Annotated in this window: 116 protein-coding genes and 2 tRNA genes (2 of these 118 cut by a window edge); 32 read left to right on the forward strand and 86 right to left on the reverse strand. The window is 58.4% G+C overall.

Annotated features, from left to right (window positions below; all coding sequences use genetic code 11):
• The 13 genes from ABD720_RS07025 to ABD720_RS07085 form a co-directional block, all read right to left on the reverse strand.
• A protein-coding gene (locus ABD720_RS07025) for a DegQ family serine endoprotease (protein WP_344762551.1) crosses the window boundary here: on the reverse strand, positions 1-548 show its 5' portion. 865 nt of this gene lie to the left of the window's left edge; 548 of the gene's 1413 nt are visible here — the first part of the coding sequence; the start codon lies at positions 546-548; the stop codon falls past the left edge of the window.
• An 85-nt stretch (positions 549-633) separates the two neighbouring features.
• Entirely contained in the window at positions 634-1662 is a 1029-nt protein-coding gene (locus ABD720_RS07030) for a MucB/RseB C-terminal domain-containing protein (RefSeq protein WP_344762704.1), read from the reverse strand.
• Positions 1663-1667: 5 nt separating this feature from the next.
• Positions 1668-2291, reverse strand: coding sequence for a sigma-E factor negative regulatory protein (locus ABD720_RS07035; protein ID WP_344762552.1), 624 nt, complete (start codon positions 2289-2291; stop codon positions 1668-1670).
• A gap of 101 nt (positions 2292-2392) precedes the next feature.
• Positions 2393-2995, reverse strand: coding sequence for an RNA polymerase sigma factor RpoE (rpoE, locus tag ABD720_RS07040; protein ID WP_344762553.1), 603 nt, complete (start codon positions 2993-2995; stop codon positions 2393-2395).
• Between the two features lie 93 nt (positions 2996-3088).
• Positions 3089-3586, reverse strand: a complete 498-nt coding sequence (locus ABD720_RS07045) for a YgfX family protein (protein ID WP_344762554.1) — start codon at positions 3584-3586, stop codon at positions 3089-3091.
• 62 nt (positions 3587-3648) lie between these two features.
• Positions 3649-4896 (reverse strand): beta-ketoacyl-ACP synthase II, encoded by a 1248-nt coding sequence (gene fabF, locus ABD720_RS07050; RefSeq protein WP_344762555.1) that lies wholly within the window; start codon positions 4894-4896, stop codon positions 3649-3651.
• Positions 4897-4920: 24 nt separating this feature from the next.
• On the reverse strand, positions 4921-5160 hold the full coding sequence (gene acpP, locus ABD720_RS07055; RefSeq protein WP_344762556.1) for an acyl carrier protein: 240 nt from the start codon (positions 5158-5160) through the stop codon (positions 4921-4923).
• Between the two features lie 138 nt (positions 5161-5298).
• Positions 5299-6060 (reverse strand): 3-oxoacyl-ACP reductase FabG, encoded by a 762-nt coding sequence (gene fabG / locus ABD720_RS07060; protein ID WP_344762557.1) that lies wholly within the window; start codon positions 6058-6060, stop codon positions 5299-5301.
• Positions 6060-7004, reverse strand: coding sequence for an ACP S-malonyltransferase (gene fabD / locus ABD720_RS07065; protein WP_344762558.1), 945 nt, complete (start codon positions 7002-7004; stop codon positions 6060-6062). Before fabD ends, fabG begins: the two co-directional genes overlap by 1 nt.
• Positions 7005-7031: 27 nt before the next feature.
• Positions 7032-8018, reverse strand: coding sequence for a beta-ketoacyl-ACP synthase III (locus ABD720_RS07070; RefSeq protein ID WP_344762559.1), 987 nt, complete (start codon positions 8016-8018; stop codon positions 7032-7034).
• The gene (plsX, locus tag ABD720_RS07075; protein ID WP_344762560.1) at positions 8015-9106 is read right to left on the reverse strand and encodes a phosphate acyltransferase PlsX; all 1092 of its coding nucleotides are present in this window, start codon (positions 9104-9106) and stop codon (positions 8015-8017) included. Before plsX ends, ABD720_RS07070 begins: the two co-directional genes overlap by 4 nt.
• Positions 9107-9249: 143 nt before the next feature.
• Positions 9250-9432 carry a 50S ribosomal protein L32 gene (gene rpmF / locus ABD720_RS07080; RefSeq protein ID WP_009664394.1) on the reverse strand — a complete coding sequence of 61 codons (183 nt, stop codon included), beginning with the start codon at positions 9430-9432 and terminating at the stop codon, positions 9250-9252.
• 134 nt (positions 9433-9566) lie between these two features.
• Entirely contained in the window at positions 9567-10061 is a 495-nt protein-coding gene (locus ABD720_RS07085) for a YceD family protein (RefSeq protein ID WP_344762561.1), read from the reverse strand.
• Between the two features lie 104 nt (positions 10062-10165).
• Here ABD720_RS07085 and ABD720_RS07090 point away from each other — a divergent pair, with 104 nt between their 5' ends.
• Positions 10166-10786 carry a Maf-like protein gene (locus tag ABD720_RS07090; protein ID WP_344762562.1) on the forward strand — a complete coding sequence of 207 codons (621 nt, stop codon included), beginning with the start codon at positions 10166-10168 and terminating at the stop codon, positions 10784-10786.
• A gap of 33 nt (positions 10787-10819) precedes the next feature.
• Positions 10820-11572, forward strand: a complete 753-nt coding sequence (locus ABD720_RS07095) for an SAM-dependent methyltransferase (protein WP_344762563.1) — start codon at positions 10820-10822, stop codon at positions 11570-11572.
• 355 nt (positions 11573-11927) lie between these two features.
• Here the strand turns inward: ABD720_RS07095 and ABD720_RS07100 are convergent, their stop codons facing one another.
• The 4 genes from ABD720_RS07100 to rluC are packed head-to-tail and all read right to left on the reverse strand — an operon-like array spanning position 11928 to position 15066.
• The gene (locus ABD720_RS07100) at positions 11928-12932 is read right to left on the reverse strand and encodes a S49 family peptidase (RefSeq protein WP_344762564.1); all 1005 of its coding nucleotides are present in this window, start codon (positions 12930-12932) and stop codon (positions 11928-11930) included.
• 28 nt (positions 12933-12960) lie between these two features.
• A complete protein-coding gene (locus ABD720_RS07105; RefSeq protein ID WP_344762565.1) occupies positions 12961-13335 on the reverse strand; it encodes a Rieske (2Fe-2S) protein in 375 nt (124 codons plus the stop codon).
• Complete coding sequence (locus tag ABD720_RS07110) at positions 13336-13995, reverse strand: HAD-IIIA family hydrolase (protein ID WP_344762566.1); 660 nt, start codon at positions 13993-13995, stop codon at positions 13336-13338.
• Positions 13996-14052: 57 nt separating this feature from the next.
• Positions 14053-15066, reverse strand: coding sequence for a 23S rRNA pseudouridine(955/2504/2580) synthase RluC (gene rluC, locus ABD720_RS07115; RefSeq protein ID WP_344762567.1), 1014 nt, complete (start codon positions 15064-15066; stop codon positions 14053-14055).
• A 567-nt stretch (positions 15067-15633) separates the two neighbouring features.
• On the opposite strand from rluC, the gene ABD720_RS07120 reads away from it, so the two are divergent.
• The 6 genes from ABD720_RS07120 (at position 15634) to ABD720_RS07145 (ending at position 24158) form a co-directional block, all read left to right on the forward strand.
• Positions 15634-18888: an Rne/Rng family ribonuclease gene (locus tag ABD720_RS07120; protein ID WP_344762568.1), complete on the forward strand. Its 3255-nt coding sequence runs from the start codon at positions 15634-15636 to the stop codon at positions 18886-18888.
• Between the two features lie 199 nt (positions 18889-19087).
• A complete protein-coding gene (gene chrA / locus ABD720_RS07125; protein ID WP_344762569.1) occupies positions 19088-20446 on the forward strand; it encodes a chromate efflux transporter in 1359 nt (452 codons plus the stop codon).
• Between the two features lie 30 nt (positions 20447-20476).
• Positions 20477-21598, forward strand: a complete 1122-nt coding sequence (gene moaA / locus ABD720_RS07130; protein ID WP_344762570.1) for a GTP 3',8-cyclase MoaA — start codon at positions 20477-20479, stop codon at positions 21596-21598.
• Positions 21599-21604: 6 nt separating this feature from the next.
• Complete coding sequence (gene mobA / locus ABD720_RS07135; protein ID WP_344762571.1) at positions 21605-22192, forward strand: molybdenum cofactor guanylyltransferase MobA; 588 nt, start codon at positions 21605-21607, stop codon at positions 22190-22192.
• 5 nt (positions 22193-22197) lie between these two features.
• On the forward strand, positions 22198-23487 hold the full coding sequence (gene moeA, locus ABD720_RS07140; protein WP_344762572.1) for a molybdopterin molybdotransferase MoeA: 1290 nt from the start codon (positions 22198-22200) through the stop codon (positions 23485-23487).
• 23 nt (positions 23488-23510) lie between these two features.
• Positions 23511-24158, forward strand: a complete 648-nt coding sequence (locus ABD720_RS07145) for a DsbA family oxidoreductase (RefSeq protein WP_344762573.1) — start codon at positions 23511-23513, stop codon at positions 24156-24158.
• On the opposite strand, the gene ABD720_RS07150 is transcribed toward ABD720_RS07145, so the two are convergent.
• From ABD720_RS07150 to pqqA, 6 genes are all read right to left on the reverse strand, one after another.
• Entirely contained in the window at positions 24159-25646 is a 1488-nt protein-coding gene (locus ABD720_RS07150; protein WP_344762574.1) for an MDR family MFS transporter, read from the reverse strand. It lies immediately after the preceding gene.
• Positions 25647-26016: 370 nt separating this feature from the next.
• Positions 26017-27180 (reverse strand): pyrroloquinoline quinone biosynthesis protein PqqE, encoded by a 1164-nt coding sequence (pqqE, locus tag ABD720_RS07155; protein WP_344762575.1) that lies wholly within the window; start codon positions 27178-27180, stop codon positions 26017-26019.
• A 2-nt stretch (positions 27181-27182) separates the two neighbouring features.
• Complete coding sequence (gene pqqD, locus ABD720_RS07160) at positions 27183-27458, reverse strand: pyrroloquinoline quinone biosynthesis peptide chaperone PqqD (protein ID WP_344762576.1); 276 nt, start codon at positions 27456-27458, stop codon at positions 27183-27185.
• The gene (gene pqqC, locus ABD720_RS07165; protein WP_344762577.1) at positions 27455-28180 is read right to left on the reverse strand and encodes a pyrroloquinoline-quinone synthase PqqC; all 726 of its coding nucleotides are present in this window, start codon (positions 28178-28180) and stop codon (positions 27455-27457) included. Before pqqC ends, pqqD begins: the two co-directional genes overlap by 4 nt.
• Entirely contained in the window at positions 28177-29091 is a 915-nt protein-coding gene (pqqB, locus tag ABD720_RS07170; RefSeq protein ID WP_344762578.1) for a pyrroloquinoline quinone biosynthesis protein PqqB, read from the reverse strand. The genes pqqC and pqqB overlap by 4 nt, the downstream gene beginning before the upstream one ends.
• Before the next feature lie 61 nt (positions 29092-29152).
• Complete coding sequence (pqqA, locus tag ABD720_RS07175) at positions 29153-29251, reverse strand: pyrroloquinoline quinone precursor peptide PqqA (protein WP_344762579.1); 99 nt, start codon at positions 29249-29251, stop codon at positions 29153-29155.
• 324 nt (positions 29252-29575) lie between these two features.
• On the opposite strand from pqqA, the gene ABD720_RS07180 reads away from it, so the two are divergent.
• Complete coding sequence (locus ABD720_RS07180) at positions 29576-30475, forward strand: LysR family transcriptional regulator (protein WP_344762580.1); 900 nt, start codon at positions 29576-29578, stop codon at positions 30473-30475.
• A 443-nt stretch (positions 30476-30918) separates the two neighbouring features.
• Here ABD720_RS07180 and ABD720_RS07185 read toward each other — a convergent pair whose 3' ends face one another.
• On the reverse strand, positions 30919-32013 hold the full coding sequence (locus ABD720_RS07185) for a YeiH family protein (RefSeq protein WP_344762705.1): 1095 nt from the start codon (positions 32011-32013) through the stop codon (positions 30919-30921).
• A 192-nt stretch (positions 32014-32205) separates the two neighbouring features.
• Here ABD720_RS07185 and ABD720_RS07190 point away from each other — a divergent pair, with 192 nt between their 5' ends.
• The 4 genes from ABD720_RS07190 to ABD720_RS07205 all read left to right on the forward strand — a co-directional run bounded on the left by ABD720_RS07190 (position 32206) and on the right by ABD720_RS07205 (position 35840).
• Positions 32206-33597, forward strand: coding sequence for a HAMP domain-containing sensor histidine kinase (locus ABD720_RS07190; protein ID WP_344762581.1), 1392 nt, complete (start codon positions 32206-32208; stop codon positions 33595-33597).
• The gene (locus tag ABD720_RS07195; protein WP_344762582.1) at positions 33594-34262 is read left to right on the forward strand and encodes a response regulator; all 669 of its coding nucleotides are present in this window, start codon (positions 33594-33596) and stop codon (positions 34260-34262) included. Before ABD720_RS07190 ends, ABD720_RS07195 begins: the two co-directional genes overlap by 4 nt.
• A gap of 556 nt (positions 34263-34818) precedes the next feature.
• Entirely contained in the window at positions 34819-35382 is a 564-nt protein-coding gene (gene parS, locus ABD720_RS07200) for a type II RES/Xre toxin-antitoxin system antitoxin (RefSeq protein WP_344762583.1), read from the forward strand.
• Positions 35379-35840: an RES family NAD+ phosphorylase gene (locus tag ABD720_RS07205; protein WP_344762584.1), complete on the forward strand. Its 462-nt coding sequence runs from the start codon at positions 35379-35381 to the stop codon at positions 35838-35840. Before parS ends, ABD720_RS07205 begins: the two co-directional genes overlap by 4 nt.
• Before the next feature lie 22 nt (positions 35841-35862).
• Here ABD720_RS07205 and sugE read toward each other — a convergent pair whose 3' ends face one another.
• The 6 genes from sugE to ABD720_RS07235 form a co-directional block, all read right to left on the reverse strand.
• Positions 35863-36177: a quaternary ammonium compound efflux SMR transporter SugE gene (sugE, locus tag ABD720_RS07210; protein WP_344762585.1), complete on the reverse strand. Its 315-nt coding sequence runs from the start codon at positions 36175-36177 to the stop codon at positions 35863-35865.
• 81 nt (positions 36178-36258) lie between these two features.
• Positions 36259-37710, reverse strand: a complete 1452-nt coding sequence (locus tag ABD720_RS07215) for a DNA recombination protein RmuC (protein WP_344762586.1) — start codon at positions 37708-37710, stop codon at positions 36259-36261.
• A gap of 39 nt (positions 37711-37749) precedes the next feature.
• On the reverse strand, positions 37750-38163 hold the full coding sequence (locus ABD720_RS07220) for a group II truncated hemoglobin (RefSeq protein ID WP_344762587.1): 414 nt from the start codon (positions 38161-38163) through the stop codon (positions 37750-37752).
• 35 nt (positions 38164-38198) lie between these two features.
• Positions 38199-40700 carry an ABC transporter permease gene (locus ABD720_RS07225; protein WP_344762588.1) on the reverse strand — a complete coding sequence of 834 codons (2502 nt, stop codon included), beginning with the start codon at positions 40698-40700 and terminating at the stop codon, positions 38199-38201.
• Positions 40700-41722 carry an adenosine deaminase gene (locus ABD720_RS07230; protein WP_344762589.1) on the reverse strand — a complete coding sequence of 341 codons (1023 nt, stop codon included), beginning with the start codon at positions 41720-41722 and terminating at the stop codon, positions 40700-40702. The genes ABD720_RS07225 and ABD720_RS07230 overlap by 1 nt, the downstream gene beginning before the upstream one ends.
• Positions 41723-41834: 112 nt before the next feature.
• On the reverse strand, positions 41835-42977 hold the full coding sequence (locus tag ABD720_RS07235) for a BMP family ABC transporter substrate-binding protein (protein WP_344762590.1): 1143 nt from the start codon (positions 42975-42977) through the stop codon (positions 41835-41837).
• Positions 42978-43315: 338 nt separating this feature from the next.
• On the opposite strand from ABD720_RS07235, the gene ABD720_RS07240 reads away from it, so the two are divergent.
• Together ABD720_RS07240 and ABD720_RS07245 are read left to right on the forward strand one after the other, a co-directional pair.
• Positions 43316-43804 carry a response regulator gene (locus ABD720_RS07240; RefSeq protein WP_344762591.1) on the forward strand — a complete coding sequence of 163 codons (489 nt, stop codon included), beginning with the start codon at positions 43316-43318 and terminating at the stop codon, positions 43802-43804.
• Between the two features lie 671 nt (positions 43805-44475).
• Positions 44476-44763: a hypothetical protein gene (locus ABD720_RS07245; protein WP_344762592.1), complete on the forward strand. Its 288-nt coding sequence runs from the start codon at positions 44476-44478 to the stop codon at positions 44761-44763.
• A 389-nt stretch (positions 44764-45152) separates the two neighbouring features.
• Here the strand turns inward: ABD720_RS07245 and ABD720_RS07250 are convergent.
• The 6 genes from ABD720_RS07250 to ABD720_RS07275 form a co-directional block, all read right to left on the reverse strand.
• Positions 45153-45229: transfer RNA gene (locus ABD720_RS07250), tRNA-Val, on the reverse strand.
• Positions 45230-45410: 181 nt separating this feature from the next.
• Positions 45411-47696 carry a RelA/SpoT family protein gene (locus tag ABD720_RS07255; RefSeq protein WP_344762593.1) on the reverse strand — a complete coding sequence of 762 codons (2286 nt, stop codon included), beginning with the start codon at positions 47694-47696 and terminating at the stop codon, positions 45411-45413.
• Positions 47697-47710: 14 nt separating this feature from the next.
• Positions 47711-48061 (reverse strand): RidA family protein, encoded by a 351-nt coding sequence (locus ABD720_RS07260; RefSeq protein ID WP_344762594.1) that lies wholly within the window; start codon positions 48059-48061, stop codon positions 47711-47713.
• Positions 48062-48109: 48 nt separating this feature from the next.
• The gene (locus tag ABD720_RS07265; RefSeq protein ID WP_344762595.1) at positions 48110-48985 is read right to left on the reverse strand and encodes an alpha/beta fold hydrolase; all 876 of its coding nucleotides are present in this window, start codon (positions 48983-48985) and stop codon (positions 48110-48112) included.
• Between the two features lie 158 nt (positions 48986-49143).
• Positions 49144-49797: a CoA transferase subunit B gene (locus ABD720_RS07270; RefSeq protein WP_344762597.1), complete on the reverse strand. Its 654-nt coding sequence runs from the start codon at positions 49795-49797 to the stop codon at positions 49144-49146.
• Between the two features lie 13 nt (positions 49798-49810).
• Complete coding sequence (locus ABD720_RS07275; RefSeq protein ID WP_344762598.1) at positions 49811-50509, reverse strand: CoA transferase subunit A; 699 nt, start codon at positions 50507-50509, stop codon at positions 49811-49813.
• A 139-nt stretch (positions 50510-50648) separates the two neighbouring features.
• On the opposite strand from ABD720_RS07275, the gene ABD720_RS07280 reads away from it, so the two are divergent.
• Complete coding sequence (locus ABD720_RS07280; RefSeq protein ID WP_344762599.1) at positions 50649-51209, forward strand: LuxR C-terminal-related transcriptional regulator; 561 nt, start codon at positions 50649-50651, stop codon at positions 51207-51209.
• 152 nt (positions 51210-51361) lie between these two features.
• Entirely contained in the window at positions 51362-51637 is a 276-nt protein-coding gene (locus tag ABD720_RS07285; protein WP_344762600.1) for a DUF3563 family protein, read from the forward strand.
• A 136-nt stretch (positions 51638-51773) separates the two neighbouring features.
• Here ABD720_RS07285 and ABD720_RS07290 read toward each other — a convergent pair whose 3' ends face one another.
• The 8 genes from ABD720_RS07290 to ABD720_RS07325 all read right to left on the reverse strand — a co-directional run bounded on the left by ABD720_RS07290 (position 51774) and on the right by ABD720_RS07325 (position 61904).
• Positions 51774-52751, reverse strand: a complete 978-nt coding sequence (locus tag ABD720_RS07290; protein WP_344762601.1) for an FAD:protein FMN transferase — start codon at positions 52749-52751, stop codon at positions 51774-51776.
• Positions 52735-54954, reverse strand: a complete 2220-nt coding sequence (locus ABD720_RS07295) for a PepSY domain-containing protein (protein WP_344762602.1) — start codon at positions 54952-54954, stop codon at positions 52735-52737. Before ABD720_RS07295 ends, ABD720_RS07290 begins: the two co-directional genes overlap by 17 nt.
• 11 nt (positions 54955-54965) lie before the next feature.
• Complete coding sequence (locus ABD720_RS07300; RefSeq protein WP_344762603.1) at positions 54966-55436, reverse strand: DUF2271 domain-containing protein; 471 nt, start codon at positions 55434-55436, stop codon at positions 54966-54968.
• Positions 55433-55798, reverse strand: a complete 366-nt coding sequence (locus tag ABD720_RS07305) for a PepSY domain-containing protein (RefSeq protein ID WP_344762604.1) — start codon at positions 55796-55798, stop codon at positions 55433-55435. The genes ABD720_RS07300 and ABD720_RS07305 overlap by 4 nt, the downstream gene beginning before the upstream one ends.
• A gap of 155 nt (positions 55799-55953) precedes the next feature.
• On the reverse strand, positions 55954-57261 hold the full coding sequence (locus tag ABD720_RS07310; protein WP_344762605.1) for a TolC family protein: 1308 nt from the start codon (positions 57259-57261) through the stop codon (positions 55954-55956).
• On the reverse strand, positions 57258-57626 hold the full coding sequence (locus ABD720_RS07315) for a DUF3240 family protein (RefSeq protein WP_344762606.1): 369 nt from the start codon (positions 57624-57626) through the stop codon (positions 57258-57260). Before ABD720_RS07315 ends, ABD720_RS07310 begins: the two co-directional genes overlap by 4 nt.
• Complete coding sequence (locus tag ABD720_RS07320; protein WP_344762607.1) at positions 57619-60708, reverse strand: efflux RND transporter permease subunit; 3090 nt, start codon at positions 60706-60708, stop codon at positions 57619-57621. Before ABD720_RS07320 ends, ABD720_RS07315 begins: the two co-directional genes overlap by 8 nt.
• Positions 60708-61904: an efflux RND transporter periplasmic adaptor subunit gene (locus ABD720_RS07325; protein ID WP_344762608.1), complete on the reverse strand. Its 1197-nt coding sequence runs from the start codon at positions 61902-61904 to the stop codon at positions 60708-60710. Before ABD720_RS07325 ends, ABD720_RS07320 begins: the two co-directional genes overlap by 1 nt.
• A 117-nt stretch (positions 61905-62021) precedes the next feature.
• Between ABD720_RS07325 and ABD720_RS07330 the strand changes: the two genes are divergently transcribed.
• Together ABD720_RS07330 and ABD720_RS07335 are read left to right on the forward strand one after the other, a co-directional pair.
• A complete protein-coding gene (locus ABD720_RS07330; protein ID WP_344762609.1) occupies positions 62022-62699 on the forward strand; it encodes a response regulator in 678 nt (225 codons plus the stop codon).
• Positions 62696-64102, forward strand: a complete 1407-nt coding sequence (locus tag ABD720_RS07335) for a sensor histidine kinase (RefSeq protein WP_344762610.1) — start codon at positions 62696-62698, stop codon at positions 64100-64102. The genes ABD720_RS07330 and ABD720_RS07335 overlap by 4 nt, the downstream gene beginning before the upstream one ends.
• A 278-nt stretch (positions 64103-64380) precedes the next feature.
• On the opposite strand, the gene ABD720_RS07340 is transcribed toward ABD720_RS07335, so the two are convergent.
• From ABD720_RS07340 to ABD720_RS07350, 3 genes are all read right to left on the reverse strand, one after another.
• Positions 64381-64782 (reverse strand): type II toxin-antitoxin system VapC family toxin, encoded by a 402-nt coding sequence (locus ABD720_RS07340; RefSeq protein ID WP_344762611.1) that lies wholly within the window; start codon positions 64780-64782, stop codon positions 64381-64383.
• Positions 64779-65018 (reverse strand): type II toxin-antitoxin system Phd/YefM family antitoxin, encoded by a 240-nt coding sequence (locus ABD720_RS07345; protein WP_344762612.1) that lies wholly within the window; start codon positions 65016-65018, stop codon positions 64779-64781. Before ABD720_RS07345 ends, ABD720_RS07340 begins: the two co-directional genes overlap by 4 nt.
• 329 nt (positions 65019-65347) lie before the next feature.
• Entirely contained in the window at positions 65348-66124 is a 777-nt protein-coding gene (locus ABD720_RS07350) for an SDR family oxidoreductase (protein WP_344762613.1), read from the reverse strand.
• Positions 66125-66282: 158 nt separating this feature from the next.
• Between ABD720_RS07350 and ABD720_RS07355 the strand changes: the two genes are divergently transcribed.
• Positions 66283-67965 carry an electron transfer flavoprotein-ubiquinone oxidoreductase gene (locus tag ABD720_RS07355; RefSeq protein ID WP_344762614.1) on the forward strand — a complete coding sequence of 561 codons (1683 nt, stop codon included), beginning with the start codon at positions 66283-66285 and terminating at the stop codon, positions 67963-67965.
• Positions 67966-68616: 651 nt separating this feature from the next.
• A complete protein-coding gene (locus ABD720_RS07360) occupies positions 68617-68802 on the forward strand; it encodes a hypothetical protein (RefSeq protein WP_344762615.1) in 186 nt (61 codons plus the stop codon).
• Positions 68803-69245: 443 nt separating this feature from the next.
• On the opposite strand, the gene ABD720_RS07365 is transcribed toward ABD720_RS07360, so the two are convergent.
• The 22 genes from ABD720_RS07365 to rpsO all read right to left on the reverse strand — a co-directional run bounded on the left by ABD720_RS07365 (position 69246) and on the right by rpsO (position 90306).
• Positions 69246-69812, reverse strand: coding sequence for an NUDIX domain-containing protein (locus tag ABD720_RS07365; protein ID WP_344762616.1), 567 nt, complete (start codon positions 69810-69812; stop codon positions 69246-69248).
• Between the two features lie 38 nt (positions 69813-69850).
• Positions 69851-70168, reverse strand: coding sequence for a DUF2818 family protein (locus tag ABD720_RS07370; protein WP_344762617.1), 318 nt, complete (start codon positions 70166-70168; stop codon positions 69851-69853).
• 1 nt (position 70169) lies between these two features.
• Complete coding sequence (nuoN, locus tag ABD720_RS07375; RefSeq protein WP_344762618.1) at positions 70170-71672, reverse strand: NADH-quinone oxidoreductase subunit NuoN; 1503 nt, start codon at positions 71670-71672, stop codon at positions 70170-70172.
• Positions 71673-71721: 49 nt separating this feature from the next.
• Entirely contained in the window at positions 71722-73224 is a 1503-nt protein-coding gene (locus ABD720_RS07380; protein WP_344762619.1) for an NADH-quinone oxidoreductase subunit M, read from the reverse strand.
• 26 nt (positions 73225-73250) lie between these two features.
• Positions 73251-75323: an NADH-quinone oxidoreductase subunit L gene (gene nuoL, locus ABD720_RS07385; protein WP_344762620.1), complete on the reverse strand. Its 2073-nt coding sequence runs from the start codon at positions 75321-75323 to the stop codon at positions 73251-73253.
• A gap of 69 nt (positions 75324-75392) precedes the next feature.
• Positions 75393-75701 (reverse strand): NADH-quinone oxidoreductase subunit NuoK, encoded by a 309-nt coding sequence (gene nuoK, locus ABD720_RS07390; protein ID WP_344762621.1) that lies wholly within the window; start codon positions 75699-75701, stop codon positions 75393-75395.
• Positions 75702-75710: 9 nt separating this feature from the next.
• On the reverse strand, positions 75711-76382 hold the full coding sequence (locus ABD720_RS07395; protein WP_344762622.1) for an NADH-quinone oxidoreductase subunit J: 672 nt from the start codon (positions 76380-76382) through the stop codon (positions 75711-75713).
• Positions 76383-76442: 60 nt separating this feature from the next.
• Complete coding sequence (nuoI, locus tag ABD720_RS07400) at positions 76443-76931, reverse strand: NADH-quinone oxidoreductase subunit NuoI (RefSeq protein WP_009666932.1); 489 nt, start codon at positions 76929-76931, stop codon at positions 76443-76445.
• Positions 76932-76951: 20 nt separating this feature from the next.
• A complete protein-coding gene (nuoH, locus tag ABD720_RS07405; RefSeq protein WP_344762623.1) occupies positions 76952-78040 on the reverse strand; it encodes an NADH-quinone oxidoreductase subunit NuoH in 1089 nt (362 codons plus the stop codon).
• Positions 78040-80376 (reverse strand): NADH-quinone oxidoreductase subunit NuoG, encoded by a 2337-nt coding sequence (gene nuoG / locus ABD720_RS07410; RefSeq protein ID WP_344762624.1) that lies wholly within the window; start codon positions 80374-80376, stop codon positions 78040-78042. Before nuoG ends, nuoH begins: the two co-directional genes overlap by 1 nt.
• Positions 80377-80478: 102 nt before the next feature.
• On the reverse strand, positions 80479-81774 hold the full coding sequence (nuoF, locus tag ABD720_RS07415; RefSeq protein WP_344762625.1) for an NADH-quinone oxidoreductase subunit NuoF: 1296 nt from the start codon (positions 81772-81774) through the stop codon (positions 80479-80481).
• Positions 81767-82249 (reverse strand): NADH-quinone oxidoreductase subunit NuoE, encoded by a 483-nt coding sequence (nuoE, locus tag ABD720_RS07420; RefSeq protein WP_344762626.1) that lies wholly within the window; start codon positions 82247-82249, stop codon positions 81767-81769. The genes nuoF and nuoE overlap by 8 nt, the downstream gene beginning before the upstream one ends.
• Before the next feature lie 28 nt (positions 82250-82277).
• Positions 82278-83531: an NADH-quinone oxidoreductase subunit D gene (locus ABD720_RS07425; RefSeq protein ID WP_344762627.1), complete on the reverse strand. Its 1254-nt coding sequence runs from the start codon at positions 83529-83531 to the stop codon at positions 82278-82280.
• Positions 83531-84127: an NADH-quinone oxidoreductase subunit C gene (locus ABD720_RS07430; RefSeq protein ID WP_344762628.1), complete on the reverse strand. Its 597-nt coding sequence runs from the start codon at positions 84125-84127 to the stop codon at positions 83531-83533. The genes ABD720_RS07425 and ABD720_RS07430 overlap by 1 nt, the downstream gene beginning before the upstream one ends.
• An 8-nt stretch (positions 84128-84135) precedes the next feature.
• A complete protein-coding gene (locus tag ABD720_RS07435; RefSeq protein WP_344762629.1) occupies positions 84136-84612 on the reverse strand; it encodes a NuoB/complex I 20 kDa subunit family protein in 477 nt (158 codons plus the stop codon).
• Between the two features lie 3 nt (positions 84613-84615).
• Positions 84616-84975, reverse strand: a complete 360-nt coding sequence (locus tag ABD720_RS07440; RefSeq protein WP_344762630.1) for an NADH-quinone oxidoreductase subunit A — start codon at positions 84973-84975, stop codon at positions 84616-84618.
• A 103-nt stretch (positions 84976-85078) separates the two neighbouring features.
• A tRNA-Leu gene (locus tag ABD720_RS07445) sits at positions 85079-85163 on the reverse strand.
• An 85-nt stretch (positions 85164-85248) separates the two neighbouring features.
• The gene (secG, locus tag ABD720_RS07450) at positions 85249-85665 is read right to left on the reverse strand and encodes a preprotein translocase subunit SecG (protein ID WP_344762631.1); all 417 of its coding nucleotides are present in this window, start codon (positions 85663-85665) and stop codon (positions 85249-85251) included.
• A 108-nt stretch (positions 85666-85773) separates the two neighbouring features.
• Positions 85774-86532, reverse strand: coding sequence for a triose-phosphate isomerase (gene tpiA, locus ABD720_RS07455; RefSeq protein WP_344762632.1), 759 nt, complete (start codon positions 86530-86532; stop codon positions 85774-85776).
• Positions 86533-86586: 54 nt separating this feature from the next.
• The gene (locus tag ABD720_RS07460) at positions 86587-87564 is read right to left on the reverse strand and encodes an NAD(P)H-quinone oxidoreductase (RefSeq protein ID WP_344762633.1); all 978 of its coding nucleotides are present in this window, start codon (positions 87562-87564) and stop codon (positions 86587-86589) included.
• A 131-nt stretch (positions 87565-87695) separates the two neighbouring features.
• Entirely contained in the window at positions 87696-89843 is a 2148-nt protein-coding gene (gene pnp, locus ABD720_RS07465) for a polyribonucleotide nucleotidyltransferase (protein WP_344762634.1), read from the reverse strand.
• Between the two features lie 193 nt (positions 89844-90036).
• On the reverse strand, positions 90037-90306 hold the full coding sequence (gene rpsO, locus ABD720_RS07470) for a 30S ribosomal protein S15 (protein WP_009664417.1): 270 nt from the start codon (positions 90304-90306) through the stop codon (positions 90037-90039).
• Between the two features lie 192 nt (positions 90307-90498).
• On the opposite strand from rpsO, the gene ABD720_RS07475 reads away from it, so the two are divergent.
• Positions 90499-90999, forward strand: a complete 501-nt coding sequence (locus ABD720_RS07475; RefSeq protein WP_344762636.1) for a hypothetical protein — start codon at positions 90499-90501, stop codon at positions 90997-90999.
• Positions 91000-91017: 18 nt separating this feature from the next.
• Here ABD720_RS07475 and ABD720_RS07480 read toward each other — a convergent pair whose 3' ends face one another.
• The 9 genes from ABD720_RS07480 to ABD720_RS07520 all read right to left on the reverse strand — a co-directional run bounded on the left by ABD720_RS07480 (position 91018) and on the right by ABD720_RS07520 (position 99670).
• Entirely contained in the window at positions 91018-92562 is a 1545-nt protein-coding gene (locus tag ABD720_RS07480; RefSeq protein WP_344762637.1) for a 2-isopropylmalate synthase, read from the reverse strand.
• Positions 92563-92845: 283 nt separating this feature from the next.
• Positions 92846-93358, reverse strand: coding sequence for a peptidoglycan-binding protein LysM (lysM, locus tag ABD720_RS07485; protein WP_344762638.1), 513 nt, complete (start codon positions 93356-93358; stop codon positions 92846-92848).
• Positions 93359-93448: 90 nt separating this feature from the next.
• The gene (pssA, locus tag ABD720_RS07490) at positions 93449-94309 is read right to left on the reverse strand and encodes a CDP-diacylglycerol--serine O-phosphatidyltransferase (RefSeq protein WP_344762639.1); all 861 of its coding nucleotides are present in this window, start codon (positions 94307-94309) and stop codon (positions 93449-93451) included.
• 171 nt (positions 94310-94480) lie between these two features.
• Entirely contained in the window at positions 94481-94657 is a 177-nt protein-coding gene (locus ABD720_RS07495; RefSeq protein ID WP_344762640.1) for a hypothetical protein, read from the reverse strand.
• Positions 94658-94661: 4 nt separating this feature from the next.
• The gene (locus ABD720_RS07500; protein ID WP_344762641.1) at positions 94662-95405 is read right to left on the reverse strand and encodes an SIMPL domain-containing protein; all 744 of its coding nucleotides are present in this window, start codon (positions 95403-95405) and stop codon (positions 94662-94664) included.
• Positions 95406-95656: 251 nt separating this feature from the next.
• Positions 95657-96151, reverse strand: coding sequence for a Dps family protein (locus ABD720_RS07505; protein ID WP_344762642.1), 495 nt, complete (start codon positions 96149-96151; stop codon positions 95657-95659).
• A 172-nt stretch (positions 96152-96323) separates the two neighbouring features.
• A complete protein-coding gene (gene ilvC / locus ABD720_RS07510; RefSeq protein ID WP_344762643.1) occupies positions 96324-97340 on the reverse strand; it encodes a ketol-acid reductoisomerase in 1017 nt (338 codons plus the stop codon).
• Between the two features lie 99 nt (positions 97341-97439).
• Positions 97440-97931 carry an acetolactate synthase small subunit gene (gene ilvN, locus ABD720_RS07515; RefSeq protein WP_344762644.1) on the reverse strand — a complete coding sequence of 164 codons (492 nt, stop codon included), beginning with the start codon at positions 97929-97931 and terminating at the stop codon, positions 97440-97442.
• A gap of 2 nt (positions 97932-97933) precedes the next feature.
• Positions 97934-99670, reverse strand: coding sequence for an acetolactate synthase 3 catalytic subunit (locus tag ABD720_RS07520; RefSeq protein ID WP_344762645.1), 1737 nt, complete (start codon positions 99668-99670; stop codon positions 97934-97936).
• 513 nt (positions 99671-100183) lie between these two features.
• Here ABD720_RS07520 and ABD720_RS07525 point away from each other — a divergent pair.
• From ABD720_RS07525 to ABD720_RS07555, 7 genes are all read left to right on the forward strand, one after another.
• Positions 100184-100753 (forward strand): RNA polymerase sigma factor, encoded by a 570-nt coding sequence (locus ABD720_RS07525; protein WP_344762646.1) that lies wholly within the window; start codon positions 100184-100186, stop codon positions 100751-100753.
• The gene (locus tag ABD720_RS07530) at positions 100750-101154 is read left to right on the forward strand and encodes a DUF3619 family protein (protein WP_344762647.1); all 405 of its coding nucleotides are present in this window, start codon (positions 100750-100752) and stop codon (positions 101152-101154) included. Before ABD720_RS07525 ends, ABD720_RS07530 begins: the two co-directional genes overlap by 4 nt.
• Positions 101155-101195: 41 nt before the next feature.
• Entirely contained in the window at positions 101196-101855 is a 660-nt protein-coding gene (locus tag ABD720_RS07535) for a DUF3106 domain-containing protein (protein WP_344762648.1), read from the forward strand.
• Positions 101855-102355 carry an RDD family protein gene (locus ABD720_RS07540; RefSeq protein ID WP_344762649.1) on the forward strand — a complete coding sequence of 167 codons (501 nt, stop codon included), beginning with the start codon at positions 101855-101857 and terminating at the stop codon, positions 102353-102355. Before ABD720_RS07535 ends, ABD720_RS07540 begins: the two co-directional genes overlap by 1 nt.
• 78 nt (positions 102356-102433) lie before the next feature.
• Positions 102434-102958, forward strand: coding sequence for a hypothetical protein (locus ABD720_RS07545; RefSeq protein ID WP_344762650.1), 525 nt, complete (start codon positions 102434-102436; stop codon positions 102956-102958).
• A 2-nt stretch (positions 102959-102960) separates the two neighbouring features.
• A complete protein-coding gene (locus ABD720_RS07550) occupies positions 102961-104604 on the forward strand; it encodes a GMC family oxidoreductase (RefSeq protein WP_344762651.1) in 1644 nt (547 codons plus the stop codon).
• Between the two features lie 18 nt (positions 104605-104622).
• The gene (locus tag ABD720_RS07555) at positions 104623-105588 is read left to right on the forward strand and encodes an alpha/beta fold hydrolase (protein WP_344762652.1); all 966 of its coding nucleotides are present in this window, start codon (positions 104623-104625) and stop codon (positions 105586-105588) included.
• Here the strand turns inward: ABD720_RS07555 and ABD720_RS07560 are convergent.
• Positions 105536-106159 (reverse strand): TetR/AcrR family transcriptional regulator, encoded by a 624-nt coding sequence (locus ABD720_RS07560; RefSeq protein ID WP_344762653.1) that lies wholly within the window; start codon positions 106157-106159, stop codon positions 105536-105538. The genes ABD720_RS07555 and ABD720_RS07560 overlap by 53 nt on opposite strands.
• Positions 106160-106283: 124 nt before the next feature.
• Between ABD720_RS07560 and ABD720_RS07565 the strand changes: the two genes are divergently transcribed.
• The 3 genes from ABD720_RS07565 to ABD720_RS07575 all read left to right on the forward strand — a co-directional run bounded on the left by ABD720_RS07565 (position 106284) and on the right by ABD720_RS07575 (position 108153).
• On the forward strand, positions 106284-106754 hold the full coding sequence (locus ABD720_RS07565; RefSeq protein WP_344762654.1) for a fasciclin domain-containing protein: 471 nt from the start codon (positions 106284-106286) through the stop codon (positions 106752-106754).
• Between the two features lie 111 nt (positions 106755-106865).
• Entirely contained in the window at positions 106866-107537 is a 672-nt protein-coding gene (locus tag ABD720_RS07570) for a TetR/AcrR family transcriptional regulator (protein ID WP_344762655.1), read from the forward strand.
• Positions 107538-107556: 19 nt separating this feature from the next.
• Entirely contained in the window at positions 107557-108153 is a 597-nt protein-coding gene (locus tag ABD720_RS07575) for an LOG family protein (protein ID WP_344762706.1), read from the forward strand.
• Positions 108154-108173: 20 nt separating this feature from the next.
• Here ABD720_RS07575 and ABD720_RS07580 read toward each other — a convergent pair whose 3' ends face one another.
• From ABD720_RS07580 to accD, 7 genes are all read right to left on the reverse strand, one after another.
• Positions 108174-109412 carry a cystathionine gamma-synthase family protein gene (locus ABD720_RS07580; RefSeq protein WP_344762656.1) on the reverse strand — a complete coding sequence of 413 codons (1239 nt, stop codon included), beginning with the start codon at positions 109410-109412 and terminating at the stop codon, positions 108174-108176.
• A gap of 35 nt (positions 109413-109447) precedes the next feature.
• Positions 109448-110098, reverse strand: a complete 651-nt coding sequence (locus tag ABD720_RS07585) for an NAD(P)H-binding protein (RefSeq protein ID WP_344762657.1) — start codon at positions 110096-110098, stop codon at positions 109448-109450.
• A gap of 1 nt (position 110099) precedes the next feature.
• Positions 110100-111617, reverse strand: a complete 1518-nt coding sequence (purF, locus tag ABD720_RS07590) for an amidophosphoribosyltransferase (RefSeq protein ID WP_344762658.1) — start codon at positions 111615-111617, stop codon at positions 110100-110102.
• Between the two features lie 23 nt (positions 111618-111640).
• The gene (locus tag ABD720_RS07595) at positions 111641-112129 is read right to left on the reverse strand and encodes a CvpA family protein (RefSeq protein ID WP_344762659.1); all 489 of its coding nucleotides are present in this window, start codon (positions 112127-112129) and stop codon (positions 111641-111643) included.
• 23 nt (positions 112130-112152) lie between these two features.
• A complete protein-coding gene (locus ABD720_RS07600; protein WP_344762660.1) occupies positions 112153-113091 on the reverse strand; it encodes an SPOR domain-containing protein in 939 nt (312 codons plus the stop codon).
• A gap of 19 nt (positions 113092-113110) precedes the next feature.
• Positions 113111-114412, reverse strand: coding sequence for a bifunctional tetrahydrofolate synthase/dihydrofolate synthase (gene folC / locus ABD720_RS07605; protein ID WP_344762661.1), 1302 nt, complete (start codon positions 114410-114412; stop codon positions 113111-113113).
• Positions 114413-114487: 75 nt separating this feature from the next.
• Positions 114488-115343, reverse strand: partial view of an acetyl-CoA carboxylase, carboxyltransferase subunit beta gene (gene accD / locus ABD720_RS07610; protein WP_344762662.1) — the 3' portion only. 17 nt of this gene lie beyond the right edge of the window; 856 of the gene's 873 nt are visible here — the last part of the coding sequence; the start codon falls outside the window, past its right edge — the gene reads right to left on this strand; it ends in the stop codon at positions 114488-114490.

Below are 115343 nucleotides of genomic sequence, written 5' to 3' on the forward strand. Positions count from 1 at the left end.
ACGGTGTTATCGAGGCCAAACGGTGAACCGATCGCGATGACCCACTCACCCGCTTTGACTTTGCTGGAGTCGCCCATAGTCAGCCGCGGCAGGTTGCTGCCTTCGATTTTGACGAGTGCCACATCGGTACGCTTGTCGGCCCCAACAATCTTGGCTTTGAACTCGCGCTTGTCGGTCAGCATCACGTACACCTCGTCGGCGCCGTCAACGACATGGGCGTTGGTCAAGACATAGCCATCCGCCGAAATAATGAAGCCTGAGCCTACACCACGTGCGATTTCCTCATCGGCTTGCGGTGCGCCCGGGCGTTTTGGTCGCGAAGGACGCTCGGGCTGCTGCTGCCTTGGCACGGGAACGCCAAAAAAACGCTTGAAAAATTCTTGCATTTCTTCGTCATCTGCACCGATACCTGGAGCGCCCTGCGCCATTTTTGCTTTTTCGGTGGTACGGATATTCACAACAGCGGGGCCAGTTTTTTCAACCATCTCCGTGAAGTCGGGAAGCCCTGCTACCGAAGCAGCGACTGCTGACGGCAATAATCCAGTCATCGACGGGACGATGGTAACGGCAAAGATTCCCAGCACTAACGATAAAACTTTATTCAGAATAAATTTTCTTGTTTTCATGGAGTCGTTATTTAGATTTGAATTCGATGGAATTGGCTACCTGCTTTATCGCCGCATCAGGTACTTCGCCGACAATGGTAAGCCAAAAATCACCTTGTCGCTTACCGGTAATATTCATCGCCCCCTGCCGCATCGAACCCTCGGTGCGGCTGCGTGATCCGGGCTCGATAAACACGGAGATGGCCGCCAGACCGTCTGAAAACACCAGCTGCGTGAACTCTCTTTGGGAGATTGCCGCGGGGCTGACCGCACCCGCCGGCGCCCCTTGAGAAGAGACATCCGACACGAGACGCTTCATTTCACGAACCTTCCTGAAACCGACCGGAATATTTTTTACTTCCCAGCCTGGCGCAGTAATCGGCGTCATCACGCTGTTTTCAATGTGCCATCCGGCGGTATTTGAAAAACTGGGCTTGACGCGATTGCGACTGATATTGCCGATCTCGACCTGAGTAAATGCAATTTGCTCGACGACGTCTCTTTTTTCGTTGAGGGTCTGGGCGCGGAGCAAGAGCCCACTCGTTTTTTCTGCCCAAAGCTTGTAACCGTACCGCAAATTGTCTTTGGGCTCGAGTAACAAAGATTGAGATTCATACCCCGCAACACGCGCCGTTTCACCGCGCCGAACTGTGTAGTAAGCCGTGATATCGGTGTTATTCGACGCCAGCATCGCGGGAAACACATCCTCTGGACCTTTTTTGTCGATGAGTAGTGTCCGCGCTTCCGGGACATAGCAAACGATCTCGTCATTCGTTCGAATATATTCGCGTGGTTTCCCGTCGAGGATTTCAAGCTTTTCGATTTCGTTTTTACCGTCATGAATATGGGTAATGCGGGAAGTTCGAACTTGATTGGCTTGTTGATAGACAAAGGTACCGGAATAATTAATTTTTTGAGCCGCGATCTGTATTTTTCGCAACCAGCTTTGTGCCTCGCGACTTTCATCCTGAAAATCGACGCCCTCGGCAAAAGCGGAATATGCGATCAAACTCGATGTGACGACGACAAACTTGAGCAAGACTAATGTTTGCCGCATGAAGTTCATTTACCCGTATCGGTTGCAAATGTTGCCGGACGAGCGTACTGCGCGCCGCTATAAAGAGAAGACGAAAAACGTTGATGCGCCAATACATACTCATCGATTTGCGAATCGCGCAGCACGACTACTGCCCCGGACGCGGATTCGCCAGCACCAGCGGCGCCTGCAACAGATGCGTCACTGCCTTTGCCAACCGATTGCAACGCCAGTTGGATAGCAGGTTTGTCACGCGATGAATAGCTGGCCACCATTAACTGTGGAATGCCCAGGTACGCTACAGCGGCGGCGGCAGCAATTCCGGGAACGATGAATCGACGACGCCTTCCGGCACCGAATACAGCCGAGACCAGCGCGGAGCGTTTGCGTGGCAATCGCGTGACGTCGGACTGCATACCCACCTGAGGCAAGAGGAAAGATGGTTCAAGCTCAAGCCGCGCCGACATGCGCGCACTGAAACCTTCGCTCAGGCTGATCGCCATTTCATCGGATCGCAGAATATCTCCGATCTGATGATAGGCATCCCAGCGGGCGCGCTCCGCCGGTTGCCGCAATCGACTGGCGACTTCATCGATACGCGGCTGTGTCAGCTCACCATCTGCAAACGCGGAAATCTCTTCGCGCATCATCTCATTCGATTCCATACCCACCTCGCTAAACTACACACAACAGATCCGATGAACGGTCCATTATTACATCACCAGCGCATTACTCACGCATCTCCAGCACGTCACCAGCGTCGATCAGTCGCCGTCCCCAACAGCGGACGCAATCGCTCGGCAATCGCCTCGCGCGCCCTGAAAATCCGGCTGCGCACAGTCCCAATCGGACATCCCATTGCTTCGGCGATCTCGTCGTAGCTCAATCCTTCGATCTCGCGCAACGTGATGGCTGTTCTCAACTCTTCCGGAAGAGCCCCCATCGCCACGTTGACCGTTTCTGCAATCTGCTTTGTTGCCAGCATTGATTCCGGGGTGTTGATATCTCTTAGGTGGTCTGCATCTTCAAAAGTTTCTGCTTCTTCCGCATCGGCATCGGTTGACGTCGGTGCACGCCGACCTTGAGTGACCAAAAAGTTCTTCGCGGTGTTGATCCCGATCCGGTAAAGCCAGGTGTAAAAAGCCGAGTCACCACGGAATTGCGGGATGGCCCGGTATGCCTTGATAAACGCTTCCTGCACGACGTCCTCGGCCTCGGCCTGGTCGCGCACGAGCCGCGACACTAGCCGCATCAACTTGCGTTGGTACTTGATCACCAGCAGCTCGAACGCTTTTTTGTCGCCACGCTGGACACGCTCGACAAGTAGTTGATCAATATCGCGTTCTGTCGTCAATCCCCGTTCCCTTACATTTTTGCAACGTGCACGCGCCCCGAACAGTTGACTGGTTGAAATGAACTAAGTTCATTCGTTAAAGAATTTCCATCATTAAATTTTATCGATCAAGCGCAGATTTTCCGCTGCTATCCAGCGGCAGGCGACAGACAACCGACGGAAGCACTCGGCCGAAACACTATCAGGAAAAATCAGCAGTGTTTTGACGCCGCGCGTGTCATTCGTAAAACGAAGGAGCAACAAGCAAGAAAAAATAGCTGTTCCGGGAAGCAATGTCATCACGGCATCGTCAGGTCCGGCAGGCGCGTCTTCTTGCACTGACGCCGTACGAACGCCACATTGGCGAACCCTGATTTGCCCGACACCCGAAATATCGATGGAAACGTTTTCCTTTGCGAATATCGGAAGAAAAATGGCGACTGCACCGATCAAGGCGACTGCTGACAGGCAGAATTTGATCAGGAGGACCTCGTCAGGATTAACCGCATGGAAAAAAGACAAGGCGATGCCCGCGGTCATGATCGACATCACGCCACACAGGAGCTTGAAGATTCGGGAAGGGACAACCACTGCAGATACTGCGATGGACATGTCAAAAAGGAGAAGTCAATAGTGAGCATCGCCCCCGATACGTCAGGGGCGATGCGTTGGCATCAGATCTTGCCAAAGACCAAGGTACCGTTCGTACCACCAAAACCAAAAGAGTTTTTTACTGCGTAGTCGATGACCATATCCCGGCCAACATTTGCGCAGTAATCGAGATCGCAATTTGGATCCTGATTCTGAAGATTGATCGTGGGCGGCGACTTCTGATTGTGCACGGCCAGCACGGTGAACACCGACTCCAGACCGCCTGCACCACCCAACAGATGTCCCGTCATCGACTTCGTCGAATTCACGACAATCTTTTTGGCGTGGTCACCCAAGGTACGCTTGATGGCCACTGTCTCGGCAACATCGCCAAGTGGTGTCGAGGTTCCATGTGCATTGATGTAGTCGACATCGGAGCCGTTGATCCCGGCGTTCGACAACGCTGACACCATGCAACGGCGAGCGCCTTCGCCATCTTCCAGAGGCGCAGTCATGTGGTGCGCATCGGCACTCATGCCAAAGCCCAGCAATTCCGCGTAAATCTTTGCACCACGCGCCTTGGCATGCTCGTACTCTTCGAGCACCATCACGCCGGCACCTTCACCGAGGACAAAACCATCGCGGTCCCGATCCCATGGACGCGATGCTGACGCAGGGTCGTCATTGCGAGATGAAAGAGCACGCGCCGACGCAAACCCACCCAGGCCCAGCGGTGAAATCGTTGCTTCGGAACCGCCTGCAATCATGACGTCGGCATCGCCGTATTCAATCATACGCCCGGCTGAACCGATGCAATGCAAGCCAGTAGAGCACGCAGTCACAATAGCGAGATTCGGCCCTCTTAATCCATACTTGATCGACAGGTGACCGGAAATCATATTGATGATGGACGCCGGGACGAAGAACGGGCTGATACGCCGCGGTCCTCTTGCAGTCAGTTCGGCGTGGGTTTCTTCGATCAGCGGCAGACCGCCGATACCAGACCCGACTATCACGCCGATGCGGTCAGCATTTTTCTCCGTAACAACCAGACCACTATCCTGCATGGCCTGGATGCCAGCCGCCATGCCGAAATGGATGAACGTATCCATGTGGCGTGCTTCTTTGGCAGGCATGTATTCTTCGACGTTAAAGTTTTTGACTTCACCGGCAAAACGGGTAGTAAAAGGCGTTGCATCAAACTTGGTAATCGTTGCGATACCGGACTGGCCTTCAAGAACTGCATTCCACGCCTGGGAAACCGTGTTTCCCACAGGTGAAATACAGCCGAGGCCGGTTACGACGACGCGACGTTGGCGTGAGCGGCTCAATCAGTTCTCCTAGACTTAATCAACTCAGGCTTTGACGTGTGCCTTGGCGTAGTCAATTGCCTGCTGCACTGTGGTGATTTTTTCTGCTTGTTCGTCTGGAATTTCCATTTCGAACTCATCTTCCAATGCCATGACCAACTCAACGGTATCGAGTGAATCGGCACCAAGATCGTCAACAAAAGACGATTCGATTTTGATGTCTACTTCAGCGACGCCCAGTTGCTCGGCGACGATTTTCTTAACGCGTTGTTCGATATCGGACATAGTGATACTCCAGTGATTGGGTGACAGAAAGTGCGCGCATTTTATCAGGTTTGCGACGCAAGATTTACTTTTAAGCTGCATTGTAAAGAATGATCAATGCACGAAAAAACACAAGAATACGGGCTAACCGCATCCGGCTCAGCTCATGTACATGCCACCATTTACATGAATCGTTGTGCCCGTAATATAACTCGCCTGTGGCGATGCAAGAAATGCTGCCGCGGAAGCGATATCTTCGGGCAAACCGAAGCGACCTAGCGGAATTTGCTGCATCAATTGCGCAATTTGTGCTTCGGTTAATGCTTTGGTCATGTCCGTGTCGATGAAACCAGGCGCAATACAATTGACCGTAATGTTGCGACTGCCAATTTCTCTGGCAAGCGCGCGGCTCATGCCCGCCACACCAGCCTTGGCCGCAGCATAATTCATTTGGCCTGCATTGCCTGCCGAGCCAACTACCGACGTGATGTTGATGATGCGACCGGTCTTCGCCTTCATCATTCCCCGCAGCACACCCCTTGAAAGGCGTCCTACCGCGGTCAGATTGGTCGCAATGACCGAATCCCATTCGTCGTCCTTCATGCGCATTGCCAGCTGGTCAGCGGTGATGCCGGCATTATTGACAAGAATGGACAGGCCGCCGAATTCTTTCTGGATACTGTCGATCAATCCGGTACATGCCGGGCCATCATTAACGTCAAGCACTGCACCTTTGCCGCTGCCTGGTCGCTCGGCATCGAGGCAAGCCGAGATTGCGTCCGCACCGGCTTGTGTGGTTGCCGTGCCAACCACCAGCGCGCCTTGCCGGGCAAGCTCCAGAGCAATGGCACGTCCGATGCCGCGGGAGGCACCGGTTACCAGTGCAATTTGATGTTGAAGATTCTGGTGTTGACCACTCATTATTCGGTTGCTCCATTCAATAACGCGATTACGCGTTCTAGCGATGCCTGATCCACGATGGCGTCTGACACCAGATTCGCATCGATACGTTTTGTCAGCCCGGACAGCACTTTGCCGGGACCACATTCAATCACATGGGTGACGCCTGACAGGGCAATTTTCCGGATCGTCTCTACCCACCGCACCGGGCTTGCAGCCTGACGTACCAGAGCATCCTTCAACGCAGCGGTATCGCTTGCGATGGCAACGTCGACATTATTGACGACCGGAATCAGAGGAGTCGAGAATGCGACATTCAGCAGATATTCACGCAACTGGTCCGATGCCGGCTTGAGCAATGACGAATGGAACGGCGCTGACACTGGCAGGATCAGCGCGCGTTTCGCTCCCATCGACTTGGCGGCGACACAGGCGCGCTCGACGGCGGCTTTGCTACCGGCGATGACGACCTGCGCTGGCGCATTGAAATTGACGGCTTCGACGACGTCGCCCTGCGCCGACTCGGCGCACAGCGCAATCACCTCGGCGTCCGACAACCCCAGAATGGCAGCCATACCGCCCTGACCTACCGGAACAGCTTGCTGCATGGCCTGCGCACGAAAGCGCACCAGGGGCACGGCATCGCGAAAGGACAGCACGCCGGAGGCAACCAGCGCGGAGTATTCTCCGAGGCTGTGACCGGCAACGATCTCGGGAAGGGGACCACCGGCAGCAACCCAGGCGCGGTACATTGCCACGGCTGCCGTCAGCATGATCGGCTGGGTATTGGTCGTCAGGTCGAGCAACTCTTTCGGCCCTTCGGCGATGAGTTTGCCAAGATCGGTTTGCAATGCATCAGACGCTTCTGCAACCGTATTTTTAACTACTTCGTTATCAGAAAACCCGTCCAGCATGCCGATGGCCTGGGATCCCTGCCCCGGAAAAACAAACGCAAATTTCGTCATGAGTTCACTTCAAATGGAGATTCTGTTTTACATACGTGCAACAACTGCACCCCAGGTGAAACCGCCGCCTACACCTTCCATCAACACATGCTGTCCTGGCTTGACACGACCGTCTCTCACTGCCACGTCCAGCGCGAGCGGAATCGATGCCGCCGAGGTATTTCCATGCTGGTCAACAGTCACCACCATTTTTTCAGGCGGCATATGCAGTTTTTTTGCGGTGCTTTGCATGATGCGGATATTTGCCTGATGCGGGATCAGCCAGTCGAGTTGCGTCGCTTCCAGGCCGGCGCTGTCGAGCGCTTCGGTCGCCACTTTTTCGAGCAGCGATACCGCCAGCTTGAATACTGCGGGACCGTCCATCGTAAGAAAAGCGCTGCCAGCGAGTACACCGCCGTTGACGTTGCCTGGCACACAAAGGATGTCCGCGTAGCGCCCGTCGGCATGTAGTTTGGTCGCCAGAATTCCTGGCTCATCGGAGCCTGACAGGATCACCGCACCGGCGCCATCACCGAACAGCACACAGGTGCCACGATCCTTGAAATCCAGAATGCGCGAGAACGTTTCGGCGCCAATCACGAGGGCATTCTTGTTCGCACCGGAACGGATGAAACTGTCTGCCACGGAAAGTGCGTAGATAAATCCGCTGCAGACAGCCTGCACGTCCACTGCGGCACCGCCATTGGTGATGCCGAGTTTGCGCTGGACAACACAGGCAGTGCTCGGAAAACCACCAAAATGGTCGGAGGTGGAGGTCGCTACGATAATCAGATCGATATCATCGGGAAGCAGCCCCGCCATCTCCAGGGCACGTTGTGCTGCCTGCACGGCGAGGTCGCTGGTCTGCATCGATGCATCGGTGTAGTGTCGGGCAGAGATGCCACTGCGCGAAAAAATCCATTCATCCGAGGACTCGATGCCGTCGGCTGCAAGACGCTGTACCAACTGCTCGTTGGTGACGCGATTTGGCGGTAAGAAGCTGCCGGTTCCAACAATTTTGCTGTAGTTTTTCATGCAGTCTTCTGCTCGCTCAAATCGATCATCTGCCCGGAATCAGTCATTTCAGCGGGCATTTCCTGTTGGGGCATCAGCGATGCAATCGTCGCCGAAATCCGCGACAGCACATCGTTATTTGCTGCGTCATAGGCCCGCTTGATCGCCCACTCGTAGCCATATTTATCAGCACTGCCATGACTCTTGAACACCAGGCCTCTCAGGCCCAGCAAACTCGCGCCATTGTAGCGGGAAGGATTGATGCGGCGGGAGATCGCCTTCAACGCACCGCGTGCCAGCAATGCGCCCAGCATGTTGAGCGGCGAGCTTTTCAGTTCTGCCGCGAGTACGTTTTTCACGAATCGGCCGAGGCCTTCTGATGCCTTCAAGGTCACGTTACCTACAAAGCCATCGCATACAACAATGTCTGTCGTACCTTCAAAGATGTTGTTGCCCTCGACATTGCCATAGAAGTTAAGCACACCTTTGTCGTGGTCCGCGCGCAGCAGCGCAGCGGTACGTTTGACGACATCGTTGCCTTTAATGTCTTCTTCCCCCACATTCAGCAAGCCGATCGTCGGTCGCGGGATGTTCTCCATGGCCGCAACTAACACCGACCCCATCACAGCGAACTGGTGCAAATGTTGCGGTTCGCAATCAACATTTGCGCCGAGGTCCAGCATGTAAGTTGGTGCGTTTTTCTGGTTGGGAATGATGCCGCAAATAGCCGGCCGGTGAATGCCGGGTATCGTTTTCAGGATGTATCGCGAGACAGCCATCAGCGCGGCGGTGTTTCCGGCAGAGACACAAGCTTGCGCCTGCCCGGCCTTCACCAGGTTGACGGCAACACGCATCGATGAATCTTTTTTACGGCGCAAGGCGATCTCGAGTGTGTCGTCCATGGCAACGACTTCGGAGGCATGCACCACCGTAATGCGCGGATGGCTGGTGCAGTGCAACTTTTTCAGCTCTGCATTGATCGCATCTTCTTTGCCTACAAGAACCAACTCTGCGTTTGGTTCGCTATTGGCAAACGAGACGGCTGCTGGAACGGTAACCGAAGGGCCGTGATCGCCGCCCATGCAGTCGATTGAAATTTTAATTGTCATTGATTTGATTCAGTACCCTGCTCCAACCGCGGATGGGCCAGACTCGACGTGATTCACACTGACGCAGATTACTGTGTCAACACGTGAAAAAGCGGCACAAGGCAATATCTGCTGCGCCGCTTCGTATTTTGGTACTAGCAAATTTACTCGTCGTTTTTAGTCTTGAGTACTTTGCGACCACGGTAGTAGCCGGTTGGGCTAATGTGGTGACGCATGTGTGTTTCACCGGTTGTTGCTTCGACGGCCAATTGCGGTGCAACCAGAAAATCGTGCGAACGATGCATGCCACGCTTTGACGGGGACTTTTTGTTTTGCTGAACAGCCATGATTACTCCTGAACCCTAAGATCTTAAATTTTAACATGGACGGCTTGCCTGACTGCGACAAAACCGAACATCACTCTGTACATGAAGGCCGTGAACAGTCTTCGGCTTGCTACTTGAAATACTTGCAGAAATACTTACAGCTTTAGATTTTTCAATGCCGCAAACGACGACGGCTTTTTCAAACCATCGCCAACGGTATTCGCATCATCCGGACAAACATCGTGCTTGACAGACAAGGGCATCGCCAACAGCGCTTCGTCTTCGATGAGGTCTGCAACCTGCAGCAATTTAGAACCGACGATTACATCAATATCATCGTCCGACAACATGCTATCGATATGGTCTGCATCATCTTCGTCTTTGGCAATGATCAGCGTCGATTCGGACGAAATATCAAAATCCAGCGTTCCGAGGCAACGCTGACAAGCCAGCTTTACGCTACCTGAAATACCGAGCACCAAACGCGAGTGCCCCAGGTTGTCGCTTCCGCCCTGCAACGACCATGCAATTGGTCCCGCATCACCGACGACAACTTCAGACAACCGGTGCAACTCGCCAAGAGCCATGCTGCCTTCACGATGTTCCTTCAGGCGGCAAAACTCGAAAGCATCGATTACAGGAGCATCCATAGACTAAGTTGAATCCGGAAAACCTGCGATAATAACAGCGAAGCCCTTTATCAGTCAAAGACTTAGAGCGTCTTCCACAAATACCTTCAAGCGAATCTCACTCCATGCACAAGCAAGTCGAACGACATCGATTACTACTTGCCTCAAGTTCCCGCTACAGACAAGAACTTCTCGCCAGACTCGGCCTACCCTTCACGGCGATAGCACCGGATATTGACGAAACACCGGCACCCGGAGAAGAACCTCACACAACCGCATTACGTCTTGCTCAAAACAAGGCTGAAGCCATCGCGCGCAACGTACCGAATTGCGTCGTGATCGGATCTGACCAGGTGGCGACGCTTGATGGATTGCAGATCGGCAAACCTGGCACCCATGAAAACGCCCTGGCCCAGCTCAAAAAAATGCAAGGCCGCAGCATCGTTTTTCATACCGCGCTTTGCGTGATCGACAACAGGGAAAACCGATTCACGCCCAAAACCCAGGTGTGCAACGTACAAACGCTGGTAACGTTCAGGACGCTTTGCGAATCCCAACTGGATGCCTATTTGCGGATCGAACAACCCTACGATTGCGCGGGCAGCGCAAAGAACGAAGGGCTGGGCATCGCGTTGATGGAGTCCATTTCAGGTACTGATCCGACAGCACTCACCGGACTTCCACTCATTGCATTGACCACGATGCTGATGAACGCAGGATTTCCTTTTTTTGGCGAAGCAGTTTGAACTCGTCATTTCACATTTCATAAGAACAGATTCATGGCCGGAATTCTCTACCTGATCCCCAACACGCTCAGCGCAGCGGCAACTGTCTCGGATGATCTGCTGGCATCGATCATCCCGAACGAAGTACAAAAACTCACGGCAAGGCTGGACTATTTTATTGCCGAGAATGCCAAAACCGCGCGGGCACACCTGAAACTGGTCGCGCGCGAATATCCATTGAAGACGGCTTTACAGGAAATACGTATTGAAGAATTGAACATCAACACCGACGCTCACGCTCTGCCTGCGCTACTGGCTCCGTTGCTGGCCGGCAGCGATGGCGGATTGATTTCGGAAGCAGGCGTGCCCGCAGTGGCTGATCCGGGTGCCAACCTGGTACGCCTGGCGCACCAGCAAGGCATTCAGGTGCGCCCTCTCGTCGGCCCTTCTTCATTATTGCTTGCAGTGATGGCTAGCGGCCTCAATGGGCAGAGCTTCGCGTTTAATGGTTATTTGCCGATTGATGCGGCGCAAAAAATCAAGCGTATCAAAACGCTCGAAGACCGCTCGCGCCAGGAAAAACAGACACAGCTTTTCATCGAAACGCCGTACCGCAATAGCGGCATGCTGGAAGCGCTGGTTGCAACCTGTAGCCCGAACACATTGATCTCTGTCGCAACGGACCTGACTACCGCCGAAGAAACGATCCGTACCCAGACTGCGACGCAGTGGAAGCGCGACCTGACATCCGGAAAAGCACCGGCATTCAACAAGAAGCCGACCGTGTTTCTCTTGCTTGCAGAATAATTCAGATCACACCGATCACCCTGCTTGTGGTGGCTGACCACGGAGCCGATTTTTCCATCGTTTGCAGCATGCTTCAAAAACAGATATCCATAAAAAAACGGCGCATGACGCCGCCGTTTTTTATTGCCCCCGAACGGGACATCCTCATGAGAGATGGGAAATCTCTCTAAACCGCCTCGATGCGGCGCATGGGTCCAGATTCGTTGTGGCGCTGTTTTTCGTTGACCGCCCCCATCAATGAACATGATTTCATCATAGTCGCGAATTCGCATCCTGCAAGGACTAATCAGGAGACTGATTAACCTTTTCCGGATTTCCCGCATTGGCCACCCGACGACCACGTCGCATTACGTTATCAGCGGATCTGCAATGTCGTGCCAGACACGATCGACTTCATTGCACCGGCACCCATCGCTGCACCGAATTTTTTCAGTACCCGTTCTGGCAAACCTTCATGCTGGGTGTAGTCGACGATGTCTTCTGCCTTGAATTCATCGCGGGCCACCGTATCTATCGTACCGAAGCCGTCTGCAAGCCCTTGCTCCACCGCCTTGGAACCCGTCCAGAACAAGCCCGAGAACGTATCCGGGGTTTCTTTCAGGCGCTTGCCACGACCTTTACGAACCACCTCGATAAATTGCTGATGAATTTCGTCCAGCATTTCCTGGGCATGCGCTTTTTGCTTGTCATTTTGCGGGCTGAACGGGTCCATGAAGCCCTTGTTGGCGCCGGCAGTTTGCAAGCGACGCTCGACGCCCAGCTTGTCCATCAAGCCGGTGAAGCCGAAGCCGTCCATCAGCACGCCGATGGAGCCTACGATGCTGGCCTTGTTCACGTAGATTTTGTCCGCGGCAACGGCAATGTAATAGCCGCCTGAAGCGCACATTTCGTCGACCACCACGATCAGCGGTTTCTTCGGATGCAGTTTGCGTAGGCGTCCAATTTCGTCGTTGATCATGCCAGCCTGAACCGGGCTGCCACCAGGACTATTGATGCGTAAAATGATGCCGACTGCAGCAGTATCAGCATAGGCCTTGTTCAACGCGGGAATCACGGATTCGGCTGCGCCACTGCCGCCACCGGCCTCGATCGTTCCATCGATATCGACCAATGCCGTATGGGTCGTCAGTTTTTCCTTGTCAACATTACCGAACTCAAAATAACTCCAGACAGCGACGACTAACAACATCAACATCACCAGCTTGAAAAAAATTCCCCACCGTCGACGGGCACGCTGTTCGGCCAGAGCGGCGTAAGCCAGCTTTTCAATTACGTCGCGCTCCCAACCGTCCTTCTTTGGCTTCTCGCCCGGTACAGCTTGCCCGGTCAATCGTGGATCACTGAAATCATCATTGCTCATCGCGGCTCATTTCCATTCAATAAATAAGTCATGCATTTACAGGAGTAACGCAGGTATCGGACAACCAGAAAATTTCTCCGTCGATCTCGCTCACGCTGATCGGGCGCAATTTTCCGCCGCGGCAGGGACCGCCTTCGCAACGGCCACTTTCCGGCGCATAAATTGCCCCATGCGTGGAGCACATCAAGTACAAGCCGCTGGATTCAAAAAACTCGCCCTCCGCCCAGTCAAGTTCGATCGGCACATGGGCACAACGATTCAGGTAAGCGTAGACGATGCCGCGGTATCGGACCACAAAGCCGGTTGTCTCGCCGCCAAACGCGACCACCGGAAAACGCACTCCCTTGCCCACATCGAGAACGTCGGATGACTTGCACACGAAAATCGGAGCGGCCGTCATCATTCAGGCGTTAGCCGTCAGCCAACCATGCAATTCGGCGACCGAATCTGCAGCAAACATCGGATTCAGTGCAGCAAGCTCTTGCCTGGAGTGCGCGCCATAATGCACCGCAACGCCGCCAGCGCCCGCATTGATCGCCATCTGCAAGTCGTGCGTGGTGTCGCCAATCATTAACGTTCGCCGCATGTCCTGACCCAGCTCTCTGGTCAGTTCCTGCAACATCGCCGGATTCGGTTTTGAGAAAGTTTCATCTGCACAGCGCGTCGCGTCAAAAATCGACAGCAATTTTGCCGCGTTCAGGGCACGGTTTAAACCAACCCGGCTCTTGCCGGTTGCCACGGCAAGGAAATACCCGGCCTGCGACAACTCTGTGAGCATGTCACGCACGCCATCGAACAAGGTCAGGTCATTGTCCTTGGACAGATAATGATGACGGTAACGCTCCACCATTTTTGGGTAGTACTTCGGATCGATATCCGGCATTGCCGCCTCCATCGCATCCTGCAAGCCCAGCCCGATGACGTATGAGGCAGCCCGTTTGTCCGGGACCGGAAGACCCAGGTCACGGGCAGAATCCTGGATGCATTTGACGATGGTGGCAGTGCTGTCCATCAAGGTCCCGTCCCAGTCAAAGACGATCAGATCAAATTGCTTTCGCGCCATGATGCTCGGTGGCGATGCCACCGACTCCTTCAAATTAGGGAATGTAGCTAGTAGGTATTACGAGCCTGTCGGTACTTCTTTCAGGCTTGCCAGGAAGCGCAGGCATTCCGGCGGCAACGGCGCATTGAAGGTTACCTGCTTGCCCGTGTCCGGATGCATGAACGTGATCTGATGCGCGTGCAGGAACATCCGCTTCAGCGCGACGCGGTTACCCTCGGCCTTTTGCAACTCGCGATTCAGGCCAAAGTCACCGTACTTGTCATCGCCTGCGATCGGAAATCCGCTCGACGCTGCGTGCACCCGGATCTGATGCGTACGTCCGGTTTTCAGCTCGGCTTCCAGGAAGGCAAAGTTCTCGTACTTGCGCAACAGCGTAAACACGGTGTGCGATGCCAGACCATCGGCCTGCACGCGGACGCGCCGCTCGCCATCCGGCGCATTAAACTTATGCAATGGTAGCTTGATGTGCTGGCGGGCGTTTTTCCAGTCACCCTGGACCAATACCAGATAGCGCTTGTCGATATCACCTTCGCGTATCTGTTCATGCAAATTAGTAAGCGCAGAGCGTTTTTTTGCCAGCATCAGAATGCCGGAAGTGTCACGGTCGAGGCGATGCACCAGCTCCAGGAACTTGGCATCCGGCCGCGACGCGCGCAACTGCTCGATGACGCCGTAACTGACACCGGAACCACCGTGCACGGCGACGCCGGCCGGCTTGTTGATGATCAGCAGATGGTTATCCTCGAACACCGTCGCAAACTCGGAACCCGGTGCCGTGGACTCTTTTTTTTCTGCCACGCGCACCGGCGGTACGCGCACCACGTCGCCCTCGTTCAGGCGGTAAGTCTGGTCGATACGACCCTTGTTGACGCGCACTTCGCCAGAGCGCAAGACCCTGTAAATATGGCTCTTCGGCACGCCCTTGCAAATGCGTAATAAAAAATTATCAATCCGCTGGCCCGACTCTTCATCGGAAATTGTGATGAGCTGTACTTGTGGAGAAACTTGTTGCAACCGGGAGGGTGAAAGCGTTTCAGCCTCTTTCCCAGAAAATCTCTCTAAGTCCTTCATTTTGAATATATACTTGTTTCGCGGAAGTTACAAAGCTACCGCTGGTGTGAGAAAAAGAAGTTCATTTTACACAGGGGCGTCTCCATCGGCCTCGCCAATTTGCAAATACGATGGAAAAAAAGATGTGTACGCACCGTCCCTGCGCCAGTCAAGGTCGCACCGTTGATGTCATCGGACAGCGCGCAAGGATGTTGACCAGAGTAATTAGAACCACGGATAACTCCGGCAAGCTCGCCAGCTCAAAGGCAGCTCGCCGGTCGATGTTGTTGCACCCTGTTTGCCGATTCAGCTGAACCCTTCGTTTGGTTCAGCTTAACCAAGTTGCTTTGCCGCCGGTGCTGCGCTCGATCGATTCGATGCGCGCGACGTTCGGCGGTACGCACTCGACAAACGGACCAACCGCAACTGCGCACCATTGCGGCAACTGCCGGCCTGCCGGCAAGCCACATGGCAAGGCAAGTTCCTCTCTAATTCTCCGGTCAGGCGTACATCCCTGTACTTTTGCCGTCACGTTCAAATCGGGACGGCACTGAAGACGACCACTGAGTCGTCACGGAGCAAAATAAAATGAAACGCATGTTATTCAACGCGACGCAGCAAGAAGAGCTGCGCGTCGCCATCGTTGACGGTCAAAAACTGATCGACATCGATATCGAAACCACCGGCCGCGAACAGCGCAAATCGAACATCTACAAAGGTGTGATTACCCGCATCGAACCGTCGCTCGAAGCCTGCTTCGTCAGCTACGGTGAAGACCGCCACGGCTTCCTGCCGTTCAAGGAAGTGGCACGCACCTATTTCAAGGACGGCGTCGACGTGCGCTCGGCCTCGATCAAGGAAGCGCTGCGCGAGGGCCAGGAAATCATGGTCCAGGTCGAGAAGGAAGAGCGCGGCAACAAAGGCGCGGCCCTGACCTCGTTCGTCTCGCTGGCCGGACGCTATCTGGTCCTGATGCCGAACAATCCACGCGGCGGCGGTGTATCGCGCCGGGTTGAAGGCGAAGATCGCCAGGAACTGCGCGAGACCATGGACAAGCTCGACCTGCCAGCCGGCATGTCGGTGATTGCCCGCACAGCCGGCATCGGCCGCAACGTCGATGAACTGCAATGGGACTTGAATTACCTGATGCAACTCTGGCGTGCCATCGAAGGCGCCGGCCAATCATCGACAGGCGCTTTCCTGATCTATCAGGAATCGTCACTGGTGATCCGTGCGATCCGCGATTACTTTCAGCCCGACATCGGCGAAATCCTGATCGACACCGACGATATTTACGAACAGGCCCAGCAGTTCATGAGCCATGTGATGCCGGACATGGTGCACCGGGTCAAGCGTTATCGTGACGACGTGCCGCTGTTCTCGCGCTTCCAGATCGAACACCAGATCGAAACCGCTTACTCGCGCACCGTACCGTTGCCATCGGGCGGCGCCATCGTCATCGACCATACCGAAGCACTGGTCTCGGTCGACGTCAACTCAGCGCGTGCCACCCGTGGCAGCGACATCGAGACCACCGCCTTCAATACCAATTGCGAAGCCGCCGAAGAAGTCGCCCGCCAGTTGCGCCTGCGCGACCTGGGTGGACTGATCGTGATCGACTTCATCGACATGGAAGTCGCCAAGAACCAGCGCGAAGTCGAAACCCGCCTGAAAGATGCGCTGCACTTTGACCGTGCCCGCGTCCAGATGGGCAAAATTTCACGCTTCGGCCTGATGGAACTGTCGCGCCAGCGCCTGCGGCCTTCGCTGTCCGAAGGCAGCCACGTGACCTGCCCGCGTTGCAACGGTACCGGCCATATCCGCGATACCGAGTCCTCCGCATTGCAAGTCCTGCGCATCATCCAGGAAGAAGCCATGAAGGAAAATTCGGCCGCGATCCACATCCAGACTCCGGTCGATGTCGCTGCCTTCCTGCTGAATGAAAAGCGCGGCGAAATCCTGAAAATCGAAACCCGTCATCGGGTCTCGATCATCATGATCCCGAACAAGCACCTCGAAACGCCGCACTACAAACTGGAACGCATCAAGCACGACGATGCACGTCTGGAAGAAATCCAGGCCAGCTACGCGATGGCCGAAGAAGCAGAAACCGACATCAGCTACGGCAAGCGCCAGAAAGAAGAAGCCAAGCCGCGCCAGGAAGCCGTCGTCAAGACGATTACCCCGGACCAGCCTGCGCCTATCGTCGAACGCAAGATTGCCGAGCCGGTCAGGCCAGCCGTTATACCTGCCCTGATGGCACCGCCTGAAGAAGGCTTCCTGAGCAAGCTGATCGGCTTCTTCTTCAAAAAGCCGGCAGCACCGGTGGCCGTGGTTACGGCGCCCGCGATCAAGCCGGAAGAAAAATCGGAACGCGGTGGTGACCGCAACGGCAGCAACGCGCGCAATGCGCGCGGTCGCAGCCGTGGTGGTCGCGGTGGTCGTGACAAGGATGAATCTGGTCGCGAAGACGCCGCCAAGGCACCAGCCGCAGAAACAGCCGGCGCACCGGCAGCACGCACACCACGTCCTCCGCGTGAACCGCGCGAGCCACGCGAAGTGCGTGAGCCGCGTGAAGTGCGCGAGCCGCGTGAAGGTGCAGAACCACGTCGTGAGCGTCAGCCACGTCCACCGCGCGAAGACCGCAAGGACACCGTCGCGGAAGTAAAAACCGACGAGATGGTTTTGGCCAGCACGGCATCCGTAGGTGTTGCAACGGCAATCAGTGCAGCTGCGGTTCAGGTATTAGCAACCAACGCACCAGAAGATGACGACCTGGCAGGCACCGTTGCGGTAGACGGCGAGACCGGCGAGCAATCCGAAGAGAAGCGTCGGCGCCGGCGTCGTGGCGGCCGTAATCGTAACCGTCGCGACCGTGAAGGTGGCGAGGGCGTCGAAGGCGGCGCTGACGGCGAAGAAGGCAGCGAAGTCATGTCCGATAGCGTTGGCAATCAATCTGAACCAGCATTCATTCCGGTTGCCTCGATAGCCATTGCAGCGGCCGCCGAAGCGGAAGCAGATGCACGTGCCGAACTGCATGCAGCGGACAACGACGTGACCTATCCGGCATCGGCACTGAGCTCGGCAATGCCTGCTCCGCTGATCCCGCAGGAAGTCAGCCGATCGTCAGACGCTGTTGCTGCCACAGCCCTGCCGACCGCAGTTGATGCCATATTGCAAGGTGCCGCGCCAATCGCCCAGACGGTCGAGCCGGTTGTATTTGCCGAACCTTTGTCAGAGCCGGTGTTTACGTTTGTCCCGGCCACGCCTGCCAGGCAAACTACCGCTGTGGAAATTGACACGGTTGCAGTCGCTACCGAAGTTGCCCAGCCGGTAGCCGTGGTTGCCGAGCCAGTTGCAGCAGTGACTGCGCCAGTAGCCGAGCCGGAAGTGATCCCCGAGCCGGTCGCTGCAGCAATCGCCCCGGTTGCGGTTGTTGAACCGGTCGATCTGGAGCCTGTCGTTATTGCGCCGGTTGCTGTCGAGCCCGTTGTCGTTGCGCCAGTTACTGCAGCAGTTGAGCACATTGCCGTGGTCGAGCCGATCGTTGTTGCTGCAGTTGCGGCTCCGGTCGCAACGCCGGAACCGATCGCCGAAGCGGTCGAGCCAGTCAAGGCAGTACCGGCAGTCCCAGCCGTCACCGTCACGGAAACCGCCATGGCAGATCTTGCCGAGGCGCTCAAATCAGCCGGATTGACACTGGCAGCAACGGACCCCGCAAAGCTGCAAGCAGCGCAAGAGTCCGCAGCCAGTACCGCCGAAATACCGCGTGTACGTCGCGAGCGCAAGGTCGTGCCGGTGCAAGCTGACGAACCTCTGGTACAAATCGAAACGCAACGCTGATGATCGGGGAGCTGACGCGTCATTCTTGATGCGTCAGCTCCGGCGATTCAGAAGTACCGATGCAGGCTTTGCGTTTCTGTTCAAAAGAACCGCATTGATGTAACAAGGAAAGGGAGCCAGTGCTCCCTTTTTGCATGGCAGTCCGACATCACACCATGTCGCCCGACCGAACATCCATCACGATTTTCTGGACAACACCATGGCATCCCCAATCGACCCGGACATCGCGAACAGGCAACCGCCAGCCGAGGTCACACTTACCGAGGCCTTCTGGTACTGGCTCCAACTGGGCTGCATCAGCTTTGGCGGTCCGGCCGGACAAATCGCGCTGATGCATACCGACCTGGTGGAAAAGAAGCGCTGGATTTCGGAAAAGCGTTTTTTGCACGCCCTCAACTACTGCATGATCCTGCCCGGCCCCGAGGCGACGCAGCTCGCGGTCTACATCGGTTGGCTGATGCATCGCACCCGGGGCGGTATTCTGGCGGGCGCCCTGTTCGTCCTGCCATCCCTGCTGCTGCTGATCCTGTTGAGCTGGATTTATCTGGCCTTCGGCAACCAGCCCATCGTGGCGGGAATTTTGTATGGCATCAAACCAGCAGTAGTCGCTATCGTCCTTGCTGCAGCCTATCGGATCGGCTCACGTACCCTGAAGAATCACTGGCTGCGCGGCATCGCCGTGCTGGCCTTTGCGGCAATCGCCCTGCTGCACCTGCCCTTCCCGCTGATCGTCCTGGGTGCCGGTATTGCCGGCTGGATCGGCGGTCGCTTCCTGCCCGAAAAATTCGATGTCGGTGGCACCCATGCCCAGGCAAAATCGTCCTACGGCGCAGCGCTGCTGGATGACACGACACCGACCCCGGCGCATGCGCATTTCTCGCTTGCCCGGCTGGCACTGGTGGGCGGTATCGGACTGGTGGCGGGTGCGGCAACATGGCTTGCCATTGCAGCTCTGTTCGGCGGCAGCAGCACTGCGGCACAGCTGGGCTGGTTCTTTACCAAGGCCGCCATGCTCACGTTTGGCGGTGCCTACGCGGTGCTTCCGTATGTCTATCAGGGCGCCGTGGACCATTATCACTGGCTCACTGCCGCACAGATGATCGACGGTCTGGCGCTGGGCGAAACCACGCCAGGTCCGTTGATCATGATCGTGGCCTTCGTCGGTTTTGTCGGTGGCTGGAGCAAGGAAATTTTTGGTGCCACGCACTTGCTGGCCGGCGGTGTGCTGGGCGCGGTAGTTGCCACCTGGTTCACGTTCCTGCCCTCCTTCATTTTCATCTTCGCCGGCGGTCCGCTGGTGGAATCGACCCGAGACAACATTCGCCTGACCGCGCCACTGACGGCCATTTCGGCAGCCGTAGTGGGCGTGATCGTCAGCCTCGCGGTATTTTTTGCGGAACAGGTATTCCATCTGGAGCGCACGCTGGCACAGTGGGACTGGATCGCGATGGGCATCACGCTCGCTGCCTGCATCGCGCTGTTCCGGTTCAAAGCCGGCACCATCAAGCTGATCATTGCCTGTGCGATTGCAGGCCTCATGGTATCGTTCTTCGCCTGAGAAAACCCACCTCCAAGCACCTCGAAAACCATGGCAGATAAAGTTATTCCGATCGTCGATCTCCGTAGCCGGGATCGGCACCAGGCACCGGCCATCCCGGCCACGCTGGATGCTCCCACGGGATCGCTACGTGACCGAATGTCACGCCCGCTGCACGACCTGCGCATTTCGGTCACCGACCGCTGCAATTTCCGCTGCGTGTATTGCATGCCGAAAGACGTGTTCGACAAGGATTACCAGTTCCTGCCACAAACCTCGCTGCTGTCGTTCGAAGAAATCACGCGCATGGCGCGGATTTTCATCGACCACGGCGTCGAAAAAATCCGCCTGACCGGTGGCGAACCGCTGCTGCGCAAGCACCTCGAAAAATTGATCGAGATGCTCAGCAAACTGCAAACCCGCAGCGGCCGCAACCTTGACCTGACCCTGACCACCAACGGTTCGCTGCTCGCCAAAAAAGCCCAATCGCTGAAAGACGCCGGACTTCGACGTGTCACCGTCTCGCTGGACGCACTGACCGAATCGACCTTCCGGACCATGAACGATGTCGACTTCCCGGTGTCCGACGTACTGCATGGCATCGATGTCGCGCATGCAGTCGGGCTCGGGCCGATCAAGGTCAACATGGTCGTCAAGCGTGGCATGAACGACCAGGAAATTCTGCCGATGGCGCGCCACTTCAAGGGCTCGCCAGCGATCCTCCGCTTCATCGAATACATGGATGTCGGTGCCTCGAATGGCTGGAAAATGGACGAAGTCATGCCCTCGGCCGAAGTCATCGCGCGCATCGCCGGCGCATTCCCGTTGCACGAGATCGCCCCGAACTACGGCGGCGAAACCGCCGGTCGCTGGCGCTATGCCGATGGCAGCGGCGAAGTCGGCGTAATCTCCAGTGTGACCAAGGCGTTTTGCCAGGATTGCAGTCGTGCGCGGCTCTCGACCGAAGGCAAGCTGTACACCTGCCTGTTCGCCACCGGCGGCCATGACCTGCGTGCCCTGATGCGCGACGGTCGCAGCGATGCCGAAATCTCGGCCGTGATCGGCCAGATCTGGGGCGCACGCACCGACCGCTATTCCGAACTGCGCACGGCCAACACCAGCGGCTTGCAGCGCAGCGCCAACAAAGTAGAAATGTCGTACATCGGAGGCTGAAACAGCATGAATAACATTACCGGATTGATCCTGGCAGGCGGGCGCGGCACGCGCATGGGCACGGTCGACAAAGGGCTGCAGGTATTTCGCGGCGCGCCGATGGCAATGCATGTCCTGATGCGCCTGGCACCACAGGTCGATCACATCATGATCAATGCCAACCAGAACCTGGCCGCGTATGAATCCATCTGCACGGCGGTCTGGCCCGACGAGATGCAGGGCTTTGCCGGTCCGCTGGCAGGATTGCAGTCCGGCCTGATGCATTGCGAGACCGCGTATCTGGTCACCGCGCCCTGTGACTCGCCGTTCCTGCCGCTCGACCTGGTCGAGCGTCTCAGGACAGCCTTGCTGGAACAGGACGCCGACCTCGCCGTGGCGGTCACTGGCGACGCCGAACATCGCCAGTCGCATCCGGTATTTTGCCTGCTCAAGTCGTCGTTGCTGTCGCACCTGACGCTGTTCCTGCAACAGGGTGGCCGCAAGGTCGATGCGTGGTACGTCTCGCTGGCAGTGGCCGAAGTGCACTTTGACGATGAAGCGGCATTCCGTAATATCAATACGCTGGACGAGCTGCGCAAATTCGAGGCGGCGTAACCAGCATGAGCACCCCACTCCGCTCCCTCGCCGAGGTCGCCAGCTGCCTGTCCGATTACGATCCACAGGCCCTGCCGGTGGCCGATGCCCAGCGCATCATCCGCGACTTCATCACGCCGATCCAGTCGTCAGAACAAGTCGCGCTGCGCAGCGCACTCGGCCGCGTACTGGCGGCCGACATCATCTCGCCGATCAATGTGCCATCGCATGACAATTCCGCGATGGATGGCTATGCGTTGCGCAGTGCCGATCTGGCTGACACGGCGATCGACCTGGAGGTCATCGGTACCGCCTACGCCGGCCGGATGTTCACCGGCAGTGTCGCAAGCGGGCAATGCGTGCGCATCATGACCGGGGCGATCATGCCGGCCGAATGCGACACCGTGATCCCGCAGGAATTCACCCAAAACAGCAGCGCGCAACACGTCACGATTCCACCGAACGTGGTGCGCAGTGGCGACAACCGCCGCTTCTGCGGCGAAGATCTCGAAGCCGGCAAACCGGCCTTGCGCAAAGGGCGCATCGTGCATGCGGCCGACCTCGGCTTGCTGGCGTCACTCGGGATTGCTGAAGTAGCGGTACAGCGTCGATTGCGGGTGGCCTTTTTTTCGACCGGCGATGAACTGCGCTCGATCGGCGAAACACTCGCCGCGGGCTGCGTCTACGACAGCAATCGCTACACGCTGTATGGCATGCTGGTGCGACTCGGTTGCGACCTGATCGACATGGGCGTGGTGCCGGATGATCCGGCGTCACTCGAACAGGCCCTGCGCAGCGCCTGCGAAAACGCCGATGCCATCATCACCTCGGGTGGCGTCTCGGTCGGCGCGGCCGATTACACCAAACAGATCATGGCCGAACTCGGCGACGTCACCTTCTGGAAAATCGGTATGCGTCCCGGCCGCCCCATGGCGTTCGGCAACATCAGCTCGAACGGCCAAAGTGCCTTTTTGTTCGGCCTGCCCGGCAATCCGGTGGCGGTCATGGTGACGTTCTACTTTTTTGCGCGGCCGGCGCTGTTGCACATGATGGGCGCCGATGCGATGCCACCGCCGTTACTGCAAGTGGCGTCGGCAGCAGCGATCCGCAAAAAACCCGGTCGCACCGAATACCAGCGCGGCATCCTGGCCACCGATGCCGCTGGCCGGCAAACCGTCACCATCACCGGCGCGCAAGGTTCCGGCATCCTGCGCTCGATGGTCGAAGCCAATTGCATGGTGGTGCTGCACGACGCGCAGGGATCGGTCGCCGCTGGCGACCTGGTTGACGTGATGCTGTTTGATGGACTGACTTGACGGACTTACAGCAGAAAGATTTTATGACCAAACAACTCCGCATCGATTTTGTCTCGGATGTATCGTGCCCATGGTGCATCATCGGCCTGAAAGCACTCGAACAGGCGATTGCCAATATCGGCAGTGAGGTCGAGGTGGCCATCCACTGCCAGCCATTCGAGCTCAACCCGACCATGGCACCCGAGGGTCAGGACATCACCGAACACATCATCCAGAAATACGGCATCACCAAGGCGCAAAGTCAGGGCAACCGCGAAGCCATACGCGCACGCGGCGCGGAACTGGGTTTCACATTCGGCATGGCGCCGAACAGCCGCATCTACAACACCTTCGATGCACATCGGCTGTTGCACTGGGCCGAGGAAACCAATCACCAGCTGGCGTTGAAGCACGCGCTGTTCGATGCCTATTTCACGCAGGGTCGTGATCCGAGCTCGCACGCCGTTCTGGTCGAAGCAGCGATCAAGGTCGGCCTGGATGGTGAACAGGCAGCGCAACTGCTGGCGTCCGATCGGTTCACGACGGAAGTACGCGAGAGCGAACAGTTCTACCTGCGCCAGGGCATCAATTCGGTACCCGCCGTCATCATCAATGGTCGCCACCTGATTTCCGGAGGCCAGCCTGTCGACGTCTTCGAGCAGGCGCTGCGACAGATCGCCGCAGCGGAGTAATCAGGATGTCGAGGTGGTGGTCGCAGCGGAGCTGGCGACCGGCATCAGCTTGCCGCGCAATTCTTTTTCCGACAATTGCCAGACCAGCAGCGGCGCAATCGCCGACATGCCTGCGCTGATCAGGAACAATTGCCGGAATGCGCCATCAGCAGCGCCCCGTCCGGCCGCATCGCCCAGCAAGGCGCCAAACAAATCTGCCGGCGCGTCCGGCAGCGCATGACGCAACAAGGTCGTCAGCAACGACGACAACAAAGCCACGCCAACCGCGCCGCCCAGCAGGCGTGACAGCGAGGTCAGCGCAGTGGCCACGCCGATGTGCCCGACCGCCACCGCATTCTGCGTCGCCACCATCGAGGTCGGAAACTGAAAACCCAGCCCCACGCCCATCACCACCAAAGTCACCACCATCAGCACCGGTTGGTTCAGCGGGGTCATGGCCAGCGCCACACCGCCCACGGTGGCCGCGATCGTGCCACCAAGTTGCAGTCGCTTGTAATGCCCGCTGGCACTCATCAACCGACCCGCCAGAAATGCGCCAAACGGGATCGCCAGCGTCAGCGGCAGCAGGCGCAAGGCCGACGCATCGGGCGCCATGCCACCGGCCAGTTGCAACCGCAACGGCAATAGCACCGACATCGAAATAAACTGAAAAAATGCGAGGAACAGCACCACGCAACAGATCGTCACGGTCTTGTTTCGGAACAGCGCCAGCGGGATCAGCGGCTCGCTACTGCGGTGCGAATGCCAGCCAAATGCCAGCAGCATCGCAGCGCCGCCGATGGCCAGCAGCAGGTTCAGCGGTTCTGCAGCAGCCACGCCCTGGCCGAGCCGGGACATCGCAATCAGTACCGCCGTCAGGCCCGCCGCGAACAGGACGGCGCCGACATAATCGACCTTGTGCTGCGCATGCGTCACCGGCAAATTGCGCAACGACCGGCGCACCAGCCACAGCGCCAGCAGGCCCAGCGGCAGGTTGATCCAGAAGATATAGCGCCACGACAGATAGTGCGTCAGGTAGCCGCCAAGAATGGGGCCGGCCAGGCTGGCGGCGGCATACACGCCGCTGATGTAGCCCTGATAGCGACCGCGTTCGCGCAGCGGCACGACGTTGGCAATGGTCGCCTGCGCCACCGAAATCAACCCGCCACCACCCAGCCCCTGCAAGACCCGGAAACCGATCAGCTGCGGCATCGTCGTCGCCAGCGCGCAGCCCAGCGAACCCAGCGTAAAAATCAGGATGGCGGCACTCAGGCTGGCGCTGCGGCCGTGGATATCACTGAGCTTGCCCCAGATCGGCGTGGCCACGGTGCAGGCCACCAGATAGGCCGAAATCACCCAGGCCATTTGCGCGAAACCGTCGAGCTGACCGGCAATGACCGGCAGCGCGACAGCGACCACGGTTTGTTCGATCGCACCGAGCAGGATGACGAGGACGAGACCGCTGATGATCAGGCGGATATTGAGTGGTTCGGAGTCGGAATTTTGCATCCGGCTAGTTATACCCGATCAGGCCAAAGTGCGTAGTCCTCTCAAGGTACGATTTTGGGCGCAAAAAATCCTGGCAACCAGAAGGTTGGCAGCCAAGTACAACCTTCACAATGCAACCATCATGCCGTAGGTTGGGCTGCGAAGCCCAACCTGCGTCAAGCTTCCGGCGCGGTCGGCGTTAGCTGAAGCGGCGTGTGCCGGGTCGCAAATAAGACCGACTATCAGGTCGCTCCCCGCTTGGCCGCAACGGAATACAACCCGTTTTGATTACCGAAAGCAGCAACGTGACGCATGTTGGGCTTTGCAGCTCAACCTACGAATCGGCGGTTGCATTACGTACGCAGGACTTCGATACCCAACCTGCCGGCAACTAAGCTTTTGTTTGCGCCGCTGCACTGGCCAGGATGCGTGAATTGCTGTCGGTCCGGAAGATGATCGGCTGCTCGGCGACGGCAGCCGGCACAGTGCGATTAGCCGCGTGGAAAATAATCTGGTCGACCCGCTCGCGCAACGGTGACTTCGCGCAGACCGGATCGGTCGCGGCAGCATCGCCAGCCAGCATCAATGCCTGGCAGCGGCAACCGCCAAAGTCCTTTGCTTTTTCCGGGCAACTGCGGCACGGCTCCTGCATCCAGTCATCACCGCGATATTTGTTGAAAGCGCTGCTGTCGTACCAGATCTCCTGCATCGACATGGCGCGCACATTCGGCAATGACAATCCCGGCAGGTCGCGTGCGTTGTGGCATGGCAGTGCGACGCCGTCCGGTGCGACACCGAGGAACACCGAGCCCCAGCCATTCATGCAGGCCTTCGGCCGGTCTTCGAAATAATCGGGAATCACGAACAGAATCTTGCAGCGCTTGCCAATCCTGGCGCGATAGGTCGCGACCACCTCTTCGGCCTCGCGCAATTGTTCGCGGGTGGGCATCAGCTGGTCGCGGTTTTTCATGGCCCAGCCGTAGTACTGGGTGTTCGCCAGTTCCAGATATTCGGCATCCAGCGCCAGCGCCATCTCAATGATCTTGTCGACGTGCGGCAAATTATGTCGGTGCAGCACGCAGTTGAGCACCATCGGATAGTCGTATTGCTTGATCAGCGCAGCGACTTTTTTCTTCAGGTCGAAGGTCTTGGTACTGCTCAGGAAATCATTGAGCTCTTTGGTCGAATCCTGAAACGACAGCTGGATATGATCGAGCCCGGCGTCTTTCAGCGCCTTGATGCGCGCTTCGGTCAGGCCGACGCCGGAGGTAATCAGGTTGGTATAAAAGCCGAGCCGATGCGCCTCGGTGACCAACTCCTCCAGATCATCGCGCAGCAGCGGTTCGCCACCCGAAAACCCCAGCTGCACCGCACCGAGTGCGCGCGCCTGCTGCATCACCGTGAACCACTCGGCCGTGCTCAGTTCATTGCGGACGGCAGTGTAGTTGACCGGGTTGTAGCAGAACGCGCAATGCAACGGGCAACGGTAGGTCAGCTCGGCCAGCAACCAGTACGGCGGTGACGGCACCGGCTTGACGGCAAGAGGTGCATTCATGATCAGACGATCCAGTTCTCTTGAAACGCATGGGCCAGCAAGCCCTCGACATCGGGGCGCAATCCGGTGGCATTGAACTTGTCTTCGAGGATCGCAACGATGTCGTCGACCGTGCGCACGCCATCGCAGCATTGCAGGATTTCGCCGGCGCTGCCATTAAGCCGCACCATGCCTTCCGGGTACAGCAGGACGTGGCAATGCTGGGCTTCTTCCCATTGCAGGCGGAAGTGGCGATGCAGTTTTGGCCGGGCGGGCACATCGGTGGGCAGCGTAGTCATTCGGGATAGGCTTTCTCGATCGCGTCCAGCATCGCCCACAGGATGTCGAGCTTGAACTGCAGGATATCCAGCGCACGCTGTTGCTGGACCCGGGTGGTGAAGTGGTCCAGCGTCACCGCCAGACCGTGATCGACATCGCGCTGCGCCAGCGGAATGCGGCTGCGAAAATACGCCAGCCCCGACGCCTGTATCCACGGATAGTGGTCCGGCCAGCCAGCCAGGCGATCCTTGTGTATCTGCGGCGCGAACATTTCGGTCAGCGACGAACAGACCGATTCCTGCCACGGCTGGCGCCGCGCAAAGTCAACATACGCATCGCAGGCAAAGCGCACGCCCGGCACCACATGCTGCAGCGACCAGAGTTCGTCCCGCGTAATGCCGGCGGCAGCGCCGAGCTGGGTCCAGGCTTCGATGCCGCCAGCAGCGTGGCCCTGATAGTCGTCGTAGCCATCGTGATCGAGGATGCGTGCGATCCACTTGCGGCGGGTGTCGCGGTCATCGCAATTGGACAGGATGGCGGCATCTTTTTTCGGGATGATGGACTGGTAATAGAACCGGTTCGCCACCCAGCCGCGAATTTGCGCTGGCGAGCAGCGACCGCCGTTGAGGCGGACATTGAACGGATGATGGATGTGGTAACTCCTGCCCTTGTCGCGCAATTGCTGCTCGAATTCGTCGCGCGTCCAGGGTGATGCAATAGCGGGTGCAATTGAATTGCTCACAATTGAATCTCCATGCCGTCAGCGGCAACCTCGATGCCATGCTGCGTCAGCAGTGCGCGCTCAGGCGAGTCCTCGCGCAGGATCGGGTTGCTGTTATTAATGTGGATCAGGATCTTGCGACTGGCGGGCATGCGGTCGAGGACTTCGATCATGCCGCCCGGCCCGGATTGCGGCAGGTGGCCCATCTCGGAGGCAGGCTTTTTGGACAGACAAAGGGTGATCATTTCATCCTCGGTCCAGAAGGTGCCATCGACCAGCAGGACATCGGCACTTTCCATCGCGGCCAGCACCGATGGCGACAGGCTGCCCAGACCGGGCGCATAAAACACCGACTTGCCGCTGGTGATGCTGACCATGGCCAAACCAATGTTATCGCCCGGATGCGGGTCGTTGCGATGCGGCGAATACGGCGGCGCCTTGCTCGACAAGGTCAGCGGCATGAAGCGAATCTGGCCGAGCGGTGCAATCACGAACGGCTCACCATCCGGCGCGATCAGGTGCCGTTCGACACCACAATAATGCGACAGCACCTTGGCAATCGGCAGGCCGGTCGAGATATCGGCAAAAACCTGTTCGGTGGCGTACAGCGGCAGCGGCGAAGAGCGCTCGCGCAGCATCAGCAAGCCGGTGACGTGGTCGATTTGCGCATCCATCAGCAGCACCGCGCAAATACCGCTGTCGCGGATCGCACGGGCCGGTTGCAACTCGGGCGCGCTGGCGAGCTGGCGCAGGATGTCGGGGGAGGCATTGATCAGGACCCAGTCGATGCCATTCTCGCTGACGGCAATCGATGACTGGGTGCGGGCGGTAGCGCGGATGCTGCCAGCGCGCACGCCGCTGCAGTTAAAACAGTTGCAATTCCATTGCGGGAAACCGCCACCGGCGGCTGAACCCAGTATTCGTATTTTCAAATGACACTCCCGGGAGCCGGGAGGTCAACACCGGCTCTCGCAATGCTGGTCGAAGCAACGATCAGCGGTTGGCGATGTACAGCGTGATTTCAAAACCAAAGCGGAAGTTGATGGCGGTTGGGGTTTCCCAGGTCATGGTGATGCTCCTTGTTTGTCTCATTGATGGAATTATTGGCTGCCGGGTCAAGGTGCTGAACCGGCGCAATGATCATGCGCTGTGGTACGGCAAACCGCTTGCGTGAAATGACGTGGCGGGGCTCATGATTTTCATGAAAGAAAAAAATTTTCAGGTTACGAAAGGCCGTGTTGCAGGAGGTCGCGTCGCGCCCTGAGTGCGGCGCACAGGTGCTTGCGCGACTGAGGCCAACACGGTCCATCCCGTGATGGCAGGGTGCAATCCGCGCAGACCTGGTGCCTTGACGTACAATTTTCCCGGCTTCCTGAGCAGATCCGCTCCTCCCGACATGCAACGCCACCACCCACCATGCATCTGACACTTCGACAATTACAGATTTTCCTGGCCGTGGCGCAGACCGGCAGCACGACTGCAGCCGCCGCCCTGGTCGCGCTATCGCAATCGGCCACCAGCGCCGCCCTGAACGAACTCGAAAGCCAGTTGGCGCTGCGGCTGTTCGACCGCGTCGGCAAAAAACTCATCCTCAACGACAGCGGCCGCGTGCTGCTGCCGCAGGCGCGCCAACTGCTCGACGCTGCTGCCCATATCGAACAGCAATTTCAGGTGAGTGATCCGTTGTCGGCCGCAGGATTGCGTATCGGCGCGAGCACCACCATCGGAAGTTATCTGTTACCGGCGATTTTTGCGGCGGCGTTTTCGCGCGCGGCCCGCGCCTACCCGCGCGTGACGATCGCCAATACTGCGCAGATCGTCACGGCGATCAGCAATGTCGAGGTCGACCTGGGATTGCTGGAAGGCCCGACCGACGATCCGGACCTGGTGCTGCTGCCGTGGATCGACGATGAACTGGTGATCGTTGCCGCGCCCGACCATCCGATCCTGTCCGGCGATACCGGCTCAACCATCGCCATTGATGCGTTGCAGGCCGCCGGCTGGCTGCTGCGCGAGTCCGGTTCGGGCACCCGCGAAACGGTCGACCAGGCGCTACGCCCGCATCTGCCCGGATTGCGCAGCGTCGGTGAATTCGGCAATTCGGAAGCCGTCAAGCATGGTGCCGCCGAAGGTCTCGGACTGGCCTGCCTGTCACGTTGCGTGGTCAGCGATCTGATCGGTCTCGGTCGGTTGGTGGAACTGCGTACCGCCCTGCCGGTATTACGCCGGCAATTTTATCTTGCACACAGCCGGCACAAAATACTGTCACCGCGCCTGCGGCACTTCCTGACGTTTTGTCAGGGCTGGGTGCGCTAATCGTAATTGCCTCACACCAGCCATTGCTCCACAAAGCGGTAGATCAGCGCCCGAGCGACAACAGCCAAACAAAACAGACAACCGGCCAACAGGGCAACCGCTCGCACCTTGAACTAAAAAGCCCCACATGCAAACCACCGACTGTAGGTTGGGCTGCAAGCCCAACATGCGTCAAGCTCCCTGTGCGGTCTGCGTTAGCTAAACCGGTTTTCGCCCGGTAGCACCAAGCCCGAGGCGGACCGGCTTGTGTCAACTGAGTCCAACCCGCTTTAGCCACCACAGGCCGCCAACCGTCGGCGCCGCAGCAAGCTTGACGCATGTTGGGCTTGCTGCCCAACGATTCGGCAACGTCACCGAGATCGGTTGGAGAACCGCACCCGGTTTGGTATCAAACATTTTTTGCGGTCAAAAGCCCGCCTTGCATGGGCTGTCTCGCGAGTGCCTCACCCTATCCACTGCATGACCAGGCGGTTGATCAGCGCCCCACCGGCAATGAGCCAGCCGAACAGCAATCCGGCCAGCAGCAACGGCCTCGCACCGGCGCGGCGGATTGCCGCGACTTGCGTACCTAACCCGAGCGCTGCCATGGCCATGGCCAATAACACGGTATCGAGTGCGATCAGGCCCTCGACCACCACGGCCGGTAACAAGGACAGTGAATTGAGTCCGACCATCGCGATAAAAATGACAGCGAACCAGGGCAACTCCAGCCGGCCAGCGCTGGCAACCCGGGTATCAGAGGCACCACCACGTCGACTCAGCGTCACTGACAAACCAATCAGGAATGGCGCCAGCATCATCACCCGCACCATCTTTGCAATGACTGCCGTGTTGGCCGCCTCCTCGCTGACCGAACGTGCCGCTGCCACCACTTGCGCGACTTCATGGAGCGTCGATCCGACATACACACCGAACGTCGCAGGCGCCAGGCCGAGCACCTGCCAGTGCGCATTCAACCGGAACAGCAGCGGATACACAAAGATTGCCAGCGTGCCGAAGACCACCACCGTTGATACCGCCACCGTGACCGATTCGGCACGGGCGCGCAGTACTGGTGCCGTCGCCAGGATCGCAGCCGCGCCGCAGATCGAACTGCCCGCGCCGATCAGAATGACCGTCTCGCGATCCAGCCGGAACACCTTCAGACCCAGCAGGAGCGCCAGTCCGAAGGTCGAACCCAGCACCAGCGCGTCGATCATGACACCGGCCACACCAACCTCGCCGATCTGCTGCATGGTCAGGCGAAACCCGTACAGGATGATGCCGAGACGGAGCAACTTCTGTTTTGAGAAATGCACGCCTGCTTCGTAACTTGCGGCACGCCGCACCGTGCCGGTATTGCCCAATACGATGCCAAGACCGATCGCCAGCGTTAGCGTACCCAGACCGTGTCCCGCAAAAAAAGCAACGCGTCCGAGCAACAGTGCGGCCACCGCGATCCCGGCGCTGAGCAGCAAGCCGGGCGCCAGCACCGTGACGCGCGCGACGACTTGCCGTGGCCAGCTGCGCTGTAAAACGGGACGTGCCAGGGTAGTCATTGATGCCATCAGATTCTCCGCCTCCGGCATCCCGCTGATGCCGATACCCTGCACTGTATCGACCAGAAACCAAACAGGAAAACGCATCCTCTGACTGATCGTTACCTGCAAAACGGGTAAGTCGACCAGCACGCAGCGCGACCGAAAACCGGCGATCGGTCGCTCTACCCTGCGACGCCGGTAGAATGCGCCATGACCGCACCGACACCTCACGCACCGCCCGCCCGCGCACTCGGCCTGCGCCAGAAGATCAACCTGATTTTCGGGCTCGTCAGCATGCTCGTACTGGGCCTGCTGGTGACGGTACAGATTCAGTCGGCGCGCACCAGCGTGCATGAAGAAATCGAAGCATCGAACCGGATCGCGACCCAGCTGCTGGGACGCATTACCTGGTTTTATTCGATGGGAGGACTCGATCATCTGGCCGGATTTTTGCAGGAAACCGGACGCGTGCGCGCCAACGAATTGCGCTTGCAGGACCAGACCGGGCGACTGATCTATGCCTCGCCACCATCGACCTACAAACTTGGGCGAGATGCACCGGACTGGTATGAAGCGCTGGTCACGCCCACCCTCAAACCGACCACCATTCTGCTCAACGGCGGCCAGTTGATCATCACGCCCAATCCGACCCGTTCGGTGCTGGATGCGTGGGATGACCTGAAGCGCGTGGTGCTGGTGGAAGCTTTTTTGCTGCTGGTGGCCGACCTGCTTGCGTTCCTGGTGGTGGGCCACTGGCTGGCGCCGCTCGACCTGGTCCAGAATGGCTTGCGCGCCATCGAACGTGGCCAGCATCAGGTGCGACTGCCACCACTGGATGGCAAGGAAGCCGGTGAGATGGGCCGCACCTTCAACCGGATGGCGCAAGCCGTCGAAGAAAATATCCAGGTGCGCCAGGCCAGCGCCGATACGCAGGCGAGGCTGGCGGCGCAACGCGACTTCACGACCCTGCTGCACCAGCGCATCGAAGAAGAACGCACGGCACTGGCGCGCGAACTGCATGATGAACTGGGGCAGTCGCTGACCGCCATGCGCAGTATCGCCAAGTCATTGCTGCAGCAAGCCGCGCTGCAGGACAGCGCCAGCCAGCGCAGCGTACAGATGCTATTCGACACCGCCGGATCGACCGCGGATGCGCTGCATCGGATGATCCCGCGCCTGCGTCCGATCCAGCTCGACGGCATGGGACTGGCCGATGCCCTGCGCGATCTGGTGACGGAACTGCAGCTGAACAATCCGGCGCTGGACATCACCTTCAAGGTCGACCCCGAGCTGAACGTGCTGCCCGATGCGCTGGAAATTCCGCTGTACCGGATCGCGCAGGAAGCGCTGACCAACGTGATCCGCCATGCCGGCGCAAGCCACGTGCTGGTCTGGCTGCGCCAGCAGGACGGCAACCTGCGCCTGTCGGTCTGCGATAACGGCAAGGGCGTCACTGGCACGCTGGTGCGCGCCGGACATTACGGCGTACGCGGCATGCAGGAACGGGCCGAATCGCTGGGTGGCATCCTGCAGCTCCAGCCCGGTCCGGATGGCGGGCTGGAGGTCGATGTATCGATTCCGATGAATGAGGCAGCTGCATGAACACATCACAAGAAAAACCGAACGGTAAACCCATCACGGTGATGCTGGTCGACGACCACATGGTGGTGCGCTTCGGTTTCCGGATGCTGCTCGACGCCACGCCGGATATCCGCGTGGTGGCCGAAGCCGACTCGGCGGACGCGGCCTACCTGCAACTACCCGCCTGCCAGCCCGATGTGGTCGTCATGGATATCTCGTTCGGCGACGGCACCACCGGCGTCGATGCGACCCGCCGTATCCTGGCGCGTGACAAGCACGTCAAGGTACTGGGCTTGTCGTCGCATGAAAACCCCAGCTACGTGCGCTTCATGCTCAAGGCCGGCGCGCTGGGCTACCTGTCCAAACGCAGCGCACCGGATGAGCTGATCCACGCGATCCGGCAAGTCGCGGCCGGGCGCATGTATCTGGACGCGCATGTCTCGCAGCGCATGGCATTGCAGGAATTCGACGGCGCGAAGAATCCGCTGGAGATTTTGTCGGAACGGGAGTTTGGTGTTTTTATCCAGCTGGCCAAGGGCTTCTCGGTGAACCAGATCGCCGTGGACCTGAATATCTCGCCGCGCACTGCGGGGACGCATTTGTATAACGTCAAACAGAAACTGGGAGCCGGGAATCAGGCGGAGCTGGCGTTGATTGCGGTGCGGCATGGGTTGATTGAGGTGTGATTTCGCTTCGTTGCATTTAACTAAATGCTGACTCCATACAAGGCTCAGGACGAGCCGTCGTTGCGCGTCCTCGGCTGCGGTTGCGATCTGGGCGCGTTGGAATCCGCAAGCAGGGTCAGAGTAATTTTTGCGGTGAAGCGTTGCGAAAAAAAACTCTGACCCTGGTTGCTGCCGATGTGGTTTGCGATGGTTGGCAAGAGCGGGTTTTGTGGAGGCAGCAAGCTGCACACGCCAGTTTCCGGGGTCGGAGTTTTTTTTCGCGGGGGTATCGCGAAAATTACTCTGACCCCGCAAACGGATTGCGAAGCGCGGTCGTGGCACACCGGTGGCTACGGTCACGGTCACGGTCACGGTCACGGTCAAGGTCGCAATCAGCGCACTCCGAAACCCGCAACCAGGATCAGAGTAATTTTCGCGACGAAGCACTACGAAAAAAAACCGCTGACCCTGGTTGTTGCCGATGTGGTTTGCGGCGCTCGACAAACTTCACCCACACCCGGCAATAGAAAACACTCCCCATTTGATGTATTCTCAATCTTCAAATGGAGCAATTCACATGCCGACAGACAAAGCCCCGTCCAAAGCCGCAATAAAAAAGACGCCTGCGGTCATTCCTCATGCACCGTCCGGCAACCCGACAAGCAGCGAGCTAGCTACACTACCCCGTTCAGTCCGAATCCGCGCCAAGCCATCAGCACGACGGCTGGACGATACCCTGTTCACCCATCTCGTCACCGATGCGCCACTGGCCGGTTTTGCGGCGATCCATACGATTCGGGTCGGCTATTCGGCTCGCATGATGAAGGCGGCCAGTCAGTTTTTCGGTGTGTCAGATGCACGGATTCAAGGCATTGCACACGTTCCGGCCTCCACTGCGAGCAGGCTCGACAAGAACAATGCCCGGATCGACTCCGGGGCCACCGAACGGCTGTATCGCATGGGCATGGTGACGCGCATGGCCATCGAGGTGTTCGGCAGCAAACTCGCTGCGATTGACTGGATGCGGCAACCCAACCGCGCGTTAGGCGAGACAGCACCGCTGGACCTGATGGATACCGAACCCGGTGCCGTCTCGGTGCGGCAAGTGCTCAACGCGATCGCAACGGGTGGTGCGGCTTGAGATTTTGGCGTATTGCCACCACGGCGTGGGGGCTCGATAAAAGCTGCGACGGCGCCCGACTGTACGGTGGTCGCTGGAACCCGGTCGGTGTTCCGGTGATGTATGCGGGCACCACGATCGAGCTCTGTGCACTTGAAAAATTTGTCCATTTGTCCGGCGTCACGGCGCCAGCGATGGTGCTGGTCGCGATCGATGTGCCTGACGAAGCCACGATGTTTACGCCGGATCTGGCTGCGCTGCCATCCGACTGGGCCGATCTGCCGACCCCGGCGAGTGCCCAGCAGGTCGGCAGACTATGGCTCGCCTCCCCCGATGCCTTCGTGATGCTGGCACCATCGGCCATCATTCCCGAGTCCCGCATCGCGGTGATCAACGCCGCCCATCCGGCTTATGCCGATGTGACTCTCAAAGTCATCCGCGATTTCACGTTCGATCGCCGCATGATGGCAGCGCGGTGACCGTCTGGCGTAATACCCGAATTCAGGCCGACAACTTCAGCCCGACAATCCCCGCCGCAATCAATGCAAGGCTCGCCAGCCGCGCAGCACTGACGACTTCCCCAAGAAAAACCATGCCGACCAACGCCGTACCGACGGCACCAACACCAACCCAGACCGCGTAGGCGGTGCCTACCGGCAGCGTTTTCATCGCGATACCCAGCAGTCCCACACTGAGCAGCATCGCCAGCACCGTGAAGACGGTCGGCCACAGCCGCGTGAAACCGTCGGTGAACTTGAGCCCGATGGCCCAGCAAATTTCAAATAGTCCGGCAACGACCAGAATGATCCAGTTCATCTGACACCTCTCGTGAACGGGGCCGTCCCCTGATGAAAATGGCAGCCGGGTCGTCCCGGCCGCCGGTCTGCGCAGGTGTGCTCAGACCGGTTCGTCACGGATGTCATCGAGCGCATCGACACCCAGTACCTGTTGCGCCTCGACCGCGGGCAAAGCTTCGACCGATTTCAGCTTGCGCGCCATCTGGCGACTGCGCACTTCGGCGTTTTCGATATTTTTGGCAGCACGTTCCAGCGCCACGCGGGTGGCCGACAGCACGTCGCCAAACTTGCCGAACTCCGTCTTGACCGCGCCCAGCACTTGCCATACTTCGGACGAGCGCTTCTCCAGTGCCAGTGTACGAAAACCCATTTGCAGGCTGTTGAGCAAGGCCGACAAGGTCGACGGTCCGGCGATGCTGACACGGTGCAAACGCTGCAGGTCATCGGCCAGTCCGGGCCGCCGCATGACTTCGGCGTACAAGCCTTCGGTCGGCAAAAACAGGATCGCAAAGTCGGTCGTCAGCGGTGGCGACAGGTATTTTTCGGCGATGGTTTTGGCTTCGCCGCGAATTACGCGTTCCAGTTCGCGACCGGCGGTGGCGACACCGTCGGCGTCGGCGCGGTCAGCCGCATCGGACAGGCGCTCGTACTGCTCTTTTGGAAACTTGGCGTCGATCGGCATCCAGACCGGCGTAGTGCCATGATCCTGGCCGGGCAATTTGATGGCGAATTCGACCCGCGCGCCGGTGCCGGGGATGGTCTCGACATTCTTGGCATATTGCTCGGACGTGAGGACTTGTTCGAGCAGCATTTCGAGCTGGACTTCGCCCCAGGTGCCACGGGTTTTGACGTTGGTCAGGACGCGCTTCAGGTCACCGACGCCAATCGCCAGTTGCTGCATTTCGCCCAATCCCTGATGCACTTTTTCCAGCCGGTCAGAGACCAGCTTGAAGGATTCGCCAAGACGCTGCTCCAGCGTCGCATGCAGTTTTTCATCGACGGTCTTGCGCATTTCTTCGAGCCGCGCACCGTTGTCGGTTTGCAGGTCTTTGATTTTTTCTTCCAGCGTCGCGCGCACTTCGGTCATGCGCTGGGCGTTCGATTCGGTCAGCGCGGTGAGGCTGAGATTGAGCGTATCGCCAAAGCGCTTCAGCGCCAGCGATTGTTCTTCACGGCCGGCCTGGGCTTGCAGCGTGATGGCCTGGCGCATCGATTCGAGCTGCTGTGCATTGGCGTCGTTGAGCTTGGCCAGTTGCTGCGAAAACGCATCGATCTGGTTATTCTGCATCGTTGCCACGCCTGTTAGCTGGGACGATAGCGTTTGCTGGAAATGGACAAAATTGCCGGCCACTTCCTGGCGCGAACCTTGCGCTGACGCTTGCAACTGACGCTCCATGCGTTCGCTGCCCAGCTCCTGATGGCGCTGCAGTTCGGTCTGCATTTGCCGCATCGGCGCAGCCATATCGCCGCCGCGAGCGCGCAGCAACAGCAGGATTTGCAACGCCAGCATTACCAGCACCAGCAACAGGAGAACCAGTTCGATCGTCGTCATATTGGAGAGAAGGTTGAAGCCGGAGCGACCGGCAGAGACTCAACCTTCACGGTTGCGCATCCAGTCTGCGGTTTGATAAAACGACGCGATGAGGCGGTCACGCAAGGTCTCCTCGATGCCGATATCCTGCAGCGCAAAGGCCATGCATTGCATCCACTGATCGCGCACGCTGACACCGATCGGATATGGCAAATGACGCGCCCGCAAGCGTGGATGGCCATAGCGTTGCACATATAAATCCGGGCCACCGCTCCAGCCGGTCAGGAACCAGTACAGCTTGTCGCGCGAGCCATCCAGCGTGCCCGGATGCAGCGCCCGCAGTTCGGCGAATTCGGGTTCCAGGTCCATCAGATCGTAGAAGCGATCGACCAGTTCGCGCACCCGTTCGGCGCCACCGATCAGATCGAACAGCAGCGCAGATTGTGCGGGTTCCGGAGCAGATTCAGTGGTCATGAGCTTGAGTTTGAAAGTATAAAAACGCGTCCATGTCAGGCCTCGCGCAGGGTTTGCAGCGGCGGTTGATTGAGCACATTGCGCAATCCGACCCAGCCACCGAATACCGCGCACGCGGCGCCCGCAACCAGACCAGAGAGCCAGACCAGCGGACTGAACTGCCACGTGAAATCGAACACGATGGTGGCCAGCGACCAGCCGACTGCCGCCGCGCCGCTCGCTGCCAGCAACCCGGACAGGCCGCCCACCAGCACGAACTCGATCCACTGCGCTTGCGACAATTGCTTGCGCGTGGCGCCGAGCGCGCGCAGCAGGCCGGCCTCACGCGTGCGTTCGTCATGCGAGCCCGCAAGCGCTGCATAGAGCACCAGCACGCCGGAGGCCAGCGTGAACAGGAACAGGAATTCGACAGCGGTCACGACCTGATCCACCACCGCCTGGATTTGTTTGACGACACTGCCCACATCCACCACCGTCAGGTTGGGATACTCGCGCGTCAACTGGTTCACCAGCGCGCCATTTTCCGGCGGCAAATGGAATGCGGTGATCCAGCTTTGCGGCGTCTCGGCCATCAGCGTCGGGTTCAGAATCACAAAGAAATTTACCCGCATCGAACCCCAGTCGAGCTTGCGCAGACTGGTGATCGGGGCCGTGACAATCTGACCGGCAATGTCGAACTTGAGCGTGTCGCCCAGTTTCAGGTTCAGTGTCTTGGCCAGACCTTCTTCGACCGAGGCTTCGGGCTTGCTGTCATCCAGCCAGCGTCCGGCACTGACCTGGTTTTGTGGCGGCAGTGCGCTCATCGTCGAGAGGTTGAATTCGCGATCGACCAGCCGCTTGGCGCGGTCATCGACATACGAATCGCTGGCCAGAACATTGTCATTAATCTGGATCAGGCGTCCCCGTATCATCGGATACAGCTGCGCATTGATTACGCCGTTTTGCGCCAGCTGGGCGGCGACGGCCTGCTTCTGGTCCGGCTGGATATTGATGACGAACTGGTTTGGCGCATCGGCTGGCGTGGCCTGCCGCCATGCGTTGACCAGGTCCCCGCGCACCACTGTCAGCAATAGCAAGGCCATCAGGCCCAGCGACAGTGCGACGATTTGCACCACCGTCGCACCGGGGCGACGCTGCAGGGCCGTGACGGCAAAGCGCCAGCTCGGATGATTGATCAGGCCGCGCAACGAGCGCAGCGATTTCAGGCTGAGCCAGCCCAGCAGCGCAAACAGCGCCAGCCCCCCCAGAAATCCGCCGGCGGTCAGCAACCCGAGTTTGACATTCCCGGCCTGCCACAGCAGCAGCCCGATGAAGGTCGCCAGTCCGAGTCCGTAGGTCACCAGCGCGACCGGTTGTGGCGCGCCCTGCTCGCGCCGGATCACGCGGTTGTGCGGCACATTGCGCAGTTGCAGGATGGGCGGCACGGCAAAGCCGATCAGCAGCAGCAAGCCGGTGGCTATCCCCTGCACCGCCGGCAGGAAACTGGCGGCCGGCAGATCGTTCGAGACCAGCGTGCCCAGCCATTCCAGCAGCACGAAGTGCGCGCCGAAACCGACCAGCGCACCGATCGCGCTACCGACCAGTCCGACCAGCAGAAACTCGACCAGATACAGCAGTGTGACCTGGTTCTGGGTCAGGCCCAGAAAGCGCAGCATCGCGCAGGCATCGACGTGGCGCAGCATGAAACGGCGCGCCGCCATCGCGATGGCCACCGCCGCCAGCATCGCTGACAGCAGTCCCACCAGCGACAGGAATTGTTCGGCGCGGTCCAGCGTGGCGCGCATTTCAGGACGGCCGTTTTCCAGCGATTCGAGACGGATGCCCTTGATGGCGTTCGTGTCGATGCTGGTTTGTACCCATTGCTGAAAGCCGGCTGCGCTGTCCGGCGATCCGGCCACCAGCAAACGGTAGGTCACGCGCGAGCCGTACTGGATCAGGTTGGTGCTGGCCAGGTCGGTGGCCGACAGCATCACGCGCGGCGCGAAATTCATGAAGGCGGCACCGCGATCGGGTTCGGAGGTAATCACTCGGGTTACCGTGAAGCGCTTGTCGCCGAGTTGCAGGCTGCCGCCGACCGGCAGGTTCAGCGCAGTCAGCAGGGTCGGGTCCACCCAGATTGTGCCTGGCGCAGGAATGTCGCGGGTGATGGCGCCGGCATCGGTGAGATTGCCGGCAATTTTCAGGTTGCCGCGCAGCGGGTAACCGGTGGTGACGGCTTTGACCGACGACAGTTTGGACTGGGTTTGATCGCCCTCGCCCGCCAGCGTCATGCTCGGAAAAACTACTGTCTCGGCCAGCGACAACCCGCGTCGCAGAGCTTCCTTGCGCCACAGTTCACTAATCGGTGCATCGGCAGTGATCACCAGGTCGGCGCCCAGCAACTGGTGCGCATCGCGGTTCAGGCCGGTGCGCATGCGGTCCACAAAAAAGCCGACCGAAGCAAGCGCCGCCACCGCCACCGTCAGGGCGATCAGCAAAAAGCGCAGTTCACCGGCGCGCCAGTCGCGCAGGGTCATGCGCAGCGACTGCATCAGCATCAGGCGACCTGCCCGGCAAAAAAGGACGCGACTTCGTTCAGGTAGCGTTGCCGTGTCGGCACGTCCAGAAAGGCCGCATCGAAGCTGTTACGGGCGAGTTGCTGCGCATGTTGTCGGGTCAGCGGCAGGGCCTCGAAAGTGGCGATGAAATTGTCGTTCATGTAGCCACCAAAATAGGCCGGATCGTCCGAATTGACGGTAACGACCAGACCGGCATCGAGCAACTGCAGCAGGTTGTGTTCGCTCAATTGCGCGACCACGCGCAACTTCAGGTTCGACAATGGACAGACCGTGAGCGGAATTTTGTCGCGCGCCAGACGTGCGGTCAGTGCGGCGTCTTCGAGGCAGCGCACGCCATGGTCGATGCGTTCGACATGCAGCACATCAAGTGCGGAGGCGATGTAGGCCGGCGGACCTTCTTCGCCGGCGTGCGCGACCAGATGCAGGCCAAGCTGGCGGCACTTGGCGAAGACGCGGGCGAATTTTTCGGGAGGATGGCCCAGCTCGGAGGAGTCGAGCCCGACGCCGATGAATTTGTCGCGGTAAGGCATGGCCTGTTCGAGCGTGTCGAAGGCGTCGTCTTCCGACAGATGGCGCAGGAAGCACAGGATCAATGCACCGGTCATGCCCCACTCTGTATGCGCGTCCTGCACCGCGCGCCAGATCCCGTTAATCACCACATCCATCGCGACACCACGCGCCGTGTGGGTTTGCGGATCAAAAAACAGTTCGGTGTGGCGGACATTGTCCTGCTGCGCGCGCAGCAGATAGGCCCGGGTCATGTCGTAAAAATCCTGCTCGGTCAGCAGCACGCTGGCACCAGCGTAATAAATGTCGAGAAACGATTGCAGATCGGTGAACGCGTAGGCTGCGCGCAGCGTCTCGACGGAGTCGAAAGCGAGTGCGACATTATTGCGTTTGGCCAGTGCGAAGATCAATTCCGGCTCCAGCGAGCCTTCGATATGGATATGCAGCTCTGCCTTGGGCATCCGCTGCACGATGTGGCGCAGTGCGTCATTCATGCGTGTGTCCTTTACAGTAGCCGACCATCATAAAGGAATCGCCAAAGAAAAACCGCCGGGCTGTTCGGCCGGCGGTTTGATTGGGTCATCTGATTGCCTGGCAATCAGCGCATCACTTCGGAATCGATCCCTCGACACCCTTTACATAAAAATTCAATCCCTTCATCTCCTTGATCTCCATCGATTTCCCGGCGGGCACGACTTCCTTGCCAGCCTGATCGATGATCGGCCCCTGGAATGGCATCAACTTGCCCTCCTTGATTGCGGCAGTTTTTTCATCCAGCAATGCCTTGACCTCTGGCGGTAACGCAGGGTTGACGCTGGCCATCACGATGGCGCCTTCTTTGACACCCCACCAGCTGTCTTCGCTCTTCAGGCTGCCGGCCAGCATGTCGGTCACCACCTTGGTGTAATACGGTGCCCAGTTGATCGCGGCCGAGGCCAGGTGCGCTTTCGGACCAACTTTCGACATGTCCGAATCCCAACCGAAGGCATACACGCCTTTTTCTTCGGCGGCCTGCAGTGTCGCTGGCGAATCGGTGTTCTGGATCAGCACATCGACGCCCTGCCCGATCAGTGCCAGCGCGCCTTCGCGTTCCTTGCCCGGATCGAACCATTTGTTGATCCAGACCACGCGGGTGGTGACTTTCGGATTGCTGCTTTGTGCGCCGAGCGTGAAGGCGTTGATGTTACGGATCACTTCGGGGATGGGAATCGAGGCAACGACACCGAGCTTGTCGGACTTGGTCATCTTGCCGGCGACGACACCGGCGAGGTAGGCACCTTCATAGGTATGCGCGTCGTACACGCCCATGTTGTCGGCCATTTTATAGCCGGTCGCGTGCTGGAATTTTACGGCAGGAAAATCCTTTGCCACTTTCAGCATCGGCTCCATGTAGCCAAACGTCGTGCCGAAAATAAGCGTGTTGCCTTGCGCGGCCAGGTCACGAAAGACGCGCTCGGAATCGGCACCTTCGGCCACATTTTCGACGAACGTAGTTTTGACCTTGTCGCCGAACTGCGCTTCGATGGCTTTGCGACCAAGATCATGGGCGTAGGTCCAGCCAGCGTCGCCGACGGGTCCGATATACACGAAGCCAATTTTCAGCGGACCCGCAGCGGCTGGCGCAGCAGCGACAGAACTTGCGGCGGGCGCCACCTGGGCTTCTTCTTTTTTGCTGCAGCCAAACAATGAGACGGCGGCGGCAAGCGTGAGCAGGCGCAATGCATGTCTTCTCTTCAGGGATTCAAGCATGGGAGGTGTCCTCTATGGGGTGATCGAATTGGGTTCGCCGGACTGATCGGACGAGCAGAACTGTACAACATTGTGCCGCGCCTTTGGCAGGTGAATCAGAAGGGTATGGGCCACGATCGAACGCTAATGAGAGTATGCCTGCCTGCACTCGCTTTTCGGGGTTGAAATAGCGTGCTGGTTTTTGTCACCCCATCATGCAAGCACCCTGAACGATTCTGCTTTTTTCATGCAGGGATTGCGCACTGAATGGAGACGTTGCCAGTAATTGCCGTTTATGTGAGACTCGGCAACACACGGCACTGGACGCCTGCCAACCACAACAAAAAGGACGCCGAGCGATGCTCAGAGTAGTAATCATTGATGACAATGCGGTGACGCGTAATCTATTAACGACCATGCTGGTCGCCGGAGGCCATGAGGTAGTCGGCGATTCCAATACCAGCGATGCAGGCCTTGCCCGCGCCATCAAACTGCGGCCGCAACTGCTGTGCATCGACATTGGAACGGATCCCGTTCGCAGCATGGAAATACTTGACCTGTTGCGCGCATCGTTACCGAAAGTACTGATCTTCATCGTGTCTGCCAACATGGATCCCGAGATTGTTCAGGGTGCGCTACAACGCGGCGTTCACGGCTTCATTGTCAAGCCGTTCAAATCAACGACGGTGACCGCGATCATCCGGAATGCAATCCTGAAACTGGCACGCGCCCAAACCCGCACGGTGGCGAATCAGACAGCGGAAGACCCCATCAGTGTCGACCAGCCGTTGCTTGCGGATGCAGCACTAAGACCGGAAGACAGTGCCGTCGGTCCGTCGGATACCTGACTCCGACGCTCGCTTTCCGGGCGAGCAATTCGTTACTCTCAAGGGCAACTTCAAGACCCAACGCAGCGCTCGATTCGCACGGTGAATGCAAACGCCCTTCAAGCTGGAAAAACTCCCGCCATGCCCGAACGTGGTTGCGCTTCGCGCTTTCGTCCGGCACTGACAAGACACTCATCCCAATCCGCGTGGTGTAAAAGTGACGAGCGCTCAACTTTAAAAACTATTGGTTACAAAAAATTCAGGCTAGCGGTATATTGGAATCGCTTCATCTGCAATACCTCTCCAAATGGGTTTGAGCCCGCTTCACCGCGGGCTCTTTTTTTAGCCCTTGACCACAGGCGTTCAATGCACACGGTAATACGTCGCGTCGACCTTTCTGATTTGCCACAATTGGCCAGGACAGAACCGCCCATTATCCAGTCCGCGCAAACAATTTATGGGAACCTGAGTGACGTTCACTACTCGAAGTTTGACACTGTAAGTGCGGTAACGAACAGCCGGAACGTTTATAAAGCGTCAATCTGCGAACCGAGTCATCACACGGTGGCGAGCTTTTGACGATCGATGCATAGCACGGCTGCCTGAAGCGATGTAACGACAGTTTTGAAGTTGTACAGATACATGGTCGCAACCTGCCCCATAACGAAAAGACTGTAACTGAGGAGAAATCAATGACCGATATCAGTACACTGGAAAATGTCGACTACGATCCCAATCGTCTGCTGGATTTTCTTATAGAAAAAATGCGGACCAAAAATGATGCCGGGCTGTCGCGCGAATTAGGCGTCGCACCACCCGTCATCAGTAAGATCCGCCACAGGCGCTTGCCAGTAGGCGCGTCGATGTTGATCCGCATGCATGAAATCAGTGACCTGAGCATCCGCGAATTACGCAACCTCATGGGCGACCGTCGCGAAAAACATCGCATCAGTCCGGAGCAGTTCAAACCCAAGGTATAAGGTCCGGCTATCTCCGACAGAGTATGCACAAGGCGTAAAAAAAGGAGAGCCCTGAAAGGCTTTCCTTTTTTTACGCCTTGTGCATCGAGAACCGCTACGGCGCTTAACCCGAACACATCGTCACGGTAGAGATAACGGATGCACGGATGCACGGATGCACGGATGCACGAGACCGAAGAAATGTAGCCAGAAAATTTTTTGAATGATCGCAGCAAGGATCATGTTGGATGGCATCGAACTGGAACGCCAGAAAGCAAAAATGGAAGCCGTTTTGCGCTTCCATTGTGCCGTTACTTCTTTTGCTGACTAAAACTACTCACTTCAGATATCCCAAATACGTTTTTCGGATTGATCACCGGCTTGTCGCCAGCAATCAAGAATAACGAATTTGGTAGGCACGATTGGACTCGAACCAACGACCCCTACCATGTCAAGGTAGTGCTCTAACCAGCTGAGCTACGCGCCTGAAGAGGCCAGATTATAGCCAAGTATTTTCTGTTTTGCCAGCTTGTTTTTCGGGTTTCACAGGATGCGCCCGGCTTTGGCCCAAATAATCGCACTGCCGATATGAAATACCTGGACCTCTGCGCGCCAGAGCCCGCCACCGCCAGCACGACGCGAGCGCAGCAGTGCCTCTCGCTGTGCGTTCAGTTACGCCGCACTTCCATCACCCCTTCCACATCCCGAATCACCGACAACGCCTTCAGCAACTGTGCAGTCGATGCAATCTCCGCAGTGAACGCCATGCGCGCCTGTCCTTTTGCGCTCTGCGTACTGACGCCGACGACATTGATTTTTTCGCGCAGGAAGACTTCGGAGATGTCGCGTAACAAGCCTTGCCGGTCACTCGCCAGCACAAAAATATCGACCGGGTACACGGTCTCGCTGGCTGGACTTCCCCAACTGGTCTGGATCACACGCTCGGGTGTCTGCATTTCCATTTCGGCAAAATTCTTGCAGTTGGCACGATGGATCGAGATGCCTTTGCCGCGCGTGATGAATCCGACGATCAGGTCCGGTGGCGCCGGCTTGCAGCATTTTGCCAGCTGCGTCATCAGGCCATCGGTGCCGACCACCAGCACGCCGGTCTTGGCACCCTTGACGACACTCGATGCGCTTTCGCGTTTGGGGACCACGCCGAGCTCGGACTGCGCGCTCTTGTGCGGATTTTTTTGCACGAGCCTGGCGGGATCGTCGGCATGCAAGGCGTGCTCGACATGACGCAAGCTGAATTGGTCCTTGCCCACCGACAGGTAGAGATCATCGGGTTTCAGGAAGCCCAGCTTGTGCGACAGTTCTTCGAGATTGACAGCGGTCTTGCCCTCCCGCTGCAGGGTTTTTTCAATCAGGCCACGGCCGGTCGACAGTGTTTCTTCCTGGTCGATCGCATTGAACCAGGCCCGTACCTTGGCACGTGTACGGGCACTGGCTGCGTAGCCCGGACTAAGCCAGTCACGCGACGGACCCGCCGCACCGAGCGCGACGCTGGCGCCACGGGCGGTGATGATTTCGACGGTCTGGCCGTTTTTCAGTACCGTGTTCAACGGCACCATTGCGCCATCGACCCGGGCGCCGCGGCAACGGTGGCCGACATCGCTGTGCAGATGATAGGCAAAGTCGATTGGCGTTGCGCCGCTGGGCAATTCGATCACGCGGGCTTGCGGCGTGAGGACATAAATCCGGTCATCCAGCGTGGCGGACTTGAGCTTGTCGACCCAGTCGCGCCGCATCGCATCGTCGTGCTCGACGACCGCATCGGCGACATCGCTTTTCCATGCCAGCAGCTGACGCAGCCAGGCAATTTTCTCGTCGTACTTTTGCGCCGAAAAATTCGAGCCGCCACTCTCCTTGTAACGCCAATGGGCGGCCACGCCGTACTCGGCGAAATAGTGCATTTCCTGGGTGCGTATCTGGATTTCAAGCGGGCGGTCATCATCGGCCATCACGATGGTGTGCAGCGACTGATAGCCATTCGGTTTGGGACGCGCGATGTAATCGTCGAACTCCTGCGGAATCGGGGTCCATTTATCGTGCACGATACCCAGCACCGCGTAGCAGGTTTTCACATCGGCGACGATGACCCGGAATGCGCGCACGTCATGCAGCGCCGAGAAGTCGATCGCCTTGCCGCGCATCTTGTTCCAGATGCTGTAAATATGCTTCGGTCGGCCAAACACTTCCGCCTTGATCCCGGCCGCTGCCAGCTCCGATTGCAAGCGCACGATCGCCGAAGCAACGAAGCCTTCACGCTCGACACGCTTTTCTTCCAGCATGCGGGCAATGCGCTTGTAGGCTACTGGCTCCAGGAAGCGAAACGACAGGTCTTCCATTTCCCACTTCAGTTGCCACACGCCCAGCCGGTTTGCCAATGGCGTGTAGAGGTCAAGCGTCTCGCGGGCATAGCGGAATGTGCGGTCGTTTTCGATGTGCTGTTCAGCAAAATAACGCAAGGTGTTGACGCGCGAGGCTAGCCGCACCAGCACCACGCGCATGTCGGACGCCATCGCCAGCAACATCTTGCGCAAGGTTTCCAGCTGGGCTGCGGCCTGCTGCGCCGCGTTTTTTCCGCGCGCCACTTCCTGCTGGCCAAACGTCAGTTCATGCAGTCGCATCATCTGCCGCACATCGCCAACGAAGTCGGCAATTTCCTTACCGAACAATGACTCGATTTTTTCGGCGAGCGCCGGCTCCAGAAACGGCAATTCGAATAGCAGGCCGGCGATGCGGGTATCGGCATCGGTTTGCAGCGAGGCCAGCGTGGTCGCTGCGCCTAGCGAAAATTCGAACGCGTCCTGTCCGGTGACGACGGAGCGACCGGTGTAAATCGGCTCGATAAAACTGACGACGTCGGATACACGCTGAATATCGACCTCATTGAGGCCGGACAATAATTGACTGTACGTGACGGCCGGTGTTGCAGTTGAAGAAACCATCGAACTCGACTGCCTTATTTCTGTGCTGCGGTGACGACCACTTCGATCAACCAGCCGGGATTGGCCAGCGCCGCCTGTACGGTGGCGCGCGGCGGCGTGTGGCCGGGAGTAACCCAGTTATTCCAAACCAGGTTCATCGCGGCAAAATCGCCCAGGTCGGGCAGATAAATCTGGCACATCAGGAGTCGACTGCGGTCGCTGCCGGCCTCGTGTAACAGCCGATCGATATGGCCCAGCACTTCGCGGGTCTGGCCGCTGATATCCTGGGTGGTGTCGTCGGCGACCTGGCCGGCGAGGTAAATCGTGCCGTGATGAATGGCCACTTCAGAGAGCGTGGCGCCGACGTGCAAACGCTGGATACTCATGGGATGACATCACTTTCTAACGATGCGGTAACAGTCTCAGGGTCAAATTCAGGCAACATCACCCAGCAGGAATTCCCGGGCAATTGCAATCTGGTCCGGACTCACAAACGTGGGGGCATGACCCACGCCGGCGATCTCGACCACGCGGGCTTTCGGTCCGCGCTGCGCCATCTGCTGTGCAGTAGCGCGCGAGAGCAGATCGGAGTGCTCGCCCCGCACCAGCAAGGTCGGACAGCGGATCGCCTCGTACGCATGCCACAACAAGGCTTCGGCCTGGCGGGTGGACTCCGGCGTGGTGGTCTTGAACGGGGTCGCCAACGCCAGATCATAGTGCCGTGCCCATTGCCCGTCCGGCCTCTGGCGCAGCACGTCACTGGCCAGCTTGTGCCACTGTGCATCGCTGTGGGGGCCAAACGGCAGCGAGATCGACTGGATGTAATTGGCGCCTTCCTCGAAGGAAGCAAAGCGCATGTCCTGCCCGACATAGTCGCCGATGCGTAACAGCGCAGCCGGGTCCAGAGTGGGACCGATATCGTTGAGAACTAGCTTGCGTATCGGATTGCCGGGCAGCGATGCCAGCCCGATGCCAATCAGGCCGCCCATCGACGTGCCGAACCAGTCAACACTGTCGGTATCGAGGCGCGCCAGCAGCGTCACCATGTCGGCAACATATTGAGGCAATTGATAATGATTCGGATCGAGCAGCCGCCCGGAGCGACCACGACCAACCACGTCCGGACAGACCACGCGCCAGGTATCGCTCAGCGCTGTGGCCAGATCATCGAAGTCATCGGATACACGGGTCAGTCCATGCACGCAGACCAGCACGCGGGAATTGCGGGGATCGCCCCACTCCTTGTACGACAACCGGTGCAGGCCGGTGGGCGACAGACACTGCACGTGCGCGATGCGGGCTTCTGACATGGTGGCTCATCCGTAGAAAGAAGCCCTATTTTAACGGCCGATACCACCGGGCGTACTCAAAGATTTCACACTGGCGGACCAGCAGGCGTAAAAAAGCCCGGTCTCCCGGGCCTGGTGGTGCTTACGTGCGACTCATTGCATCGAGTCACTGCGTCCGATCACTGCACTGCACTCACATCGAGCGTTGCTTCGGTCTTCTCCACGACTTCTGCGACGCTCACGCCCGGTGCCAGTTCAACCAGCTTCAGACCCTCTGGCATGACATCGATGACACCAAGGTCAGTGATGATCCGGTCCACCACCGCCACACCGGTCAGCGGCAGGTTGCAGTTTTTCAGGATCTTCGGCGAGATGCTGCCGTCCTTGGCTTTGGCAACGTGTTCCATCAGAAGCACAACGCGTTTCACGCCCGCCACCAGATCCATTGCGCCGCCCATCCCCTTGACCATTTTCCCGGGGATCATCCAGTTTGCGAGGTCACCGGTTTCGGAGACCTGCATCGCGCCCAGAATCGCCAGGTTGATCTTGCCGCCACGGATCATGGCGAACGAGTCCGCCGAACTGAAATACGATGACCCCGGCAACGACGTCACGGTCTGCTTGCCGGCGTTGATGACGTCGGCGTCGACCTGGTCTTCGGTAGGAAACGGTCCGATACCAAGCAAGCCGTTTTCGGATTGCAGCGACACTTCGATATTCGCCGGGACGTAGTTGGCCACCATCGTCGGCAAGCCAATACCGAGATTCACATAAAAGCCATCCTGCAATTCCTGCGCAGCGCGCGCTGCCATTTGTTCACGAGTCCATGCCATGTTCGTTCTCCGCTTACTGTGCACGTACCGTGCGTTGTTCGATCCGTTTTTCCGGGTTGGCATTGACCACGATGCGATGCACGAAGATGCTCGGCGTATGCACGTGGTCCGGATCGATCTCGCCGATCTCGACCAGCTCTTCGACTTCGACGATGGTGATCTTGCCGGCCATCGCGACGTTCGGATTGAAGTTGCGTGCCGTCTTGCGATACACCAGATTACCGGCGCGATCCGCTTTCCATGCCTTGACCAGCGAGACATCGGCTACCAGCGAGCGCTCCATGACGTACTGTTCACCGTCGAACTCGCGCACTTCCTTGCCGTCGGCAACGATGGTACCGACACCAGTCTTGGTGAAAAATGCCGGAATGCCCGAACCACCGGCGCGCAGCTTTTCGGCCAGCGTGCCCTGCGGGGTAAATTCAAGCTCCAGTTCGCCAGCGAGATATTGGCGTTCGAATTCCTTGTTCTCGCCGACGTATGATGCGATCATCTTTTTGATTTGACGTGTGGCAAGTAGTTGACCCAAACCAAAGCCATCGACACCGGCATTATTCGAAATCGCGGTCAAATTGGTGACCCCGGAATCACGTAATGCCGCAATCAGGGCTTCCGGGATGCCGCATAATCCAAACCCGCCGACAGCGATCGTCTGGCCGTTGCTGACAACTCCTTCGAGGGCACTTGCAGCGTTGGGATACACTTTTTTCATACCTGGCCTTTTCATTAAACTGACGGACTGCTTTTCACAAACTGCGCATAAGCTACCGGGTAGTGGAGCATATTGCGCGTTCTGGTCGACCACAATACCGTAAAAATACTTTAGCGATCCAGGATTACGAACGGAAACGATGAACGACACCTTGACTATCGATTACGCCCAGATATTCCAGCACGCACCCGTGGGCTTGTGTATTTCCGAGCGCCGGGTCATCCGCGCCGCGAACCGCTCGCTAGCCGCGATGTTCGGTTACTCCCCCGAACAGCTGGCCGACCAGTCCTTCCTGATCCTGTATCCGACCCCGGATGAATTTGAGCGAACCGGCGCACGGATTATTCCGATCATGACAGAGCACGGTTGTTATTCCGACGAACGCATCATGAAGCGCGCCAGCGGCGAACTATTCTGGTGCCACGTCAGCGGGCGTGGGCTGGTGGATGATGACGCCCATGCAGCGGGCATCTGGACCTTCGACGATCTCAGTGAAAAGCGCAAGGTCACCGCCAAACTGACCCCGCGCGAACGCGAAATCGCCGCCCTGCTGGTCGAGGGCAAGACCAGCAAACTGATCGCGCGACAGATCGGCATGAGCCCGCGCACTGTCGAAATGCATCGCGCCAAACTGATGAAAAAATTCTCTGCGGCGACGTCCAGCGAACTGGTGCATCGCCTTTTGGGTGTCAGTCATTGAGGTAAGGACATGCTGCGTATCGTGCCGCGCAGTCACCATTCAGGCACCGCATAACAGCTATCATGGATGACAATTGGCACTCGCGACAGCCAGCTTCTATAGTGATGACGCACTGCAGCAATTTGCAGTCTTTCACTCGCAAGGAGCTTCTCATGTCAACATTACACGCCACCAATCATTTCACCGACTTTGCCCGCAATACGGTCCACTCATTGACCGATCTGAGTAACAAATCAGGCAAAGCCGTCACCACACAACTGCACTGCATCCTTGAAGCTTTGTCACGAAGCTACGCACAGCGCCAGTCTGCACAGCAAGATGCCTACCTGGCCGAGTCAACCTCGATCGTCGACCTCGAACGTCGCATGCATGATCTCGACCGGATGGACGCGCAGCCACGCCTGAACATGATTACAGGCATGCACTGAACCGCAGTCAGCTTCGGATTCGGGTTCGACGTCAGGCGATGCTGCAAGACAGCATAATCGCCCGCCAGCCTGCCCAAAAAACCAGCCACTGACCAAGCGCAAACCGGTTTGCGCTTGGTCAGTGGCTGGTTTGCGTTTAACCACCACCCGACACCGCGCCGCCCAGAATCAACACTTCCTGAAGCCGGTCACCATCACGCATGACAAACAACGCATCCATGCCGCGCTCGCGTGCCAGCGCCAGTCCGGCGTCCTCGCCCAATACCAGCAGCGCCGTCGCCCAGGCATCGGCCAGCATGCAGGTAGATGCCAGTACCGTCACCGCCGCAAGCCGGTTTGACACCGGTTCCTGCAGGGTGGGATCAATCGTGTGGGCGTAGCGCCTGCCGGCAATCTCCACCCAGCGCCGGTAATCGCCTGACGTCGCAATTGCCGTGTCCCTGAGTTCCATCACGCCAGCGACTTCGCGCAAGCCGTAGGTCGGTTTTTCGATCGCGACGGACCAGGCCTCGTCGCCGGGCTTGCTGCCGCGCGCACGCATTTCGCCATCGATACCGACCAGGTAATTGACGATTCCCCATGCATCGAGGCAGTGCGCGAGCTGATCGACACCGTAGCCTTTTGCGATACCGGACAGATCGATGGCGATCGGCGCCAGCTTGCGTACCTGTTGCCGTGCACGGTCCAATTCCAGCCTTGTAAAAGCCGGCCGGTATGTCGCGGCAGGCAGCGCTGCGGACTGCGCGGGTGGCGTCTTTTGTGACGGGCCGAAGCCCCAGTCCTCCACCAGTTCGCCGACGCCGATATCGAAGGCGCCATGCGATTGCCGTCCGATCTGCACGCCGGTATCGAGGACATGGGCGAGTTCCGCCGGGACCGCGACCCAGACATTCTCGGCAGCGGCGTTGAGGCGACATAGATCGGACGCCGGATTCCAGGTCGACATTTGCCGGTCCACCTTGTCCACGGCGGAAAACAGGGCGGCACCGATGGCCGCCAGGTCCGAGCCCGCGGCGTCATAGAAGACGGCGGTATAGCGCGTCCCCATCGTCGCGCCGTTCAGGCTGTAACGCTGCGGCGCGGACAGCATCGTCGGTTCAGAATACGTCTTCACGGTACCTGCCACTGGCCTTGAGCGTCCGGACGTTCATGTTGCGCGGTGCGAGGATCGCGTCCAGCGCCAGCCTGACGCTGCCCGCCATGGCGCTGCTGCCGCACACCAGCACCTGGCCGCCGTGTTCGATCAGCGTGCGCAGGTTGTCGGCGTCCTCCATCAGGCGAATCGGCACGCGCACACCATTCTCCACGCGCGAAAAAGCCGTGTGCAGGCGCGTGAGCCGCCGATCCGACAGGTAGTTGCGCAGCTCGGGTTCGTACAAAAAATCGGATTCCGGGTTGCGGCCACCCCAGTACAGATACATCGGGTGCTTGCCGGTATTGTTCCGGATGAATCCGGCCAGCGGACCGATACCGGTACCGGCGCCGATCAGGATCACCGCCGCCTTGCCGGAGGCCGGCCGGAATTGCGGATTAGGCTGGATGAATGCCGCGATACAGTCACCCGGCTGCAGCCCGTGCAGGTAGGTCGAACACAGCCCCCCGGTCTGCTTGCGTACGCAGATCTCAAGGATGCCATCGCGCGAGCTGCTGGCAAGTGAATAGAACCGCGGCATCGGGCTGCCAGGAACGACGACGCCGACCAGGTCGCCGGCGTCGAAGCGTGGCAGGCTGTTTCGTCGAAACAGGCGGTCAATCAGACTGGCAGGTTCGCTCGCAGGCACCGCGGCAAAGCGCAGCACGGCAGTCGGTTCCTGCTCCTGCAGGCCGTAGTCGACCCGTTCACGCAGGCACAGCGAAAAGGTGCGCGGATGTTGCGGCGTATGTTCGAGTTTGAGTGGCAATCCCAATAGCGCGCCAACGGTGTCGCCCCAGCGGGCAAATTCCTGCGTCGACTGGCGGTCGATCGTGGCCACGTCCAGCGCGCGCCGCCAGCCATGCGCCTGCAGCGCTGCATCCGCATCCCGGGCGAACTGGCAGAAACTGGCGAACTGGTGATCGCCAAAACCAAGCACCGCATAGCCAGTCGCGTGATTGGCCGGCACCCGGTCGAGCAGCGTGAGGAACTGGTTGGCCGAAGCCGGCGCATCGCCGTCGCCATAAGTGGCCGTCAATATGAACAGGTTGCGGGCATGGTCGTAGCGCTCCGGGAACTGGTTCATCGGCGCCGTGTGGACCCGCTGCCCGGCCTCGCGCAACGCATCATGCAGTACCCGGGCGAATCCCCATGTACTGTTGTTTTCGCTGCCGACCAGGATCACCGTCCCGGCGGCTTGCGCAGTGCTGTTACCGGCGATACGGGGTTTGGCACGCTGACGCTGCCACCAGACAATCGCGCCCGTGACCGCCATCCACGGTGCACCGAGCGCGCACAGGCCGAGCAGAAGTCCGAGCCACCACAGGCCCTCGCCCGTGTGCAGTTGATAGATCAGTTCATAGGCTTCACGTACACCGCTGTGCGCGCGAAAGGACAACGCGGCACCGGTGGCCTGATCGACGTAGGCATCACCCTGCCGGGTCCGCAAGGTGAATACTGCGGACAGGTCACCGGGACTCGGAAAGACCAGTTCGCGTAAATCGGCCAGATCGGCCGCCATCAGAGCAGGCAGACGGGCAACGGGCTTGGGCTGCCCGCCAGAGGTGGTGGCAGGGAAATCCGGTTCGGCCTGCATGCCATCGGAAATCAGGCCGAAGGTTGCTGCCGACATGGTCATGCCGGTCAGTGCCGACATCAGCAGGCCCGCGACGGCGACACGGCCGACCTGCGCGTGCCAGCGCTGGCTGCGGCTGCCGTGCAGCGGACGAATGACCTGACGCCAGCCGCCAACCCGCTTGACCAGCAACAGCATGCCCGAGATGCAGAGCACCAGCATCGCCACTGCGGTGATACCGGTGACCACGCGTCCGGGCGTATCGAGCAACAGGGAGCGGTGCAGTTGCTTGACCCAGCGCGCGTAGGCCGATGGCACAAAGGGCGCAATGGCTTTGCCACTTACGGGATCGACCCGGTCTGCGCCGGGACCGGCTGGCGCGCTGTAATACACGATCAGGGAGCCCGAAGGCGTGCGCTGGATCTGTTCAACACCCGGATATTGCCGCACTACCCGGTCCGCCAGTTCGGCCACACTCACGCCTGCGGGCAGGCTGGTGCGGAACCGGTCGAGCGCGGGATTGATCGACAGGAGTGCGCCGGTGATGCCGATCAGCAGCACGAACAACGCGCTGATCAGGCCGGGCAAAGAATGGAACCGTCGCAACATGCTGGCCGCGCTTACATGTCGTAGGTGAAGGACTTGATGTAGCCGCGTCCCTTGACCGGCTTGCCGGCGCCCAGTTTGGTGAGCGGACTGCGCGCATCGGCAGGGTTGTCGCGGCCATCCTCGGCGGCACTGTCCACGCGGATTTCATAGCCGGCATCGATCAGTGCGTCTTCCAGTTCGACCGTTACCTTGAGCGACTTTCCGCTGCCCACGCTGGCACCGGTGAGCCCGTCGAATTCACGGCTGTTGAGCCCGCTGCCGCGCGCCCAGTCGCTCATGTGCTTGTAGTACTTCACCTTGGTGCCGGCGACCCACAAGGTCTTTTTGTACTTGCCGGCGGCGTCGGTGAGATAGAACGCAAGGTAGGCGCCATTGCCGCCGTAGCTCTGCAGTTGCGTGGTGAGTGTCACGGGACGGGCCTGGACCAGAACGGGGAGTACCAGAGCGCCTGACAGGCAGGCGCCAACGATCAGCTTTTTCATGGAAGTGTTCCTTTGTTTGCGGGGCCGGTTTGTTCACGGTGATTGGCCCTGGATTGCACCGGTCCGAGATAGTCCGAGGTGTCGCCGGACGGACCGAAGTCCACCTCCAGGCTACGCATGCGCAGCGTGGCCGGTGCGTACTTGGCCTTGATTTTGTTACCTGCGCGGTCGGTTCCCCTGACCTCGTAGCAACCGTCGTCGACCTTGATGCGCTGGACCGTCCAGCCACGCTGTTCGACCTCCTGGCGCAACAACTCACGCGGCTTCCACTCCGACATGGGGTCCGTGCAATCGTTGTCGGCAAACGCCGCGCTGCTGGCGGAAAGCACGGCCAGTGCAGCGAGTGTTCGATACAGAATCATTACTTGCTCCTCGTTCGTGGGCGCAGTCAGGGAGTTGTCGGAACCTGCTGGCGTCAAACTGGTTGATGCAAAATTGCCGTCCGGGGTCGCGCACACCAAGTCGCGGATCGCTGAGTCGTCGGTTGAACGAACGCCAAATCCACCGACCTGACAATTCAATCAATCGACCAGATCACGTGCGCATCCAGACGTAACCGTGCGTACGCCGCCAGTGCGTCGACCTGCGCAGCCTGCATGGCAAGCGATGCTTCCAGGGCGCGCCGCCTGGCACCGAGTGCTTCCGTCAGCGTGGTTTCGCCAGCCTGATACGCCCGCAGCATCAGGTCTGCTTGTTCCACTGACTGCTTCCCGACATCACGCAAGGTGTCCCAAATCTGGTAGGTGCGACTGCTGTCGATCAGCGCGCGCTGCGCCGCCGACTGCACCCGGATACGTACTTGCGCCAACCGTTCCAGCGCCATGCGTGCCTTGAGTGCCGCGCCCGTCCCGTCAGCGGCACGGCCTGCACCCGGTATGGGAATCGACAGACTGATACCGATGACGCGTTCCTGACCGGCACGCTCACGGGCTGCGCGTACTGCGATGGTCGGGTCCGGCATGCGGTCACTGGCGAGGCGGCTTGCTCTCAGCGCATACAGATCGGCTTCTGCCTGGGCCAGTTCAAGTTCGTGATTGTCGTGCAGGATTTTTGCGAGCCAGGAGTCCGGCGATTCCGGTTCAGCTTGCGGCAACGGCAGATTCGCCACGCTGGGCCGAGGCAATCCGGCGTAAGTGATGTCCAGGAATGCCAGTGCCTGGTCGCGCCGCTGCTCGGCCTGGCGCAACAATGCCGCAACCCGCAGATGCTCCGTCGCGGCCTGCAGCGCATCCAGCCCGGCGCCATCGCCTGCCTTGACGCGTCGATCGGCAACGACCCGCAACTGCTGGGTGACCGCGAGCTGCTCGCGCAGGCGTGCGACCGCGCTCAATTCGCGCAGCGCGTCGAACCAGTCCTTCATCAAGGTGCGACCAGCCTCATGCCAACCATCGGCTTGCATGGCCTGTGCCACTTCTACTCCTTTGTCGCCAACGGCCCGGTCCTTGTCGGCCTTGCCAAACCAGCGCACCGGCCGCTCCAGCGCGAGATCCTGTTCGTTGTAGCGCTCGCCACCGGTGATGCTGCGCTGGTTGAGTCCGGTACGCAGAGTCCATTCGTGCGACCCGGCCACCAGCTTGTCTTTTTCGGCCGAGGCCAGATCCATGTTGAAGGCACCGAGGCGGAATTGCGGCAGGCTTTCCAGCACGCGCCGCACCACCGGTTCGGGCGGCAGTATGGTCAGCGCACCGCCTTCCGTTTGTTGTGCTTGTTGTGCTTGTTGTGCTTGTTGTGCTTGTTGTGCTTGTTGCACGGGTGGGGTCTCCGCCAGTGCGACAAGATGCACGCAACCCAGGCTGAGTGCGACGAGGTACGACAGCGGCTTCATGCCAGCCTCCCGTAGCAGGAGACCGGACTGATCCAGTAGGCCACATTGGGATTGCGGATTTCCTGCGCCAGCGCCGCGATCAGCTGGCGCAGATGGACCTCATTGCCGACGATCAGCACCAGCTTGCGGGTGCTGCGACCCTGCACCCGCTCCATGGTGGATTGCAGGACTGAGCCCTGCCCCATGCCCTGCGCATCCATGATCGAGAAGCCGCTGGCGAGGGCCGGATGCAGCAGCAGGAAGTCCAGCACGTCTTCTTCCAGCGTGATCGGAATGGCGAGCGTCAGCAATGCGTCGTGGCCGGGTTGGCTACTCTGTTGGCTGTTCTGTTGGCTACTCTGTTGGCTATTCTGTTGATTACTCATTCGTGACTCCGAGTCGGGTTACAGCGGTTGCCGGCACGCCAAAACGGCGGAAAAGGATCGGCAACAAAATCAGGGTGAGCAGGGTTGCGCTGAGCAGGCCGCCAATCACGACGATGGCGAGTGGCTTCTGGATTTCGGACCCCGGACCGGTCGCCAGCAGCAGCGGCACCAGGCCCAGGCCGGTGATGCACGCGGTCATCATGACTGGCCGGAATCGCCGCAATGCACCCTGCGTGACCACCTCGCCAAGCGGCATGCCACGCGCCACCAGTTGATTGAAGCAGGTGATCATCACCAGTCCGTTGAGCACGGCGATGCCCATCAAGGCGATGAAGCCAACCGAGGCAGGCACCGACATGTATTCCCCCGTCAGGGCCAGCGCATAGACGCCGCCGATCAGCGCAAACGGGATATTGACGAACACCAGCAGGGCCTGACGAATACTGCCCAGCGTGCTGAACAGCAGCAGGAAAATTAGCGCCAGCGCCACCGGCACGACCAGCGCAAGTCGCGCTGCGGCGCGTTGCTGGTTTTCGAACTGACCACCCCACGACAGCCGATACCCCGGTGCCAGCTTGACCTGCCGCGCCACTGCCGCCTTGGCCTCGTCGACAAATCCGACCAGGTCACGGCCCCGCACATTGGCGCGCACCACCACCATCCTGGCGCTGTTTTCACGCTCGATCTTGACCGGGCCGTCAACGCTGCGCAAGCTGGCCAGCTGGCTCAGCGGAATGGCACCGCCATCAGCCAGCGGCAGCCGCAATTGCTGGAACAGCTCGGCCGACATGTGCAGCGCCTCGCTGCCGCGGATGAGCAGTGGCAAGCGCTTGCCGTCTTCGATCACCACACCGCTGACCCGGCCTTCGATCAAGGTGCGCAAATCGTTCTGGACCTGATCGACGCTCAGGCCGAGCCGCCCGGCAGCGACCCGGTCGATGTCCACCTGCAGGTACTGGACACCGGCGTTCTTCACCGTCAGCACGTCCTCGCTGCCAGTAATGGCCTGAACCACGTTCACGATTTGGCCTGCCATGTCACCCAGCACCCTGGTATCCGGTCCATAGACCTTGATCGCCAGATCGCCACGTACGCCCGACAGCATTTCCGAGGTGCGCATCTCGATCGGTTGCGTAAAACTGATATTCACGCCCGGGAAGCTTTCGGTGGCGGCGCGCAGGCTATCGATCAGCGCTTCCTTGTCACGGCTTTTCCACTCGGCCCGTGGCTTGAGCACCAGGAAGGAATCGGTTTCGTTGAGTCCCATCGGATCAAGTCCCAGTTCATCGGAACCCAGCCGTGCAACGATGCGTTGCACATCGGGCACCTGCGCCAGGATGCGGCGCTGGATTGCCATGTCGAGCCGGGCCGACTCCTGCAAATTCACCGACGGCAGTTTTTCGATCTGCATGATGATGTCGCCCTCGTCCAGCGTCGGCATGAACGACTTGCCAACAAACAGGAACATGCCAACGGCCAGCAACAGGGCCACCACGGCGACCGATCCGATGATCCGTTCGCGACCGAGTGCGCGGCTGAGCGACCATGCGTACGCCGTTTCGAGCCGCTGCACCAGACGCGGCACCGGTCCGTGAGACTCTTTGAGCACCAGCGACGCCAACACCGGAATGAAGGTCAGCGACAGCGCCAGCGAGGCAGCAAGTGCAAAAATAATGGTCAGCGCCACCGGCGCGAACAGCTTGCCTTCCAGTCCCTGCAACGACAGCAATGGCAGGAAGACGATCATGATCACCAGCATGCCGGCAGTCACCGGAACCGCCACTTCGCGCACCGCCCGATAGATCACATGCAAGCGCGACATGCCCGGTTGTGCGCTGGTGCCGTGGGCTTCGATGTTCTCGACCACGACGACAGCAGCATCGACCAGCATGCCGATCGCAATGGCCAGGCCGCCGAGTGACATCAGGTTCGCACTGAGGCCGAACGCGTTCATCAGCAGGAAAGTGCCGAGCGCCGACAATGGCAGAATGCAGGCCACGACCAGCGCCGAACGCAGATTCCCCAGGAACAGATACAGCAACACGATGACCAGCAAGGTGGCTTCGCCGAGTGCCTTCGTGACCGTGCCGACCGCGCGCTCGACCAGGTTACCGCGATCGTAAAATGCGCTGATCGTGGTGCCAGCGGGCAGCGTGCTGCCGATCTCATGCAAGCGTTCACGGACCTGGTCGACGACTTTTTGCGCATTCGCGCCACGCATCGCCAGCACCAGTGCCTCGACTGCCTCGCCTTTGCCATTCTGGGTGACTGCGCCATATCGGGTCAGCGCACCGATCCTCACCGACGCCACCTGCCCCACCGTGGTGGCGATGCCGTCCCGATTGCGGATCGCGATGGCGCGCGCGTCGTCGAGCGTGCGAATGCCGCCGTCGCTGCGGATCAGCAGTGACTCTTCGCCGTTGCCCAGCCGGCCGGCACCATCGCTGCGGTTGTTGGATTCCAGCGCCTGCTGCAACTGGCTCAGCGAGATACCCCGCGCTGCCAGCGCGGCCAGATCCGGCACCACCTCGAAGCTCTTGACCATGCCACCGAGCGAGTTGACGTCAGCCACACCGGCGATATTGCGCAATTGCGGCCGGATGGTCCATTCGAGCAGGGTGCGCTTTTCCATCAGCGACAGCGGACCTTCGATGGTGAACATGAAAATTTCGCCGAGCGGTGTGGTGATCGGCGCGAGTCCGCCGCTGACCGAGGCCGGCAAGTCCTTCAGGACATTGGCCAGCCGTTCGCTGACCTGCTGGCGCGCCCAGAACACGTCGGTGCCTTCCTGAAAATCAAGCGTGATGTCGGCGATCGCGTATTTGGATTGCGAGCGCAATACCGCCTGGCGCGGAATCCCCAGCAGCTCCTGTTCGATCGGCGCGACGATGCGTGCTTCGACTTCCTCCGGCGTCATGCCCGGCGCTTTCATGATCAGTTTGACCTGGGTGCTGGAGACATCCGGAAAGGCATCGATCGGCAAGTCCCTGAATGCCTGCACCCCGGCGGCTGTCATCAGCGCCACCAGCACCAGCACCAGCAGGCGTTGCGACAACGATAGTGCAATGAGTCGCGCTAGCATCATTGTCCTGCCTTGGCCGGGCTGGCCGGAACAACAACCGCAGGTGCGCTTCCCAACCCGGCCCACACGCCCTTCAAGGCAACGATACCCTGCGTCGCCACCGCATCACCGACGGCAACCGGTCCAGTGATCCACACCATGCCGCCACCCGCCGCGCGCGCCTGAACAGGCACGACGGCGAAGCCGGACTGGTTGCGCAAAAAGACGAACTTGTCGCTGCCACGCTGCACCAGTGCAGCCTCCGGCACGGCGACGCTGCCGCCCTGCTGACTGGCGCGCAGCAGGCGTGCCTCGACGAAGCCGTTGATCTTCAGGCAGGCATCCTGGTCAAGTTGCCGTGCCCGCACCTGACCACTCTGGTTCGCGCCATTGAGCAACGGCGAAATGGCGATCACCCGCAGCTTGCTGCAGCCGGCCACCTGCAACAGGTCACCCACTTTGAGCATCGGCAGCTGCTGTCGCGAAGCCTGCAATTCGACCCAGAGCGGCCCGTCACGACCCACCTTGGCCAGCGTCATGCCGGCGTCCACCTGCTGGCCGGGGCTGACCGGCAGCTCGAACACGATGCCGCTGTACTGCGCGCGCACCGTCAGCGACGGCGACAGGTTGCGGCTGGCAGACAAGCTCTTGATGGCCGCGGCGCTCAGTCCGACGCGGCGCAATGACTGGTAGCGCTCGGCGGCGCCCAGCGCTGCCATTTGCGCGGCGGCACGGCTTTCGTCGACGCGGGAACGGGCGATAATGCCGTCGCTGAAAAGACTCTCGTCACGTGCCAGTTTGTCGCTGGCCAGTTTTGCGACCGTGGCCAGCTGCAGGTATTCGCGCTGCAGCTCCATCCATGGCTGGCTAAACATCGTCAGCAGTGGCGCGCCGGCCCGCACTGGCTGCAAGCTCGTTACGTGAATCTCCTGCACCACGCCGCCAAGCTGGCTGCTGACCAGCGTGAGCGATGTACCGGGCGCCACCACCGTGCCGGCAAGAACCAGATCATTGCTGTTGGGCGCAGCACCCGCCAGCGTGTCCAGCACGGGGGCGACGGCGATGCCCGCCCTGGCGATCTGGATATCGCTGATGCGTAATTGTTCTGGCGCGCACTGCGCCAGCGGTGCGGCAGCAAGCAGCAATGACCCGCACAGCAGGCTCAACAATGTACGGTGCGGGTGGACGGCGGCGGGCGGGGATCGGAATGGCGACATGGCGTTGGCAATTTCGTAGAGGTGGACGATGGGCAGGATGTTGAGGCGCAGATATTAAGAAGTTCTTAACAACCTTCGCCTATCATTTATTCAACAGCACTCGGAAGGAGCTCTACCATGCGGATCTTGTTGGTCGAAGATGACCCCCAACTGGGGCGCGCCACCCAGATCGGCCTGGAGCAGGCCGGTCATGCGGTCGACTGGGTACAGTCGGCCGAAAGCGCACATACGGCGGTACGCTTGCATCGCTATGCCTGCCTCCTTCTCGATCTTGGCTTGCCGCAGCAGGATGGGATGCAGGCACTCGCGGCGCTGCGCCGGGGCGGCTATGACGGTGCGATCCTGATCGTCACGGCGCGTGACCAGATCCCCGACCGGATTGCCGGACTCGATGCCGGAGCGGACGATTTTGTGATCAAGCCGTTCGATCTCAATGAACTCTCTGCCCGCATTCGCAGTGCATGCCGGCGCGCACATGGCCGCGACGGGGTCATGCTGACGCATGACGATCTGGTCGTCGATGTCGCGGCCCGACAGGTACATCAGGGCGGCCAGACGGTCGCGCTGACTGCCAGGGAATTCAGTCTCCTGCTGATGTTGATGGAGCACTGCGGCCGCGTCCTGAGCCGTGAACAGCTGGAAGAAAGCATCTACAGCTGGGGCGAAGAAATCGAAAGCAATGCGGTTCAGGTACATATCCATCATTTGCGCAAGAAGCTCGGCCGCAGCCTGATCAGAACGGTCCATGCAGTGGGCTACCGTATCGACAAACCCGAGGAATCAACATCGACATGAGCAAGCCGAACCCATTTCCACTCCGACGCGGCTGGTCGCTGCAGCGCACCTTGCTGGCACTGCTACTGGGCCTGACTCTGGTGTTATGGGGCCTTAGCGCACTGATCGTCTATCTGGAAGCCGAACAGGAAAATCAGGAACTGTTCGACCAGTCCCTGAGCGAAACCGGGCATTTGCTGCTGGCGCTGGCGGACCACGAACTGCGGGAACATTCGGTCGGCACACCGCTGGTCATGGCGACGCACGAAAACCGCAACCATCAGCAGTATTTGCTGTTTCAGATCTGGGGTACTGACCAACGGATGTTGTACAAGAACGCCGGCACGCCCGAGACACCCTTTGCCCCATCGACCGTGAACGGCTTTTCCTGGACGGAGATCGCCGGGCAGCGATGGCGCGTCTATGCAAGCTGGAACGACAGCCGGCAACTGCAGATTCAGGTCGCCGAACCCGCCAGCCACCGCAAGGAGATCAGCACCAGATTCGCCTACAGGATCATCGCGTTTGCGCTGCTGATCGTGGCGGTGGCGGGCATCGCGATCTGGTGGAGCGTCAGGCTGGTCTTCCATGTGCTGCAAAAATCGGCCAACGAAGTGGCACTGCGCACGCCCAACGACCTCGCCGAGGTCAGCCTGCTCGGTGCACCCCGCGAGCTGGAGCCGCTGCTGCTGGCGATCAACCGGCTGTTCGGAAGGGTGCGTCAGACCATGGAGCATGAGCAGCGATTCACCGCTGACGCGGCGCATGAATTGCGCACACCGTTAGCGGCAATCAAAACCAATCTGCAAGTCATTCAACGGGCGCGTAACGATGCCGAGCGCGATGAATTCCTGCTGGGTCTGGGTGTCAGCGTGGACCGTGCCACCCGTCTGGTCGATCAATTGATGACGCTGGCCAAGCTCGATCCGCACCAGCAGCAAGCGAACCTGACGCGGCAGGATCTTTCCGTGCTGCTCGCAGAGCATTTGCCCGTCTGGCGCGAGCAGGCGCAGCGGCAGCATCAAACCCTGCAGGTGGAATGTGAACCGGCGCCATGCCGGATCAACCGCGAGCTCGTGCTGATCATGGTGCGCAATCTGCTCGATAACGCCTGTCGCTACACGCCGCAGGGTGGCAGCGTGCGCCTGTCGTGTCGCTGCGAGGCTGGGGGCGTCTGCCTGACCGTGTCCGATTCCGGCCCGGGCATACCGGCGGCCATGCGCGAACGCGTGTTCGAACGGTTCTTTCGCCTGGCCGACGCGAATACGCCGGGTAGCGGACTGGGGCTATCGATCGTGCAGCGGATTGCGGATGCGCACGGGGCTACGGTGCGGCTGGGTGCGGGTGCGGGTGCGGGTGCGGGTGCGGGTGCGGGTGCGGTAGGCTTGGTGGTGGAGGTGGTTTTTCCTGCAGCGGTCCAGTGAAAGCGGACAGATCAAAAGGTGCCAACTTCTGAAGTTTGACCATGCGCCGCGTTTTGGGATGATGCCGCCTGTCGACTAGCAACCAAGCCCCTCCCAGAATCAGCACATGGAAATCAAGGACGCCGAATTCGTCATCGAGGCGCGCGGGATGATCGAAGAGCGTATCAGCGATACCGTGACTACGAAATAGTGCCCGGATCATTGTCTGGCGTTAAAAACTCGACCTGTGGCGATGCAGTCTTCAATAGGCGAGGATTGCCACACAAAATTCCTATCCCTCACCAGAGTGACTTTACATGCTCGTATGCGCGTATTTTTTCATCCTTGGTCACAAGCGGTGCGGCAAGTTTTCGCGCCGTCGCGACAATCATCCTGTCTGCAGGGTCCTTGTGAAACGCGCCAGGCAGCGCAACCGATTTCAATGCAATCGCAGTATCGATCGGCCAGAACCTCACTACTTCTATGTCAGCCACTGCATCGAGCCAGCTCTCAACGTCCATCGACAGGATTAAGCGCCCCTTTTCCACGAGCATTGCAACTTCCCACGCCGATATTGCCGAGACAATGATTTGACCGCCAGGCCTGGACATTTCCATCTCGATGGCTTTTCTCGCCGGATCGCTCAGCAAATCGTCACCGGTGACCCACCAAACCAGAGTGTGCGTATCCAGCACGATCATTGTGCTGACTCCCACTCGACATCGACGGGAGCGGTGGGGTCAACGTAACTGACGACCGATCCGCGGAGAACTTCAAGTGGCGTGCGTTTTTGGTCGAGGTTTCGGTACGGCCGAATTTCCAGTGCCGGCCGTCCATGGTCGGTGACGATCATGCTCTTTCCGGATGACTCGATCTGGCGGAAGTATTCCAGAGCCCGTGATTTGAACTCGGATTTTGAAACTGGCTTGTTTTCCATGAATTCTCCAGACAGATATTAATGACTATAGGCAGGTGACTATAGTCACTCCACTGTAATAAAAAATGATATTCAAAACAAGTCATTCAACAACGCGTATCGGTTGAAAAACGGCGTTGGCATGTATCTGCTTGGTAGAACAAAATACGGACTCATCATCCAATACACGCGAGAAGGCATTTTGCAGAGTGTTTGAAACCGGTCATCAAAAGACCACTACGCTCAGCAATCGAGTCTGCTGCAATCGCAGTCGGTCACTGACCAGAAACGACGATGGCGCCCATCTGGGCGCCATCAATTTACAACCTTCGCAAGATCAAAACATCGCGTTACATCGCACTCATCCCATCATCCGCCGTCATGATCGCACCATTGATGAAGTGCGCTTCTTCCGACGCCAGCAGCAACAGCAAGCCATCCAGATCCTGCGGTTTGCCAACGCGCTTGCGCGGCAACGTGCTCAGCAACTGCTGACCGTGCTCGCCGCGGAAATGCTCTTCGTTAATTTCGGTGCTGATGTACCCCGGGCAGATCGCATTCACGTTGATGCCGTAACGACCCCATTCGATGGCCATCGATTTGGTCATGTGCACCACGGCGGATTTGCTCATGCAATAGATACCGATTTGCGGCAGCACGCGCAGGCCGGCGACCGAGGCGATGTTGATAATGCGATGCTGCAGTTTCGGATCGCCCTTGGCGCGGGCGATCATCCGCTTGGCGGCTTCCTGCGCGACAAAAAATGCGCCGCGCTGGTTGGTATCCATCACGTAGGCGTAATCCTCGGGCGTGACATCGATCAGGCGCTGAGTCGTCGACACACCGGAATTATTGACCAGAATGTCGATCGGACCTGCTTCGGTTTCGGCGTGGGCGATGGCAGATTTGATGCTGGCATAGTCGGTGACGTCGAGCGCGACCACATGGGCGGCGCCGCCATCGGCTTCGATCTCGGCGCGTAATTCCTTGAGGCGATCGATGCGGCGCGAGGCGAGTACGACTTGTGCGCCGGCCTGTGCCAGCACTTTGGCGAAGCGCGCGCCCAGACCGCTGGAAGCACCGGTGACCAATGCAATCTTGCCCTCGAAATTGACTTCAATCCCCACGAAATTCTCCTTGTTATATGGCGTGCCATGCGGCGTAGTGCGTTCAAGCCGTTATCATTACACGAATGCCATTCGATTAGAGCGCATGGCCTAGCAATCCCGAGCAAAAACCCCGACAATTAGCACGTTCGTTCGATAACAATTACACGGTGACCCCCATGACGCACAGCCTCAACCAGAGCATCCTCGATCAATACGGCCCGCGCGAAGCGATGGAGTATGACGTCGTCATCGTCGGCGGTGGCCCTGCCGGTCTCTCGGCCGCGATCCGCCTCAAGCAACTAGCCGCCGAAAAAGGCACCGAAGTGACCGTCTGCGTACTTGAAAAAGGCGGCGAACTTGGCGCCCATATCCTGTCCGGTGCCGTCATGGACCCGATCGCGATGAATGAACTGTTCCCGAACTGGAAGGAACTCGGCGCGCCGCTGCACACCGAAGTCTCGGAAGACCGCTTCCTGTTCCTGACCGAAACCAAAGCACACAAAACACCCAACTGGATGCTGCCGGGCTGCTTCCAGAATCATGGCAATTACGTCATCTCGCTGGCCAACGTGGTGCGCTGGCTGGGCCAGCAGGCCGAGGCACTGGGCGTCGAAATTTTCCCGGGCTTTCCGGCTGCCGAAATCCTGTACAACGACGATGGCTCGGTCAAGGGTGTGGCAACCGGCAATATGGGTATTGACCGCCACAACAAGCCCAGCGCAGCGTTCCAGCTCGGCATGGAATTGCATGCCAAATACACGTTCTTTGCCGAAGGCGCACGCGGCCATCTCGGCAAGCAGCTGATGGAAAAGTACATGCTCAACAAGGGCAAGGACCCGCAAACCTACGGTATCGGCATCAAGGAATTGTGGGAGATCGATCCGGCATTGCACAAGCCCGGCCTGGTGGTGCATACCGCCGGCTGGCCGCTGCAGAATGACACGTATGGCGGCTCGTTCCTGTATCACCTCGAAAACAACCAGGTCGCGGTCGGCTACGTGGTCGGGCTGGGCTACGACAATCCGTATCTGTCACCGTATGAAGAATTCCAGCGCTACAAGACACACCCGGAAATCCGCAAGTTCTTCGAAGGCGGCAAGCGCATTTCGTATGGCGCACGGGCGATCACGGCTGGCGGCCTGCAATCGCTGCCGAAGCTGACCTTTCCGGGCGGCGTGCTGATCGGTTGCGATGCCGGCTTCCTCAACACCAGCCGGATCAAGGGCAGCCATGCGGCCATGAAAACCGGCATGCTCGCAGCAGACGCTGCATTCGCGGCCCTGGCCGAAGCGCGCCAGTTCGATGAACTGACCAGCTATCCGGAAGCCTTCGAGCAATCCTGGCTGCATGAAGAACTGCATGTCGCACGCAACTTCAAACCGTGGATGAGCAAGGGCTTGCTGACCGGTGCGCTGATGGTCGGGATCGACCAGATCGTCTTCCGCGGCAAAGCACCATGGACGCTGCATCACACCCATGCCGATCACGAATGCATGAAGCCGGCCTCGCAATTCACGCCGATCGTGTATCCGAAACCGGATGGCAAACTGACCTTCGACCGTTTGTCGTCGGTCTTTATTTCGAATACCAACCATGCCGAAGACCAGCCGATCCATTTGACGCTGAAAGACCCGTCGGTGCCGGTGCATGTCAACCTGGCGCGCTACGCCGGGCCGGAAGCACGCTACTGTCCGGCGGGCGTGTACGAATACGTGAAAGCCGACGATGGCGCCGATCGACTGCAGATCAATGCGCAGAACTGCGTGCATTGCAAGACCTGCGACATCAAGGACCCGACGCAAAATATCGTCTGGGTCACGCCGGAAGGTGGTGGCGGGCCGAACTATGGGGGGATGTAATTAGCTTGTAACGCTGCTGGATTTCGGGATTGTGAACACGACTTTGCGGGCTGCTTTGTCGACAGCTCGCAGGTTGCCGTGAAGGATATCAGCCGTTAGGCCGCACACCCCCCTAGCCCGACAGCGATGCGGTGGGTTGATGTGAAGTAAAACAAATTGAGCGCTTTGCAGGTCGACACTGCCATTCGAATGGCATCCCTGCATTACGGCGTCTAGTACCGCCAGTTTCTTTCATTGTTCAGGGCGCCGCAAGGTGCGCTGCATGACTGTTGGGCTGCGAAGCCCAACATGCGTCGGGTTGCTTTGCGGGTCGCGGCGACGCGGGGGTTGCGGGCTGCGGTCTGCGGTAGCTAAAACGGGTTGCGCTCCGTGGAGCCAAGCCGGGTGCGGCCCGGCAGCCGCTCACTTTTTTTGCTTCGCCAAATAAAGTAAGCAAAAAAAGGCGACCGCTAGACCGCTGCCCTACGGGTTCCCAAATACCGAGCCCGGTCAGGGGGAGGGCCGCAAACTCGCTGCGCTCAGACAGTGCGGCCCTCTTATCCCCTGCCCGGACACGGTATTTGGCAGCGGCCTTTTATGCGGAATTCAACGTCAAAACCAAGCCAAGCCTTGATGATTGATTGATGGCCAGGCTCGCTTTGCGCGAGAAAGATGGCTTGTAAAAGCCTTGTAGGTTTTGGTTTTGGTTTTGGTTTTGGTTTTGGTTTTGATGTTGGTTTTGACGTTGGTTTTGAACTCGATGTCGATATCGACGAGGAAGTTTTCTCGTGCAAAGCGAGCACGACCATCTCGCTGGTTCCAAGGCTGGGCTTGGTCTTGACCTTGAATTCCGCATAAAAAGATCGCTGCCAAAAACGGGGTACGGCAAGAGGATAAGAGGCCCGCACTGTCTGAGCGCAGCGAGTTTGCGGGCCTCCCTCTTGCCGTATCCCGTTTTTGGGAACCCGCAGGGCAGCGGTCTTGCGGTCGCCTTTTTCTTGGTTACTGCTTTTTGGCGAAGCAAAAAGAAGTGACCGGCTGCCGGGCCGCACCCGGCTTGTATCAACGGAGCGTAACCCGTTTTAGCTACCGACGACCGCACGCCGTGGCGACCTAGAAGGCAGCTTGACGCATGTTGGGCTTCGCAGCCCGACCTACGATTCGGCAACGGATTCGACGTTCTGTCGGCAGCCAGCGGACCACCTTGAAAGGGCTGACTATGCAGACCAATCTGCAGTCTAACGAGCCTCTTTGCCAGCTGACCGTTTGTCGAGAGAGGGGCCAATACCGAGCCTGGCGTTCTATTTCTCGGGCGTTGGTGACCACGTCCCTGCCAATATCTTTTCCAGCCAGAACGTGCCGATGACGGTTTTGACATCGGTTACTTTTCCCTCACGTATCCAGCTCAGCATCTCCGGCACCGTTGAAAAAAACGTCTCCAGAAACTCGCCCTCATCGAGCTTGCTCGGACCAGCAATCAGGCCACGCGCCAGATAAATTTCCAGATGCTCATCCGAATACGCAATTGCGTTGTGGATAGTGCAGACGAACTGCCAGTCGGTAGCGGTGTAACCGGTTTCTTCCTGCAGTTCGCGCTTGGCGCAGGCTAGCGGGTCTTCGTTCAGATCAATTTTACCGGCAGGATATTCGATCATGACCTGATCTACCGGGTAGCGATACTGGCGCTCCAGCAGGATGCGGCCATCGTCGAACAGCGGCAGTATGACCACGGCACCCGGATGACGAATGTACTCGCGCGAGGTATGCCTGCCGTCCGGCAGACTGACCGTGTCCTTCGTCACTTTCAGGAAGCGGCCGTCGTAGACGAGCTCGCCATCGATGCGGGTTTCTTTCAGATGACGGTCCATGGGATGGCTCCTGTTTTTGACTGAATTCCGGCTGAACTTCAGCCGTGTTGCTTGCGCAGGTAGCGGTAGGCAAACCCCGGATAGGCCAGCACAATGAAGGCAACCGCCCCGATCGCGTAGAACTCCCAGTTCTGGGTGAACACGTCGCCGGTGCGGCCTTCGATCAGTCGGCCGAACAGACCGACGACGAAGTACATCACGATCAGTTCGAGCAAGCGCCACCACAGCGACTTGACCGGTGGCGTCCCGGTCGAGCGCAACGGAATCAGCGCAAACAGACGCTCGCTGAAAAATGGCAGATTGGCTGCGGCGAGCGCCAGAAGAATGACGAACCAGCTGGCGAGAGAAATATCCAAGTTAGTACAGCGTGCGCACGAAGGCGCGCAGCGACTGACCTACGGCGGTCTCGCACGCGGTCATCAGCGCACCCGGCATCAGGCCGAGCGCCACGACAGCGGCGCCGTTCAGACTCAGCACCACACGCATGTCGGTGTTGGCGACGATCTTTTCGGTGGTGGCTGGCGCATCGAAGTACATGACCTTGATCACGCGCAAATAGTAGTAAGCACCGATCAGCGAGAACAATACCGCCAGCACGGCAAGCCAGATATGGCCGGTTCCGAGCACTGCCTGCAGTACCGACAATTTGGCGTAGAAACCCATCATCGGCGGCACACCTGCCAGCGAGAACATGAATAGCATCATGACCAGCGCAAACCACGGGCTGCGCTGATTGAGGCCTTTCAGGTCATCGATGTTCTCGGCTTCAAAACCGGAACGCGACAGCAGCATGATGATGCCGAAGGTGCCCAGCGTGGTCATCACATAGGTGATGGTGTAGAACATCGCCGAGCTGTAGGCATTGACTGCCGAGAAGCCATTGCCATCGGTCACACCAGACAACAGGCCGAGCAGCACAAAACCCATTTGCGAGATCGTCGAATACGCCAGCATGCGTTTCAGGTTGGTCTGGATGATGGCGGTGATGTTACCGATCGCCAGCGACAGGATGGCCAGCACCATCAGCATTTGCTGCCAGTCGAACGCCAGCGGCAGCAAGCCTTCCACTAGCAGGCGCACCGTGATAACGAAGGTCGCCAGTTTTGGCGCGCCGCCCAGCAGCAGGGTTACCGCAGTCGGTGCGCCCTGATAGACGTCAGGCACCCACATGTGGAATGGCACGACGCCGAGCTTGAAGGCCAGGCCAGCCACCACGAAGACGATACCGAACACCAGAATCGTGCGGTTGGCGGTGCCGGACATGCTGACCTTGACGATGTCTGCCAGGTCGAGCGAACCGGTGGCGCCGTACAGCATCGACATCCCGTACAACAGGAAACCGGACGCCAGCGCGCCGAGGATGAAGTACTTCATCGCCGCTTCGGTCGATTGGGTATGTTCACGTCGCAATGCCACCAGCGCGTACAGCGACAGCGACATCAGTTCGAGTCCCAGATAAATGATCAGCAGGTTGCTACCTGAAATCATCACCATCTGGCCCGCCAGCGAGAACAGCGCCAGCACATAGAATTCGCCACCGAGCTTGTCATTGACGATGCCGCGCGCCGCCACGTAACTGCGCGAATACACCAGCGTCACGCCCACCGCCAGATACGAAAACAGCTTCATCAGGTTGGCCATCGGATCGACCACGACCATGTTACCGAAGATGTAGGACGTTTCGCCGATCATCAGATAGACGTAGCTGATCGCACCGCACACAGCGAGGGTGACCAGCGACAGTGCATACGTAATCGAACGCTGCTTGTCCGACAAATACATGTCGATCAGCAGAATGATCGACGTGGCGATGATCAGGAAAATTTCAGGATAGATAGGGATCAGATTCATGTTGTTCATTTTATTGCCGCAACCGGCTGTCCACTAAGGATGTTGGCGTTCAGGTTCATCAGTTGGCTTTGGAGATCGACACATGCTGCAGCAGATCTGCCACCGAGGTTTGCATCGCATCGGTGATCGGCGCCGGGTACAGGCCCATCACCAGGACAGCAATCGCAATCACACCGAGCATGCCGAATTCGCGCAGGCTCAGGTCTTTCAGCTTGGCCACGTTGTCGTTGGCAACCGCACCGAAGATCACGCGCTTGACCAGCCACAACGAGTACGCCGCACCGAAGATTAGCGCCGTCGCTGCCAGCAAACCTATCCAGAAATTGAACTTGATCGCACCGAGGATGACCATGAACTCGCCCACGAAACCGGAGGTGGCAGGCAAGCCGCAATTGGCCAGCGAAAACAGCACGAAGAAGGCCGCAAACTTCGGCATCGTATTCACCACTCCGCCGTAGTCGGCGATGGCGCGTGAATGCATGCGGTCGTACAGCACGCCGATACACAGGAACATCGCGGCCGAGACGAAGCCGTGGGAAATCATCTGGACGATACCGCCCTGCACTGCCATGTCATTGAAGACAAAGAAACCGAGCGTGACGAAACCCATGTGCGCAATCGACGAATAGGCGACCAGTTTTTTCATGTCGGTCTGGACCAGCGCGACCAGGCCAATGTAGATCACCGCGATCAGGGACAGCGTGATCATCATCGGTGCCAGATAGTGGCTGGCATCCGGCGTGATCGGCAGCGAGAAGCGCAGGAAGCCATACGCACCCAGCTTCAGCATGATCGCTGCCAGCACGACCGACCCACCGGTAGGTGCTTCAACGTGGGCGTCCGGCAGCCAGGTATGCACCGGCCACATCGGCACCTTGACGGCAAACGCCATCAGGAAAGCCAGGAACAGCGGAATCTGCACGTTCAACGGCAATGGCAGATCGTGCCAGTACGTGATGTCGAACGAACCGCCCGAGGCGAAGTACAGGTACAGCAACGCGACCAGCATCAGCAGCGAACCGAAGAAGGTGTACAGGAAGAATTTGATCGCTGCGTAGACCCGGTTTGCGCCGCCCCAGATACCGATAATGATGAACATCGGGATCAGCGTGGCTTCGAAGAATACGTAGAACAGCAAGCCGTCCAGCGCACAGAACACGCCGATCATCAGGCCCGACAGGATCAGGAAGGCACCCATGTACTGGGCGACTTTTTTCTCGATGACTTCCCAGGCGGCGACCACGACGATGATGGTCACGAACGCGGTCAGCACCACCAGCCACAGCGAGATGCCATCGATACCAAGGAAGTACTGGATATTGAAGCGCTCGATCCAGGACATCTTTTCGACAAACTGCATGCCGTGGGCGGCATTATCGAAGTGCTGAACCAGTGGCAGCGTAGCCAGGAAGCTGACCACCGAACCGATCAGTGCGGCAAGTCGCACCAGGCCGGGATTGTCATCGCGACCGAATGCCAGGATCAGCAGGCCAAAGGCAATCGGGCACCAGATGGCCAGGCTGAGAATTGAAAACGAAGCGGAGAATGTGGACTGAATCATGAGTATGTTGGAGTGACCTGGCCAGCTTATTGGTTAAAAGGAAACCGTGGGAATGGCAGGAACGCCATCAAGAATCCCAGCACGCCAAGAATCATCACGAATGCGTAATGGTAGATATAGCCGGACTGCAATTTGCGGATGACGGTGGACAACCAGCCAACGACCCTGGCGCTACCGTTGACGACGACCCCGTCGATCAGCACGCGATCACCGAAGCGCGAGAAGCCGGAACCGATCGCAATCGCACCCTTGGCGAAGACGACCTCGTTGAACTTGTCGAGGTAGTACTTGTTCTCCAGCAGCGTGTAGATCGGGCCGCATTTTTGTTTGATCAGCGCCGGCACTTTCGGATTGATCAGGTAGAAATAATACGAACTCGCGACACCGGCAACCGCCAGCCAGAACGGCAGCGAGGTCAGACCATGCAAGGCCATTTGCAGCGGTCCGTGGAACTCGTTGCGCAATTCTTCCATCGCGTGGTGGGCTTCATTGACAAAGATGACGTTCTTGAAGAAGTCGCCGAACAGCATCGGCTCGATGGTCAGGAAACCGATCAGTGCTGACGGAATCGCCAGCAATACCAGCGGCAAGGTGATGACCCACGGTGACTCGTGCGGCTTCTGTCCAGGAGCCAGACCGTGATGTTCATCGTGGCCGTGCGCATGCGCATCGTCCTTGGCATCGTGGTGGTCGTCATGGGCAGCGGCATGATGCGGCTGACCGAAACGCTCTTTGCCATGGAACACAATAAAGTACATGCGGAACGAGTAGAACGCCGTGACGAACACGCCGGCCAGAACCGAGAACTGGGCAAAACCGGCACCAGGCAAATGGGTAGCCGCGACCGCCTCGATGATGCTGTCTTTCGAATAGAAACCCGAGAAGAACGGCGTACCGATCAGGGCCAGCGAACCGACCAGCGACGTGATCCAGGTAATCGGCATGTATTTGCGCAGGCCACCCATGTTGCGGATGTCCTGGTCGTGGTGCATGCCGACGATCACCGACCCGGCGCCGAGGAACAGCAAGGCCTTGAAGAACGCATGCGTCATCAGGTGAAACACGGCGATCGAGTATGCCGAGCAACCGAGCGCCACGGTCATGTAGCCGAGCTGCGACAGCGTCGAATACGCCACTACGCGCTTGATGTCGGTCTGGATGATGCCCAGGAACCCCATGAACAGCGCCGTGATCGAACCGATCACCAGAATGAACGACAGCGCCATGTCGGACAGCTCGAACAGCGGCGACATGCGTGCCACCATGAAGATACCGGCCGTGACCATGGTTGCCGCGTGAATCAGCGCCGAAATCGGGGTCGGGCCTTCCATCGAATCAGGCAACCAGACATGCAGCGGAAATTGTGCCGACTTGCCCATCGCGCCAATAAACAGGCAGATGCAGGCCACCGTCACCAGCATCCAGCCGGTACCCGGCAGCATCAATGTCGCGAGCGCTTCTTTTTTGGCAAACACTTCCTGATAGTTCATCGAGCCGGCATACGCCATCAGCAAGCCAATGCCGAGGATGAAACCAAAGTCACCGACCCGGTTGACCAGGAAGGCTTTCATGTTGGCGACGATCGCGGTCGGCTTGGTGTAATAGAAACCGATCAGCAAATACGACACCAGACCCACCGCCTCCCAGCCGAAGAACAGCTGCAGGAAGTTGTTGCTCATGACCAGCATCAACATCGAGAACGTGAACAGCGAAATGTACGAAAAGAAGCGGTTGTAGCCTTCGTCTTCGCGCATGTAGCCGACCGAGTACACGTGCACCATCAGCGACACGAAGGTCACCACGCACATCATCATCGCGGTCAGGCTGTCGATGAGGAAACCAACTTCCATCTTCAGCGACCCAACGGTCAGCCAGGTGTAAAGCGTGCCATTGAAACTGGCACCATCCAGCACAGCCATCAGGGTCTGAATCGAGACGATCAGTGCGATCAGCACGCCAAGAATGGTCGCGGTATGCGAGACTCTGCGGCCGATCACATTGCCGAAAAAGCGGGTACCGAAGAGACCGGCAATCGCCGCGCCGACCAGCGGCGCCAGCGGAACGACCAGCAAGAGGTTGGGGTTAAGTTGGCCTGCCATGTTAGACCTTATCGTTATTTTTGCACTGCATGTTCAAAAGCATGATGGTGTTGATGGTCATCACAGTGACTATCCTTTCAGGCTGTCGAGGTCTTCGACATTGATGGTGTCGAGGTTACGGAACAGCACCACCAGAATGGCCAGCCCGATCGCCGACTCGGCAGCCGCGACGGTAAGAATGAAGAACACGAAAATCTGCCCGGCTGCGTCGCCCAGGTAATGCGAGAACGCGATGAAATTGGTATTCACCGCCAGCAGCATCAGCTCGATCGCCATCAACAGCACGATGATGTTTTTGCGGTTGAGGAAGATGCCGACAATCGAGATCGCGAACAGGATCGCGCCGAGGATCAGGTAGTGTGCGAGGGTAACGGTCACGTGGGCCCCTTATTTTTGTTCTGCTGCGGGTGCAGCGGGGGTTGCCGGGTCGCCGGAGCCGGAGTCAGCACCAACCACTGCAGCGCGGGTCGATTCGGATTTCATTTTGACGATACGCACGCGGTCGCTGGCCTTGACCTTAACGGCAGCTGCAGGATCGAAATACTTGCTGTCCTTGCGTTTGCGCAGCGTCAGCGAAACCGCCGCGACGATAGCCAACAACAGAATTACTGCAGCAACTTCAAACGCATACACGTATTCGGTATAGATCAGCTTGCCGAGTTCCTTGGTGTTGCCGATCGTGTTGGCTGCCGCCGGGACTTGCGCGTCCGGTGCCCAGAATGCCTGCAACAGCACCGCCGACATTTCCAGCACGATGAGCACCCCGATGAAGGCGGCGAACGGCAGGTATCCCCAGAAGCCCTCGCGCATCTTGTCGATATTAATATCGAGCATCATCACGACGAACAGGAACAGCACCATCACCGCGCCGACATACACCAGCACCAGCACGATGGCGAGGAATTCGGCTTTCAGCAACAGCCAGATGCCTGCCGCCGAGAAAAAAGCCAGTACCAGAAACAGCGCGGAATGCACCGGATTGCGGTCAGTGATGACTTTCAGCGCGGCGAGCACGAGGATCGCCGAAAACGCGTAAAACAAGGCAGTTTTAAATTCCATGATGGACCAGAAGAGTCGGCATGCAAACTGCCAGATTGAGGTGAGGTGCTGACAGATTCATCAGCGGTACGGTGCGTCGGCAGCACGGGCTGCAGCGATGTCGTTTTCGTAGCGGTCGCCGACGGCGAGCAGCATTTCCTTGGTGTAGTACAAGTCGCCGCGCTTCTCGCCGTGGTACTCGAGAATGCTGGTTTCGACGATCGAATCGACCGGACAGGACTCTTCGCAAAAACCGCAGAAGATGCATTTGGTCAGGTCGATGTCATAGCGCGTGGTGCGACGTGAGCCGTCGTCGCGCTGTTCCGATTCGATCGTGATGGCCATCGCCGGGCACACTGCTTCGCACAGTTTGCAGGCGATGCAGCGTTCTTCGCCATTCGGGTAGCGTCGCAATGCATGCAAACCACGGAACCGCGGTGACTGCGGGGTTTTTTCTTCCGGGAACTGCACCGTGATCTTGCGCGCAAACATGTACCGGCCGGTCAGGGCCATGCCCTTGAACAGCTCGCGCAGCATCAGGCTGCTAAAAAAATCCTTGATGGCTTCCATTTTGTACCAGCCTCTTTTCTTTACTTCCAAATGTTCCATGAGGTCTGCATCCACGCAGCCACGATCACCAGATACCCGAGCGTCAGCGGAATGAAAACCTTCCAGCCGAGACGCATGATCTGGTCATACCGGTAACGCGGGAATGACGCACGCACCCAGATGAAAATCGATACCACCAGGAAGGTCTTGATGCCCAGCCAGATCCAGCCCGGCAGATAGGACAGCAAGCCCAACACGGGAATCTGTTCGCCGATCGGTGAATTCCAGCCGCCCAGGAACATCAGCGAGGCGAGTGCCGAAATCAGGATCATGTTGGCGTACTCGGCCAGGAAGAACATCGCAAACGACATGCCCGAGTATTCCACCATGTGACCGGCAACGATTTCCGACTCGCCTTCGACCACGTCGAACGGATGACGGTTGGTTTCGGCGATGCCCGAAATAATGTAGACACCGAACATCGGCAATAGTGGCAACCAGTTCCAGGACAGGAAGTTCAAACCGATGTCGGCCATCCGTCCGTGCGTCTGGCTCATCACGATGTCGGTGAAGTTCAGGCTGCCTGTCACCATCAGCACAATGACCAGCACGAAGCCCATCGAAATTTCGTACGACACCATCTGTGCTGACGCGCGCATCGCACCGAGGAAAGCGTATTTCGAATTCGATGCCCATCCGGCGATGATCACGCCATACACTTCCAGCGACATGATCGCCATCGCAAACAGCAAACCGGCGTTCAGGTTGGCGAGCGCCTGTTCGGGACCGAACGGGATGATGACCCAGGCGGCCAACGCCGGCATGATGGTCATGATCGGTGCGATCACGAACAATGCCTTGTTGGCTTTGGCCGGGATGATGATTTCTTTTAGCAGCAACTTCAGGGCATCGGCGATCGGTTGCAGCAGACCGGCAGGACCGACCCGGTTCGGGCCGATACGCACGTGCATCCAGCCGATCATCTTGCGCTCCCACAGCGTCAGGTAGGCCACGCAACCCATGATCGGCAACACCAGCAGGATGATCTTGATCAGGTTCCAGACCAGCGGCCAGAAGTAACCGAACCAGCTATTGCCGGTGGCATGGATATTCAGCAGAAACTGATCCATTACGCTTTCTCCAGACTGATCGGGCCGAACATGGCACCCAGCATTGCGGTCGACTTGTGTCCCGCAGAAATACGAACCGCGTTGTCAGGCAAACCGGCCTCGACCAACGCCACCAGCAGCGCGCTACCCGAACCCTGGGTCACGCGCACTGTGTCGCCGTCGATAATGGCGAGGCGCTGTGCCAGTGCCGTCGGGATGCGGGCTTTTGGTGCCTGGGCATCATTGGTCTCCTGTAATGCCGGAGCGCGGCGGACAATCGCATCGGTGAAGTAGATGGGCACGTCAGCGACACGTTCGAGGCCGGTGCTCGCCAGCGCAGCAGCAGCCTTCGGTGCAATGGTGGTCGTGTTGTTCATACGCGCGGTCAGGTCAAGGTCGATGATCGACGCAGCACCGAGCACCTCGTTGCGTATCGCTTCGGACGTCTCGTAGTCAAACCCGGTCAGGCCAAGCAGGTTACCCAGTACGCGCAAGACTTTCCAGCCCGGACGGGTATCGCCCAGTGGCTTGACGGTGCCGTTAAAACTTTGCGCACGACCTTCGCAGCTGACGAAGGTGCCGGACGTTTCGGTGAACGGGGCAATCGGCAACAGCACATCGGCGTAATCGAGGCCGTGCTTGAAGGCCGAAAATGCGACCACCATCTCGGCTTGATCGAGCGCAGCGCGGGCGACCTGCGGATTGGCGGTATCGAGTTCGGGTTCGGTGTTGAACAGCAGGTAGGCTTTGCGCGGTGCTGAGAACGCGGTCACTGCATTGGCGCCCTGCCCTGGCAACGCGTTGGCCAGATAACCGCCCACCGTATTCGCGGCTTCGGTCAGATATCCGAGCGTGGTACCCGTCGTTTGCGCCAGCCATTGGGCTGCTGCATGCAATTGCGCGGCCTGTGGATGCTGGGCCGCAGCGTTACCGAGCATGACAGCGCCGGGCTCACCGGACAACAAGCTGGCAGCAATTTGCTTGGCTTCCGGAGAGGCATCGGCGGTCTCGACACCATCGGGAACCGCAACCGACTTTGCCGAAGCAACGGCATTGATGACCTGACCGAGCATGGCCAGCCAGTCAGACGGTGCAGCGATGATCTTGTTCGCCACCGGCATCAGCAAGTCATCATCGGTAGCGTGCAAGACACTGATCTTCGCGCCATTCTTGACAGCCTGACGCAGACGCGCAGCCAGCAGCGGATGGTCCTTGCGCAGGAACGAACCAATTACGAAGACACGCTGCAACTGACCGAAGTCGTTGATCGACATGCCCAGCCACGGCGTGACCACACCGTCGAGTGCGAAGTCGGATTGACGCAGGCGGAAATCGATATTCTCGGACCCCAGGCCGCGCACCACTTTTTGCAGCAGCGACAGTTCTTCCAGCGTGGAATTCGGTGTGGCGAGTGCGGCAATTGCATCGGCACCGTGCTCGTTTTTAATGTTGCGCAAACCGTGCGCGACATATTCGAGCGCACTTTGCCAGCTGGTTTCCTGCCACTTGCCACCCTGCTTGACCATCGGGACGGTCAGACGCTCGTCGCTGTTGAGGCCTTCGTACGCAAAGCGATCTTTGTCCGACAACCAGCATTCGTTGATCGCATCGTTTTCCATCGGCAGCACGCGCATCACGCGGGCCCCCTTGACCTGCACGACCAGGTTGGTACCGAGGCCGTCATGCGCACTCACCGATTTGCGGCGCGACAGTTCCCAGGTACGGGCGCTGTAGCGGAATGGCTTGGAGGTCAGTGCGCCTACCGGGCACAGGTCGATCATGTTGCCCGACAGTTCGGAATCCACTGCACTACCGACGAACGAGGTGATCTCGGCGTGTTCGCCGCGACCCAGCATGCCGAATTCCATCACGCCGCCAATTTCCTGGCCGAAGCGCACGCAGCGGGTGCAATGGATACAACGGCTCATCTCTTTCATCGAGATCAGCGGGCCGGCGTCTTTCGGCACCACGACGCGCTTTTCTTCTTCGTAGCGCGACGACGATTTACCATATCCGACCGCGAGATCCTGCAACTGGCATTCGCCACCCTGATCGCAGATCGGGCAATCCAGCGGATGATTGATCAGCAGGAATTCCATCACGCCCTTTTGGGCCTGCACGGCTTTCTCGCTCTTCGAACGCACGATCATCCCGGCCGACACCGGCGTGGCGCAGGCTGGCAGCGGTTTCGGTGCTTTCTCCACTTCCACCAGACACATGCGGCAATTGGCCGCAATCGACAATTTCTTGTGGTAGCAGAAGTGCGGAATGTAGGTACCCAGCTTGTTGGCAGCGTCCATTACCATGCTGCCTGCAGGCACTTCAACTTTCTTGCCGTCTATTTCGATTTCGACCATGGCTATCTTTGTTGCCCAAGTGTTGGCGGACTGCCTGAGGCATGCCGCACGATGCAAAAGTGATCGAGGTAACTGGTCTGGTTCGCGTGTCGATCCGAACGATCAGATGTAAGCGGGAACCAGGCAGTGCTTGTGCTCGATGTGGTATTCGAATTCTTCACGGAAGTTCTTGATCATGGCGCGCACCGGCATCGCCGCAGCGTCGCCGAGCGCACAAATCGTACGGCCCTGAATATTGTCCGCAACCGAATTGAGCAAATCGAGATCTTCTGGCCGGCCTTGTCCGTGCTCGATACGATGCACCATGCGGTACAGCCAGCCTGTGCCTTCGCGGCACGGCGTACACTGTCCGCACGATTCTTCGTAATAAAAGTACGACAGGCGCAGCAGCGACTTGACCATGCAGCGCGTCTCGTCCATCACGATCACCGCACCGGAACCCAGCATCGAACCGGCTTTCGCGATCGAGTCGTAATCCATGTCGGTGGCCATCATCACGTCGCCTGTCAATACCGGCATCGACGACCCGCCAGGAATCACGGCCTTGATCTTCTTGCCGTCACGCATGCCGCCAGCGAGTTCCAGCAAAGTCGCAAACGGCGTGCCCATCGGCACTTCGTAATTGCCCGGTTTGGCGACATCACCCGACACCGAAAAAATCTTGGTGCCGCCGTTATTCGGTTTGCCCAGGCCGGCATACGCTTCGCCTCCCATGGCGAAAACGAACGGTACGGCGGCAAAGGTTTCGGTATTGTTGATCGTGGTCGGTTTGCCGTACAGGCCGAAACTGGCAGGGAAAGGCGGCTTGAAACGTGGCTGCCCTTTCTTGCCTTCGAGTGATTCGAGCAAGGCGGTTTCTTCGCCGCAGATGTAGGCGCCATAACCATGGAATGCATGCAACTGGAACGTGAAATCACTGCCTGCAATACGGTCACCGAGCATGCCGGCTGCACGGGCTTCTTCGATGGCTTCTTCGAAGCGTTCGTAGTCGGCCCAGATCTCGCCGTGGATGTAGTTGTAGCCAACCGTGATACCCATTGCGTACGCACCGATGGCCATGCCTTCGATCAATGCATGGGGGTTGTAACGCATGATGTCGCGGTCCTTGAATGTGCCCGGCTCGCCTTCGTCCGAGTTACACACAAGATATTTTTGTCCCGGGAACTGGCGCGGCATGAAGCTCCACTTCAGGCCGGTCGGAAAACCGGCGCCGCCGCGACCGCGCAGCGAGGATGCCTTCAGTTCGGCGATGACTTGTTCCGGCGTGATCTTGTCGCTCAGAATGCGGCGCAGCTGGGCGTAACCGCCGCGCGCGACGTAGTCGGCCAGATGCCAGTTCTTGCCATCGAGTCCGGCCAGGATCAGCGGTTTGATATGTCGGGTATGCAGGCTAGTCATTTTTCAATTCCTCCACGAGCGCATCGATTTTTTCGTTCGACATCCAGCTGCACATGCGTTTGTTATTCACCAGCATGACTGGCGCATCGCCGCAGGCACCCATGCATTCGCCTTCCTGCAACGTGAACTGGCCGTCTGCACTGGTTTCACGGTAGTCGATACCGAGCTTGTGTTTCAGATATTGCGCAGCCTTCTCGCCGCCCGACAAGGCACACGGCAAGTTGGTACAGACCGTGATCTTGAATTTACCCATCGGCGCGGTGTTGTACATCGCATAGAAGGTGGCGACTTCCTGGACGGCGATGGCGGCCATCCCGAGGTAATCGGCAATTTCCTTCATCACGTCGGGTGACAGCCAGCCCGATTCGTCCTGAGCGATTGCCAGGGCTCCCATGACCGCCGACTGCTTTTGCTCGGCGGGGAATTTTGCGACCTCGCGGTCGATTTTTTTATACGCTTGTTCTGATAACAGCATTGCTTGTGCCTCAAATGGCGATCGCTAATCAGCGATCAATTTCACCAAATACGATGTCTTGCGTGCCGATGATGGTGACCGCGTCGGCAATCATGTGGCCCTTGGCCATTTCATTCAGACCTTGCAGATGCGCAAAGCCGGGAGCGCGAATCTTCAGGCGATACGGCTTGTTGGCGCCATCCGATACCAGATATACGCCGAACTCGCCTTTCGGATGTTCGATCGCAGCATACGCCTCGCCCGGCGGCACATGGAAACCTTCGGTAAATAACTTGAAGTGATGGATCAGTTCTTCCATGTTCGACTTCATGTCGACGCGAGACGGCGGCGCCACCTTGTGGTTGCTCGTCATCACCGGACCGGGATTGTTCCGCAACCATTCGACGCACTGCTTGATGATGCGATTGGATTGGCGCATTTCTTCAACACGCACCAGATAGCGGTCATAGCAGTCGCCATTGACGCCGACCGGAATGTCGAAGTCGAGCAAGTCATACACTTCGTACGGTTGCTTCTTGCGCAGATCCCATTCGATGCCGGACCCACGCAGCATCGGACCGGTAAAGCCCATGGCCTTGGCACGTTCCGGCGACACGACGCCGACGCCGACCAGGCGCTGTTTCCAGATCCGGTTATCGGTCAGCAGTGTTTCGTATTCGTCGACATAGCGCGGGAAACGGTTGGTGAAATCTTCGATGAAATCGAGCAGCGAGCCCTGACGGTTTTCATTGAGTTGGCGAATCGCCTTGTCGTTGCGCAGGATCGAGGCGCTGTACTGTGGCATCGCATCCGGCAGGTCGCGATAGACGCCACCCGGCCGGTAATACGCCGCATGCAAACGCGCACCCGAGACGGCTTCGTAGCAATCCATCAGGTCTTCGCGTTCGCGGAATGCGTACAGGAACACGCCCATCGCACCGACGTCGAGCGCATGGGCGCCCAGCCACAGCAAATGATTCAGCAAGCGCGTGATTTCATCGAACATCACGCGGATGTACTGGGCCCGCAGCGGCACTTCGAGGCCGAGCAATTTTTCGATTGCCATCACGTAGCCATGCTCGTTGCACATCATCGACACGTAATCGAGACGGTCCATGTACGGCACGGATTGCAGATAGGTTTTTTGCTCGGCGAGCTTTTCGGTGCCACGGTGCAGCAAGCCAATATGCGGATCGGCACGCTGGATGACTTCGCCATCGAGCTCCAGCACCAGGCGCAATACGCCATGTGCGGCCGGATGCTGCGGCCCGAAATTCAGGGTGTAGTTCTTAATCTCAGCCATTATTTGGTCCCGTATTGTTCTTCGCGAATCACGCGTGGCACGACCTCGCGCGGCTCGATCGTGACCGGCTGGTAGATCACCCGTTTCTGCTCGGGGTCATAGCGCATCTCGACATAACCGGAGACCGGGAAATCCTTGCGGAACGGATGGCCGATAAAACCGTAGTCGGTCAAAATGCGACGCAAGTCGTTATGGCCTTCAAACAGGATGCCGAAAAAGTCGAATGCTTCGCGCTCATACCAGTTGGCCGACGACCAGATATCGTTGAGCGACGCCACCACAGGCACTTCGTCATCGCTGGCGAACACGCGCACCCGTACGCGCCAGTTATGGGTCAGCGACAGCAGATGCGAAACAACCGCAAAACGCTGACCTTCCCAAGCACCATCGCCGTAGGTCGAGTAGTCCACGCCAGCAAGATCGATCAGTTGTTCAAAACGGCAGTCGGGATGGTCACGCAAGACGCGCATCGCGGACAGATAACTGCTGTCCTTGACGACGATCGTGATCTCACCGAGCGCATTGGTCAGGCTCGTGATCTGCACGCCCAGCGCTGCATGCAAAGCTGCTTCGAGGTTGTCGAGTTTGGTTGTCATGGGTAGGCTTAGCGAGCGATCGTGTTGGTGCGCTTGATCTTGTTTTGCAGCTGCATGATTCCGTACAGCAGCGCCTCGGCGGTGGGCGGGCAGCCAGGCACGTAAATGTCGACTGGCACGATGCGATCGCAACCGCGCACCACGGAATACGAGTAATGGTAGTAACCGCCGCCATTAGCGCAAGAACCCATCGAAATGACCCAGCGTGGTTCGGCCATCTGGTCATAGACCTTGCGCAGCGCAGGTGCCATCTTGTTGCACAGCGTGCCAGCAACGATCATCACGTCAGATTGACGCGGCGAGGGGCGAAACACCACGCCGAAGCGATCCATGTCGTAACGCGAGGCACCAGCATGCATCATTTCGACGGCGCAGCAGGCCAGACCGAATGTCATTGGCCACATCGATCCGGTGCGCGTCCAGTTGATCAGCTTGTCAGCTGTGGTAGTGATAAAACCTTCGTTCAGTACGCCTTCGATGGACATGATTTATTCCCAGTCAAGGGCACCTTTCTTCCAGATGTACCAGAACCCGACGGCGAATTCGGCGATGAACACCAGCATCGTGATGAAGCCAGGCCAGCCGAGGTCACGCATGGCGACGCCCCACGGGAAGAAAAATGCCGTTTCAAGATCAAACAGAATGAAGAGGATGGCAACCAGATAATAGCGAACGTCAAACTTCATCCGTGCGTCTTCGAATGCTTCGAAACCACATTCGTACGGTGAATTTTTTTGAGAGTCTGGTTTGAATGGCGCGAGCACGCGACCAAGTAATTGCGGAACGACACCGACTCCGATGCCGACCAGAATGAAGAGCAGAACGGGGAAGTAAGTTTCGAGGTTCACGATTGTCGCAATCAGGTTGACATGAAACTGATCCGAGGAAAAAACCAGCATTCCTCGATAAAAAGCCAGCGAGGCATTTTACCTCGCTGGCCTTTTTCTTGTTTGGTGCCGACGGCGAGACTCGAACTCGCACAGCTTTCGCCACTACCCCCTCAAGATAGCGTGTCTACCAATTTCACCACGTCGGCGTGAGGCCCGTATTCTAACTTGTTTTACCCTTTTTGTTCAATGCACAAATGCATCGAACCAGAGTGAAACACGGGATTTTTTTACTTATTTGGGAATCTGTCCCGATTGACCTGCAGCGGCACCGGTCGCTGGTGCTGTCGGCGCTGCCGGCGTTGCTGGCGCTGCCGCATTCGCTGGTGCAGTTGCCGGGACCGTGGTTGCCGGAACCGCTGCTGCTGGCGCGCTTGTCATCGTGTCAGTGACGCTGCCGGTCGATACGGAACGGCTGGTACCAAAAAATGCCAAAGCAAGCGTTGCACAGAAAAAGATTGCGGCGGCAACACCCGTCGACTTGGACAAAAAATTCGATGAGCCGGTCGCACCAAACAGACTGCCGGACGCGCCTGAACCGAACGCCGCACCCATGTCGGCACCTTTGCCATGCTGCATCAGCACAAGGCCAATGATGGTCAGCGCGCTGATGACCTGGATGACGACGATGATGGTTAATACTGTATTCATTGCAAGGTATCCAATTCTGTTTTGAAGCGTCTGTTTTGAGGCGGTAATCGTTCTGCGTTGTACTGCTTTGCACTGTTTTTATGATTGCCGAACACCGGCAGAAATAATTTATTGCGCGCTGGCTGCGTTGATGATTGCCAGGAAGTCTGCTGATTTCAATGCTGCGCCGCCAATCAGGCCACCATCGATATCCGGCATCGCCATCAGTTCGCGCGCATTGTCCGGCTTCATGCTGCCGCCGTACAGAATCGCCGTTGTCGCCGCTGCGTCGGCATCGCGTGCTGCAAGCAATCCACGCAGGCTGGCGTGCACATCCTGCGCCATTTGCGGGGTGGCTGTTTTTCCGGTGCCGATGGCCCAGACCGGCTCGTACGCAACCACAATGCGCTTGAGCTGCGCCGGCTCCAGCAGAACGAGCACAGCACCAAGTTGCTCGCCAACGATCTGCTCGGTTTGCCCTGCTTCGCGTTGCGCCAGCGTCTCGCCGACACAGACGATAGGCACCAATCCCGAGTGCAACGCCTGCAGCGTTTTTTGCGCTACCAATGCATTGCTTTCTGCGTGATAGGCACGTCGCTCCGAGTGCCCGACGATGACGTACTTGCAGCCAAAATCTGCCAGCATGGCACCGGCCACTTCGCCGGTGTAGGCGCCAGATTCATGGGCTGAAAGGTCTTGCGCACCCCACGCCACGACAGAGCCGGCAAGTTGCTGCTGGCATTGCGACAGATACGGAGCAGGAGCGCAAACCGCAACATCGCATGCTGCCGATGTGCCGAGCGCTGCGACGAGTTCATTGAGCAAGGTGCTGTTGGCAGCCAGATTGCCGTTCATTTTCCAATTACCGGCGACGAGCTTGCGACGCATAGGAGAGTCCTGATTTTAATAACCCGCCATTCTATCCTCAGGGGCCTGCGCGGGTCAAACCTGCAGCATGATCTTGCCGACATGCGCGCTCGATTCCATCAATGCGTGCGCAGCAGCTGCCTGATCCAGCGGGAAGGTTTGATAGATCACCGGTTTGATTTTTTTCTGCGCGAATAACGGCCATACCGTGGTCAGCAAACGCACGGCAACTTCCGCTTTAAATGCCACCGACCGCGGACGCAGTGTCGAACCCGAAATCGTCAACCGGCGGCGCAATACCTGACCGAGATCCACCTGCGCCTTGGCGCCGCCTAGCAGGGCAATCAGCGCGATCCGGCCATCATCTGCCAGGCAGTCGATTTCACGTGGCAGGTAATCGCCGCCGACCATATCGAGGATCACATCGACACCTTTGCCGGCAGTCGCTGACTTGACGATCTCGACAAAATCCTGCGTACGGTAATTGATGCCGATCTCCGCACCCAGTGCTTCACAGGCGCGACATTTTTCCTCCGACCCCGCGGTCGCAAAGACCCGATGGCCAAGCGCCACCGCGAGCTGGATGGCGCTCACGCCAATGCCGGAGGAACCACCCTGCACCAGCAAGGTTTCCTGACCGGACAAATGGACGCGATCGAACACATTGCTCCAGACCGTGAAAAAATTTTCAGGCAGCGAAGCGGCTTCCAGCAGGCTGAGACCGAGCGGCACAGGCAGGCATTGCCCCACCGGCGCGACACAATATTCGGCATAACCACCACCCTGCACCAGCGCACAGACCTGGTCACCCACCAGAAACGGCCGGCCGTCGAGATCACCACCGACGATTTCTCCGGCAACTTCCAGTCCGGGCAAATCCGATGCGCCCGGCGGCACCGGATAATTCCCGGTGCGCTGGAATACATCGGGGCGATTGACGCCGGCCGCCGACACCTTGATCAAGACTTCACCGGCTTTGGGAACCGGCATAGGACGTTCGCACAGGACCAGTACTTCCGGCCCGCCAAACTGGGTGATTTCGATTGCGCGCATGAGATAGCCCTCTCAGGAAAAACTGCATTGTACGAGGAGTTCGACGGCAGATCGCCCGACACGGCCACGGACGTAAAAAAACCGCCGGTGGCTTGCGCCACGGACGGTTTCGGGAGACCGGAAGTCGGGTCTTATTGTGCTGCTGGCGCTGCTGGTGCTGCTGGTGCTGCTGCCGACTCGTCGCTGACGGCGGCTTTCATCGACAATTTCAAACGGCCGCGGTCATCGGTCTCAAGGACCTTGACGCGCACTTGCTGGCCTTCTTTCAGGTAGTCAGCGACCGCATTGACGCGTTCGTTGGCGATCTGGCTGATGTGCAGCAAGCCATCCTTGCCTGGCATGACCTGGACGATGGCGCCGAAGTCGAGCAGTTTCAGGACGGTGCCTTCGTAGATCTTGCCGACTTCAACCGATGCGGTCAGTTCTTCGATGCGGCGTTTGGCTTCCTGGCCGGCGCTGGCGTCGACCGATGCGATGGTCACAACACCTTCGTCGCTGATGTCGATTTGCGTACCGGTTTCTTCGGTCAGCGCACGGATGACAGCGCCGCCCTTGCCGATCACGTCACGGATTTTTTCCGGATTGATCTTGATGGTGATCAGGCGTGGTGCGAAGTCGGACAATTCGGTACGACCGACCGGCACGGCCTCCTGCATCTTGTCGAGAATATGCATGCGGCCTTCTTTGGCCTGGGCCAATGCGACCTGCATGATTTCCTTGGTGATGCCCTGGATCTTGATATCCATCTGCAAGGCGGTAATGCCTTTGGCGGTACCGGCTACCTTGAAGTCCATGTCGCCCAGGTGATCTTCATCACCCAGGATGTCGGTCAGAACAGCGAACTTGCCGCCATCCTTGATCAGGCCCATGGCGATACCGGCAACGTGCGCCTGCATCGGCACACCGGCATCCATTAGCGCCAGACAACCACCGCAGACTGATGCCATCGACGACGAACCGTTCGACTCGGTGATCTCGGACACCAGACGGACCGAGTAGCTGAACTCTTCAGCTGGTGGCAGGGCTGCCAGCAATGCGCGCTTGGCCAGACGACCATGACCGATTTCGCGACGCTTCGGTGTACCGACGCGGCCGGTTTCGCCAGTGGCGAACGGAGGCATGTTGTAATGAAGCATGAAGCGGTCGCTGTACTCGCCCATCAGCGCGTCGATCTTTTGCTCGTCACGGGCGGTGCCCAGGGTAGCGATGACCAGTGCCTGCGTCTCGCCACGGGTGAACAGTGCCGAACCATGGGTCCGTGGCAGCACGCCGGTGCGGATCGAGATTGGTCGTACGGTACGCGTGTCGCGACCATCGATGCGTGGCTCGCCATCGAGGATTTGCGAACGCACGATCTTGGCTTCGAGATCGAACAGGATGTTGTTCACGTCGGAACTGTCCGGTGCAACACCGTTGACCGAGGCCGCTTCGGCTTTCAGTGCATCGAGCACTTCGGTCGTGGCGGTCTTGAGCTTGGCGGTACGGGCTTGCTTGTCTTTGGTCTGATAAGCATCGCGCAGCTTGGCTTCGGCAAAATGCGCCACGCGCGAAATCAGCGCCTCATTCTTGGCAGCAGGTGCCCATTCGATTTCCGGCTTGCCACCGTCGCGCACCAGATCGTGGATCGCGTTGATGACGGCTTTCATCTGGTCATGACCAAACACCACGGCGCCGAGCATGACTTCTTCGGACAATTGCTGGGCTTCCGACTCGACCATCAGGACGGCGGCTTCGGTACCGGCAACGACCAGGTCCAGTGCCGACGTCTTCAGCTGCGACGTGGTTGGATTCAATACGTACTGACCATTGATGTAACCGACGCGGGCGGCGCCAACCGGGCCGCTGAACGGCACACCGGAGACCGACAACGCAGCCGAAGCACCGATCATTGCAGCAATATCAGGATCGATTTCAGGATTGACCGACAGCACGTGAATGATGATCTGTACTTCATTCAGATAGCCTTCAGGGAACAGCGGACGCATCGGCCGATCGATCAGGCGCGAGGTCAGTGTTTCTTTTTCGGAAGGACGGCCTTCACGCTTGAAGAAGCCACCGGGAATGCGGCCAGCGGCATAGGTTTTTTCGACATAGTCGACGGTCAGCGGAAAGAAGTCCTGGCCTGGCTTGGCGTCCTTGCGGGCCACCACGGTGGCGAGCACGACGGTATCTTCGATCGATACGAGCACGGCGCCCGAGGCCTGGCGAGCGATCTCGCCGGTTTCCAGCGTGACTTGATGCTGGCCATACTGGAACGTCTTGGTTACTTTATTGAACACGGTGATTCCTTTCTATTTTGCCGACAGATTTTCAGGAGCTGTCGTTCACCTCACCACCAACGATCGTCACGAGGGAGCGACCGTCTTCCTGCAAATTTCTACATGTCCATCAAAAACAAAATGCCCGCATCGGCAGGGCCGATGCGGGCATTTCAGCAATAAGAACCGTGGGAATTAATGCAAGGTCCCAGGATTACTTACGCAGACCGAGTTTTTCGATCAGTGAACGATAGCGCGTCGCGTCTTTACCTTTGAGGTAGGACAGCAGGCTTTTGCGACGATTGACCATCATGATCAAACCACGGCGTGAGTGGTGGTCCTTGGCGTGGGCCTTGAAGTGACCATTCAATTCATTGATACGGGCTGTCAGCAGTGCAACTTGCACTTCCGGGGAACCGGTATCGTTAAGACCGCGCGCATTGTCCGCAATGATTGCGGCTTTGCTGGATTTTTCCATCGACATGAGTGTTACCTTTCACAGGCGGTGAACGGAGTTGTCACCCCAGACACCGTGAACTACGGGTTTATGCAACTATGGTGAAACTGAATTTTTACTGCGCCGACCACAAATTGGCCGGTGGCGAAGTGTACAGCAAAGCCGCAGGCAGTTCAAACCGTCTAGCCGATTTAAGCCACCCCACAGAAAACACAGCCCATGCTCTCTTTTCGACCCGCCATTCTGGCCTTCACCTTACTGACCAGCGGCTGTGCCGCCCTGCTCGCGCCACCAGTCCATCCTGGCGACACCGAGGCCACCGTTATCAGCCAACTAGGCATACCGACCCATCGCTATCGTGATGGCAATGACCAATTGCTCGAATATGCCAAGGGCCCGTGGGGCCAGCGTACCTGGATGGCACGCATCACCCCCGACGGCCATCTGGCGTCGTACCGGCAGGTGTTGACGAGTGCCGTCTTCGCCACCATTATTCCCGGCAAGTCGACCAAAGACACTGTGTTACGCACAATCGGCGCACCGGGAGAGACCATGTCGCTACCGCGCATCCGGCAGGAAGTCTGGTCCTATGCGTACAAGGAAAGCGACGTCTGGGATTCGATGATGCACGTCCATTTTGACGAGCAGGGCATCGTCAGCCAGATGCTCAACGGACCCGACCTGCGCTTCGACCCGGACTCACGATTTCCGGGCCGCTAAGCGTACGCAGAGCAATGACTACAGCTGCGGGTTCAGTTTCTCTGTCTTCGAATGCAATTTATTCAACGCAGACAGGTAAGCCTTGGCAGAGGCAACCACGATATCGAGGTCAGCACCCACGCCATTGACGATCCTGCCGGCCTTCGAGAGCCGCATCGTGACTTCGCCCTGCGACTGCGTGCCCGTCGTAATGGCATTGACCGAAAACAGCAGCAGCTCGGCGCCACTGGCGGTCTTTGATTCGATCGCATTGACGATGGCATCGACCGGTCCGTTGCCTTCGCCGGCGCAGCGCGATTCCTTGCCGTCGATCGAGAAGACGACATTGGCACGCGGCTTCTCGCCGGTTTCGGATTGCTGCGACAGCGACACGAACTGGTAATACTCGTTGCCCTGCGACTGCGCTTCATCCGCCACCAATGCCATGATGTCTTCATCAAAAATCTCGGATTTGCGATCGGCCAGTTCCTTGAATCGCGCAAAGGCGGCGTTGACCTCGGCTTCCGATTCCAGCGAAATGCCCAGCTCTTCCAGACGCTGTTTGAATGCGTTGCGACCGGACAGCTTGCCCAGCACGATCTTGTTGGCGGCCCAGCCGACGTCTTCGGCACGCATGATTTCGTAGGTATCGCGCGCCTTGAGCACGCCATCCTGATGGATACCGGAAGCATGGGCGAACGCATTCGCGCCGACCACGGCCTTGTTCGGCTGCACGGCAAAGCCGGTGATCTGCGATACCAGCCGGGACGTGGCGACGATCTGGCTGATGTCGATACCGAGGTCGAAATTGAAGTAGTCGCGACGCGTCTTGATGGCCATCACGACTTCTTCCAGCGCAGTATTGCCGGCACGCTCGCCCAGACCATTGATCGTGCATTCGATCTGGCGCGCGCCACCGATCATCACGCCGGCCAGTGAATTGGCGACCGCCATGCCGAGGTCATTGTGGCAATGCACCGACCAGACCGCCTTGTCGGAATTCGGAATCCGCTCGCGCAAGGTGCGCAGCATCGTGCCGTACAGTTCAGGCACGCCATAGCCAACGGTGTCGGCAAAATTGATCGTGGTCGCGCCTTCGGCGATCACTGCCTCGATAACCCTGCACAGAAAATCGACATCCGAACGGCTGCCGTCTTCCGGGCTGAATTCAACGTCATCGGTAAAATTGCGGGCGAAGCGCACCGCCTGCTTTGCCTGCTCGAACACCTGGTCGGGCGTCATGCGCAGCTTTTTTTCCATGTGCAGCGGCGAGGTGGCGATGAAGGTGTGGATGCGCTTGCGCTCGGCTGGCGCGAGCGCCTCGGCGGCGCGGGCAATGTCGCGGTCGTTGGCGCGCGACAGCGAGCACACGGTGGCATCCTTGATGATGCCGGCGATGGCCTGGATCGATTCGAAATCCCCTTGCGACGCTGCTGCAAAACCCGCCTCGATGACATCGACCTTGAGTCGTTCCAGTTGTCGGGCGATACGGATTTTTTCATCCTTGGTCATCGATGCGCCGGGTGACTGCTCGCCGTCGCGCAACGTGGTGTCGAAAATGATGAGCTTGTTTGATGCGGACATGCGGAACTCCCTGGAACGTCGATCGGAATGGATAGTGTCGGTGCAGAACGGCGCAGCCGTCGAAGGCTACTTCAGCTGCAGCAGCTTGATCATGAGAAAAGATGATGGTACGCCCGATGCGCCGGCGTACTGGAGAGGAAGCTGGCGCCATGCCAGCTAGTCGGATGTCCGTACTGCGGCGCCGGGCTCATCGTTCTGCAGAAAAACTATAAGTCGGATCGAATGAAAGTGCAACTCATTGATCCGACTCGCGGGGAGGTGTCGACGGTGGGAAAGGCGTTGTTCAGGTTGGAATGCGCAAGGTCTGGCCGGGGTAAATTTTATCCGGATCCGATAGCATCGGCTGGTTGGCATCAAAAATCCGCTGGTACTTGCCGGCATCGCCATAAAAGCTGGCCGCAATCTTGGACAGGGTGTCACCACTTTTGACGGTGTACATGCGTGACTCCGACTCCGTTCCGGCCGGCACCACAAGCAGGTCAGTTACGTGCGCGACACCCTGCACGTTGCCGCAGCAAAGCAGGACTTTTTCACGCGTGGCCTGATCCGGTACCGAACCCGATACCGTCACCGTGGTGCTGGACGCATCATAGGTCACTGTCAATTGATCGGTCGGCAGGTTCTGGACTTTCATGTAGTCGAGGATCGCTTGTTCCAGCACCCTCTCCTTGCCGTGCAACTCCTCGCTCGACGTATCGACTGGTGCGTCGAGCGGTGCGTCTGCGTCGTCTTGCTTGACTGAGGCGGCATTGAGTAATTTTTCGCCGGCATCCTTGATGAATGAGATCAGGCTCATGGCTAACTCCACATTGGTTGGTGAATGAAGTTACCCAGACTAACGCGCCCAACACCGGCTTTTCTGATGCAGCACAAAGCCGGTGTCGTTTTACTTTTCGTCGGACGTGGTCTCTACGATGCTCACCGGCTTGCCTTTGATCAGCCGCCAGAAATACACGACATATCCGGACAAGCCGTAAGTCACGAACAGGCCGAACAGCCATTTTGGCGGATCGGTCGACACCGCAACGAAACCCAGCACGATCAGCAAGGCGACGATGAACGGCACCGACTTGCGGAAATTCACATCCTTGAAACTGTAAAACGGCACATTGCTGACCATCGTCAAACCACCATACAACGTGATCGCCCACGCAAACCACGTCAGGTCTTCACCCGCAAAACCCAGGTCATCCATCAACCAGATAAAACCGGCCACCATCGCGGCTGCCGCCGGACTGGGCAAGCCTTGAAAATAGCGTTTGTCGACCACCGCAATGTTGGTATTGAAACGGGCCAGTCGCAACGCGCCACCGGCACAATAGACGAACGCAGCGAGCCAGCCGAGCTTGCCCATGCCGCGCAACGACCACTCGTAGACCACCAGCGCAGGTGCCGCACCGAACGACACCATGTCCGACAAGCTATCGTATTGCGCGCCGAATTCACTTTGGGTATTCGTCATGCGGGCCACCCGGCCGTCAATGCTATCCAGAATCATCGCCGCGAAAATCGCAATCGACGCGTGCTCGAAATTCTGGTTCATGCCCATGACGATGGCGTAAAAACCGCAGAACAAGGCTGCTGTCGTGAACGCGTTCGGCAACAGATAAATACCGCGTCGGCGCAATGACTGGTTCCGGTGCGCAAAATCGCCTGATTGCTGAGACGGTCCCGGTCGCTTGAAGCGCAGCATGGCCGCCAGCGCGGACCCGCCACGCTTTGGTTTACGTCGATTAAAAGATGCCATGCAAAATCCGATACAAAATGCTGCCGCCAGAAGAAAGTGGCCAGGCCTGTCAGTCGCCCGATACCACGGGGCGATTTGCCAAGCCCGGCTTCGCGACGCTATTCTAGTCGAGCAACGTCGTAAAGTGCGCCTCGCTGCGATATCTCCGTACCGACAAACGCACAACGTCGCTTAGCGCGCTTCTTCAAGCGCCTTCATGCGCTGATCATTCTGTTGTTGCAGCAAGCCCTCGACTGCCTTTGCCTTGTCCAGCACGGCACGCTGACGCGCAATCGGGTCCGGCGGAGGCACCGCTGGCTGGCAGGCACACAGGCAGGCGGCGCACAAGATGGGCAGGAGCTGTTTCATCGACTTATTTGAAGCGCACTTTTCCGACCACCTGCAGCCGCAAGGTCGTCTCACCTGGCTCGAAACTCGGTTCTTCGACGACTGACTCGGTCGCGATACCGCGCATGGCTTTCATGGCCATCGGACTATCCTGTTGAATGCGGCTGCTGGCACCTTCAAAGTCGATACTCTCGATGACGGCATCGGCCGGATTGCGCCCCAGCGCCTTCGCAGCAGCCGCAATACGCTGATTCAAATTGTTGATGGCCACCGCGATGCGTTCATCATCGAGCTTGCGCGCAGCAACTTCACTGAGCGAAAACGCCAGACCATTCAGGGCAAGCACGCGCTGGGCAGCGGCGACGGTTTTCGGCAAGCCGGCTAAATTGGTCGTAACAATATCGAGCGACTGGCCGACACGCCAGCCCACCGGTTGACGTGGCTTGGCAGACGGCTTTTGCGGTTCATCGGAATACACCGGGTAGGTGTAGTACCCACGCGTGGTCAAGGTGGCCCGGGGATCTTCGCGCTTGATGATCTCGGTACCTTGCTTCATCTTCTGGTTGACGCGGGACGCCGCGACCGACTTGTCCTTGTCCTGTTCCTCGATCATCAACGTCGCCGTTGCCTGGTCATTGGCGCGTTTGACGTCGCCCTCGGCAGGCATGACAAGCAGTGTTCCCGCTGCCGGTGTGGCAACCTGCGCCTGCGCTGCCATTGCGGCACTCGACAGCACGATGCAAAAAATTCCGTTGATCAGTCGCGACATCGTCGATCCTCCCAAAAAGTGTAAGCTGCAGTATGCGCCGGCCGACCCGAGCAAACCACCCGGTGCCAAACATTTTTACAATACAACCTTGCGATAAAAGCCAAAAACAGGGCTAGACGTAACTTCACGCGGCATGACATCGACTCACCGATCAGCTGCGTGCAATTCAATTGCTGCCAATATATTTCTCGTAAAAAAAGCCATGCAATTGCATGGCTTTTCGACGTGCGCTGAACGTTGCCGCGTACGATTTATTCTTCCAGCAAACTACGCAACATCCACGCATTTTTTTCGTGAATCTGCATGCGCTGGGTGAGCAAATCGCAGGTCGGCTGATCGTTAGCTTTTTCTGCAATCGGAAACACCGCACGGGCAGTGCGGGCGACCGCTTCCTGGCCTTCGACGAGTTCGCGAATCATCTCTTTGGCGTTCGGCAATCCTGTGCTCGCCTTGATGGCCGTCAGTGCAGCAAACTGTTCGTACGTACCAGGAGCTGGCGCGCCTAACGAGCGTATGCGCTCGGCCACCAGGTCCACGGCGAGCCACTGCTCGTTATACATACCCATGAACATCAGATGCAGTGTCTGAAACATCGGACCGGTAACATTCCAGTGGAAATTATGGGTTTTCAAATAGAGGGTGTAGGTATCTGCAAGCAGGTGCGAGAGTCCGTCGACAATCTTGCTACGATCCTTCTCGCTGATACCAAAATCCATGATGGGTGCAGTTACTTTTTTTGTGCTCATGAGTGGCCTTTATTTATAGTTGTTGGAAATTTCAGCGCAGGTGGATCGCTACGCCGCGATACGGCATAGTACCGCGGGCGGTCAAACGGTGTTTGACGCTGCCTAGGCTGTACCCGCAACAGGCAAAAAAAAACCGCGCCGAAGCACGGTTTTTCAAAACCAGAAAACCAAATCAGTTCTTCGATTGATCGACCAGTTTGTTCTTCGCAATCCAAGGCATCATCGCACGCAGCTTGGCGCCAACTTCTTCGATCTGATGCTCGGACGTCAAACGACGACGTGAAATCAGGGTCGGTGCGCCAGCCTTGTTTTCAAGAATGAAGCTCTTTGCGTATTCGCCGGTCTGGATGTCTTTGAGACACTGGCGCATGGCGTTCTTGGTGTCTTCGGTGACGATGCGCGGGCCGGTGACATATTCGCCATATTCGGCGTTGTTCGAGATCGAGTAGTTCATGTTGGCGATACCGCCTTCATAGATCAGGTCAACGATCAATTTCAATTCATGCAGGCACTCGAAGTACGCCATTTCCGGCGCATAACCGGCTTCGGTCAATGTTTCGAAACCCGCCTTGATCAATTCGACCGCACCACCGCACAGGACGGCTTGTTCGCCGAACAGGTCGGTTTCGGTCTCTTCACGGAAGTTGGTTTCAATGATGCCGGCACGACCACCACCATTGGCCATCGCGTACGACAGGGCGATGTCACGGGCGACGCCCGATTTGTCCTGGTAGACGGCGATCAGGTGCGGCACACCGCCACCTTGCGAGTAGGTCGAGCGCACGGTGTGGCCTGGTGCTTTCGGAGCGATCATGATGACGTCGAGGTCGGCACGTGGCACGACTTGACCGTAGTGCACATTGAAGCCATGAGCAAACGCCAGGACGGCGCCCTGCTTGGCGTGCGGTGCGACGTTTTCGTTGTAGACCTGCGCGATGTTTTCATCTGGCAGCAAGATCATGATGACGTCGGCAGCCTTGACGGCATCGTTGACTTCGGCGACGTTCAGGCCGGCGTTCTTGACCTTGTTCCAGGAAGCGCCATCCTTGCGCAGACCAACGGTGACGTTGCAGCCTGAATCGTTCAGGTTTTGCGCGTGGGCGTGGCCCTGGGAACCGTAACCGATGATGGCGACATTTTTGCCTTTGATCAGGGACAGGTCGCAATCTTTATCGTAAAAAACTTTCATGGGAATTCCTTGAATTAATTTGTTTGTTATTTGGTTAATTAGTCGTGGACTACAGGACATCTCGCTGCATCAAGCCCGGTTTTTGTAAACCGGGCTGCCTCACACTTTCAGGATGCGCTCGCCGCGGCCTATTCCCGAACCGCCTGTGCGCACTGTTTCGAGTATCGATGCGTGGTCGATCGAATCAATAAAGGCATCGAGCTTGGTCTTGTTGCCGGTCAGCTCGATTGTGTACGTCTTTTCGGTGACATCGATGATGCGGCCACGGAAAATATCCGTCGTCCGCTTCATTTCTTCACGTTCCTTGCCGACTGCCCTGACCTTGATGAGCATCAGTTCACGCTCGATGTGGGCACCTTCGGTCAGGTCGACCACTTTCACGACTTCGATCAACCGGTTCAGGTGCTTGGTGATCTGTTCGATGACATCGTCCGAACCATTGGTGACGATCGTCATCCGTGACAGGGTCGCGTCTTCGGTTGGTGCCACGGTCAGTGTTTCGATGTTGTAGCCACGTGCAGAGAACAACCCCACGACGCGGGACAAGGCGCCGGCTTCATTTTCCAGAAGTACGGAAACAATATGGCGCATGATTACAGGTCCTCCGATCCAAGCAGCATTTCAGTCAGGCCTTTGCCGGCTTTCACCATCGGCCAGACGTTTTCGGTTTGATCCGTAATGAAGTTCATGAACACCAAACGGTCTTTCATGGCGAACGCCTCTTTCAACGCACCGTCGATATCCTTCGGATTTTCGATCTTCATGCCGACGTGACCATACGACTCGGCCAGCTTGGTGAAATCCGGCAGTGAATCCATGTAGGACTCGGAATAGCGGCCGTTGTAATCGATTTGCTGCCACTGCCGCACCATGCCGAGCACGCGGTTGTTGAGCAGGATAATCTTCGGCGTCAGGTGATATTGCTTGCAGGTTGCGAGTTCCTGGATGCACATCTGGATCGATGCTTCGCCGGTGATACAGGCAACGGTCGCATCCGGATTGGCCATCTGCACACCCATGGCATACGGCAGGCCAACGCCCATCGTGCCGAGGCCGCCGGAGTTGATCCAGCGCCGTGGCTTGTCGAAGCCGTAGTATTGCGCAGCCCACATCTGGTGCTGACCAACATCGGAGGTGATGAAGGCATCACCCTTGGTGACTTCCCAGACTTTTTGCACCACCGATTGGGGCTTGATGACGATATCCGAATTCGCGAATTTCAGGCATTCCTTGCCACGCCATGTATTGATCTGCTTCCACCAGCTGGCCAGGGCCACCGGATTCGGCTTTTGCGCAGCCGCTTCTGCGGCGTCCAGCTGGGACAGCAGTTCCTGAAGCACATCGCGTACGTTGCCGACAATCGGAATGTCGACCTTGACACGCTTGGAAATCGACGACGGATCGATGTCAATGTGGATGATCTTGCGGGGTACCGACGAAAAGTGCTTGGGATTGCCAATCACGCGGTCGTCGAAGCGCGCGCCGATCGCAATCAGCACATCCGAATTCTGCATTGCCATGTTGGCTTCGTAGGTGCCATGCATGCCGGGCATGCCAACGAAATTCTCGCTGGTCGACCGATAGGCGCCAAGTCCCATCAAGGTATTCGTGCACGGGAATCCGAGCTTGTCGACCAGCTGATTCAGCTCGGCCGAGGCATTCGCCAGGATCACGCCACCGCCGGTATAGATCATTGGACGTTCCGCACTGAGCAGCAACTGCACTGCCTTGCGGATTTGTCCGGAATGGCCTTTGTCGACCGGGCGGTACGAACGCATTTCAAGTTCCTTCGGATAGTCATACACGCACTTGTGCATGCTGATGTCCTTCGGGATATCGACGAGTACCGGACCGGGGCGACCGGTTCTGGCGATGTAGAACGCTTTTTTCATCGTCATGGCCAGATCCTTGACATCTTTCACAAGGAAGTTGTGCTTCACGCAGGGGCGCGTAATACCGACGGTATCGCATTCCTGGAAAGCATCCTGGCCAATGGCATGCGATGGCACCTGACCCGAGATGATGACCATCGGGATCGAATCCATGTAAGCGGTTGCCAGACCGGTTACCGCATTGGTCACACCGGGTCCGGACGTGACGATGGCGACGCCGGTTTTTTCGGAGCTGCGGGAATAGGCATCTGCCGCATGAATTGCGGCTTGTTCGTGACGAACCAGGATGTGACGGAATTTGTCCTGATTGTAGATAGCGTCGTAGATATACAGTACTGCACCGCCGGGATAGCCGAACACGTGCTCGACACCTTCTTCGGCGAGACACCGGACAACGATTTCTGCGCCGGTCATTTCCAGATTTGTTTCAGTGTTCATGGTACGTTCCTTTCAAGGTCCATTGGAGATTGATCGGATGCTTGTTCCTGGCGAATCCAGTGTAGGCGGGCGGGTCTCGGGCATTCCTTTTTTGTGCGGTTCCGCGGTTGTCGACACCCTCGCAGGAGGATGCCTCGAACTCGGTCAACGCGACTCGTTCAGCCGGAGGATCGAACACTTCAATACAGGATTCTCGCGCTTGTGGCACGGGACAAAGCAAACAGCCTTATGGTAAAGCGCGTCCTGCCGCAGTGCCGTGTTGTGCATGGCTGGCGACGGGACCATAGGTCTCTGCGGTGCGAGAGGGAGACACACGTTAATGCGTCGCACCATTTAGGTCAAGTTAAAACAGTTGAAATTGCCGTCGCCCTCATGTTTTTTACGCAAAAATCATGCACTGGATATAGTTTTTTGCTAGAGTGCGCAGTGTTTCACGTAAGGCTACGTCTCCTCCTTTAACGAATTGAATTCACTGACTTTTTCAGGCGGTCCGGTTATGGTCCGCCACCTTGCATGGCAACTGATAAAGAACTTTCCGATTTCCTTGAGAATGTAGAGCGTCGCGCCTTCAAGCAGGCCGTCTATGCCGTCCGTAAAGACGAGGCTGCGCTCGACATCGTGCAGGATTCGATGATCAAGTTGTCACAAAGCTACGGCGACAAACCCGCCGCTGAATTACCTCTGCTGTTCCAGCGCATCCTGCAAAACACGATCCATGATTATTTTCGGCGCGAAAAAGTGCGCAATACCTGGGTCACGCTGTTTTCGAGCATGACGGGCAATGGCGAAGCGGGTGACGAGTACGAATTGCTCGACCACTACAATGCCGAAAACGGATCACAAGCCTCGGAATCGGGCGCCGACAAACTGCAGCGCGAACAAACGCTGAACGCCATCGATAGGGAGGTACAAAAACTTCCAGCTCGTCAACGCGAGGCATTCCTGATGCGTTACTGGCAGGACCTCGACGTGGCCGAAACGGCTGCAGCCATGGGGTGCTCGGAAGGCAGCGTCAAAACGCACTGTTCCCGGGCCACGCACTCATTGGCACAGGCGCTAAAAGCCAAAGGAATTACGCTATGAACAACAGAGAATTGAACTTCGCTTACAAAGTGCGGCACGCGCTCAACGAAAACCTGGACAACTTGCCTGCGGCAACCACCGACCGTTTAGCCGCCGCGCGCCAGAAAGCCCTCGGCATGAAGCGCAATTCGACACCCCTGCACGTCAGGGCTGCCAAGAGCGCATTGGCAGGACAGGTCGGCGGCTTTTTTCAGCAATCGTCACCATGGCTCAATCGCGCCGGGCTGGTGATCCCGCTGATCGCACTGGTGATCGGTTTGTCCGGCATGTACAAATTTGAAAAACAGCAGCGCATCAGTGAAATAGCCGATATCGATGCGGCCGTGCTGTCCGATGAGCTGCCATTGTCCGCCTACCTGGATCACGGCTTCAGCGCATATCTGGCCAGACAGACGGATTGATGATGGGACGCGGCGCTGTTACCACCGGCAAACCACGATGGATGGCAATCATCCTCGTGGCCGGCATCGCGCTGGCTGCACTTGCCGCACTGGCTGTTCCTTCCATATCGCCGCCCGCCACTCCGGCGCCCACGTCCGTTGCAAGCAAACAGGTAGCTCCGCCCGATACAACGTCCCGTCCATTGTGGTCGGAACTGACCGTACAGCAAAGAAAAGCACTCGCGCCACTGGCCGACGAGTGGAACCAAATCGAACCATTTCGCAAAAAGAAATGGCTGGAAATCGGTAACCGCTTTGGCAACATGGGCCCGGAAGAACAATCGCGCGTCCAGGAAAAAATGCGCGAATGGGCAAAGCTGACGCCCGATGAGCGTCGGGTTGCGCGTGAAATTTATACGCGCACCAAAAAACTGGATGCAAGCCAGAAATCGGCCCAGTGGGAGGAATACCAGCAACTCCCCGAAGACCAAAAGAAAAAACTCGCTGCCGACATCGCCGCAAAAAAACGCGTTGCCAATTTGCCTTCCACGTCGGCAACCGTCAAGCCGACGCCCAAGCCATACGAAAAGGCAGCCCCTGAAAAGGCCGTCGTCGCGCCAGCCATCGAAATAGCACCACTGGCTTCCCCATCCGCGGGGGCAGCACAACCCGCCCTCGCCCCGGCGCCGACCAGTTCACCGACACCATCGAAACTGCCCTGATGCAAGAACTATCCGCACCACCTTCCGTACTCCGACGTATCGCAGTCATGGTCTATGAAGCCATGCTGCTGTTCGGCGTTGTCTTCATCGCAGGCTGGCTGTTCGGCACCCTGCTGCAACAGCGCAATGCGCTATATCTGCGCGGCATACTTCAATACTGGCTGTTCTTCGTGATCGGCGCCTACTTCATCTGGTTCTGGAGCCATGGTGGTCAGACACTGGCGATGAAAACCTGGAAGGTACGCCTGGTTGCCAAAGACGGCGGGAATGTCTCTCTGCAGCGCGCTGCAGCCCGTTTCGCGCTGAGCTGGCTGTGGATCGTTCCTGGCCTGCTGGCTGCCTGGCTGCTGGGTGCCAGGGGCTGGATGCTGGTAGTCATTCCGACAGTAAACATCGTCGTCTGGGCTGCACTGTGCCTGCTCGATCCTGCCAGACAATTTCTGCACGATCGTCTGGCAGGAACGCGCGTCATCAACGTCGCCTATCCAAAAAAGAAATAGTCACTTCGTCGCGATTGCGTTGTACGGGATACCCGGCTGCCGCTGCGGTACACTGAAAAAAACAACCAGAGCGAAACCATGGCATTGAAGACCTCGACCACGCGTCGCTCTTTTCTCAAGGTCGGAGTGATAGGAGCCGTGACCCTGGCTTCCGCCGGCGGCATTTACCGACTGATGCGGCCGGTATCGCTACCCGAAAAATTCACGCTTGATGGCGAGGCGGCATTGGCCCTCTCCAGCATCATCGCAGTGGTCCTCCAGGGTGCCGCTCCCGCAAACCGGAAAACCGTCACGCAAGCCACCGATCGCGTGCTCGCTGCCATCGCCGGATTGCCTTTGACCACCCAAAAAGAAATACAGGATCTGTTCGCGCTGCTCTCGTTCGGAGTCACCCGGCGACTGCTCACAGGGGTTCCTGCCCAGTGGCAGGACGCCAAGCCGAACGATGTTGCCGCTTTCCTGCAAAGTTGGCGCACCCATCGCCTGGCCCTGTTGAAAAGTGCCTATGCCGCTCTGCACGACCTGATCCTGGGGTCCTGGTACGCCGACGAGACAACCTGGGCGTCGATAGGCTATCCCGGTCCGATACAGGTATTGCGCTGACCATGGCAATTCTCTTGCAAAACAATAATCCAATTCCCGATCCGATTGCGGCAGGCCTTGCTGCAGGATGGAACGTCACCGACGCGGCGACGCTGGAAAGCGACCGCATCCTCGACGTCGATGTCGTCATTATCGGTACCGGAGCGGGCGGCGGCGTCACCGCGGAAACGCTGGCGCTGGCAGGTCTGAAAGTGCTCTTGCTTGAAGAAGGCGCGCTGAAATCCTCGCGCGACTTCAAAATGCGCGAAGCCGACGCCTATCCGTCGCTATACCAGGAATCTGCCGCCCGAAAAACCCGCGACAAAGCGATCAATATTCTGCAGGGACGCACGGTCGGTGGCTCGACGACAGTCAACTGGACCTCCAGCTTTCGTACGCCCGACGACACGCTGCTGCACTGGCAACGGCATTACGGTCTGGCAGGCTATACGTCGACTCATCTCGCGCCCTGGTTCAGCATGATGGAGCAGCGCCTGCATATCAGTGACTGGCAGCTGCCTCCCAACGAAAACAATGATCTGCTGCGACGTGGCGCAACCCGACTGGGGATTCCGACTGCGGCCATACGGCGCAATGTGAACGGTTGCTGGAATCTGGGCTATTGCGGCATGGGTTGCCCGACCAATGCCAAACAATCGATGCTGGTGACGACCATCCCGTCTGCGTTATCGAAAGGCGCTCTGCTCTTTACGCACACCCGCGCTGACAAGTTCATCTTTACCGGTGACCGTATCGACAGCCTGCTCTGCAGCGCAATGGATACTAGCGGATTGGCACGCACCGGCAAACGGCTGGTTGTGCGCGCCCGGCATTACGTGCTTGCCGGCGGCGCAATCAATTCGCCGGCCTTGCTGCTGCGCTCGAAAGCACCCAATCCGAATGGCTTGCTGGGCCAGCGCACCTTCCTGCACCCGACCTTGATCTCGGCAGGATTCTACGAGCAGGAGGTCAATGCCTACGCCGGTGCGCCGCAGACGATTTACTCCGATCATTTTCTGACGACGCAGGCCATCGATGGCCCTCTCGGCTACAAGCTCGAAGCGCCACCGCTGCATCCGCTGCTGTTTGCGACGACGATGCAGGGCTTCGGCGCGCAGCATGCTGCGATGATGCAGCAGTTTGCCCATACCCATGCGCTGCTGGCCTTGCTGCGCGACGGCTTCCACGCGCAGTCGACCGGTGGCAAGGTTTTGCTGGCAGCAAACGGATCGCCGGTGCTGGACTATCGGCTGAACGATTTTTTCTGGAACGGAGCCCGGCGTGCATTGCTGTCGATGGCAGAAATCCAGTTCGCCAGCGGCGCAAAAACGGTCTATCCGGTGCATGAACTGGCTCAGGGCTACGGTAGCTGGGCCAGCGCAAAAAAAGCGATTGAAGGCTTGCCGCTGAAACCGCTGCTGGCGCGTGTCGTCTCCGCGCACGTGATGGGTGGCTGCACGATGTCGGACGATGCGGGCCTTGGCGTGGTGTCGTCGAATGGTCGCTATCACGGCATCACGAATCTGTCGGTCCATGACGGGTCGCTGTTTCCGACCTCGATCGGCGCCAATCCGCAGTTGTCGATCTATGCCATCACGGCAATGCTGGCGAGCGGACTGGCGCAATCGCTGACCGGAAAACCGGCACCGCGGCTAGTGCCCCTGTGAGCGCGAGCTGCTGACGTGGTGACACGCTACATGCGCTATTTGCTGCTTGCGCAGTGTCTGGTTGCGGCCGGTCTGGTGGTGCTCCAGATCACCGTCCTGCATGTCCGGAATGCCTGGCTGGCACTCGCAATCAGCATCGTGCTGGTAGTGCTGGTCAGGTTATCGATCACGGCGAACAGCTTCCGGCTGGCGTGGCGGTTTCGCAGTGAAACGCCGGTACCGGCCCGGATCAACTTGCGTCAGACGACTCGCCTGTTCTGCACGGAATTCCTGGCCAGCATGCTGAGTTCTTCCTGGAGCATGGCGTTCCACGCATTTGAAAAAAAACCGGCACGACATCCGGTCGGACTGCCCGTCCTGCTGATCCATGGTTACGGGTGCAACAGCGGTTACTGGCGCTCGCTGAGCCGGAGACTGAGCGCCGCCAACATCACCCACCACGCCGTGAACCTGGAACCGGTTCTGGCCGATATCGACAGCTATGTTCCATCGGTCGAGCAGGCCATAACCACGCTGATTCACGACACCGGCAGCGACCAGGTGGTGCTGGTGGCACACAGCATGGGCGGCCTGGTTGCCCGTGCCTGCCTGCGCGCTCACGGCGACAACCGCATCGCCAAAGTCATCATGCTGGGAACACCGCACCATGGTACAGCGTTGGCCAGACACGGCATCGGCATCAACGCGCAACAGATGCGCTGCAATGCCGACAAGGCCGGCATGGTGCCGAGTGACTGGTTACAACAACTGAATCGGTGCGAGGACATCGCGCATCGTGCAATGATGGTCTCGATCTATTCTCACCATGACAACATCGTGGCGCCGCAACGGTCCTGCCATCTCGATGGCGCGACCAACATCGCCGTGCAGGGAATCGGTCATGTCGCGCTGGCACTCGACCAGGGTGTACAGCAACAGGTGATCGATGAAATCAGATCGGTGCGGGTGCCACCCCGAGCCCGTCGAAACAGGTCGACATCATGAAGGCCACAATCTGCGCATCGGTGTACAGACCCATCATTTTCAGATAGTCGACGCTCGGATCGCAGGAGCGTGCATAGATGGTCAGCAAGATGACCTCGATCGGCAAATCGGCGCGCAACGCGCCGGTGGTGCGGGCGCTATCAATCAGTCCGCCAAGCAGCTCGTTGAGGTCCATCACTTTGCTGATGTAACGGGTATTGCCTAGCAAGGATTCGCGCAGAAATTTATTGTCCGAGGGCAGCGTTGGCAAGCCACCCTGCATCCTGACTTCGAGCGCCCACTGCAAGATACCGCGCAATTTATCGATCGCTGGCATTTCCGGGGGCAACGCGCGTACATGGGTCAGCGTGTTCTCGATCAGGTCGGTCATGGCCGCTGCCGCCAGGGATTCTTTTGATACGAAGTGCTTGTACAGACTGGCCTTGGCAATCCCGACTTCGGCGGCGACTTCGTCCATCGTCATCAGTTCATAGCCTTTTTGGGCGAGCAACTTGTGTACCGCCTTGATGATCGACGCTTCTCTCACGATTAATTGCTGTTGCTTGAAAGAGAGTTTGGGTGTCGGGATCATCGATACGATTTTCTGGAAACGAAGTGAAGTTGAACTTTTTCGATTATATGACAACTACTATCAGTGATTCCGCATTCAAAAACCGGAACTTCCACCCACTGTTGCACAACGTAAAGGGGAACTCATGACATCAACATGCATACCAGCCATGGTCTCCACGATCGTACTGTCCTTCTCGCTAACCGCCGCACACGCCACCGACCTGATTGATACCGCCGCCACGGCAGGCACATTCAAGACCTTTCTGGTGACCGTCAAGGCAGCCGGCATGACCGACTCGCTTAAAAAAGACGGGCCTTTCACGGTCTTCGCACCCAGCGACGAAGCCTTTGCAAAACTGCCGAGCGGCACCCTGGAGTTGTTGATGAAAGACAAAGCCAAGCTGACCAAACTGCTATCCCACCATATCGTTCCGGGCAAAATCCTGGTATCGGAAGTCAAACCCGGCCCCATCAAAACCATGCAGGGGGATGCCGTCACATTAACCTCTGACAATGGCAAAATCACGATCAATGGTGTCAATGTGACAGAGAGCGATCTGCTTGCCGACAATGGCGTGATACAGGTCATCGACTCTGTCATGCTGCCGCGCTGATTCGGGTTGAAAGTAGCGTCACGATGCATGGACCAGAGACCGCCACAGACACTAGCCGTGGCCGGAATCTTCGATGTTATGCTAGCCGCACATTCAATTCGGCGACTCTCCATGACCACGCAACAAAAAGCACCGCGTCGCACCCGCGAGCGGATCCTTGAGCTCTCGCTACGCCTGTTCAACGAATTTGGCGAACCCAATATCACCACGACGGTGATCGCGGACGAGATGGGCATTTCGCCCGGCAATCTCTACTATCACTTCCGCAATAAAGACGACATCGTCAATTCGATCTTCGTGCAATTCGAAAGCGAAATGTCGCACATGCTGGGTGTTCCGGATGCACGCCAGCCGAACATCGAAGATGTCTGGCGCTACCTGCATCTGATGTTCGAACTGGTCTGGCGCTACCGCTTTTTTTACCGCGACATGAGCGACCTGCTCTCACGCAATCGCAAGGTGGAACTGGATTTCAAACTGATTCTTGCCCACAAGATTGGTGTTGCCCGTCAGCTCTGCGACGGCTTGCGATCCGGCCAGGCATTGCAGGCAAGTGACCTCGAAATCGATGCGCTGGCGACCAACATGGTGGTTGTTGCGACTTATTGGCTGTCTTACGAATATGTCCTCAATCCACGCAAATATACCGAGAAGCAAGCGATGGCCGATGCACTGGCACGTGGTTGCTATCAGGTGCTGTCGCTGATACGGCCCTACTTGCGCGGCGACACGCTGCTGCGATTCGAGCAGCTGGCCGACAATTACCAGGCAAAGCTGGGCTGAGCCCGAACCCGACACCATGATCACATCACTTTGCGTCTATTGCGGCGCGTCCCCCGGCGCCTCCACCCTGTATGCCGACGCGGCACGCTCACTGGGCAGGTCGCTGGTAGAGCAGGACATCGCGCTGGTCTATGGCGGCGGAGATGTCGGCCTGATGGGTGTCATCGCAGACGAAGTGATGCGCTGCGGTGGCGACGTGACCGGCGTGATCCCGACCGCATTGGTGGACAAGGAAGTCGGCCACGCCGGCCTGACGCGGTTGCATGTCGTCAAAGACATGCATGAACGCAAGGCCATGATGGCGTCGCTGTCGGATGGCTTCATTGCGATGCCGGGCGGCATGGGAACGATGGAAGAATTATTTGAAGTACTGACCTGGTCGCAGCTCGGTTTTCACGACAAGCCGATCGGCTTGCTGAATGTCAACGGCTTCTATGACGGCCTGATCACGTTTGTCGACCACATGGTGACGCAGGGTTTCCTGCGCCCGCACCACCGGCAATTGCTGATGCATGAAGCCGATGACCTCAGCCTGCTGCATCGCCTGACGGACTACCAGCCGGGACGCATCCCGAAAGTCCTGAGCGCCGATGCGGTCGGGACGCTGCTGCCTTAGCGTCGCTGCTGGCCCTCTTGTTACCCCAGCGCCTGCCGAAAGTCTTCCACCAGGTCCACCGTATCTTCGATACCGACCGAGACCCGAATCAGCGATTCGGCAATCCCCATCGATGCGCGCCGCTCGGCACCCATCTCGAAAAAGATCGTGTGGGCGACCGGAATCACCAGCGTACGGGTATCGCCAAGATTACTGGCCGGGATCGCCAGCTTCAGGCGATTCAGGTAATCGAAGCAATCAACGTCGTCGCGCAATTCGAAACTGAACAGGCTGCCAAACGCCCGGAACAGCTCGCCTGCAATAGCATGCTGCGGATGCGATGCAAGTCCCGGATAGTGGACAGCAGCTACGCGCGGATCGGCTTCCAGCATCCGCGCCAGCGCCATCGCATTGGCACATTCGCGATCCAGCCGCAGCGCCATGGTTTCCGAACCGACGGCCAGATGATGCGCGGCCTCGGGACCCAGCGATCCGCCAAAATCGCGCAGCGCCTTGGCCCGAATTTGAGCCAGACCCCACTGAATTGCCGGAGCACGCTTGTAGTTCTCCAGGATATTCGGATAGCCGGTCCAGTCGAACAGACCGGTATCGGTCAGGCTGCCGCCCAGCGCGTTGCCATGGCCACCGATGGATTTGGTCAAGGCATTCACCACCAGACTGGCACCGACGGACTTGGGGCGGAACAGGTATGGCGAAGTCATCGTATTGTCGACCACGTAAAGTATGCCGCGCGCAGCGCACAGTGCGCCGATGCGCCGGAGATCGGCGACCTGCGTACGGGGATTGGCGATGGTTTCGACAAACACGACGCGGGTGGCCGGCGTCAGTGCTGCTTCGACATGGCTGACGTCGGTGGCATCGACGAAGCTCACGGTCGCGCCCTGCCCTGCGACGGTTTGCCACAGGCTGTTGGTATTACCGAACAAAAATGCCGATGACACCACATGATCGCCTGCACGCAATAGCGATTGCACCACCGCCGCGATCGCTGCCATACCGGTGGCAAAACACAATGTTCCCTGGCCGTCTTCCATCCGGGTGATCTTCTCTTCGAGCGCCGAGACGGTCGGATTGCCCTGGCGGCCATACCGATAGCCGGCTTGCTTGCCCTGAAAAACCGCCGCGAGTTCGCGCGCATCCTTGTAGCCAAAGGCCACCGAGGTATGGATCGGTTTGTGCAGCGCGCCGTGTTCGATCGGCTTTTGCCGGTCGCTATGCAGGATGGTGGTGGTAAAGCCGTACTTGTCTGGAGTAGTCATGATAAAAATCTAGGGTGCATTCGACGGATGTCGATTCATGCGGTCTGGAGTTGGTCTGATTCAATGATATGGACGCCCTGGCGACCCAACTGTGCCGAGGCTCGCAAGGCACTGGCGACAGCGGCGACCGTGACGGCGCGGTATTTTTTGGGAACGAAGAGCTTGCCAATTTTCATCAGCAGCAACGCCACGCGTTCTGCCGGACGCATTTCCTTGCGGTCTCCATCGAGCAACGATGGTCGCACAATGGTCACTCCATGAAACCCGAGAGACGCGACTGCGCCCTCCATTTCGCCCTTAATGCGGTTATAGAACACGTCCGAGGTCGGGCTGGCGCCAAGCGCCGAGACGACGGCCAGCTGGGTCGCACCGGTCTGTCGCGCACGGCGTGCCGAGGCGATGACATAATCGACATCGACCCGGCGAAAAGCCGCCTGCGAACCGGCAGTTTTGATGGTGGTACCAAGACAGCAAAACAGAACCTCGCAAGCGGGCCAGTCAGCCTGTGCAATCTGATCGAAGTCGATCACGTGCTGAACCACTTTGGCCTGTCCGGATGCGGCAAACCCGACATCGACCCGTCGCACCATCAGATGCACCGCATCGACCGCCTTGTCTTGCACGAGCTGCGCGACCAGCGCCCGGCCGACCAGCCCGGTCGCCCCGACCACACAGGCGCCTGGCATCTCAGTCTACCTGGGCCAGGTTCAGGTTCAGCTGCGAACGCACCGCATCGTCACTTTCCGGCTGCGGATTGTTACGGGCAAATTCGATGCGGTCCAGATAGTCGCGTGAAATATCACCGGTGACATAGACGCCGTCAAAACACGATGCCTCGAAATTGCGCAAGGCCGGATTGACGTCCGAGATCGAGCGCTTGAGTGCTTCGATGTCCTGGTAGACCAGTGCATCGGCAGTGATTTCTCTGCAGACTTCTTCGGTGCTGCGCCCGTAGGCAATGAGCTCGTTGCGTGTAGGCATATCAATGCCGTAGACATTCGGAAATTTGACCGGTGGCGCCGCCGACGCAAAGATTACGCGCTTGGCACCGGAGTCGCGCGCCATCTGTACGATCTCGCGGCTGGTGGTGCCGCGTACTATCGAGTCATCGACCAGCAACACGCTCTTGCCCTTGAACTCGGAGCCGATGGCATTGAGCTTCTGGCGCACCGATTTTGCACGGATTGCCTGTCCCGGCATCAGGAAGGTACGACCGATGTAGCGGTTCTTGATGAAGCCTTCGCGGTAATCAAGGTTCAGTTTCAGCGCCAGCTCCATCGCTGCGGGCCGCGACGAATCCGGAATCGGCATGACGACATCGATGTCACCGGCGGTGAATTCACGTTTGATCTTGTCGGCCAGGTATTCACCCATCTTCAGGCGCGCGGCGTAGACCGACGCGCCGTCGATCACGGAATCAGGACGGGCGAAGTAGACGTATTCGAATGCGCACGGGTTCAGAGTCGGATTTTCGGCACACTGCTGGTTGTAGAGCTGGCCATCGTTGTCGATAAAAATCGCTTCGCCCGGCATCACATCGCGCAGGAAGCGGAAACCCAGTCCTTCGAGCGCCACGGATTCACTCGCCACGACATACTCGGTGCCCTTGTCGGTGTCGTTGAAGCCGATGCACAGCGGCCGGATACCATACGGATCGCGAAATGCCAGCAAGCCGTAACCGGAGATCTGTGCCACCACCGCATACGAGCCACGGACCCGCTTGTGCAGGATGGCCACCGCCTTGAACAGCGCAGCCGGGTCCAGCGAGTACCCGGAGGTCGCCTGCTGGATTTCATGGGCCAGCACGTTGAGCAGCACTTCGGAATCCGACGAGGTATTGATGTGCCGCCGATCGTTCTTGAACATCTCGATCTTCAGCTGTTCCCAGTTGGTCAGGTTGCCGTTGTGGGCCAGCGTGATGCCGAATGGCGCATTCACGTAAAACGGTTGAGCCTCTTCGGCACTGGCTGAACCTGCGGTCGGATAGCGGCATTGACCGATACCGATATTGCCTTGCAGCGAACGCATGTTACGGGTGCGGAATACGTCCCGCACCAGGCCGTTGGCCTTGTGCATGTAGAACATATTTGCATGACTGGTTGCAATTCCTGCAGCATCCTGACCGCGATGCTGCAACAGCAGCAATGCATCGTAGATCAGTTGATTGACAGGATTATGAGAAACGACGCCGACGATGCCACACATGGTGGACTCCTAACAAAGACAATTCAAAACTGGACGTGCCGGGCAAGATCACCCGGCAAGAAGGGTATGGCGGCGCGCGCGGCAGCTTCGGCCAGCGGGCTCAGGATCGCTTCGGTCCAGAATGCCTGCTTCGGTATCGACGTCGTGCCACACAACAGTACAACCACAAGAATAATTGTCAAACCCCGCACGGCACCGAACCCACTGCCGAGCACCCGATCGGCGACGGTCAGGCCACTGGCCTTGATCACGCTTTCCAGCGTCATCGTCAATAACATCATCAGCAATCGCACGCCAATAAACAGCACAAGAAACGCCACGATCAACCGTGTCACGCTACCGGGAATCAGCTCCGGAAGCAACTGTGCCAAGGCGTCTCCATACTTGTTGGCCACCACCAGCGCGACGATCCAGCTCGTCAGCGACAGGACTTCCTTAACAAGCCCACGCAAGAGTCCGATCAGGACGGAGCAACTCAGCACAAACACCACCAGATAATCAAACAGCGTCACGAAGCGTACCGAACATGTCCGGATCAGGACGGCACCACGGTGCCCGTCAAACCGATCTTGACCAATTTTGCACGCGCCTTGTCGGCCTCTTCCTGGCTGTTGAACGGACCAATGCGGATGCGGATACGGGCACCACCTTCGGTCGACACGGTCTGGGTGTACGAGGCGATTCCGGCGGACTTCAGTTTTTCCTGTAACTCGGCGACTTTCTCTTTCGAGGCCAATGCGGCGATTTGCACGATTACTTTGGTTGGCTTTTTGTCGGTTTTTGTTGCAGCCGTGTCGCCATCGAGAATCGCACGCGCGCGCGCGCTGTCGGCGAGTTTTTCATCCGCGTCAACCGACTTTGGTTCGGGCTTGCTCTCGGGTTTCGGTTCGGGTCTGGACTCGGGTCTGGACTCGGTTTTGGACTCTGGCTTGGGTTCCGGCTTGGATTCTGGTTTCGATTCTGGCTTGGCTATCGGCTTTGTCGGCGTGGCATTGGCGATCTGTACTTTGGACTTGCTCTCTTCGACAGGCTTGGCAGCGACTACGGAGGCGGGCGGCTTGGCAGGTGACGTCTGGGTCACTGCCGGATCGATGACTTCTTCGGCCTGGTCCAGTGCCGCGCCCTGTGGCACATTGGCTGGCGCAGCGCGTGCCGTGACCGGACGCGCCGGTGGCAGGTCCTTGGAGGGAATTTGAATGGAAATATCTTCGGCCAGTGGTTTTGGCTCCGAGTCCAGCACCATCGGTAAACCGATCACGGCAGCCAGCACCAGAGCAACGGCGCCGACCAGCCTGCGTCGCGCGCGTTTTTTTTCCGGCAGGACCGGGTCAACCGGTTTGGCTGCAGACGCGGCAGGTTGTCGCTTTCCACGAGTGCGGACAGCTTTTGAATCCTCTTCAGCACGCGAATAAAACGCACCTTCGGCGGAGTCTGGTTCTTGCGGTTTTTTGCGGAAAAGCGAGGACAAGCCCATGCGGTCGACTATGAAGGTTTCAGTGATTGTGTGCGGCGCGGTACGCCATCACGCCAGCGACCGTGAGGAACGACCCGAAAACCGCAATTCTATCATTCTCCCCTGCCCGGTTCGTTGCATTTGCGAATGCGTCGGCAGGTGAAGAGAAGGTCTGGATGGTGCATTCTGCGCCCGGATCGTTACCGGGAACGATCCCGGCTGCGAGCAGCTTTTCCTCGATTTGCGCGGCGGTGGCGCCGCGCGGCAGCGGCAGGTCGGTCAGGCACCAGTGGTCGATGTGCCCTTTCAGCTGGGCGATCACGCCATCGATATCCTTGTCGTGCATCGCGCCAAAAACTGCATAGGTGTAGGGATGAAAGCCCATGTTGCCGAAATTTTGCGACAGTGTCGCAGCGGCATGCGGGTTATGTGCCACGTCCAGAATCACCGTCGGACGTCCTGGCAGAACCTGGAATCGCCCCGGCAGGTCGACCAGCACCAGACCGGTCCGCACTTCCTGGGCACCCACTGGCAAGCGGGTGCGCAAGACTTCGAGCGCCGCCAGTGCGGCAGAGGCATTGAGCAACTGGTTGGCACCGCGCAAACTCGGATAACCGAGCGAGTTGCGGCGCTGTACCCGACCGCCATAATTCCATTGCAGCTTGTCGCCCATGTAATTGAAGTCGCGCCCCAGCAACCACAGGTCGGCGCCGATCGCTGCGGCATGGTCGAGCAGCGATTGTGGCGGCATCGGGTCACTGCAAATGGCGGCTTTGCCTGCCCGGAAAATACCGGCTTTTTCAAAGCCGATCGCTTCACGGGTCGAGCCCAGATATTCGGTATGGTCGATGTCGACACTGGTCACGATGGCCACGTCGGCATCGATGATGTTCATGGCATCGAGTCGACCGCCAAGACCGACTTCAAGGATCACTGCATCCAGATTGGCGTCGATGAACAATTGCAGGATCGCGAGTGTCGTGAATTCAAAGTAGCTGAGCGAGATCTCGCCACGCGCCGCTTCCACCCGGGCGAACTGCGCAATCAGGGCATCATCGCTAGCGGACTCGCCATCGATCCTGGCGCGTTCATTGAACCGGATCAAATGCGGTGATGTCGACAAGCCAACCCGGTAACCGGCTTGCAGCAGGATCGCTTCCAGCATCGCGCAAGTCGATCCCTTGCCGTTCGTGCCACCGACGATGATTACCGGGCAGTCAAAATGGATGCCCATTCTGGCGGCGACGGCTGCGACCCGATCAAGTCCCATGTCGATGGTGATCGGATGATGCGATTCAAGCCGGCTGAGCCAGCCGTCCAGGGTTGTCGGAAGCGTTTGCATAGGAACTCGGATAGCGTCGAACGGGAAAATAAAAAGCCCGAACACGTGGTTCGGGCTGGTTAGTGGCGCAGATTGTTATGCCAGTACGTCAGCCGCCTGATTTTGCAGCAGAGCCAGCAGGCGGGCAATTTCTTCGCGCATCTTGCGTCGATCGACAATCATGTCGACCGCGCCTTTTTGCACGAGGAATTCGGCACGCTGGAAGCCTTCCGGCAATTTCTCGCGCACGGTGTTTTCGATCACGCGCGGGCCGGCAAAACCGATCAGTGCCTTGGGCTCGGCAATCACCACATCGCCCATGAACGCAAATGAAGCGGACACGCCACCCATGGTCGGGTCTGTCAGTACGGAAATGAACGGCAATTTTTTCTCGGACAGGCGCGTCAGCATTGCCGTGGTTTTGGCCATCTGCATCAGCGAAAGCAGCCCTTCCTGCATACGCGCGCCGCCGGTTGCGGTAATGCAGATGAACGGCACTTTTTGCTCCAGAGCGTTCTGGGCGCCGCGAACAAAGCGCTCACCGACGACCGACCCCATCGATCCGCCCATGAATTCAAATTCGAAGCAGGCCACCACGACTGGCAGCGACATGATGGCGCCCCCCATGACGATCAGCGCATCGGTTTCTCCGGTGGCTTCCATCGCGGCCTTCAGGCGATCAGGGTATTTTTTGCTGTCCTTGAATTTGAGGGTATCGACCGGCAGGGTTTCCTGACCGATTTCGTAACGACCACCGGCATCGAGCAACGCGTCGAGACGTTCGCGCGCACGGATACGCATGTGGTGATTGCACTTGGGACAGACGCGAATGTTCGATTCGAGGTCAGTGCGGTACAGCACCGCCTCGCAGGACGGACATTTGACCCAAAGGCCTTCGGGCACCGATTTGCGGGTAGCGGATTCGGAGCGCTGGATGCGCGGTGGTAGCAGT

This window comes from Actimicrobium antarcticum (assembly GCF_039536745.1).
Taxonomy (GTDB): domain Bacteria; phylum Pseudomonadota; class Gammaproteobacteria; order Burkholderiales; family Burkholderiaceae_D; genus Actimicrobium; species Actimicrobium antarcticum.

What these genes read in the sequence shown, in the direction of transcription:
- ABD720_RS07030 (WP_344762704.1), bottom strand. Translation starts at nt 1,662, where the DNA reads ATGCGGCAAACATTAGTCTTGCTCAAGTTTGTCGTCGTCACATCGAGT.
- ABD720_RS07035 (WP_344762552.1), bottom strand. Translation starts at nt 2,291, where the DNA reads ATGATGCGCGAAGAGATTTCCGCGTTTGCAGATGGTGAGCTGACACAG.
- ABD720_RS07045 (WP_344762554.1), bottom strand. Translation starts at nt 3,586, where the DNA reads ATGTCCATCGCAGTATCTGCAGTGGTTGTCCCTTCCCGAATCTTCAAG.
- acpP (WP_344762556.1), bottom strand. Translation starts at nt 5,160, where the DNA reads ATGTCCGATATCGAACAACGCGTTAAGAAAATCGTCGCCGAGCAACTG.
- fabG (WP_344762557.1), bottom strand. Translation starts at nt 6,060, where the DNA reads ATGAGTGGTCAACACCAGAATCTTCAACATCAAATTGCACTGGTAACC.
- fabD (WP_344762558.1), bottom strand. Translation starts at nt 7,004, where the DNA reads ATGACGAAATTTGCGTTTGTTTTTCCGGGGCAGGGATCCCAGGCCATC.
- ABD720_RS07070 (WP_344762559.1), bottom strand. Translation starts at nt 8,018, where the DNA reads ATGAAAAACTACAGCAAAATTGTTGGAACCGGCAGCTTCTTACCGCCA.
- plsX (WP_344762560.1), bottom strand. Translation starts at nt 9,106, where the DNA reads ATGACAATTAAAATTTCAATCGACTGCATGGGCGGCGATCACGGCCCT.
- rpmF (WP_009664394.1), bottom strand. Translation starts at nt 9,432, where the DNA reads ATGGCTGTTCAGCAAAACAAAAAGTCCCCGTCAAAGCGTGGCATGCAT.
- ABD720_RS07085 (WP_344762561.1), bottom strand. Translation starts at nt 10,061, where the DNA reads ATGGATGCTCCTGTAATCGATGCTTTCGAGTTTTGCCGCCTGAAGGAA.
- ABD720_RS07090 (WP_344762562.1), top strand. Translation starts at nt 10,166, where the DNA reads ATGCACAAGCAAGTCGAACGACATCGATTACTACTTGCCTCAAGTTCC.
- ABD720_RS07095 (WP_344762563.1), top strand. Translation starts at nt 10,820, where the DNA reads ATGGCCGGAATTCTCTACCTGATCCCCAACACGCTCAGCGCAGCGGCA.
- ABD720_RS07100 (WP_344762564.1), bottom strand. Translation starts at nt 12,932, where the DNA reads ATGAGCAATGATGATTTCAGTGATCCACGATTGACCGGGCAAGCTGTA.
- ABD720_RS07105 (WP_344762565.1), bottom strand. Translation starts at nt 13,335, where the DNA reads ATGATGACGGCCGCTCCGATTTTCGTGTGCAAGTCATCCGACGTTCTC.
- ABD720_RS07110 (WP_344762566.1), bottom strand. Translation starts at nt 13,995, where the DNA reads ATGGCGCGAAAGCAATTTGATCTGATCGTCTTTGACTGGGACGGGACC.
- rluC (WP_344762567.1), bottom strand. Translation starts at nt 15,066, where the DNA reads ATGAAGGACTTAGAGAGATTTTCTGGGAAAGAGGCTGAAACGCTTTCA.
- ABD720_RS07120 (WP_344762568.1), top strand. Translation starts at nt 15,634, where the DNA reads ATGAAACGCATGTTATTCAACGCGACGCAGCAAGAAGAGCTGCGCGTC.
- chrA (WP_344762569.1), top strand. Translation starts at nt 19,088, where the DNA reads ATGGCATCCCCAATCGACCCGGACATCGCGAACAGGCAACCGCCAGCC.
- moaA (WP_344762570.1), top strand. Translation starts at nt 20,477, where the DNA reads ATGGCAGATAAAGTTATTCCGATCGTCGATCTCCGTAGCCGGGATCGG.
- mobA (WP_344762571.1), top strand. Translation starts at nt 21,605, where the DNA reads ATGAATAACATTACCGGATTGATCCTGGCAGGCGGGCGCGGCACGCGC.
- moeA (WP_344762572.1), top strand. Translation starts at nt 22,198, where the DNA reads ATGAGCACCCCACTCCGCTCCCTCGCCGAGGTCGCCAGCTGCCTGTCC.
- ABD720_RS07145 (WP_344762573.1), top strand. Translation starts at nt 23,511, where the DNA reads ATGACCAAACAACTCCGCATCGATTTTGTCTCGGATGTATCGTGCCCA.
- ABD720_RS07150 (WP_344762574.1), bottom strand. Translation starts at nt 25,646, where the DNA reads ATGCAAAATTCCGACTCCGAACCACTCAATATCCGCCTGATCATCAGC.
- pqqE (WP_344762575.1), bottom strand. Translation starts at nt 27,180, where the DNA reads ATGAATGCACCTCTTGCCGTCAAGCCGGTGCCGTCACCGCCGTACTGG.
- pqqD (WP_344762576.1), bottom strand. Translation starts at nt 27,458, where the DNA reads ATGACTACGCTGCCCACCGATGTGCCCGCCCGGCCAAAACTGCATCGC.
- pqqA (WP_344762579.1), bottom strand. Translation starts at nt 29,251, where the DNA reads ATGAGACAAACAAGGAGCATCACCATGACCTGGGAAACCCCAACCGCC.
- ABD720_RS07180 (WP_344762580.1), top strand. Translation starts at nt 29,576, where the DNA reads ATGCATCTGACACTTCGACAATTACAGATTTTCCTGGCCGTGGCGCAG.
- ABD720_RS07185 (WP_344762705.1), bottom strand. Translation starts at nt 32,013, where the DNA reads ATGACTACCCTGGCACGTCCCGTTTTACAGCGCAGCTGGCCACGGCAA.
- ABD720_RS07190 (WP_344762581.1), top strand. Translation starts at nt 32,206, where the DNA reads ATGACCGCACCGACACCTCACGCACCGCCCGCCCGCGCACTCGGCCTG.
- ABD720_RS07195 (WP_344762582.1), top strand. Translation starts at nt 33,594, where the DNA reads ATGAACACATCACAAGAAAAACCGAACGGTAAACCCATCACGGTGATG.
- parS (WP_344762583.1), top strand. Translation starts at nt 34,819, where the DNA reads ATGCCGACAGACAAAGCCCCGTCCAAAGCCGCAATAAAAAAGACGCCT.
- sugE (WP_344762585.1), bottom strand. Translation starts at nt 36,177, where the DNA reads ATGAACTGGATCATTCTGGTCGTTGCCGGACTATTTGAAATTTGCTGG.
- ABD720_RS07215 (WP_344762586.1), bottom strand. Translation starts at nt 37,710, where the DNA reads ATGACGACGATCGAACTGGTTCTCCTGTTGCTGGTGCTGGTAATGCTG.
- ABD720_RS07220 (WP_344762587.1), bottom strand. Translation starts at nt 38,163, where the DNA reads ATGACCACTGAATCTGCTCCGGAACCCGCACAATCTGCGCTGCTGTTC.
- ABD720_RS07225 (WP_344762588.1), bottom strand. Translation starts at nt 40,700, where the DNA reads ATGCTGATGCAGTCGCTGCGCATGACCCTGCGCGACTGGCGCGCCGGT.
- ABD720_RS07230 (WP_344762589.1), bottom strand. Translation starts at nt 41,722, where the DNA reads ATGAATGACGCACTGCGCCACATCGTGCAGCGGATGCCCAAGGCAGAG.
- ABD720_RS07235 (WP_344762590.1), bottom strand. Translation starts at nt 42,977, where the DNA reads ATGCTTGAATCCCTGAAGAGAAGACATGCATTGCGCCTGCTCACGCTT.
- ABD720_RS07240 (WP_344762591.1), top strand. Translation starts at nt 43,316, where the DNA reads ATGCTCAGAGTAGTAATCATTGATGACAATGCGGTGACGCGTAATCTA.
- ABD720_RS07245 (WP_344762592.1), top strand. Translation starts at nt 44,476, where the DNA reads ATGACCGATATCAGTACACTGGAAAATGTCGACTACGATCCCAATCGT.
- ABD720_RS07255 (WP_344762593.1), bottom strand. Translation starts at nt 47,696, where the DNA reads ATGGTTTCTTCAACTGCAACACCGGCCGTCACGTACAGTCAATTATTG.
- ABD720_RS07260 (WP_344762594.1), bottom strand. Translation starts at nt 48,061, where the DNA reads ATGAGTATCCAGCGTTTGCACGTCGGCGCCACGCTCTCTGAAGTGGCC.
- ABD720_RS07265 (WP_344762595.1), bottom strand. Translation starts at nt 48,985, where the DNA reads ATGTCAGAAGCCCGCATCGCGCACGTGCAGTGTCTGTCGCCCACCGGC.
- ABD720_RS07270 (WP_344762597.1), bottom strand. Translation starts at nt 49,797, where the DNA reads ATGGCATGGACTCGTGAACAAATGGCAGCGCGCGCTGCGCAGGAATTG.
- ABD720_RS07275 (WP_344762598.1), bottom strand. Translation starts at nt 50,509, where the DNA reads ATGAAAAAAGTGTATCCCAACGCTGCAAGTGCCCTCGAAGGAGTTGTC.
- ABD720_RS07280 (WP_344762599.1), top strand. Translation starts at nt 50,649, where the DNA reads ATGAACGACACCTTGACTATCGATTACGCCCAGATATTCCAGCACGCA.
- ABD720_RS07285 (WP_344762600.1), top strand. Translation starts at nt 51,362, where the DNA reads ATGTCAACATTACACGCCACCAATCATTTCACCGACTTTGCCCGCAAT.
- ABD720_RS07295 (WP_344762602.1), bottom strand. Translation starts at nt 54,954, where the DNA reads ATGTTGCGACGGTTCCATTCTTTGCCCGGCCTGATCAGCGCGTTGTTC.
- ABD720_RS07300 (WP_344762603.1), bottom strand. Translation starts at nt 55,436, where the DNA reads ATGAAAAAGCTGATCGTTGGCGCCTGCCTGTCAGGCGCTCTGGTACTC.
- ABD720_RS07305 (WP_344762604.1), bottom strand. Translation starts at nt 55,798, where the DNA reads ATGATTCTGTATCGAACACTCGCTGCACTGGCCGTGCTTTCCGCCAGC.
- ABD720_RS07310 (WP_344762605.1), bottom strand. Translation starts at nt 57,261, where the DNA reads ATGAAGCCGCTGTCGTACCTCGTCGCACTCAGCCTGGGTTGCGTGCAT.
- ABD720_RS07315 (WP_344762606.1), bottom strand. Translation starts at nt 57,626, where the DNA reads ATGAGTAATCAACAGAATAGCCAACAGAGTAGCCAACAGAACAGCCAA.
- ABD720_RS07320 (WP_344762607.1), bottom strand. Translation starts at nt 60,708, where the DNA reads ATGCTAGCGCGACTCATTGCACTATCGTTGTCGCAACGCCTGCTGGTG.
- ABD720_RS07325 (WP_344762608.1), bottom strand. Translation starts at nt 61,904, where the DNA reads ATGTCGCCATTCCGATCCCCGCCCGCCGCCGTCCACCCGCACCGTACA.
- ABD720_RS07330 (WP_344762609.1), top strand. Translation starts at nt 62,022, where the DNA reads ATGCGGATCTTGTTGGTCGAAGATGACCCCCAACTGGGGCGCGCCACC.
- ABD720_RS07335 (WP_344762610.1), top strand. Translation starts at nt 62,696, where the DNA reads ATGAGCAAGCCGAACCCATTTCCACTCCGACGCGGCTGGTCGCTGCAG.
- ABD720_RS07340 (WP_344762611.1), bottom strand. Translation starts at nt 64,782, where the DNA reads ATGATCGTGCTGGATACGCACACTCTGGTTTGGTGGGTCACCGGTGAC.
- ABD720_RS07345 (WP_344762612.1), bottom strand. Translation starts at nt 65,018, where the DNA reads ATGGAAAACAAGCCAGTTTCAAAATCCGAGTTCAAATCACGGGCTCTG.
- ABD720_RS07355 (WP_344762614.1), top strand. Translation starts at nt 66,283, where the DNA reads ATGACGCACAGCCTCAACCAGAGCATCCTCGATCAATACGGCCCGCGC.
- ABD720_RS07360 (WP_344762615.1), top strand. Translation starts at nt 68,617, where the DNA reads ATGGCTTGTAAAAGCCTTGTAGGTTTTGGTTTTGGTTTTGGTTTTGGT.
- ABD720_RS07365 (WP_344762616.1), bottom strand. Translation starts at nt 69,812, where the DNA reads ATGGACCGTCATCTGAAAGAAACCCGCATCGATGGCGAGCTCGTCTAC.
- nuoN (WP_344762618.1), bottom strand. Translation starts at nt 71,672, where the DNA reads ATGAACAACATGAATCTGATCCCTATCTATCCTGAAATTTTCCTGATC.
- ABD720_RS07380 (WP_344762619.1), bottom strand. Translation starts at nt 73,224, where the DNA reads ATGATTCAGTCCACATTCTCCGCTTCGTTTTCAATTCTCAGCCTGGCC.
- nuoL (WP_344762620.1), bottom strand. Translation starts at nt 75,323, where the DNA reads ATGGCAGGCCAACTTAACCCCAACCTCTTGCTGGTCGTTCCGCTGGCG.
- ABD720_RS07395 (WP_344762622.1), bottom strand. Translation starts at nt 76,382, where the DNA reads ATGGAATTTAAAACTGCCTTGTTTTACGCGTTTTCGGCGATCCTCGTG.
- nuoI (WP_009666932.1), bottom strand. Translation starts at nt 76,931, where the DNA reads ATGGAAGCCATCAAGGATTTTTTTAGCAGCCTGATGCTGCGCGAGCTG.
- nuoH (WP_344762623.1), bottom strand. Translation starts at nt 78,040, where the DNA reads ATGGATCAGTTTCTGCTGAATATCCATGCCACCGGCAATAGCTGGTTC.
- nuoG (WP_344762624.1), bottom strand. Translation starts at nt 80,376, where the DNA reads ATGGTCGAAATCGAAATAGACGGCAAGAAAGTTGAAGTGCCTGCAGGC.
- nuoF (WP_344762625.1), bottom strand. Translation starts at nt 81,774, where the DNA reads ATGACTAGCCTGCATACCCGACATATCAAACCGCTGATCCTGGCCGGA.
- nuoE (WP_344762626.1), bottom strand. Translation starts at nt 82,249, where the DNA reads ATGCTGTTATCAGAACAAGCGTATAAAAAAATCGACCGCGAGGTCGCA.
- ABD720_RS07425 (WP_344762627.1), bottom strand. Translation starts at nt 83,531, where the DNA reads ATGGCTGAGATTAAGAACTACACCCTGAATTTCGGGCCGCAGCATCCG.
- ABD720_RS07430 (WP_344762628.1), bottom strand. Translation starts at nt 84,127, where the DNA reads ATGACAACCAAACTCGACAACCTCGAAGCAGCTTTGCATGCAGCGCTG.
- ABD720_RS07435 (WP_344762629.1), bottom strand. Translation starts at nt 84,612, where the DNA reads ATGTCCATCGAAGGCGTACTGAACGAAGGTTTTATCACTACCACAGCT.
- secG (WP_344762631.1), bottom strand. Translation starts at nt 85,665, where the DNA reads ATGAATACAGTATTAACCATCATCGTCGTCATCCAGGTCATCAGCGCG.
- tpiA (WP_344762632.1), bottom strand. Translation starts at nt 86,532, where the DNA reads ATGCGTCGCAAGCTCGTCGCCGGTAATTGGAAAATGAACGGCAATCTG.
- ABD720_RS07460 (WP_344762633.1), bottom strand. Translation starts at nt 87,564, where the DNA reads ATGCGCGCAATCGAAATCACCCAGTTTGGCGGGCCGGAAGTACTGGTC.
- rpsO (WP_009664417.1), bottom strand. Translation starts at nt 90,306, where the DNA reads ATGTCGATGGAAAAATCCAGCAAAGCCGCAATCATTGCGGACAATGCG.
- ABD720_RS07475 (WP_344762636.1), top strand. Translation starts at nt 90,499, where the DNA reads ATGCTCTCTTTTCGACCCGCCATTCTGGCCTTCACCTTACTGACCAGC.
- ABD720_RS07480 (WP_344762637.1), bottom strand. Translation starts at nt 92,562, where the DNA reads ATGTCCGCATCAAACAAGCTCATCATTTTCGACACCACGTTGCGCGAC.
- lysM (WP_344762638.1), bottom strand. Translation starts at nt 93,358, where the DNA reads ATGAGCCTGATCTCATTCATCAAGGATGCCGGCGAAAAATTACTCAAT.
- pssA (WP_344762639.1), bottom strand. Translation starts at nt 94,309, where the DNA reads ATGGCATCTTTTAATCGACGTAAACCAAAGCGTGGCGGGTCCGCGCTG.
- ABD720_RS07495 (WP_344762640.1), bottom strand. Translation starts at nt 94,657, where the DNA reads ATGAAACAGCTCCTGCCCATCTTGTGCGCCGCCTGCCTGTGTGCCTGC.
- ABD720_RS07500 (WP_344762641.1), bottom strand. Translation starts at nt 95,405, where the DNA reads ATGTCGCGACTGATCAACGGAATTTTTTGCATCGTGCTGTCGAGTGCC.
- ABD720_RS07505 (WP_344762642.1), bottom strand. Translation starts at nt 96,151, where the DNA reads ATGAGCACAAAAAAAGTAACTGCACCCATCATGGATTTTGGTATCAGC.
- ilvC (WP_344762643.1), bottom strand. Translation starts at nt 97,340, where the DNA reads ATGAAAGTTTTTTACGATAAAGATTGCGACCTGTCCCTGATCAAAGGC.
- ilvN (WP_344762644.1), bottom strand. Translation starts at nt 97,931, where the DNA reads ATGCGCCATATTGTTTCCGTACTTCTGGAAAATGAAGCCGGCGCCTTG.
- ABD720_RS07520 (WP_344762645.1), bottom strand. Translation starts at nt 99,670, where the DNA reads ATGAACACTGAAACAAATCTGGAAATGACCGGCGCAGAAATCGTTGTC.
- ABD720_RS07525 (WP_344762646.1), top strand. Translation starts at nt 100,184, where the DNA reads ATGGCAACTGATAAAGAACTTTCCGATTTCCTTGAGAATGTAGAGCGT.
- ABD720_RS07530 (WP_344762647.1), top strand. Translation starts at nt 100,750, where the DNA reads ATGAACAACAGAGAATTGAACTTCGCTTACAAAGTGCGGCACGCGCTC.
- ABD720_RS07535 (WP_344762648.1), top strand. Translation starts at nt 101,196, where the DNA reads ATGGCAATCATCCTCGTGGCCGGCATCGCGCTGGCTGCACTTGCCGCA.
- ABD720_RS07540 (WP_344762649.1), top strand. Translation starts at nt 101,855, where the DNA reads ATGCAAGAACTATCCGCACCACCTTCCGTACTCCGACGTATCGCAGTC.
- ABD720_RS07545 (WP_344762650.1), top strand. Translation starts at nt 102,434, where the DNA reads ATGGCATTGAAGACCTCGACCACGCGTCGCTCTTTTCTCAAGGTCGGA.
- ABD720_RS07550 (WP_344762651.1), top strand. Translation starts at nt 102,961, where the DNA reads ATGGCAATTCTCTTGCAAAACAATAATCCAATTCCCGATCCGATTGCG.
- ABD720_RS07560 (WP_344762653.1), bottom strand. Translation starts at nt 106,159, where the DNA reads ATGATCCCGACACCCAAACTCTCTTTCAAGCAACAGCAATTAATCGTG.
- ABD720_RS07565 (WP_344762654.1), top strand. Translation starts at nt 106,284, where the DNA reads ATGACATCAACATGCATACCAGCCATGGTCTCCACGATCGTACTGTCC.
- ABD720_RS07570 (WP_344762655.1), top strand. Translation starts at nt 106,866, where the DNA reads ATGACCACGCAACAAAAAGCACCGCGTCGCACCCGCGAGCGGATCCTT.
- ABD720_RS07580 (WP_344762656.1), bottom strand. Translation starts at nt 109,412, where the DNA reads ATGACTACTCCAGACAAGTACGGCTTTACCACCACCATCCTGCATAGC.
- ABD720_RS07585 (WP_344762657.1), bottom strand. Translation starts at nt 110,098, where the DNA reads ATGCCAGGCGCCTGTGTGGTCGGGGCGACCGGGCTGGTCGGCCGGGCG.
- purF (WP_344762658.1), bottom strand. Translation starts at nt 111,617, where the DNA reads ATGTGTGGCATCGTCGGCGTCGTTTCTCATAATCCTGTCAATCAACTG.
- ABD720_RS07600 (WP_344762660.1), bottom strand. Translation starts at nt 113,091, where the DNA reads ATGGGCTTGTCCTCGCTTTTCCGCAAAAAACCGCAAGAACCAGACTCC.
- folC (WP_344762661.1), bottom strand. Translation starts at nt 114,412, where the DNA reads ATGCAAACGCTTCCGACAACCCTGGACGGCTGGCTCAGCCGGCTTGAA.